The organism is Mycolicibacterium setense, from assembly GCF_000805385.1.
GTDB classification, from domain to species: domain Bacteria; phylum Actinomycetota; class Actinomycetes; order Mycobacteriales; family Mycobacteriaceae; genus Mycobacterium; species Mycobacterium setense.
Map to the genome: position 1 here is coordinate 804,328 of NZ_JTJW01000008.1, position 99,154 is coordinate 903,481.

The following is a 99,154-nucleotide window of genomic DNA, read 5'->3' on the forward strand; positions in this document are numbered from 1 at the left end:
CTTGGCGACGAGGTCGGCGGGCTGCGGGCCGGCAAGGACTCCGTCGATGCACTCGTCGGTGATCTTCTGGATGGCCGAGCGCAATCCCTCGACGCGACGGAAGGTGAACGGCTTGGACAGCATGCGGCGAAACCGGGTGTGCTCCTCGGCATCCGAGGTGAAAACTGAGCGCGGCCGCTTGTCGACTGTGGAGAGCATGTGCTCGTTCCAGTGCGGGAAGCCCGCGATCCGGTCGTCCACACTGATCCGCGAGTCGGAGAAAAGCGCGCGGGCTTCCTCGTGGCCGGTGATCAGCCACGGGGTGCTGCCGTTCCAGATCTTCACGCGGAACAGGCCTTTGGGGTTACCCAGCATGGGCGGCGGCGGCGCGAACGGGCACCGCGCATCGCGCTCCATGGGGTACTCGGGGATGGCAACTTCGGTCACGGTTTCGGACACGTCATTCCTCAGGTCAGTCTTGGATCTCAATGGCTAGGGCTGGGCAGGCCGCCGCGGCGCGGCGAGCGTTGTCGGTCTGGTCCGGAGCGGGTGTCGGCTCGAGCAGGACGACGACGCCGTCTTCGTCGCGCTGGTCGAACACCTCACTGGCGTTCAGTACGCACTGCCCCGACGAGACGCACTTGTCCTGATCGACAGTGACTTTCATGTGAGGTCGCTTTCGTGGGTAACCGGCGCCATCCACAGGCCGACGATCGCGTCGATCAGACCCGATGCCGCGCCCTGCCAGGAGGCCCGGGGCACGTTGCCGCCCTGGGCCATCGCCCGTTCCCGATCGGCGCAGCTGTGCATCAACAGGTTGCGCGCCATGATGTTGCGTTCGGCACGGACCTCGTCGGGCAGTTCGGGCAGGCAGTTGTTCATCCCCTCGATGACCTGCACCAGTGACTCCGAACTCAACGCGTCGCGGACAACGATGTTGTGGTAGGCCGGGTCGGTCATCACCTGAGCGGCGAACCGGGCATACCAGGTCGGATTGCCGAGGGCGGCAAGGTGATCGGTGAGCGGCTGCACCAGGCACGCGACCCACTCGCGCAGGCCGGCCGAGTCGCCGGTATCGGCCACCATCTGCTCGCGCAGACACTCGATCGGTCCGCGGTGTTTGTGTTCGATGGCGCGGACCAGATCGGTCTTGGTGCCGAAGTGGTAGCCGACCGCGGCATTGTTGCCCTGCCCCGCGGCCTCGCTCACCTGACGGTTGGACACTGCGAACACGCCGTGTTCGGCGTAGAGCCGTTCGGCCGCCTTGAGGATCGCCTCCTGGGTGCTGCTGGCCCGGTCGGCCCGCGCGGTCCGGTTGGCTGCTGCTGTCACCGTTACAGTCAACGCGCCTCCTGTAATTAAGTCAAGCAGTTGATTTAAATGGACCAGACGTCCCGGACACCCGGGTCAGAGGCCCGCGCCGGCTATTTGGCCTTCCGGACGATGACCTTGCCCGCGACGGTGCCGCCGTCGATCGGCAGGACGGTCCCGGTCACGTAGCGGGAACGGTCGGTGGCGAAGTACACCGCCGCCTCGGCCACGTCCTCGACCGTGCCTTCCCGCTTGAGCGGACGGTCGTTACGCATCTGGGCCCGGATGCCTGCCTCGAACTCTTCGATGCGCTCACGCTCCTCGGGCGCGGCCGATTTGGCCACGATCGCCGTGCGGATATTGCCCGGCGCGATGGCATTCACCCGGATCTCGTAGTGGGCCAGCTCGATCGCCGCCGACTTGGTGAACTGGATGACCGCGGCCTTGGACGCGCGATAGGTCATCACCCCGCCGCCGGCCTGGATCCCACCGATCGACGTGAGGTTGAGGATCGAACCCCCACCGTGCTCGGCCATGTACCGCGCGGCATCACGCGTCCCGGCCATGACGCCGAGCACGTTGACGCCCATCACCTTGTGGAAGTCGGCGAGATCGTCGTCGAGGAAGCGACGGTGCATCCTGCCCGACACCCCGGCGTTGTTGACCATGACGTCCAGGCCGCCGAAGGTGTCCACGGCCGTCGATACCAAGCGCCCCACCTGCTCGACATCGCCGACGTCGGTAACCAGGAACCGGGCACGCTCCCCCAGCTCATCGGCCAGTGCCTTACCACGGTCCTCGTCGACGTCGCCGATCATCACCTTGGCGCCCTCGGCGGCGAACCGGCGCACCAGCCCTTCACCAAGACCGGACGCCCCGCCGGTGACAACGGTGACTTTTCCCGCCAGTTCATCGCTCATTTAAGCCGCAAGCCCCTTCCTCGTCAGCCGCATCCTCGCGGCGCTTCGCACTCAACCCGGTCAAACACAGTCAGTCAAGCGACTGATTTAAATTGAGCAGGCCGACACCTGATCGCGACGCCACTGACGAGTGTGATACCTCAGCGAACTCGCATCCGATGCCGCCGTACCGCATCGCGATTCGCGCAGCGATGGCAGCAATATCGCTGACTGCCGGGTCGGCTGAAATCCACGAACGCGCGGGTACATTGCATCGCCGCGCACCGACGGATGCGGTGCATTCCGCGGTCGGTGAGGTACTGGGCGGCCGCAGCGGTGGTCGCACCGGCCAGCGTTGCGGCGAAGCCGGCGTCAGGGTCGCGGTAATGCAGGTGCCAACCGCTGCCGTCATGGTCGGTGATCGACGGGCTGGCGGTGAACCGTGCCAACAGGTCGTTGAGTACGTCGACGCGTTCATGTTCGGTCGCCGCGTCGACGACGCCCTCCCAGGCGCGGAGAAATTCGCGAACATCGCGCAGATCTTCGGTGGTGGCGCGACGTTGAGCAGGCATTCCTCGGGCAGTCCAGCGGTCCTCCAACTCCGCTGGCGTCGAAACCGGCTGATTGAGCAGCGTGGTCACGTTGTCCAGCAGCGGCCCGATGTAAGGGTTTACACGCACAAGACAATTACACCAGGTTGACCCACATGCGTTCCGAAAATGCGGTGACCCAACAGTCCACGACCGACCCGTGTACCGACTGGCGCCCCCTTGCGACGTGCTGCCTGGGGACATTCCTTCTGCTGGCCTACACCACGGTCGTGACGGTCAGCGCGCCCGTCATCGCGGAATCGGTTGGCTCCGGATTTGCCGTGTCGCAATGGATCATCGACGTCTACACCCTGGCGCTGGCCGCACTCGTGCTGGCCATGGGTTCCCTCGGCGATCGGATCGGACACCGGCAGCTGTTTCTGATCGGCTTGGCCGGTCTCGGCACGGCGTCTGTCGCCTGTGCAGCGGCGACCACCGGCGGCATGCTCATCGCCGCCCGCGGAGCCCAGGGCATCGGCGGCGCCGCCGTCTTCGCCACGGTTGTTCCGCTGCTGACGCAGTGCTACGACGGCCGCGCCCGCGGGATCGCGTTCGCCGTGTGGGGCGCTGTCGCCGGTGCCGGCAGCACCGTGGGCACCGTTGCCGGCGGTGCTGTGACCGAATTCGTCACCTGGCGTTGGCTATTCGTGGCAGCCGTCCCGATATGCGCGGTCGCGGTGACGATCGGCGCGATCTCACTACCCCGCGAACGCCCGGCGCGCACGCGCGTCGACGTTGCGGGAACCGCCCTTCTCACGACAGCGATGACAGGAACGACTTTCGCCGTGATCAACGGCGGGGAGCACGGTTGGACCACCGCGGGCACCCTCGGCGGTATTGCCGTGGCCGCTGCGTCGTTGTTGTTCCTCATCCCGGCCCAGCGCCGTGCCGCCCAGCCGGTTCTGCCCGCCACACTCTTCGCCACCCACGGCTTCGTCGCCGTACTGCTCGTCGGCTTCGCCTACTACTTCGCCGCGTTCGCCGCACTGCCCGTGCTCTCGCGTTGGCTTCAGGACTCGCAGCACATGGGCCCGTTTCAGGCTGCGTTGATTCTCTCCATCCAGTTGGTGGCGTTCATCGTCATATCGTTGGGACTGAGCGCCCAATTGCATGACGCGTCCCGTGCCCGGGTTCTGGGCGGCGGAACGGTGTTGACCGGGCTGGCCTGCCTGTCCGGGGTCGCGCTATTGCATTGGCCGCACTGGACCGCGTTGATCGTCGCGCTCATCCTCAGCGGTGTCGGTGCCGGCGTCGTATCGCCTGTGCTGCCCGCAGTGGCGGCGACGTCGGTACCGGCCGAGCGAGCCGGGACCGCCGCCGCCGCTGCCAACTCAGCACGTCAGCTCGGACTCACCATCGGCATCGCGGTGTGCGGCGCGTTGAGTCAATCCACCCGTCCGACCCACGGATTGGTCGCAGCGCTGGTCGTCTCGGGACTCGTCGCACTGTGCGGCGGCGGCACGGCCGCGGCACTGCTGCGCCGAACGGATGCGACTCCGAAAGCCTCACACTGACGACAGGAAATCCAGCAGCACCGCGGTGAGCGCGGCCGGCTGTTCGATCTGCGGGCAGTGCCCGGCATCGGGTATCACCGCACTACGGGCACCGCCGATCTGGCCGGCGATCTCGGCGGCCCAACCGGACGGCAGCAGCTTGTCACGATCCCCCTCGATGATCATGGCCGGCACACCGATGCGGTCGTAGGCCCGATGCGACGACGGCATCGCCGGCGGTTGGAGGCCGGGCCTCCGAAACCGGGCCGCGGCCAAGGATTCCCAGGCACCCGGCGCGATGCTCGACTCATATCTCCGTTGCACGTACGCCTCGTCGGCCGGATAGGCCGGGTCGGCGAACAGCGCGGTGACGATGCGTCGCATCCCGGCAGGCGTGGCGTCGTAGTCGTACAACGCCGCCGAATGTTCGTTGCGCTGGATCTCGCCTCCCCCACAGATCGCGGTGAGCGATCGCGCCGGGAGCCGCGGGGCGTCCGAGGTGGCATCGACCAGCAGGTTGATCGCCCCCATCGAGTTACCCACGAAATGTGCTTGCACGACGCCGAGTTCGGCACAGAATCGGGCGATGTGACGAATCCGCATGCCCCGGCCGTCGTTGAAGTCGATGACCTTGGCGCTCTCACCGAAACCCAGCATGTCCGGGGCAAGCACCCGATAGCGCTCGGCGAGTGTGTCGATGACACGCTCCCAACCCAATTCGGCCCCGACACCGAACTCTCCGCCGTGCAAGAGCACGACGGCGTCACCTTGCCCCGCCTCGAGGTAGCTGGTGGCCAGCCCGTCGATCTCGACGTTGCGGCGCTCGAATGTGCGCTGAGTCGTCACTGCGCGGCTCCGTTGGACCGGGCGAACGTCAGCACCTGATTGGCCAGCATGTCGAGTTGATCGCGAACCGGGCCTTCGGCCAATTCGCCTGTCTCAGACCAGATTTTGTCGGCCGAATTGATCGCCACCCCCAGCGGAGTCGGCCAGGCCCGCAGGGCGTGGCCGATCGAGCGCAACTGGCTCAGCGTGCCCACCGCGGCCTGCCACCCGTAGGCGCAGCTGATGCAGCCCCACGGGGTGTTGTCCAGGTAGACCCGGGGATCCTCCCGCAGATCCTCGATGTAGTCCAGCGCGTTCTTGACCAGACCGGAGATCGCGCCGTGGTAGCCGGGCGAACCCACCACCACCGCGTCGGCGTCACGAAGCGCGGAGACGAACTCCAGGGCCGCGGGTGTGCGCTCCAGGGAATGCGGTGCGTACATCGGCAGTTCCAGGTCGGGCCCGGCGAACATCCGGGTCCTACCCCCCTGCCGCTCCACCGATTCCAGGCAGTAGCGCACGGCCCGCTCGGTCGAGGAGTCGGCGCGCAGGGTGCCACCGAGCCCGACGACGAACGGGACCTTCTCAGTTGGCGTCATAGTTCCTCACTTGATCGCAATGGGATTCACCGGCGAACCGACGGCCCCGGTCACCCGCAGCGGCGGGGCGATGAGCTGGAACTCGTATACCCCGTCGTCCGCGCAGTCATCCGCCAGCGCTCCCAGGTCCCAGTACTCGCCGAGCATCAGGCCCATATCGCGCAGGCACAGCATGTGCATCGGCAGGAAAGTGCCCTCGACTCCATTGGCCGGATCCGGATCTTCGACCATCAGGTTGTCGGCGGCCACGGCGGCCACCTGGTGGTCGTGCAGCCACGAGGCACACCGCCAATCCAGTCCCGATCCCGGTTCGGCGCCGTCGCCTGTTGCCAGAAACCTGGTCCACCAACCGGTGTGCACCACCACGATGTCCCCGGACGTGACGGTGACGCCTTGCGCCCTCGCGACGTCGTCGAGTTCGGCCGGGGTGATCGGATTGCCCGGTTGCAGGAACTGCCCGGCGCCGCGGTGGCGGACCACGTCCAGCAGCACACCGCGCGAGGTGATGCCCTTCGCGTCCACCTTGTCGATACCGCAGTGGAAGGCGCCGAAGCTGGTGACCGAATCGGCCGGGAAGCCGTTGTAGAGCTTGTCCTCGTAGTACACGTGCGACAGCGCGTCCCACTGGGTGGCCGCCTGGAGGGGCATCACGATCATGTCGTCGTTGAAGCGGAACGGGTTGTCAACGAAGAACTCGCTGACCTGATGGGCCACCGAGTTGCGCAGCCACTGCGGGCCGTACTGCGCCAGCGTGTTGGCATCCCCGCCGTCCACCGTCATCACGTGCGTCGGGTTTTGCCGGAACTGGAACGCGCCCTGCGGCCCCGCTGAGGAGAAGTCGCCGCCGAGCGCGAAAACCTTGCCGTGCTTGACCAGTGATGCACCCTCGGCAACCTTCTCCGACGTGATCAGGTTGAGCGTCCCGAGTTCGTCGGCATCGCCCCAGCGTCCCCAGTTGCGCACATCGTCAGCGACATTGCGAAAGTCGCTCATCGTCCCGGCCACGCTCAGCTCCTCTGCTCAGGGTCGACTACAGCATCGACCAGCGATGCCTCCCGCTGGGCGAGAATGCCGCCGTCGGCCCAGATCACCTGCCCGGTCACATAACTTGCGGCCGGACTGCCCAGGTATGCCAGGAGCGAGGCCTGCTCGGCGGCCTCGGAATTGCGGCCCAAAGGCGTGGTGAACGAATCGAGGTACTGCTGCCCGTAGGCCGAGCGCAATTGGTCCAGTATCGGCGTCTCGGTGACCCCCGGCCCGGTGCAGTTGATCCGGATCCCGCGGGCGCCGAGTTCGGTGACCCGCCACATCCCGTAGAGAATCATCGCCTCCTTCGACAACCGGTAGCCACCGTCAGACAGGGCCCCGGGATGGTCGGCGCACCACTGCAACCCCTCGCCGACCGATCGGGTCTTCAGCAATCCCGCTGTCGTGGCGATATTTTCGCGGTATCCCGATGCCGCGAGCGAGGACACCGAGGTGATCGATCCGCCCACTTCGATGCGGTCCTCAACCGCCTCGGTGAACTGGCGCGTACCCAAGAAGTTGATTCGCACCACCAACAGCGGATCGCCGATTCCGGAAGACACGCCGGCCACGTTGAACAGCGCGTCCACCGGTCCATCGACAGCCGCGGCAGCGTGGTCGACGGATTCAGGGTCCGCCAGGTCCATTTCGATGAACTGTTCGGGCAAGTGATCGGGCGGCCGGACGTCGAGGCCCGTCACCCGGGCGCCGAGCTCAGCCAACGTACGGCTGACCTCGGCGCCGATGCCCGACCCGCAGCCGGTGACCACCACATGTTTGCCGTCGTAGCGCACCAACTCGCTGATCGGGGTCACGTGTGCGGTTCCTCTTGGTCGGCTTGTTCTCAATCCGACTTCCCGCGGGCTTCCTTCTCCGCCTGGGCCGCCTTGACTCGGCCCTCGTTGATCTCGGCCATCGCCTCGGGGATCTCACCGGCGGTGAACTTGTCGCGGCCGGTGGGCAGCCCGCCGAATGCGTAGGTCTCGTCGAACAGCGGGGCCTCCGACGGACGGCGACGCGACTCGACCTTCTCGATCACCGGCTCCAGGCGCTTGGCCTTGTCCGCCACCGCCTTTGCATCCCGTTCGATGAACTCGGGCAGGACCTCCTTGCCCATGATCTCGATGGATTCCATGGTGCCCTCATGGCTGCGTGGGTTGAGCAGCAGGATGATCTCGTCGACACCGCTCGCCTCGTAGCTGCGCAGGAATTCACGCACGGTGTCGGGAGAACCGATGGCGCCGCGGCCCGGTCCGTAGGCCAGCGTGGGATCTTCCTTGACCGCTTCCTCGTACCGCTCCCACACCTTGGTACGGCCGGGCGTGTGCATCCCGGTCAGGTAGTAGTGCATGATGCCGAACGAGAAGAAGCCACCCCCGATGCCGAGCCGCTTGAGTGCCTCGTCGTCGGATTTGGCCACCATCATCGACAGGTCACCGCCGATGGCAAGAACATTGGGATTGATCGCGGGGGTGATGGGTGCACCCTGCTCTTCGAATTCCTTGTAGTACCCGTCAACCCGCTCTTTGAGCGCCTCGGGACCGGTGTAGGCGAAGCTCAGCGCACCGATCGCCTTCTGGGCGGCCATCTGCACCGAGGACGGCCGCGTGCACGCCACCCAGACGGGGGGATGCGGCTTCTGCAGCGGTTTGGGAATGACGTTGCGTGCAGGCATCTCGACGTGCTCGCCCTTGAACCCGGTGAACGGCGCCTCCGTCATACAGCGGATCGAGACCTCAAGGGCCTCCTCCCACATCGTGCGCTTGTCAGCTGGGTCGATGTCGAAACCACCCAACTCGGCGACCGAGGAGCCCTCACCGGTGCCGAATTCGACCCGGCCGTTGGACAAGTGATCCAGGGTGGCGACGCGCTCGGCGATACGAGCCGGGTGATTGATCGGCGGGGGCAGGTGCATGACACCGAATCCCAATCGGATGTCCTTGGTGCGCTGGCTGGCGGCGGCCAGGAACATCTCCGGAGCGGTGGAGTGGCAGTACTCCTCGAGGAAGTGGTGCTCGGTCAGCCAGACGGTGGAGAAGCCGGCCTTGTCGGCGGCCTCCACCTCGGTGAGGCCGTGCTGGAACAGTTGATGTTCGTCATCCTCCGACCACGGCCGGGGCAGCGGGAACTCGTAGAACAGCGAAATCTTCATCGGTTTCCTCCTGATGGGTTGCTGACGGTGTCCTGGATCTTCGAAATGGCGGCTGGTGAAACTGGTTGCACGACAGGACTTTGAGCCTGTGCGATGTGTCTGGCCGCCACATACCCGAAAGTCATCGCAGGCCCGATGGTCGCGCCGGCACCGGCGTAGCTGCGTCCCATGACCGCCGCCGAGACGTTGCCGACCGCGTAGAGGCCCGCCACGACAGAGTCGTCGGCCCGCAGGACCCGAGCGTGCTCATCGGTGCGCAGGCCGCCTGAGGTACCCAGATCCCCGAGGATGATCTGGAACGCGTAGTACGGCGGCCTGCCGAGCGGACGCAGATTGGGGTTCGGCAGCGTCGGATCTCCGTAGTAGTTGTCGTATGCGCTGTCGCCACGGTTGAAGTCGTCGTCGTGGCCACCTTGGGCCAACTGGTTGAACCGTTCGGCGGTGGCTCGGAGGTTTGGCGCGGGCACCCCGATCTTGCCGGCCAGCTCCTCCCAGCTGTGTCCCTCGACCACGACGCCGGAATCCAGCCACGCCTGAGGAACCTTGCGCCCGGTGGGAACCGGGGCGAACGGGATCTTCGGGATGGGCAGATGCCCGGCCACCACATACCGGTGGAACGAATCGATGTCGGTGACCAGCCAGCACGGGATGTGTTCGATACCCGACTGCTGTCCCTCGATCATCGCGTGGGCGAAATCCATATAGGGGGCGGCTTCGTTGATGAACCGCTTGCCCTCGCCGTTGACCACGAACTGCGACGGCATCATCCGCTCGTTGAGCATGAACTGCAGCCGTCCGTCGGGCCAGCAGATGGCCGGGAACCACCACGCCTCGTCGAGCAAGTCGGTGGCACCGCCGACCTTTTCGCCGGCCCGGATACCGTCGCCGGTGGCCGCCGGATTGCCGAAGCTCCAGTCCTTCTCCAGCACCGGGAGATGCTCCTTGCGCCACGCGATGTCGTGGTCGAAGCCGCCTGATGCCAGTATCACGCCACCGGTGGCCCGGATCCGCAGCGGCTTGCCGTCACGTTCGACGACGGCGCCCAGCACCGTGCCGTCCGGACCGGAGATCAGCGAGGTCATCGGCGCGTCCAGCCACAGCGGGACATCGTGCTGTTTGAGCGCCAACCGCATCCGGGCGGCCAGAGACTGGCCGATGGCCGCCATCCGGTCGCCGAACACCCGGGCCCGCACCATCCGCCAGATCAGCTTGAGCAGCACGGCTTTGCCGCGCCAGTTCTGCCGAATCTGATAGAAGAGGCGAAGGTCCTTGGGCGCGAACCAGATTCCCTTGGGCGCCAGCGCGAGCGGAGCGAGCAGTTCCTGCTCATGCTCGCCGAGCTTGCGGAGATCGATGGCCGGAACATTGATCGTGCTGCCCTGCGCGGAACCGCCGGGCAGTTCGGGATAGTAATCGGCGTAGCCCGGCTTCCAGACGAACTCGAACCAATCGCTGTTGTGCTCGAGGAAGTCCATCATCTCCGGTGCGGCCTCGACGTACTTGCGCAACCGCGCATCACTGACGGTGCCGTCGGTGATCTGCTTCAGATAGTCGAACACCCCGTCCGGCGAGGGTACATAGCCGGCCCGGCGCTGTGACGGCGCCCCCGGCACCCAGATGCCGCCGCCGGACAGAGCCGTGGAACCGCCGAAATGGGAGGACTTCTCGACTATCAGCGTGTCGAGGCCGGCCGCCTCGGCGGCCAGCGCGGCCGTCATGCCGCCACCCCCTGAGCCGACGATGAGCACGTCGACCGTTTCGTCAAACGTCTGCTCGGCAGTCTGTGCGTCAGTATCTGAAGTCATGCTGCGATTCCTACCGCCGTCCTGATTGCGAATCCTGCGATCAATTCCGGTGCCGCCCGGTAAAAGTGGTCTCCCGTCCGGTACGGCCCGCTGGCTGTCAGCGCCGCGAAGGCGGCCACCCAGGTACGGATCTCGTGTGCCGAATTACCCCCTTCGGCGGCGATGAAGCTGTTGGACCAGCTGTCCAGATCGGTCAGGCGGCCCTCGTCGAAGATCTCCAGCAGGCCGTGGTCCCATTCGGGGTTCAGCGGCCGCAGAGCACTGTCTCCGTGGGCGAAGTCGTGAGCAGCCTGGCTCACCGCGCTCTGGCGGGCCATGCGCTGTTCCGCGGTCATCGGGGCCCCGTGCACGATCCGGTCCAGAGCCGCCGGTGGTGCGGTGTCCAGCGTCGGCACCGGCGGATCATGTGACAGCCCGCCGGAACCCAGCACCAGCACGCGCTTGTCGAGTGTTGCCAGGTAGGCACCCACGGCCGCGCCCAGCGCGCGGGACCGCGACAGCGGGCCCAACGGCGTGGCGACCGAGTTGATGAAGATCGGCACGATGGGACGCGCGGTCGCCTCGCCGAACAACTCCTGCAGCGGCTGCACGGTGCCGTGGTCGACGTCCATGTTGGTGGAGATCGCGATGTCCACACCGGACTGCCACACCGCTTCTGCGCACTGCTGGGCGATGTCACCGGCAACGTTCAACGCACCCTCGTATGTGCCGTAATCGCCCACGCCGGCAGCGGCGGTGCCGATGCAGAACGGAGGCATCAGCCGGTAGAAGAACCCGTTGTAATGATCGGGTGAGAAGGTGACGACCAACTCGGGGTCGTAGTCGGCAACAAACTTGCGAGCACTCCCGACCGCTGCCCTTATCTCGTCGAGGAGTTCAGCCGACGGTCCCGGAAGATTCAGCAGTGGGCTGTGGGACATACAGCACAGGGCTACTGGCACCGTTCACTCCTCCCTCCAGCACATGAAGCACGTCGAACAGGGCATCGCTCAGTTCCGGCGCACGTTGGGCGATGTCCGCACCGGCGATGCACCGGTCCGGGCGCAGCACGAGCACAGACTCGGCGTGCACGTCGAACCAGGATTTGAGCGCGCCCGTACGGTCACCGACGATCACGACAGCGCCGTCGTCACCGTCGGCATCGTGCCCGGTCCAGAACAGCTGGGTAAGCGGCCGAGCGGCAATGAACTTCGCGCCCAAGGCTTTCCAACGCTGATAAGTCTGCTCGCCGAGCAACGCGCGCGGATTGTTGTTCCAGCACAGCACCGCGAAGTTCAGCCCGATCAGGTCGTCGAGCAGCACGTTCGTCTGCTCCCGGGTATCCACCCGGGGCTGGATGAACAACGTGCCCGCCGGCGCGTCCGGAGTCGGAGGCTTCGGATGGTAGACCGCACCCTGGTCGTAACGGGGCATCGGCTTGAACCGCATCTCCAGCACATAGCGCTTGAGTGCCGGAACCACCGACGCACCGCGAATCAGCTTGTCCCGCAATGCCGCAACCTTGCGGTTGGTCGGCGAGATGACGCGCCCGACCAATGTGGACAGGTCGATCATGGCCCGCGCGTGCTTGCGGCGCTCGGTGTCGTAGCTGTCCAGCAGTGCGTCGTCGGCCTGGCCATTGACCACCGCAGCAAGCTTCCAGCCGAGGTTGGCCGCATCCCGGATGCCGCTGTTGTAGCCCTGCCCCTGCCAGACCGGCATCAGATGCGCGGCGTCGCCGGCCAGCAGGAAGCGGCCCTTGCGGAAGTTCGCGGCGATACGTGAATGATGGGTGTAGACCCGGCGACGGATCACATCGACCTTGTCCGGATACGGCACGAACGGGGCGAGCAGCCGAGCCACGAACTCGGGATCCTCGGCCTGCTCGTCGGTTTCGTCGGCGTGGATCATGAACTCGAACCGGCGGATGCCGTGGGCGATCGAGATCGAGGCATACGGGCGGTCCGGGTCGGCGCCGACCTCGCTGTTCGGATGCCCCAGCGGGTCATTGGCCAGATCGACCACGACCCACCGGGTCGACGAGGTGGTGCCGTCGAACGACACACCCATCAGTCGTCGAGTTGCGCTGCGTCCGCCGTCGCACCCCACCACGTAGCGGGCCTGCACCGCGGGAACATCGGGACCGAACTCGACCGTCACGCCCTCGGCGGTTTCGGCCGCCGTCTCCATCCGGCGGCCCCAGGCCACCTGGACATGTTCGAACCGGTCGAGCCCGGCCAGCAGTTGCGCGTCGACCAGAGGCTGCACGAACCCGTTTCGCTTGGGCCAGCCGAATCGCGCGTCGGGAGGAGCCATTTCGGCCAGCAGCCGGCGGTGACCGTCGTAGAACCGGAGGATCTGGTTGGGCACGGTGTGCGGAAGGATCTCCTCGACCAGCCCGATGGATTGGAAGGTGCGCAGGGATTCGTCGTCGAGCCCGACGCCCCGCGGGTAGTCGATGAGGCTGTCGCGTTCGTCGACCACGAGGGTGCGGACACCGTAGATACCAAGGATATTCGCCAAGGTCAGGCCGACCGGCCCGGCCCCGACGATGACGACGTCGGCCGCTTGCTCGCTCACGCGCGATCCAAGAGGAAGTCCAGATGCAGCTTGTTGAAGGTCTCAGGATCTTCGTACTGCGGCCAATGCCCACAGTCCGGCATGACCTCGAAACGGGCGCCGGGGATCATCGACGCGATACGCCGGCCCTCGCTGACGTCAGCGGTCGGGTCGTCACTGGTCCACAACACCAGCGTGGGTGCGGTGACCGACCCGTACTCCTTCTCCCCCAGCAAGTTCCGCGCGCGGATCTGCGGATCCTGCAGTGCCATGATGTCGCTCATCGCGGCGACGAAACCGGGCTGGCGGTACACCGCCTGACGGCTCGCCACGATGTCGTCGTAATCCTTTGTCTTGTCGGCCATCAACCATTTGATCCGAGCCTGCACCGTCTCCCACGTCGGGTTCTCCGCAGCCGCCATCGAGAGCGTGATGATCCGCTTCATCACTTCGGGGTCAGCCTGTGATCCACCGGCGGTGTTGAGGACCAGGCGGTCTACGCGGTCCGGATGATCAGCAGCCGCCCGCGCGGCCACCCAGCCACCCAGCGACTCCCCCGAGATGTGTGCCCGCTGCGCGCCGATCGCGTCGAGGAAGCCGATCAGGTGATCGACGTAGTGGGCGACCTCCAGCGGGTGCCCGGGCTTGTCGGTGTAGCCGTGCCCGAGCATGTCGATCGACCACGTCGAGAAGTGCTCGGCATGCGATTCCAGATTGCGTACATAGGCCTCGGCGTGCCCGCCCGACCCGTGCAGCAGAACCAGCACGGGCAGGCTCGGATCACCGGCATGCAGGTACCGGGTACGTACGCCGCCTACATCGAGGTAGCCCTGCGAGAACGCGACGCCCTGCAGATCAGCCCAGACGCTCTCATGTTCGGTAGCCGAAACGGAACCGGATGCCGGCCCGGCCGCAGTGCTTGTCATGATCCCCTCTCCGGAGGTAGGGAGAATGTCGTTCTCCGAATTTGTAAGCACTTTGCTCATATAGCGCACATCCGCGTGCATTATTATCAGAGCATCACTCTCGCGGTTCTATCTGTCAAGGAGGGGCGCGATGCCGGCCAAAGCAACCCAGCCGCAGCCACAATCGAAGACCGAAGGCACTCGAACGGGAGCGCCCGGCTCACAGACGCTGGCGCGCGGTTTGAGCGCGCTCGCCGCCATTGCCGCGGCGCCGACGGGGCTGACGGTGCAGCAGGTCGCCGACCACGTCGGGGCGCACCGCACGATCGCCTACCGGCTGCTGGCCACCTTGAGCCAGTTCCGTTATGTGACAAAGGGTGAGGACGGCCGTTACCGGCCCGGCGCCGGCCTGGCCGCGCTCGGTTCGTCCTTCGACAACAACATGCGCCAGCTCAGCGTCCCGACGTTGCGCGCACTGGCCGACGAACTCGGCAGCACGGTGTCCCTCCTGGTGGCCGAGGGCGATCAGCAGGTGGCCGTCGCGGTGATCGTTCCGACGCAGGTGTTCTACCAACTGTCCTTCCACGAGGGCAGCCGCCATCCGCTCGATCGCGGAGCGGCCGGAGTGGCGTTGCTGGCGAGCATGCCGCCGCGTCCCGGCGAGCGCGAACTGGTCCGCCAGACCCGCGAACAGGGCTGGGTGATCACACACGGCGAAATCGAGCCGGACACCTACGGCCTGGCAGTACCCGTGCGTCGGCGGCTGCCGTCGCCGCCAACCTGCATCAATCTCATCTCGCACCGCGAAGACGTCGTCCTGGGCGGCAAGGACGCTGTGGTCCGAGCGGCAAACGAACTATCGGCGATCCTGTACTGAAAGGAATGACAGTGGCCCGTACCGAATCTCACCACAACGACGGGGCTCAGCAACACGACGGGGCTCAGCGAAACGAGGGACTCGCCTGGGATGACGAGGTCGACGTCGTCGTACTGGGCAGCGGTGGCGCCGGGCTCACCTCCGCTTTGACCGCCTCGGTCAACGGCGCGTCGGTCGCGATCTACGAGAAGGCACCCACCGTGGGCGGGACCACCGCGGTCTCCGGCGGCATCGTGTGGATACCGGCCCACGACCGCAGCGCCGACGGACCATTGCCCGTCTCCGACGCCATCGACTATCTGCAGGCGCAGTCGCTCGGTTACATGGATGCCGATCTGGTGGACACGTTCGTGCGCACCGGCCCGGCGATGCTCGATTTCGTCGAGGAACACAGTGAGCTGCGCTTCGCGGTCGCCGAGGGGTTCCCCGATTACAAACCCGAACTGCCCGGCGGGCGGCCCGGCGGCGGCCGGTCCTTGAGCGCTGGGCCGGTAGACCGGAGCAAGCTCGGCGCCTGGAAGGACCGGATCACCTCCTTCCCAGCGGATTTCAGCAATGTCGGCATCGACGCCGAAACCCGGGCACGGATCCACGCCGTCTACGACGATCCCGACGCCGATCTCTGTGTCGCCGGTACCGCGCTGATCGCCGGTCTGCTGCACGGCCTGCTCGATCGCGGCATCGAGCCGGTCACCGAGGCCCGCGCGGTCGAACTGACCGGTGACGCCACCGGCATCACCGGAGTGCGCCTGCGCTGCACCGGCGGCAGCGACGTTCGGGTCCGCGCCCGCAGCGGCGTGGTGCTGGCCACCGGCGGATTCGAATGGGACGCCAAGCTGGTCGAGGCCTATCTGCGCGGGCCGATGCGCGGAGCGGTGTCGCCGCCGAACAACACCGGTGACGGACTGCGGATGGCCATGGCACACGGCGCCGACCTGGCCAACATGGGTGAGGCGTGGTGGGTTCCGATCGTGCAGATCCCCGGTGACACGATCGACGGCCACCCGCGCAGCCGCAGCGTGCGCCTGGAACGCACCCGCCCGCGCAGTGTCATCGTCAACCGGGCCGGCAAGCGCTTCCTCAACGAAGCAGGCGAATACAATTCGATGGCGGGGGCCTTCCAGTACCTCGATCCCAAGATCGGCTACGCCAACGACCCCGCCTGGATCGTGTTCGACTCCGGGCACCTGCAGCGTTACGGATTCCTCGGTGTCGAGCCAGGCGGCGCGGCGCCGGACTGGTTCTGCGAATCGGCCACCATCGCCGAACTCGCCGCCAAGACCGGGATCGATCCCGAAGGTCTGGCCGAGACGCTGGCCCGGTGGAATGGCAACGTCGCCAACGAACTCGACCCCGACTTCGGCCGCGGATCCAGCGCCTACGACGGGTATTGGGGCGACAATTCGGCTGCCACCGCGGCCGGCCAGACCCTCGGCCCACTCGACACCGCGCCGTACTACGCGGTGCCGGTCAAGGTCGGCGCGATGGGCACCAAGGGCGGGCCACGCACCGACCGAGACGGTCGTGTGCTGCATGTCAACGGGTCGCCGATCCCCGGCCTGTTCGCCGCGGGCAATGCGATGGGCGGGGTGACCGGCAAGGCATACGGCGGCGCGGGCGGCACCCTCGGTCCGGCCATGGTGTTCGGTTACCGCGCAGGACAAACCGCCGCCAAAAACTCGAGGACATCGATGGAAGCAGCCGTCGGCTGACACCGATCGCCCGAACTCGCTGCGTCCGGGTTTGCCACGGCGGAGTAAAATTACAACACCGTTGCACATTTGATCGGGTTGTGGTTAGCATCACATCGCCCATTGGCCGCCGATCTCAGGTCGCAGTCGCGACGGCGCACCCACCCACAGCAATCGAGAAAGGCACTCCGTGACTGAACTTCGGTTCGACGGCCGCACCGCGATCGTCACCGGCGCAGGCGGTAATCCCAGCATCGGCCGCTCCCACGCATTGCTGCTGGCCCAGCGCGGCGCGAACGTCGTCGTCAACGACATCGGCCGTAGCGTCGCACCCGGCTATGAGGGAACCGCGTCAGCCGACGCGGTGGTCGAGGAGATCCGTCGCGCCGGCGGAAACGCCGTCGCAGACCACAATTCGATCGCAACAGAGGAGGGTGCGGCCGCGCTGATCCACACAGCGATCGATGCGTTCGGCCGGGTCGATGTCCTGGTCAACAACGCCGGCATCTCGATCGCCGCAGCATTCGATGAAATGACCTCGCACGATATCCGCCAGCACATCGACATCAATCTGATGGGCACCATCTGGACCTGCCGCGCGGCGTGGCCGCACATGAAAGCCAACGGCTACGGACGCGTCGTCAATACCGGCTCGGGGGCGTTCGCCGGCGCACCACTCCTCGTGGCATACAGCACGAGCAAAGGCGGAATATTCTCGTTCACCCGCGCGCTCGCCGGCGAGGGCGCCGCATACGGCATAAAGGTCAACAATCTCAATCCCGGTGCGTTCACCCGCATGGTCGCCGCCCAACAGGATGAGAGCTCGCCGATGTACCAGATGGCGAAGACCGCGCTGCCGCCGGAATTGGTGGCCCCCGTCGCCGCGCTTCTGTCGCATGAGAGTTGCCCGGTGAACGGCGACACCATCAACGGGGCCGGTGGACTGGTGAATCGGGTCTACCTGGCCGAAACCGCCGGCTTCACCCAGAGACCGTTGACGATCGAAACCGTCGCCGAGCGCTGGGCCGAAGTGGTCGAGGGGACGCCCGAGCGCGCTGTGCCGATCGCGGCACACGATCCCCGCGATTGGAACGTCAAAGAGTATGTCGCCGCCGAACGCGGTTGAAGCGAAACGTATTGCGCTCCATGGTGTTCCAGTGCCGCGATCACGGCACGGCAGCACATATTTAACACCTTGAGCTATAAGTACAACAGTGTTGCATGTTAGGCAAGATGTGGTTAGCATCACAATGTCGCAGCTTCAAGGTCAACAGCCCGACCTTGGCCACTGAGCGCTTCACGGCTCCGGAAATCGGTGCCCTGCAAAAGAAATCGACAGAGAGGCCGACATGCTCGACGAACGCCTGACATTTGAGAATCCGCTGACCGCCGAAGCCGGCATGATCGTTGACCGGACCAGCCAGCCTCGGGAGGCCGCAAAACTGCCTCAAGACCTCGTCCTGGTCTCGGCCGACAACCACATCGAACTCACCGAGGATATTTTCTACGAGCGCTTTCCGGCGGATCGCCACGAAGCCGCGCCCCGAGTGTGGTTCGACCGCTATTGGCGCGTCGGTTTCCCTGACTCGATGCAGGCATATCCGGAGAGTGCTGACGTCGATACCGCGCTGGCTCGCTCCGTCCTCAACGACGGTTTCGAATTCGGTGTTCGGAACCGCCATCTCGACGCCGAGGGCATCGACAAGGAAATCGTCTATCCGCAAAGCCTGCTGGCCTTCATCCGCTATCCGGACCAAGAGATGCAAGAGCTCATGTACCGGACCTACAACGAGTACATCGCCGAGCTCGACAAGAAGAATCCCGGCCGCTTCTACGGCGTCGGCATCTGCAGCAATTGGTGGGACCCCGATCATGCGGAGAAAGCGATTCAGCAGATCGTCGACCTCGGACTCAAGAGCTTCATGCTTCCCTTCAGCCCCGGAAAGAATGCGCACGGCGAACCCATCGACTACGACAGCCCGGAAATGGACCGCTTCTGGGCGTGTGTGGCCGAGGCGAACCTGCCGGTCAACTTTCACATCGGAGAGGTGCCGTCCTCGGGGGGCCGGGGCGGGTTCGGGACGTTCTTCCTGATGCAGGCCGCACCCTTCCGTCGCGCCTTCGGCGCGCTGATCTTCGGCGGCATCTTCGACCGCCATCCCAACCTGCAGGTCGTTTTCGCCGAGGGCGGCATCAACTGGATCGCCGGTGCGCTCCAGGACGCCGAGCTCACCTACGGCGCCCATCGCGAACTCTTCGACTGGCCGATGAAGCACCGCCCGAGCCACTACTGGCAGAACAACATGTTCGCGACGTTCCAGACCGACACGATCGGTCTGAAGCTGCTGGACTACCTGGGCGCCGACCGCGTGATGTGGGCGCAGGACTACCCGCACAGTGAAGGCACATTCGGATACTCCGCTAGCGCGATCAACGAGGTCGTCGCGGCAACCTCACCGGAGAACGCGCGAAAGATCCTCAGCGAGAACGCGATCAACCTGTACAAGCTCAGCTGAGCATCGGCAGCTGCACAGTGGATACCGTTCGGGTTGAAGCCATGCACACCAGCTGACTCCGTTGTCGCCAGAGTGGTGAGCGTCACCGTCGGAATATGTCTAGCGCGCTAGACAGTTGTACGCTACGGAATAGTTGTCACCCGTAGCCGCCGACGCCAGAAGGTCACCCATGCATCAAGTCGAAACCCGCCATAACACTTCGGCCCACGACGCCAAGCCCGATCTGGGACGGTTTGGCGCCTGGACGGGCAATCCGGTCTCCCCACCGGTGGCTCGAGAAATCGAGAAACTGGGTTACGGCGCTGTATGGGTCAACAGCACCGCACCCAGCGACTTGTCCTGGGTGGATCCCATCTTCGAGCAGACCACCACCCTGAAAGCCGCCACTGGCATCGTCAACATCTGGGCCTCGCCCGCCGGCCCGGTCGCTGAGGCATTTCACCGTGTCGACCAAAAATATCCGGGACGGTTCCTGCTCGGAATCGGTGCGGGCCACCGCGAGCATGTTTCGCAGTGGGAGAAGCCGTACGACGCGCTCAACAAGTACCTCGACGAACTCGACCGCTACGGCGTACCCGCGGACCGCCGCATCCTCGCGGCGCTCGGCGACCGAGTGCTGCAGCTGTCCGCGGCACGCGGTGCGGGGGCGCACCCGTATCTCACCACGCCGGAACACACCGCCCGGGCACGCGAAGTGATGGGGCCTGCAGCCTTTCTTGCTCCGGAGCACAAGGTGGTGCTGTCATCAGATGCCGGATCGGCCCGAGCTCTCGGACGCGAAGCCGTCAACCTCTATCTCGGGCTCAACAACTACCTCAACAGCTGGAAACGAATCGGATTCTCTGACAAGGACATCACCAAGCCCGGTAGTGACGACCTGATCGATGCCGTCATCGCGCACGGCACCGCACCCCAAATCGCCCGACGCCTGCACCAGCACCTCACCGCCGGGGCTGACCACGTCGCCATCCAAGTCATCGAAGCGGACAAACTGCTACCCGTACTGACGGCTCTGGCACCGGCGCTGGGACTCTAGTCCGCGATGAAATCGTCCGCCAGAAAATCAGCAGCGGCACCGCCCGAGCGCCTGAAACTGGGCCAGCAGCTGTCATTTGCCCTCTACGGCGCTGCGAACCGCATGGTCCGCCAGCACAAACCGTTTCTGGAGCCACTGGGCCTGACGTTCCCCCAGTATCTCGTCATATTGGCGCTGCTCGACGGCGCGCCGCTTTCCGTCGGCGCATTGGGTACTCGTCTGGATATGGATACGGGCACGATCACACCACTGGTAAAGCGACTCGAGGCCACCGGATTGGTCACGCGCACCCGAGACCGCGCCGACGAGCGGCGAGTGCTGGTCGACCTGACGCCGCGCGGGCGTGCGCTCGAGCCCGACATCCGCGGAATCACCGACCAGATCAAGTCAGCATGCCAGCTCACCGAGACCGGCTTGGACGACCTTCGGCGCACGCTCGAAGGGCTCGCCCATCCCGCCGAGTAGTGACTCGCGCATCTAGACATCGAGAAAGGCAACGTCGCAATGAAAATAGGAATCGTAGGTACCGGGCACATCGGCAAGACGCTGACTCAGAGGTTGGCCGCCGCCGGACACGACGTGAAGGTCGCCAACTCGCGTGGCCCGGAAACGATCGAGCCCGACGTGTTGAAGTCGGGGGCCCGTCCGGTCGCTGCGGCCGACGCGGTAAAAGACGTCGACGTCGTGATCCTCTCCATCCCGTTCAACCGTCTTCCCGCATTCGCGCCGACGCTTGCCGGGGTGCCCGCCGAGACGGTCGTCATCGACACGTCGAACTACTATCCGATGCGGGATTCCCGGATCGAGTCCGTAGAAGCAGGCCAGGTCGAAAGCCTGTGGGTTGCTGAGCAGCTCGGACGGCCGATCGTCAAGGCGTGGAACGCGATCGGTTCCCATTCGCTCGCAGAGAAGGGCACTCCGGCCGGATCGGCGGGTCGCATCGCCATCCCGGTCGCCGCCGATAGCGACAGGGAACGCGCCGTGGGCAAATCGCTGGTCGACGACACCGGCTTCGACGGATTCGATGCCGGAACACTGGCGGAGTCGTGGCGTCAGCAGCCCGGCACTCCGTGCTATTGCACCGATCTGACCAGCGACGAGATGCCGGCTGCGTTAGCGACAGCCGACGCCGCCAGGTCACCGCGACGCCGCGACATCGCAGTCGCTGCCATCGCGGAACGAGTTGGTGACTCGATGACAAACCCCGACAGCGATTACGGTGTCCGACTGAATCGCGTTCTGTTCCTGTGAAAATTCAGGCGCATTGAGTAAGTGACGGCACGAAGATCGTCCAGCTGCACTACGGTCACCACCCGGCGGCTTGACCGCCGTCGACGAAATGGTCGCCGCCGGTGATGAAAGAGGCTGCGTCAGAGGCAAGAAACGCCACCATGTTCGAGACCTCTCGCGGCTCGGCGCAGCGATCCATCGCCGCACCGCTGCCCGCCAGTTTGCGCACATCCTCCATGCCGGAGTTGAGCATCATCGGAGTGGCCACCGGTCCCGGCATCACGCAGTTGACCCGGACTCCCTTTTTCGCGTACTCGACTGCGGCCGCCCGGGTGAGGCCGCGCACCGCGAATTTGGCTGCGGTGTAGGCGGCATTCGGAACATGCCGGACGTGTGCGAATCCCGCCACCGAGGCGATGTTGACAATCGCACCGCCGCCGGCGTCGATCATGCCCGGAATCACCGCCCGCATACCGTAGAACACCCCGTGTTGGTCGACGGCGATGGTCCTCAGATAGTCGTCTACGGTCAGGTCAGCGGTGTGGACGAATGGACCGGGGACTCCAGCGTTGTTCACGAGGACTGTCACCGGGCCCCACTTGTTCGTGACGCGGTCGACCACATCAGTCCATTGCTCCGGCTCGGTCACATCCAGATCGAAAAACTCTCCCTCTGCGCCAACCTCTTTGGCTACAGTCCGCCCCTCTTCTCTCAACACATCGACGATTGCGACTTTCGCGCCGAGTTCGACAAACGTCCGGACGTGCTCGGCACCCATGCCCTGGGCACCTCCGGTGATGATCGCGACCTTGCCTGCCAATGTCAGCACGAGCTTCTCCTTTGGTCGGTGTGGTCAAGATGTAGGTCCGCAAGGTCGTACACAGCTAGAAGGACGTCACGCCAAGCGGTTCCGGACCGCGGTCAGACCATCGCGATAGGTGGTGGCGACCGACTCCGCGATAAGACTCCCGTGCGCCGGCTCGATGGCGTCGAACTGCCCGCTCCACTCCATCCGCGCACCACCGCCGTCTATACCCAGCACTTGGATACGTGATCGATAGTCGACCATGCCGAACTGGCTGCCCACTACCGCATAGACGTAATAGCGCCGGCGATCACAGTGCTCGACAATCTGCTCAGCGACCTCTCCCCCACCCATCAGCGTGCAATGACGCACGCCGTGCACGATCGATGAGGACTCAATGCCTGGGTGCCATCCGCAGATCGCCGCCGGATCACCTACCAGCGACCAGACGATTTCCGGTGCCGATGCGATGTCGATGCTCTCCTCAACACTGAACAACTGGACCTCCCACTAATTCGCGTTACCTCAGTCGGTTTCAGGCAAGGAAGCCGGCTTGCGCAATTGCAGGCCGGGGACGAACGCCACACCGGAATGACTCTCTTGCTTCGACGGCGCGATCGGGGCGGCCGACCGCGACAAGTGCGTGCTTCTTGAACACCTGCGCAGCAATGGTGGGTTCATAGCTCACCTGAAGCAGGCGTGTCCTGAACTCCGCCGGACACGCATCTCCCCACACGATCAACTCGGCCGCGCCGTTGTCCATGACGCGTCTGATGAGTTCGCGGGTCCGAGGATCGCTCGAATAGTAGTGACCGGCGACAGCGATGGCGCAGGGTTGAAACGCGGGAGCACTCGTCGACAACACGGAGTCCAGCTCCGCCGCACCAACACCGAGAATGCGTAACGGGCGCACATCGGAACCTTCGTCGACAAGCGCGGTGACGTCCCATCCCGCCATTGCCCGATCGAAGAGCCAGCCGCCGACAACGGTCACGAGCTCGGCGATGTCGGACGCGACAACCATCAGTCGATAGCGCTCCCGATCTTCCTCTGCTCCTACACCTTCCGCACGGAAAGGTCCTTGGCGTCGCACGCGTCAGCCGGCGATCTGGACAGCGCGGCAGCGACATTGGCGAACCGCCTCACGAATCACGGGGTCTCGCGCTCGGTGAGCCGAGCGACCATTCCAGCACATCAGGCTCAGGAAACCCCGGCCGAACCATATCCGGGATCGCCGTCCGCCGGCCAGAAGTACTCCCGCCAAGCCACGATCTTGCCGTCCCGGACCTGATAGGAACCCATCACCGGCCAGCTCAACGGAGTGCCTTCCATCACCCAGTGATCAAAGCGCTCCATCAACACAACATCGCCATCGACGGCCAGGTGACGGATCTCGAGATCTACGACCTTGCCGCGGCCGAAGAACACCTTCATCAAGTCGTAGATCGCCTCGCGCCCAGCTAGTTTCGGCCAGTCAGGGCCGATGTCGAAGGTGGCGTCGTCAGCGAAATGGCTCATCACTTCGTCGACATCGTTGGTCGCCCACGCGGCAATCTCCGTGCGTACGACATCCTCAGGGCTCATCGACAACTCCGCCTTTCCTTGCTGTTTCTTCCGGACCCGCACGGCAACGATTCGGCACTACCGCAGAACGACAGGCATGGATTCCCAGCCACGCACGGCCGAGGTTGACGTCAACGTCGCTTTCGCGAGATCGACGTCCCACTCGGGGAAACGTTTCAGGATCTCCTCCAGGGCGATCCGTCCTTCCAGGCGGGCCAACGCCGAGCCCAGGCAATAGTGCACACCGCGGCCGAAACCCAGGTGCTGCGGGGAACGGCGATGGATGTCGAAAACATCTCCGTCGGGCGGGAAGTGGCGACGATCGCGATTGGCCGCGGCGAGCATCAACAGCATCACACTGCCCGCCGGCACCGTCTGTCCGTAATAGCTGACATCCCGCGTGACATATCTGGCCATGTTCGGACCCGACGGCTCGAAGCGCACGAGTTCTTCAATGGCCTTGGGTATCAGTGAATGATCTTCGGCGAGCTGACGCCGCTGGTCGGGATATTCGGCCAGCACCTTGCCCGCCCATCCGATCAGCCGATTGGTCGTTTCGTTTCCTGCGCCGACGACCAGGCTGGCGTAGGCACGGAGTTCGTCGCGTCGCAGTCGCCGGGTGGTACCCGTCTCGTCGACAAACTCGACGTTGGCCAACTCAGAGATGATGTCGTCCGATGGATGCTCGACACGCCACTCGACGTACTCGGCGAACAGTTCGCCCGCGTCAATCGCCTCGGGGGCGACCTCCATCGGTTTACCCGCCTCGGTGCGCAGGTTGTCGTCCCACCGTTTGCGGACTTCCTCGAGGTGCTCGTCGGGCATGCCCAGCAGCATTCCGATCACCCGCATGGGCATCCGAGCGCCCAGATCAGCCACGAAGTCGAACCGCTCGCTGCCGACGAAGGGATCCAGACACTCAGCACAGAATTCCCGGATCTTGGGTTCGAGGGCGCTGATCTTGCGCGGGGTGAACATCCTGGCCAGTAGCTTGCGGTGGATGTCGTGGATCGGTGGATCCTCGAAAATGATGAAGCCCGGCGGGATGTCGATGTTCGCCTTGACCGTTTCCAACACGTCACCCCGGGCCGAGCTGAACGTCTCGACGTCGACGGATGCACTGTCGACGTCAGCGAATCGGCTCAGTGCGTAGAAGTCGTACTCGCTGTTGTAGTACAGCGGCGCTTCTTCCCGGAGACGCGCATACGTCTCGTACGGACTGACATTCAGCGCGACGTCGTAGGGGTCATAACAGACATCGCTCACAGCTCCAACTGTCACTGATTCCGCCTCTCAGAACGATTCGTGCCGGTCTGGAAAATTTTGTTGCCGCAGGTCTTCTACTCGGCTCAGGTGCCGCATTCGGGCCCGCCGGAAACGTGGCAGTCAGGAATGATCCAATCGCTCATCGGGTCCTCCGGATTGACGCGTACGGAGCCGACCGGGAGTTCGACTGCGCTGCCCGGCTCCAGCTTGAAGGTGTCGGAGATGAACGCCGGCATGGATTTTGACAACCGTTCCAGGACGCCGCCCTTCCTGGCGCACACAGTTCCGAACTCATCTGGACGAGGCATTGCCTGTGACGTCGGCCAGATCGAGTTGCACAGATCTTGAGCGCTCCGGATGTGGTAGGGCACTTCGTCAGCGAACGCGTTTGGCGCCAACCCAATTCCAGTACACATCATTCCGAGACAGGCACTTGCGGCAACGATTCCGCGGGCCCAGTCGGTGCGCCTGTTCGTGGCTTTGCCAGCGGCGTTCGCAGCTTCGACATGTTTGATGGCTGGTCCGGTCACCAGGACGACACCACGTTGCGCGTTTCTTGTCATGGCTCCTCATCGGTTGTTCGTCGGACCGCCTGTGGTCGTTATTGCAGCGCCAGCTCCCGGTGCAGGACACGGGGTTCCGACGATCCGTCGGCCGCGACCGCACCCGTCCGGTCGATGACGAAGACACCGTCGCGGATGACCGCTTTGAGTGCCTCCGCCGGGCGGGACAACAACGAAAGATCGGCGAGCGGGTCGCCATCGACGATGATGAGGTCGGCCAGGGCACCCGGCTCGATCACACCCACCCGCTCCGGTTCGTCGGCCAGGAACTGGCCGGCGTTGCGAGTACCCCAGCTCAGCACGTCGGCCGGCGATAGCCCATCGATCGCTCCGTAGTAGGCGAATTCGCGACCGTAGTTTCCGACCTGGTGGTCGAGTGGATCGTCGTCGAGCAGATCGCGGAAGATGCCGCTGTAGTCGTCGCCGATCAGGATCCGGACCCCGGCTGCCTGCGCGATCGGCAGCATTGCTCGGGTGTGCTCGTATTGCTCTGGCGTCACCCCGAATTCGGCGGCGTAACCGAGTTCGAGCAGGCTCCACGGGTAGATGAGGCTGGGCACCCAGAAGGTTCCCGCCTCGACCATCGCCGCGATGACTTCCTCATCGACCTCGTCGCCGTGGTCGATCAGATCAAGTCCGAGCTCGATGCACTCCAACATCATCGCCTTGTCGGAAACGTGGGCACGTACCTTCGCGCCCCGCTCATGAGCGGTGTTGATGATGGTGGCGATCTCGTCGCGGGACATGTTGCGTGTCGTGCGGTGCAGCTGGCCGTGGCCGGCACTGGCGAAGATCTTGATCGTCTCGACACCACGATTGATCTCTTCGCGCACCAGCGAACGCATGGCGTCGGGACCGTCGGCGCAGACGTCGGTTCCCGGTGTCTCGTACCGCTTCCACCAGCGCCCACTGTTGTTCATGTCGCCGGTGGTGCCGAGATGGTGCCCGCAGGCACGAATCCGCGGTCCGGGGATGATGTCCTCAGCGATCGCCATCTTGAGCTGCGCGTCGATGTCGTGCGCGCACGAGGCCCCGGAGTAGCCGGTGAACCCGCTCTCCAGCAGCACGCGGCAGGTGCGCACGCCGATCGCCATCATGACTCCGGGCGGCAATTCCTTTCCGGGCCGTTCGGTGGCGGCGATCGCGATGCTGAACTTGTAGAAGTCAGGATGCAGATGTGAGGTGATCAGGCCGGGCAGCAACGTCATTCCGGCGACATCTATCGCCCCATCGGGAACCGGTCCGGAATGCGGATGGATGGCGGAAACCTGATTCCCTTCGACGGCAACCGTGTGGCGGCCGGGCAGCATGGTCCGGCCATCGAACACTCTGGCGTTGGCGAGTACCGGCATTTATCGTCCCTCCGTAGATGTTTCGGCCGCGTCAGAACGTGACGACCGGTTCACTGCCGTCCCACATCTGCGCCGCGGCCCGCATGGCGGCGAAACCCGCGTCGCGCTCCGCACTCGGCTCGAGCAGTTCGACCATGAAGCCGAGCGTGGAAGAGGTGTCGACCCAGCACGTGCGGATGCCATCGAGCTTGCCCTCGAATGCCAGTTGCGCGCCCGCCTCGATGTAGGTGTCGCGCTCGGCTTCGTAGTCATTGCAGTACAGGGCCATATGGTGTAACCCGAAGTCGCCGTCGCCGAAGAGATCCCGGAAGACGCCGGGCTCGTCGTTGTCCTGGCAGACCAGTTCGATCTGCAGGTCACCGGCGTAGGCGATGGCCGCCTGAACCTTCGGGAAGTCGGCCGGCGTACCCCGGTGTCTCCCATCGGTGAAGTCGACCCCGTCGAACCAGAAGAACGGTCCCACACCGGCGTTGCGCACCCAGGAATCGATGGCGCTCTGAAGATCGGGGACAGTCCAGCACATCTGCATGAAGTTTCGGTTGGGGAACGGCGCGGGGAAGGGTGTTGCCGCCATGGGCTGCTCTCTCCTTGACTCTGTGCCTCAGCCGATCAGCGGAAAGCGCTCGTCATCGAGCGGCTGCCATTGCGTCATCTGGCTGGAATCGAAGTTGGGTGTGGCGGATCCGTTCCAGCACACGTCGGCGGGTTGAGCGACCAGCAGGTAAGCCCAACGTGGCCGATCCATCGCGTTCACGCCCGCACCGTGGATCGTGAGGTGCGTATGGACCGAGATGTCACCGAGCTCGTAGGTCAGCTGTTGGCTCATCTCCAGATCGCGAAGCTCGGGAAACGCATCCAGAGCGTCTCCGGCACCGTAGGTGGTGTAATCGCCCATCACCCCGGCACGGTGCGATCCGTTCACGAACGACATCGTCCCGGCTTCAGGCCCGTATGCCTCCAACGGGAACCAGAACGTCATGCCCCCGGACCGGTCGACGGAGAAGGTGATGAAATCCTGGTGAAAGGCGGTCGGACCGTTCCCACCGTGGCGAGCAGCCTTGGTGCTGGGCAGTTTTGGCGCGAAGAAGTCCGCGTAGTACCGCGTGCCCACAACCGTGCCGTCGGGAGCGCGCCGCCGTTGCAGCAGGCTTGCGCTCTTGCCGACTTCATCGATCAACGGTCGCATCACCGGGTTCGTCAGGCCGGCGCTCTGTCCGACGTTGAAGTAGGCCAGCGCGCCTTGCTCCTCACCGTCGGTGTCGGTCGGCGCCTCGGCCTGCAGTGGGTTGCTGTCCGCATCGTCGCCCATCTTGTCGCGCGCGATCGCGAGCATCCCGCGGACCACGTCAGGATCCACGAAGCCTTTCAGCTGCACCCAACCGAATTCATGCAAATGGTCGACTTCCTCATCGGTCACCGACCGGCACGGTGACGTCACAGCCGTTGGCTCTCCCACGATTTCGATGTCTCCTCGTCGCTGTCGACAGATCGGCTAGATGAAGCGGCCAGGGCCGGTACGGAACGCGTAGAGCCCCATGACGGCGTCCTCGGGAACCTCGTACGGCGTGGCCACCTCGTCGATGGTGGGGCCGATCTTGGCCGCCACCTCGGCCAATTTCGTGCGATCGAGACCGTAAACGTCGATTGCGTTTCCGCCGATGTACTTGCGCACATCCTGGGGGTCAATGTCGTTGAACGTGAACCGGATAGCTTCCCTGGTGTCGGGCCAGGTTCCCTCCGCGTGCGGATAGTCGTCGCCCCACATGACCTTGTCGGTGAGGCCCTTCTCGACTCCCAGCTTCGCCTCCCAATTGGACATGAAACTGGCGCCGATGAAGCAGTTGCGTTTGAAGTACTCCGATGGCGGCATGGACAGTGCCGCACGAACCCATTCACCGGTTCGCGAGTGGTAGAGGCCGTCCATGTCGTCCATGACCTCCGGCGCCCAATCCATCCACTGTTCGGTGAGCACCAGCTTCAGTTTGGAATGGCGCTCGAACACGCCGCCGAGGATCATCACCCAGACCCCGCGACGGGTCCGGAACAGCGTCTCCATCATGTACATCGCCTGGGCGCCCTCCCCCTCGTAGGGGTAGTGCTCACCCCCACCGCCGTGCGTGTTGAGCGACATTCCGGTTTCTTCGCATATCGACCAAAGCGGCTCCCAGATCGGATCGTTCAACATCGGGATGTCATTGCGGGGAGCGGGCAGGTTGATACCTCGCAGGCCCGCCTCGGCCGCCCACTTGACCTCACGGACACAGGCAGCCGGGTCGGAGATCGGGATGTGGGCGATGCCGGCGCTGCGCTCGGGGGCCGTCGACACGAAATCGGCGAGCCACCGGTTGTAGATACGAACCCCGAGGTCCTCCAGGCGGTCGTATTTCGAGTCACCCCAACTGATGAGGCCCGTCGTCGAGAAAGGAATCGACTCCCCGTTGAGCCCGCCGTGATAGATCACGGATGCGGCGACACCCTGTTCGTCCATGTCGGCAAGCCGTGCCTCCGGGTCCTGAAGACCGGGAACGAAACTGTGCTCGTAGCTGCGGTTCAGAAAACCCAGATCCATCTGGTCCGGATTGCGAATGCCCGCGGTCTTGGCGAAGTCCTCGGCCTGGGACTGATCCAGTGACCAGTTCTCGTCATAGCCCTTGTCGCCGGCTTTGGACGATCGCAACGAGAACATGCCGTGCTTTTCCATCTCTGCGACGAACTCATCGAATTCGTCGAGGTATTTCGGTTCGCAGTACTGCCGCAGCTGGTTCTTGAGCGACGGTCCGACGTGGCTGTCCGTCGAGACCACGATGTAGGGCTCCTCCGATACGCCATCGGTACCGGAGTGGGGCGGTTGCTGCACCATGCTTGTCCCTCGCAGGTTTCGAGATCGTCTGATGTGGGCGCTGTGATGCTAACCACACTCGAGCCCAATGTGCAACGGTGTTATACATTTGAATCACCGTGGCAAATATCGCTCACTGTGGCATAACTGAGTACAGTGACACCCATGGCCTCACGCGCCCTGCAGCGAACCCGCGCGCACGTACTCGATGCTGCCCGCGACTTCGTCGAACAACACGGTGTCGAACAGCTGTCCATGCGCCGCCTCGCCGACGAAGCCGGCGTCAGCGTCCGCACGCTCTACAACCACTTCGGCGACAAAGAAGGCCTACTGGCCGCCCTCATCCAACGCTCGCTCGACTCCATGGACGTTGCCGTACACCAACTCTCGGCGACCGACCCGATCGAACGAATCTGGGAAGCCATCACCTTGTCGATCCACAAAGTCGTCGCCGACATTCCGAAAGCTGTCGTGCGTGCCGTCCTCATGGACGACCGGCTCCTCGACCAGGTGAATCTGCGCTGGAGCGGCTGGGACCTCATCGTCACCGAGATCAGAGCCGCCACCCGACGCGGCGCACTGCGCGACGACATCGATCCCGACGTCCTCGCCGACCATGCCGCGATGGTGCTGTTCCACCTCCAACGCCGATGGACCGCCGGCGACATCACCGCCGAGCAACTGCGCGCCGGCGCACTGCACGCTTTCGACATCTGCCTACTGGCCATCGCCCGGCCACGCGCGCGCACCGACATCCTGGCCCATGCCAACTCGATGCTCTCAACCGAGCAAACCGCCGCAGAAGCCTGATCCGCCCGGCCTTCCCGGTTACCGTCGAACCGTGCTCTGGACCCCGCGCAGCCCCACGCAGACCCGCATCCTCGATGCGGCACTGGAGCTGATCGCCGATCATGGTGTCAGCGGAACCTCGCTGCAGATGATCGCGGACGCGATCGGGGTCACGAAAGCCGCTGTCTACCACCAGTTCAAGACCAAAGAAGCCATCGTCATCGCACTCACCGAGCGTGAACTCGGCCAGTTGGAGGACGCGCTCGAGGCCGCCGAGGCCGAAGGGTCGCCCACCCGCGCCCGCGAGCTCCTACTCACCCGGGTGGTCGAGATGGCCGTATCGCGTCGACGCGCCACCAGCACACTGCAGTTCGACCCGGTCGTGGTGCGGTTGCTGGCCGAACACGAACCTTTCCAACAGTTCATCGATCGGCTCTACGCGGCGATGTTGGGTGATCAGTCGGGCAACGCGGCCCGCGTTCATGCGGCAGTGCTGTCCGGCCTGATCAGCGCCGCGGTGATGCATCCCCTGGTGGCCGATATCGACGACGACACGCTGCGCGCCGAGTTGCTGCAGACGATGCGGCGGATTCTGGTCCTACCCGGCTGAATCGGCGACCAGATTCGCCGCGGCGCTGTACGGATCGGTGGTGCCGTCGGCGACGGCGGCGGCCAACCGATCCAGCTCGGCGTGGTTGCGCAGCAATGTCTGCGCCAGCGAGAGAATCTGGGTGCGGGCCCGTGCCGTGCGCCGCGCGGGGGTGTCGGACCGGTGGTGGGCGTCGATGGCCTCCACCAGCTCGGCCAAACCCTCCCCCTGTGCCGCAACAAGTTTGAGCACCGGAACGGTGGCCTCAGCCCTCAGATCGCGGGCCGTCTGGTCGGCGCCTTCGCGGTCGGCCTTGTTCACCACCACCAGATCGGCGACTTCCAGCAGACCGGCCTTGGCGGCCTGCACGGCATCTCCCGCACCGGGATTCAGGATCACCACGGTCGGATCGGCGATCGCGGCGATCTCGATCTCTGACTGCCCCACACCCACGGTCTCCAGGACGATCAGATCGTAGGAAAGCGCGGCCAGTAGCCGGATCGCGGCAGGCACCGCGGCGGCAAGCCCGCCGAGGTGCCCACGGGTGGCCACCGACCGGATGAGCACGTCGGGGTCGTTGATGTGGGCGGCCATCCGGATCCGGTCACCGAGCAGCGCGCCACCGCTGTAGGGGGATGACGGGTCCACCGCAAGCACCGCGACCCGCATCCCGCGCTCGCGGTACGCACCGACCAGAGCGCCGACCGTCGTCGACTTTCCTGCCCCCGGCGGCCCGGTGACCCCGATGACGCGCGGCGACGCGGGGCCGAGCACCGCGAGAACCTCATCCCGGTGCTCGCTTTCGACCAAGCTCAGCAACCGACCGACGGCGCGCTGAGATCCATCGCGCGCCGCGGTGATGAGCTCTTCGATGTTGTGCTTCGTCATTGGGAAAAAGCCTACGGCGCTGTATTTCATGTCGCCGCCGGGGCGGCTCCGTCCACCTCGATGACGGTCGCCGAGCCCATCCCGCCTCCCGCGCACATCGCGGCCACCCCGATGCCACCGCCGCGCCGGCGCAGTTCATGGACCATGGTGACCAGCATCCGTGCCCCGGTGGCCGCCACCGGATGCCCCAGCGAGCACCCGCTGCCGCTGACATTGACGATCTCCGGATCGATGTCGAGAAGCTTGATGGTGGCCACACACATCGCCGCGAAAGCCTCGTTGATCTCAAACAGGTCCACATCTGTCAATGAAAGCCCCGCCCTGCCAAGAGCTTTGGTGATCGCCTCCACCGGCGCCAGGCCGGTGAAAGCCGGGTCGACGCCGACTGAAGCCCAGGACTTGATGGTGGCCAGGGCAGGTAGCCCGAGGCCGTCGCTGGCGATGGTCAGCAGCGCCGCCGCATCGTTGGCGCCGCAAGCATTGCCCGCGGTGATGGAGAACCCGTCGATCTCCGGGTGCAGCGGCTTGAGCGCGGCCAGCTTCTCCAGGGTGGTGTCACGGCGCGGGTGTTCGTCGGTGTCGAACAAGCCGTGCGGAGTGTCGATGGCGACGATCTCGTCGGCGAACCGGCCCTCGTCGATGGCCGCGATCGCCTTGCGATGCGAGCCCAATGCCCACCGGTCCATCTCCTCGCGACTCACCCCGGCCTTGACCGCGGCGTTCCAGCCGACCGTGATGGACATGTCCATGTTCGGGGCGTCCGGCCGATCCGGATGAGTGGGCGGGAACCAGTTCACCCACTCGGCGTCCTTGGCGCTGCCGGCGGCCCGGATGAACCGAGGTGAGGTGGAGGCCGAGTTCACCCCGCCGGCCAGAATCAACTGGTCCATGCCCGCACGGATTCCGGCGGCCGCACTCTGCACCGCGGCCTGCCCCGCCGCACAGTGCCGGTTGTTGGACAGGCCGGGCACCGCCGTCAACCCGGCGGTGATCGCGGCATGACGGGCGATGACGCCGCCGCCGTACAACCCCTCACCCAGGATCAGGTCGTCGATCGAACCGGTGAGGTCAGCGGGAACGTCCTCCAATGCAGCTCGCACCACATGGTCGGCCAGCGCATACGCGTCGGTATCTCGCAGCGTGCCCTTCTTGGCGGTGCCGATAGGGGTACGCAATGCGGACACGATGACGGCTTCAGGCATTGATCTGCTCCCTGGTTCACCCGGTAAGAGAATGCTATTCTCGCAGCCAGAGAGTCACAGTTGCAAGAAGGGGAACCGTATGCAAATCGCCGGTAGTTCCGCGATCGTCGTCGGCGGCGCAGGCGGCCTGGGCGAGGCGACCGTCCGCCGCCTGCAGGCCGCAGGCGCCAAGGTGGTCGTCGCAGACCTCGCCGACGAGAAGGGCACCGCGCTGGAGAAGGAGTTGGGTGTGCGCTACGTGCCCACCGACGCCACCTCCGAGGAATCCGTGCTGGCCGCCATCGCCGAGGCGGAAGCCCTCGGCCCGTTGCGGATCTCGGTGGACACCCACGGCGGTCCCGCCGCAGGAGGCCGGCTGGTCGGCAAGGACGGGTCGCCGCTGGACCTCGACGGCTTCAAGAAGACCATCGAGTTTTATCTGACCGCGGTGTTCAACGTGATGCGGCTGTCGGCCGCGGCCATCGCCAAGGCCGAACCTTTGGAGGAAGGCGGCCGCGGCGTCATCGTCAACACCGCCTCGATCGCCGGGTACGAGGGCCAGATCGGCCAACTGCCCTACTCTGCCGCCAAGGGCGGCGTGTTGGGCATGACGCTCGTGGCCGCACGTGACCTGTCTCCGTTGGGCATCCGGGTCTGCACCATCGCTCCCGGCACCATCAACACCCCGGCCTACGGCAAGGCCGCCGACCAGCTCGAGCAGTACTGGGGTCCGCAGGTGCCGTTCCCCAAGCGCATGGGTCGCTCCACCGAGTACGCCCAGCTGGCTCAGAGCATCATCGAAAACGACTACCTCAACGGCGAAATCATCCGTCTCGATGGGGCATTGCGCTTCCCGCCCAAGTAATAGTCTGTCGCGATGAACCTGACCGGAAAGGTCGCCTTCGTTGCCGGCGCCAGCCGCGGCATCGGTGCCACCATCGCTGCCGCGCTGGCCGCCGAGGGTGCCGCAGTGGCCGTGGCGGCCCGTTCCGAACAACCGGGCAAGCTGCCCGGCACCATCGGCTCGGTAGCCGCATCCATCAACGATGCGGGCGGGAGGGCGCTGCCGGTCGCCTGTGACGTCACCGACGAGGACTCGGTGAACAAGGCTGTCGCAACGGCGGTTTCGGAATTCGGCGGCATCGACATCCTGGTCGCCAATGCCGGCGTCCTTTGGCTCGGGCCCATCGAGACCACGCCGCTCAAACGCTGGCAGCTCTGCCTCGACGTCAACCTCACCGGGGTGTTTCTGGTGACCAAGGCCGTCATCCCCGAGGTCCGCAAACGTGGCGGAGGGTCCCTTGTCGCGATCACCACCACCGGAGTCGACATGATCGAGCACGGCGCCAACGCCTACTGGGTGTCCAAGGCTGCCGCCGAACGCCTGTATCTCGGACTGGCCGCCGACCTGCGTGCTGACAATATCGCGGTCAACTGCCTGAGCCCGTCACGCGTGGTGCTCACCGAGGGTTGGCAGGCCGGCGGCAGCGGACTGCGGATCCCGCCCGAGATGGTCGAGCCGCCGGAGGCGATGGGCCGCGCAGCGGTGCGCCTGGCCGGTCAAGATGCCGGCGGCGTCACCGGTACGGTGCAGCGTTCGGAGGCGCTCACCTTCTAGGAATCACGCCCAGCGGCCACCTATGGCACGTTCTTCACAGATCCGTGTGCCATAGGTGGCCACTCGGGCCAGAGAATCAGCGAGTTCAGCTCTTCGCGATCAGCCCGTCAACGATGCGATTGAAATCAGCGGTGCCGAACGATACGTACTCGGCGAGGTTGGCGTAATCCAGCGACGCCATCACCTGCTGCTCGAGCTGGATGTTCATCAACCGTTTGGTGGCCTCGACCGCCTGCTTGGGCAGATCCATGAGCTTTTTGGCACACGCGATCGCCTCCGCCAGCGGATCCTCGACCACATGATTGGCCAGGCCCAGTTCGACCGCCCGCTGCGCCTTGATCCGCACACCGGTGAGGGCAAACTCCTTGGCCTGCAACAGCGAAATCTGCGAGCCCCACACCAGCGGACCACCGTCGGCGGCCACCAGGCCGATCTGCACGTGCGGATCGGCGAAGTGTGCGTTCTCGGCCATGTAGACCACGTCGGACAGCGCGGCCAGGCTGCAGCCCAGCCCAACGGCAGGCCCGTTCACCGCGGCGATCAACGGGATGCGGCAGCGCACCATGCCGATGACCAGGTCGCGGCCGTGCTTGATCGTCTTCTGGCGCAAGGCTTCATCGCGCCGCAACTCATCCAGGTAGTTGAAGTCACCACCGGCCGAGAACGCCCGCCCCGCACCGGTGATCACCGCCGCGCGCGCATCGGCATCCTCGTTGAGCGCCTCCCACAGCCGGGCCAGTCCGACGTGCAGGTTGTCGTTGACCGCGTTCAGGGCGTCGGGACGGTTCAGCGTGATGATGCGCAGCGCACCGTCTGCCCGCACATCGATTTCGTCTGGCATTCCGTACATCTGACTAAACTCCCAGTCCGAGGATTCGTGAGGCGATGATGTTCTTCTGGATCTGCGACGTACCACCCATGACACTCTGCGCGCGACTGTAGAGATAGGCGCTCAGCAGTTCGGGATCCTTGGTGCCGGTCACCGCGAGCGCGGCATGCCCGACGGACTGCTCGACCCACGTCATGAGCAGCTTGTCCAGCGAGCCCTCCGGACCGTGCTTGAGTCCATCGAGCTGTTCGGACAGCCGCCTGCGCACATGCAGCCGCAACATCTCGGCCTGCACACCGGCCCAGGCGAGATCCTCTGGGACCTTTCCGTCCACCCGAGACGCCATCTCGCGCACCAGTTTTCCGTAGCGCGCCGAGTAGCCGAGGGTCGAGGGTTCACGCTCGTGGCTGACCACCGTCATGGCCAGGCGCCAACCGTCACCGGGCTCACCGACCATCTGTGAGGCCGGCACCACCGCGCCGTCGAATGCCACCTGGCCGAACTCCGTGGTGACACCGTTGATCATCTGCAGCGGCCGCTGCTCGATGCTGTCCTGGTGCATCGACACGATGAACGCCGAGATGCCTTTATGTCTTGCCACATCCTTGTCCGTGCGGGCCAGTACCAGACACCAGTCGGCCACGTCCGAGTAGCTGGTCCAGATCTTGTGCCCGTTGATGATGTAGTTGTCGCCGTCGCGCGTCGCCGTCGTGGTCAGCGAGGCCAGGTCCGAACCGGCACCGGGCTCCGAGAAGCCTTGGCACCAGCGCTCGGTGCCGTTGATCATCCCCGGCAGGAATCGCTGCTGCAGTTCCTTGCTGCCGTGGTGCCCGAGACCGACAACCAAGTAGCCGAGGCTGGGCCGCGGCGGGGCTCCGGCCCGGGCCAGCTCCTCGTCGACGATCACATCGTAGACGGGCGGCAGGTCCTGGCCACCGAACTCCTTGGGCCACGAGGTGCCGAAAAACCCTGCGGCATAGAGGGCTTGATGCCACTCCCCCATCCGGGCCCAGTAATCGTCGCCTGACGCCTTGAACGATGCGGCGTTGTCCGCCAACCAGGCCCGAAGGCGGTCCCGGAAAGCAGCTTCCTCGGTTGAATCACGAAAGTCCAAGATCAGTGACCTCCAAGTCCTCTAGCTTGACGGGCCACAACTCGGTGGCCACCAGAACCCGGCGCAGATACACATGCGCCAGGCACTCCCAGGTGTTTCCGATACCGCCGTGCACCTGGATCGCGGTCTCGCACACCGTGCGCGCGGCGCGGGCGCAGTACACCTTGGCGATCTTCCCGGCCCGGACCGCGTCCTCGGCAGGAAGTTCGTCGACCGCCCATGCCGCGTGGCGCAGCACACTGATCGAGCCCTCGATCAGGGCAAGTCCCTCGGCCAGCAGGTGCGCGACGGCCTGGTATGAGCCGATCGTCGAGCCGTACTGCTCACGGACTTTCGCGTAATCGACGGCCAGCGCATGCGCACCGCGGGCAGCACCCACCAGATCCGCGCTGGACGCCGCGAGCGCCAAGGCGTGCCAGCGCAAGGCGTCCTCGCTCGACAGCTCAGCGAGCTCGTCGGGCGCCTCGACCACACCCACCGTGCTGCGGGTCAGATCCACACCGGCGGTGGCAGCCTCATCGCTCTCGACGGCCACCTCCCGATCCAGCCGACGGGCCAGATCGTCGGCGAGCACAGGCCCGAGGAACGGCACGTCGACCAGCCCGCGTCCGAACTCCTCGGCGACGATCGCCACCTCCACCCCGGAGGCACCGTCGGACCGCAGGGTGCGCCACTCGGTTGCGGCGACCGTGCTTTCCAACCGGGCGCGCCGGCCCTCATCCGACAACTCTCCGACCGCATCGGGTCCGAGGTCGTCGGCCAGTTTTGCTGCGGCCTCTCGCAGCTGCTGCTGTTCAGACGTCAGACGAACGTCCATGCCGCTCCTTCAGCACTCGTCGCAATACCTTTCCGGAAGGTAACCGGGGTATCTCGGTTACGAACTCCACGCGGCTGGGCCGCTTGTACGAGGCCAACTGATCGCCGATGAGCGCGATCAGTTCCATGGCCGACACCTCAGAACTTGTCGTCACGGCGGCCACGATGGCCTCGCCGTCGACGGCATCGGGTACGCCGAACACCGCGCAGTCGGCGACGGCCGGATGGCCGTGCAACACCGCCTCGACCTCGGCCGGCGCGACCTGAAAGCCGCGAACCTTGACCATCTCCTTGGATCGGTCGGTGATGTGCAGGTATCCGTCGTCGTCGAGGTAGCCGATGTCACCGGTGCGGTACCAGCCGTCGCAGAATGCGCCGGCGGTGACGTCGTTCGGCAGGTAGCCGGCCATCACGGAATCCGACCGCACCTGGATCTCGCCGCCCTCACCGATGCGGACGTCGACCCCGCGCACGGGAGTGCCGACGGTGTCGATGCGGGTGGCGTCCATCGGGTTACAGGCGATCACCGGAAGTTCAGTGGTGCCATAGGCGGTCAGCCACCGGATGCCGGCGCGCTCGCTGACGGTATCGGCGACGCTGAGGGTCACCGGGGTGGCGCACCACATCACGTAGCGCAGCGACGACAGGTCGTAACGTCCCAGATCGGGATGCGCAGCCAACGCCAAAGCGATTGGCGCGACCGCCATTTCGATCGTGATCCGATCGGATTCGATGTGCCGCAACATGGTGTCGATGTCGAAACGACGGTGCAGGCGCATCCAGGCACCCGTGTCGAGCACCATGGCGATGTTGAGCAACCCCAGGATGTGTGACGGCGGCGTCATGATCTGCATGCGGTCGACGGCAGTGAAACCCAGTGCCGTGCGCCAATGGTCGATGGCCGCGGCGAACCCGCCATGGGTGTGCCGGACCGCCTTGGGCAGGCCGGTGGTTCCCGAGCTGAAGACGAACAACGCGTCGCTGTCCGGGGCGGGCGGGTCGAACTGCCGCAGGCCGGGGATGATCGGTTCGTCCAGATGCAGCATCGGCATCTGTGCGGCCAGCACCTCATGATCGCCCACCGCATGAGCGGGCGCGGTCAGGGCCAGCGCGTGGGCGGCCTCGCGTTCTTTCCAGGCCGGGCTGATCAGCACCGCCGCAGCTCCCAGACCCCAGATCGCCCGTAATGCCACCACGAACTCGGGGCGGTTGGACGACATGATCGCCACCCGGTCACCCTGGCGTACACCGCGGCGCTCCAACTCTGTGGCCATCCCGCTGGTGAGCGCGTCGAGTTCAGCCAGGGTGTACTCGCGGTCGTCGAACGCGAGCACCGCGCGAGTATCCGCACAAGGAGCAGTCGTGGCCGTAGCCAAAATTCCAACCCCTCTCAACAGGCCTCTGTTGCGCGCTCAACACGCCGAGAAGATACTATCACTTTGCGAGAATGGTATTCTCTTCATATCAGAACGTGCGTGCACAGGGGAGTGAGATGACGGCAGAACCGATGGCCAGCAGCGGAGCGGACGGCAAGGTCACGATCGTGTTCGACCGCGAGCAGTTGTCCGTGCCACGCAGGCAGGGTGAGACGCTGTTGGAAAGCGCGCGCCGGGCCGGAATGACGCCGCCGTTCTCATGCGAGGCCGGCAATTGCGGCACCTGCATGGCCAAGCTCTTGGAGGGCACCGCCACCATGCGGGTCAACGACGCACTCGATGACGACGAGGTGGCCGAGGGCTACGTGCTGACCTGCCAGGCTGTGCCGGACTGCGATTCCGTGACGGTCTCCTACGACGAAGACTGAGCCGCACAGCGGCCGAGAGTGCCTCCGGTTTCTACCGCAGGGCCGCAGATTTCGAGCGGTCACAACCCTGGTGCAGAAACCGGTGCACGCCGTCCGTACTCGTCGAAGGCCGGGGCAGGCCGGTAGTCCGGCGTGTACCCGGCGACGTGTACCGGACTACCCACCAACCGGAAATCGCCTGCGGTGACCAGCACCTCGGGCGTCGCGTCCAGCGCCTGGGGCAGGCTACGCACAGCGGCCGCCGGGATCCCCAGCGGCTTGAGCCTCGCTTCCCACCCCGCAGCGGTGTCGGTCGCCAGCGCGGCAGTCACCACATCGAGCACTTCGTCTCGCCGGGCGGCCCGCTCAGCCATGGTCTCGAAACCCGCAACCCCTGCCTCACCGGCGAACGACTTCCAGAACCCGTCATGGGTGATGAAAAGCGCCAGATAGCCATCGGCGGTCGGGAACAATTGCGCCGGTACGTAATACGAATGAGCACCGAAGGGATGGCGGCGCGGCTCGACACCGTCGTTGAGGTACGCCGAGGCACGGTAGTTCAACTGCGACAACATGACATCACGCAGCGAAACGTCCACCTGACCACCGTCGCCCGAGACGATCATCGCCAGAAGACCCAGCGCGGCCGTCAGCCCGGTCGAGTTGTCGGCCGAGGAGTAACCGGGAAGCGTGGGTGGGCCGTCGGGATCTCCGGTCATCGCAGCCACCCCGGTGGCGGCCTGGATGACGTAGTCGAACGCCGGGTCGTCTCCCCCGTCGAGCCCGAACCCCGTCATCGCGACACAGACGATCTTCTCGTTGAACTGCCGCAGATTCTCATACGTCAGGCCGAGCCTGCGGATCACCGACGGCTTCATGTTCACCAGCAGCGCGTGGGAATCGGCCACCAGCTCACCGAGTTTCGCCCGGCCCGACTCCGAGGCGAGGTCGAGGCAGATGCTGCGCTTGCCCCGGTTGAGGCTGGCGAAATAGCTGTCGCTGACTTGACGCGAGATCTCCCCGCCGGGTGGTTCGACCTTGATCACCTCGGCACCCAGGTCCGCCAGCATCATGGTGGCGTACGGGCCGGCCAGCATGACGCCGACCTCGATGATGCGGATGCCGGCAAGAGGGCCTGAACCGCTCATCGGTTCCCTCGGCTCTTCGCGCAAGCGCTCATCGGTTCCCTCGGCTCTTCGCGCAAGCGCTCATCGGACCTGCTTGGCTCTTCGCGCAAGCGCTCATCGGACCTGCTTGGCGAGTTCGGCAATCACCTCACGCGTCCGGTACTTCGACGCGATCAGCTCGTCACGGTTGTCCCCGATCGGCAACAACCGCACCGACAGGTCCGTGACCCCTGCATCGGCGAACTGCTTGAACCGCTTGAGGATTGATTCCTCGTCACCGGCGGCGCACAGATCACCGACATTGCGCGCCTCGCCCCGGTCGAGCAGCCGCTGGTAGTTCGGCGAGGTCTCCGCCTCGGCCAGGATGCGGTTGGCCCGCTCCTTGGCGACCTCGATCTCGGAGTTGGCGCACAGCGTGACGGGGATGCCTGCCACGATGCGAGGCGCGGGCTTGCCCGCCTCAGCGGCGGCCTTGTTGATCTTGGGTGCGATGTGCTCGCCGATCGCCTTCTCGTCGGCCATCCACAGCGACGTGCCGTCGGCATGCTCGCCCGCGATCTGGAGCATCACCGGGCCCAGCGCGGACACCAGCACGGGCATCGGGGTGTCGGCACTGAGCACGGTCGGGTTGTGCACGGTGAAGGAATCGTTCTCCACGTCAACCGGTCCGGGTCCGGCGATCGCGGTGTTCAACACCTGCAGGTAGTCCCGCGTGTATGCGGCGGGCTTCTCGTAGGGCAGGCCGAGCATGTCGCGCACGATCCAGTGGTGCGACGGCCCGACGCCCAGGGCCAACCGGCCACCGGACATCGCGTGCACGGACAGCGCCTGACGGGCCAGCGCGATCGGATGCTGCGCCTGCAATGGCACCACGGCAGTACCGAGTTCGATCCGCGTGGTGTTGGCCGCCATCAGCGCCACCATGGTCAGACAATCGAAATCGTTGGGCACCTGCGGCATCCACGCACTGTCCAGACCCGCCGATTCGGCCCACTGGATGTCCGAGACCAGCTTGGAGACCTTGCGCGCCATATCGCCGCGCTCGGCCCCGATCATCACACCCAGCCTCATGACTCCGAAACCTTCTCTGTCAGCGCACGCACGTCGGTCACCAGAGTCTCGAGCGACGTTCCGGTCGGGAACACCGCCGCCGCACCGGCCTCCAGCAGCTTCTGCACGTCGGACTGCGGGATGGTGCCGCCGACGACAACGGCGATGTCACCAGCATCGGCTGCGCGCAGCGCCTCGACGGTGCGGGTGGTCAGCGCCACGTGCGCGCCCGAGAGGATCGAAAGTCCCACCAGTGCAACGTCTTCCTGAAGCGCGATCGACACGATGTCCTCGATGCGCTGCCGGATGCCGGTGTAGATGACCTCGAATCCGGCGTCACGCAATGTGCGTGCGACGATCTTGGCACCCCGGTCGTGACCGTCGAGCCCGGGCTTGGCGACGAGTACGCGGGTAGCCATCAGAACACCACCGGCTGCTGGAACTCGCCCCACACCGACTTCAAAGTCGACACCATTTCTCCCACTGTGCAGTACGCATTGGCGCAGTCGATCAACCGGTGCATCAGGTTGTCTGCCCCCGGTCCACTGCCCTCGGCTCCCCTGGCCAGCGCGGCCAGAGCTTCTTTGACCGCGACGCCGTCGCGCTCGGCCTTGACCTTCGCCAGTCGCTTGAGCTGCAGATCGCGCCCCTCGGCGTCGAGCTCGTAAGTGTCGATGTCAGGCGCGGGCTCGTCGGTGACAAACCGATTGACCCCGACCACCGGCCGCTCACCGGACTCGATCTCGTTGTGGATCTTGAACGCCTCGTCGGCGATCAGGCCCTGCAGGTAGCCGTCCTCGATGCACCGCACCATGCCGCCGTGCTTTTCGAGGTCATCCATGATCTCGATGATCTTGGCCTCGGTGGCATCGGTGAGGGCCTCGACGAAGTACGACCCGCCCAGCGGATCGGCCACCTTGGTCACACCGGTCTCATACGCCAGGATCTGCTGGGTCCGCAGAGCCAGCGTCGCCGATTCCTCACTGGGCAGGGCAAACGGCTCGTCCCACGCGGCGGTGAACATCGACTGCACGCCGCCCAGCACCGCCGCCAACGATTCGTAGGCCACCCGCACCAGGTTGTTCTGTGCCTGCGGCGCGTACAGCGACGCCCCGCCCGCCACGCAGCCGAACCGGAACATCGAGGCCTTGTCCGTGGTCGCGCCGTAGCGTTCCCGCACGATAGTGGCCCAACGGCGCCGGCCGGCACGGTATTTGGCGATCTCCTCGAAGAAGTCACCGTGGGTGTAGAAGAAGAAGGAGATCTGGGGTGCGAATTTGTCGATGGTCATCCGCCCGCGTTCGACCACCGTGTCGCAATAGGTGACACCGTCGGCCAGCGTGAACGACATCTCCTGCACGGCGTTGGCGCCGGCGTCGCGGAAGTGCGCACCGGCCACCGAGATCGCGTTGAACCGCGGCACCTCGGCCGCACAGAACTCGATGGTGTCGGCGATCAGCCGCAGGGACGGCTCGGGCGGCCAGATCCAGGTGCCGCGCGACGCGTACTCCTTGAGGATGTCGTTCTGGATGGTGCCGGTGAGCTTCTCGCGCGGCACGCCCTTCTTCTCGGCGGCGGCGACATAGAAGGCCAGCAGGATGGCCGCGGTGCCGTTGATGGTGAAGCTGGTGCTGATCTTGTCCAGCGGGATGCTGTCGAACAGGATCTCGGCGTCGGCCAGGGTGTCGACGGCAACACCGACGCGCCCGACCTCCTCGCCGTACTCTTCGTCGTCGGAGTCGTAGCCACACTGGGTGGGCAGGTCCAGTGCCACCGACAGTCCCGTCCCACCCTGATCGAGCAGGTAGCGGTAGCGGCGGTTGGATTCCTCGGCGGTGCCGAAGCCCGAATACTGCCGGAAGGTCCAGGTCTTCCCGCGGTAGCCGGAGGCGAAGTTGCCGCGCGTGAATGGGTAGGTCCCGGGGGCAGGCGGCTCGACCGCGCGGTCGTCCGGTCCGTAGACGGGCGCCAGCGGGATGCCAGATGGGGTCTCTACAGGAGAGACATCTTGCTCGCTCATCAGTGGATAACGTACTTGCTAAAAATGAGAATGCCAATACCGCAGCGCGGAAATGTGGCCCCTGTACTGGCAAGGAGGCCTCCTACCTGCGCACCGAGACGTTCCGTCAACACTGAGGAACAGGTCTGGTCGACGCCGATTCTCCGGGCGCCCCACTCGCCGATTACGCCACTTGCTAAAAATGAGAATGCCAATACCATTTGAGTACGGTCGACAGTACCGTTGACGACGGCGCAACAGCGGATTGCTGCGCTCGACGAGGAGGACCATGTCCAGCCAGCAAGAATCATTCACCGATCGCACGCTGGTCGTGTCCGGCGGCAGCCGCGGTATCGGGCTGGCGATCGCGCTCGGTGCTGCCCGCCGCGGGGCGAACGTTGTGCTGCTGGCCAAGACCGCAGAACCCCACCCCAAGCTCCCCGGCACCGTGCACACCGCGGTCGCCGAGGTCGAGGCCGCAGGCGGCAAGGGTGTCGCGGTCGTCGGTGATGTGCGCAAGGAAGAGGACGTGGCCCGCGCGGTGGAAGCGGCGGTCGAGCACTTCGGTGGCGTCGACATCGTGATCAACAACGCCAGCGCCATCTCCACCGACCCCACCGAGTCGCTGTCGGCCAAGAAGTTCGACCTGATGATGGACATCAACATCCGCGGCACCTTCCTGCTCACCAAGGCCGCGCTGCCGCACCTGCGTAAGTCCGTCAACCCGCAGGTGCTCACGCTGGCCCCGCCGATGAACATGAACCCCTACTGGCTCGGCGCGCACCCGACCTACACCCTGTCCAAGTACGGGATGACTCTGCTGTCGTTGGGCTGGGCGGCCGAATACGCGGACGCCGGTATCGGTTTCAGCTGTCTGTGGCCCGAGACCTATATCGCCACCGCCGCGGTGACCAACCTGGCCGACGGCGACACGATGGCCTCACGGTCCCGCAACCCCGAGATCATGGCGGACGCGGCGGTCGAGATCCTGTCGCGCCCGGCCGCCGAGGTGAACGGCCAGACCTTCGTCGACTCCGAGGTGCTCACCGCTTCCGGCGTCACCGATCTCTCCCCCTACGGCGGCGGGGATAATCCGATCATCGACATCTTCATCGACGCGCCGGGACAGGGCCTATGAGCATCTCGCTACTGCTGGAGATGGCGGTCTCTGGCGGACCCGACCGCACCGCGGTGGTGTCCGACGATCTCCGGCTGACCACCGAGGAACTCAGCGCCCTGGCCGACGGCGGCGCGGGCGTCATCGCGGCCTCCGGGGCGGCGCACGTCGCCTACGTCGGCACGGGTGGCGCGCTGCTGCCGCTGCTGTTGTTCGCCTCGGCCCGGGCAGCCGTGCCGTTCACCCCGCTGAATTACCGGCTCAGCAGGGACGGCTTGCAAGAGTTGATCGAGCGCCTGCCGGAGGCACTGGTGGTGGCCGACACCGAGTACGCCGACGTGGTGGCCGGAGCGGGCAAGCAGGTCATCACCTCCGAGGAGTTCCTGGCCGCGGCCCGCCTTTCGGTACCTGCCGCTGAGTTCGCCGATCCCGACGCAGTCGCCGTCGTGCTTTTCACCTCGGGCACCACGTCGCGCCCCAAGGCCGTCGAGCTCACCCACAACAACCTCACCAGCTACATCACCGGAACGGTCGAATTCGCCTCCGCCGCAGAGGAAGACGCAGCGCTGATCTGCGTCCCGCCGTATCACATCGCCGGGGTCAGCGCCGCCATGTCGAACCTGTACGCCGGCCGGAAGATGGTGTACCTGCGCCACTTCGACGCCGACAAATGGGTCGAGCTGGTCCGCGCCGAGGGCGTCACCTCCGCCACCGTCGTGCCGACCATGTTGGACCGCATCGTCACCGCACTGGAGAGGGCGGGCCACGAGCTACCCACTTTGCGCAACCTCGCCTATGGGGGCTCGAAGGTCGCGCTGCCCCTGGTGCGCAAGGCGTTGCAGCTGCTGCCGAACGTCGGCTTCGTCAACGCCTACGGATTGACCGAAACCAGTTCCACCATCGCTGTTCTCGGGCCTGACGATCACCGCGAGGCGCTGGCCGCCGAGGACCCCGCCGCTTCCCGGCGCCTCGGCTCGGTGGGACAGGTGGTGCCCGGTATCGAGGTGCAGATCCGCGCCGATGACGGCACCGTGCTCGGCCCCGGAGAGACCGGTGAACTGTTCGTGCGCGGTGAGCAGGTGTCGGGCCGCTACACCGACATCGGATCGGTGCTCGACGCCGAAGGCTGGTTCCCCACCAAAGATGTCGCCATGCTCGACGAGGGCGGCTACCTGTTCATCGGCGGACGGTCGGACGACACCATCATCCGCGGCGGGGAGAACATCGCACCGGCCGAGATCGAGGACGTGCTCGTCGAACATCCCGAGGTACGCGACGTGGCCGTCGTCGGCCCCGAGGACCCGCAATGGGGACAGATCATCGTTGCCGTCGTGGTGCCCGTGGAGGGCGCCTCGCCTGACCCGGACGCGCTGCGCGATCATGTGCGCAAACAGCTGCGCGGCTCACGCACGCCCGACCGGGTGGTGTTCCGCGATGAACTGCCCACCAACCCGACCGGCAAGGTCCTGCGCCGCCAGCTCGTCGATGAACTCGCACCCATCTCGAAGGAGTCAGCATTGTGATCAAGAACGGCACCCGCCTGCAGAGCCAGGTGTGCGACACCCAGGTCATCGTCGTGCGCAGCGCCGACAGCCTCGACGATCTGCGCGCCGGTGGCGTGCCGATGGTCCCGCTCGACGCCCAGAAGGACTCAGCCGCAACAATTGACGCTGCGTTCTCCGATGGCAACCTCATGGGCAAGCGCTACGTCGACGACGCCGGCGCAGAGGTGCTGGTCACCAAGGCCGGCGCCGGCACCCTGTCGGTCGGAACCACCGCGCTCAGCCTCAAGGAAGCCAAGCCGCTGCCCGCCAGCGACTGACACCAAGACCTCGAGTGGCCAGTTGTGACACGAAATCTGCGAGATCACGTGTCATAACTGGCCATTCGTTGCCTGGTACCCCGATTCAGGCGTGACGGCTGGTCACTCCCCCGTCGACCACCAGCTGCGTGCCGGTGACGAACGAGGCCTTCGGCGACATCAGGAAGGCCACCGCCGCCGCGACCTCATCAGGCCGGCCGAGTCGGCCCAACGGTGCGGCTTGTTCGAAGCCGACGCGAATCTCCTCGACGTCCAACGCGATTTGCAGCATCGGCGTGTGGATGAAGCCAGGGCACACCGCGTTGACCCGAATACCCAACGGGCCCAACTGCGCAGCCATCGAGCGGGTCATGCCGAGCAGCCCGGCTTTGGACGCGCAATAGGCCGGGATGAACGGATTGGCGGCCAGGCCCTCGATGCTCGAGATGCCGACCACCGCGGGCGACCCACCGTCGGCCGCGGACTTCTCCAGGTGCGGCAACAGCAGTTGCATCAGCAGCGCCTGTGCCCGCAGGTTCACATCGAGTACCGCGTCCCACGACTCCTCGGTGTAGGCACCCACCGGTTCGGGGAGCACCCGGCCCGCGGCATGGACCAGGCCGTCGATACCGTCGAGCGCCTGCGCCGCGTCCTCCACCGCCGCCGACAGGGCGCCCGTGTCACACACGTCGATCACCGCCGAGTGCATGCCCAAGCCGTCGGCCACATCCCGGACCTCAGGAGCCATGTCCCACAACGAAACCCGCCGACCGTCTGCGATCAGTGCCTCCGCGCTGGCCCGGCCGATCCCCGACGCTGCCCCTGTCACCACCACACCTGTCATGCCGGACAGGTTAAAGGCTCGATGTCCCGCCAGGGGCCATTTTGGTTATGCCGACTAATTGATGAGATCAGCCAACGCCTGAGCGGTCTGCAGGTCTTCGTACGCGGCCGAATACCGCTGGGCGAGCGCCAGGGCGATATCCGGACGCTGCCACAGTTCGCCCGCACTCGCGGTCGCCAGCCAGGTGGTCAGCCCGTGCGCGACCGACGCCCGGTAGCGCAGCCAGATCTCCTCCGCAGACGGCAGTTCATCGGCCGGAAGCTCCATTGCGTCGCGGTATTCCTCGAGCAACTGCTTCTCGGCCGTGCGGCGATCCTCAGTGGTGAGTGCGCCCTGCAGGAAGTAGCCGAGGTCCAACGAGAAGTTGCCCCGCCGGGCCACCTGCCAATCCAGAAAACCGACGTCGCCGTCGCGCACCACGTAGGTGTTGCCGATGTGCGGGTCGCCGTGCAGCAGCGTCTGCGACGTCCCGGGCGCGGTCAACGTACGGATGAAGGGCTTCCAAATGCCTTCCACCAGATGGTCGATGGTCAGGGCCTGTACCGACGGCGGTGCGTCGTCACCGAGACGCTCCAACGCCGCGGGTAGCGGCGCCCACTGCATGCCGTCCCACGGTTCGAACGGCTCCAGCCACTCCAGACCGGGACGGTGCACGCGCTCGCCCCAGAACGCGCTGTGCAATCTCGCCAGACCGCGCACGCCATGCGCGGCCTGCTCCACGGTCAAGGGCCGGGTGGCATCGCGCGGGTCGGCGGCGCGCGAGTTCAGATCCTCCATGATCAGCACGAAATCTTCGTCGCCCTCGTCGATAGGTGCGGCGTAGACCGTCGGATGTTCCAGCGGCAGATCAACTTCCGAGTTGAACAGCCTGGGCTCATGCAGCAGCCCGCTGGTGTACTTGATCATTTCCTTGTGGCCCGGGTCGACAGCCTTGGCGAACACCGTGGCCGGGCCGGCAGGCCCCGGCTTGTAGGTGATCGACAGGCGCGCCCGGCGGTTGGTGCCGTCGTCGCGCATGTCGACGGTCACCCCGTCCACCACCGCATCTGGGTGGTGGTTGGCCAGGGCCGCCGTCATCCATTCTGGTGTGACCTGGCCCCAGTCCTTGGGGACGGTCAGCGCGGCCGTCACGCGGTTGCCTCGCAGGCTCGACTCTCGCGTGTCCACCTACGGTTCTCTCCGCATGCGTCGCTCATCGGACGAACGCCGGCATCGAATCCCAGCCGCGGACAGTCGAAGTCGGCGACAGTTCGGCGTTGTCGAGATCCACGTCCCACTCCGGGAACCGCTTGAGCATCTCTTCCAGGGCGATGCGGCCCTCAAGGCGCGCGAGCGCAGAGCCCAGGCAGTAGTGGGTGCCGACGCTGAATGCCAGATGCTGACGCTGCTCACGGTGGATGTCGAAAACCTCACCGTCGGGCGGGAATTGACGGCTGTCGCGGACGGCCGCACCGATCAGCATCATCATGACGCTGCCCTGGGGCACGGTCTGCCCGTAGAACTCGACGTCGCGGGTGACATAGCGGGCCACGTGCGGAGCGGGCGGCTCGAAACGCAGCAGCTCCTCGATGGCCTGCGGGATGAGCGCCGGGTTCTCGACCAGCTGGCGCCGCTGGTCCGGATGTTCGGCGAGCACCTTTGCCGCCCAACCGATGAGCCGCGTGGTCGTCTCGTTACCCGCCCCCGCCACCACGTTGATGTAGATGAGCAGTTCCTCGCGGGTGAGCTTCCGGGTGACTCCGTGCTCGTCGGTGAACTCGACGTTGAGCAGGTCGGTCATGATGTCGTCGGACGGGTTGTCCTTGCGCCAGTCGATGTAGGTCTCGAAGATCGAACCGTCGACCAGGCCCTCCTGGGCGGCCTTCATCGGCTTGCCGGCCTCGGTGCGAAGTTGATCGTTGCCGTGGTCGCGGATCATCTCCTGGTCGTCCTCGGGAATCCCCAACAGGGCGCTGATCACCCGCATCGGCATGATGGCGCCGAAATCCTTGATGAAGTCGATCTTCCCGACCCCCACCAGCGGATCCAGCGACTGGGCGCAGAATTCCCGGATCTTCGGCTCAAGGGCATTGATCTTGCGCGGCGTGAACATCCGGGCCAGCAGCTTGCGGTGCATGGTGTGGATCGGCGGGTCCTCGAAAATCAGTGCACCGGAGGGGATGTCGATGTTGGCCTTGATCAGCTCGATGATCGCGCCACGGGCCGAGCTGAAGGTTTCGTGGTCGACGAGGCCCTTGTTGACATCGGCGAAACGACTCAGCGCATAGAAGTCGTGCTGCTCGTTGTAGTACAGCGGCGATTCCTCGCGGAGCCGGGCGAACGTCGGATACGGGTTGGCGTTGATCTCGACGTCGTAGGGGTCGAAATACACGTCACTCGTGGTGCTCACACTCACGGCGGTCCCGCCTCTCTGAAGGGCTGCGGAGAGTTACTTACACGCGTAAGTTACACGTCGGAACGCCCACCGGACAAGGCCGCCAGGCTTACGATTTGCCGTTCACATGTAATGCTCAGGTGGTTTCGCGCACGATGAGCGCGGCAGGGTCGCTGCCGTCGACGTCAGCGACCGTGGGGTATCCGAGTTCGGCCATCATGGCCGGGACCGCAGCGTCGACGATGGCCTTGGCATCGAATGCGACGGAGGTCAGCGGTGGGGAACTCACCGCCCCCAGTGGTATCGCGTCGACCCCCATGACCGCGAGATCATCAGGGCACCGCAGACCGGCCCGGCGTATCCCGTGTAGCACCACAAACGCCGTCTCATCGCTTTGCGCGCACACAGCCGTCACGCCCGCTGACACCCATCTGGACACGACGGTGGCCGCGTCGGACCCGTCGGTGGCCACGGTGTCGACCTCGATCGCCCGCAAGCCGTGCCCGTCGGCGGCAACCCGCAGACCCGACAACCAGTAGTCCCCGAGCGGCCGCAGCACCTCATTGCCGGAGTAGGCGAAGCCCAGACGCGTGTGTCCGCGCGACATCAGATGCTCCACCCGCATCGCTCCGACGGTCAGATGCAACGACCCGAGCGCGCGCAACTTCTCGCTGCCCAAATAGATCTGCGGAATCTTCGCCGCCTCGACAGCCGCTGAAGCGGCGCCGGTGAGGGGGAACACGCCGGCAACGGCCAACGGGTTGAGGTTTGCAACCGCGTCGACGAGGTTCTGGCCATCGTCCGTCTCCAGCTGCATCGACAGCACGATGCCGTGCCGGCCGAGCGCGGTGGTGAGGCGACTGCCGACCTCAAGAGGCAGTTCGCCGAGATCGGTCCGCGGCACGATATAGAGCACCACACCACTGCCGCCGACCGCGAGGTTGCGGGCCGCCAGGTTGGGCCGGTAACCCAGATCGGCTGCGGCCTTGCGCACCGCGGCCTGGGTCTGCTCCGAGATACGTTGCCCTTGAACATTGTTGAGCACATAGCTGACGGTCGCCGTGGAGACGTTGGCCAGCCTGGCAACATCGGCTTTCGTCGGGCGCAGCCCGACATTCGACCTCGGCGGGCGTCCTCTTGTCGCACTCACGGTGTCATCGTGACACGTTGCTGACCGGTTGGGTCGTCCACGCCCGACAATTGACGTCCTGCGCTCTCACGCAAGGTCAGGACAGTCAGGACCGAGACCATGCCCGCGGCAACCAGATACAAGGCGGGAGCCAGGTTGTTGCCAGTGGTCGCGGTGAGCCAAGTGACCACATACGGTGTGGTTCCGCCGAACAGAGCGACCGCGACGTTGTAACCGATCGAGAAACCGCTGTACCGCACTCGGGTGGCGAACAGTTCCACACCCGCCGTCACCGCGGTCGCCACGTACACCGATTCGATGGCGGCCAACAGACAGTGACCCGCGATCGCGGCTGCGACCGATCCCGAATTCATCAGCAGGAACAGCGGATAAGCGCACACCACGAACCCGACCGAGCCGGCGATCAGCAAGGGTTTGCGCCCGATCCGGTCCGACAGCGCGGCCAACGGCAGGATCAGTATCAGCGCCACCAGACTTGCCAGGGTGATCGAGACGAAGGCCTGCGTCTTGCTGAAGTGCAGTGACTTTATGAAATACGTCGGCAGGAAGGTGAAGACGACGTAGTAGCCGACGTTGAAAACGATGAACAGTCCGACGACTTGCAGGATCGCCCGCCGGGCCGTGCTCACCGCTTCGCGCAGGGGCGAGGTGGCCACCCGATCGGCCTCGTCGAGCTTGGCGAATTCAGGCGTGTCGTCGAGCCGCAGCCGGATGTAGAGGCCGACGAGGCCGAGCGGTGCTGCGACCAGGAACGGGATGCGCCAGCCGTAGCTCGCCATCGCGTCGGGCGGGAGATACGCCTGCAGAACGGTGACGGTGATCGAACCCAGCAGGAAGCCCAGCACGCCCGACCACGCGATGAACGTGACGGTGAGCCCGCGTCGCCGGGCGGGCGCATATTCGGCGAGATAGACTGCGCCGCCCCCGTATTCGCCTCCCGCCGAGAATCCCTGCAGGCACCGCAGCAGGAGCAGCAGCAGTGGCGCCGCCACACCGATGGTGGAGTAGGTGGGCAGCAGACCGATGCCGAGGGTGGCGGCTGACATCAGCAGGATCACCACGGCCAGCACGCGTTGGCGGCCCAGCCGGTCCCCGAGCGGACCGAACACGAACCCGCCGAGGGGGCGCATGAAGAACGCCGCGGCGAAGATGGCGAAAGTGTTGAGTAGCGCGGCTGTTTCGTTGCCGGACGGGAAGAAGTTGGCCGCGATGTAGGTTGCCAGGAATCCATAGATGGCGAAGTCGAACCACTCGACCGCGTTGCCGATCGACGCACCGGTGATCGCCTTGCGCACGGTGGCGTCGATGTGGGAGGTGTCGGTACTTCTTTCTGGTGCCGTCAACAGAAAACTCGCCTCTCGGATCGCGAGAGGCGAGTTTATCTGTTGGGTTATGCGCGTAAGCCCGTTTCCGTGGCTTGAGCCTGGGTCTTACGCGTCTACACCGCCGCGAGGGCGTCCGCGGTCAGGAGCGCCTGGGCCACTCCGGAGACGATCGAAGCCAAACGGATGGCTTCGAAGATCGTCGTGCGGGACACGTCAGCGTCGCGCAGCACCGTCTCGTGTGCCGACAGGCAGTGCGAGCAGCCGTTGATCGCCGACACCGCGAGCGACCAGAGCTCGAAATCCGCCTTGGGCACACCGGGGTTGGCGATGATGTTCATCCGCAGGCCGGCCCGCAGGTCGTCATAGCGACCGTCGAGCTGTCCCTTGGTGCGGTAGAACACGTTGTTCATGCCCATGATCGCGGCCGCGCCGAGAGCGCCGTTGTAGGCCTCCTCGCTCAGCACGTCGAGGGCGTCCTCGGAGATCTCCTTCAGCAGCCGCTGCGACTTGGTCGCCGCCGCGGTCGCCACCAGAGCGCCCCACAGCTGCTGCTCGGTGAGCTCCGTCGACTTCACGATGCTGCCGAAATTGAGCTTGAGATCCTTCGCGTACTCCGGCAGCGCTTCCTTGATGTTGTCGATGCTCACGGTCAGACCGCCTCGGCCAACAGCTCACCGGCGTTCAGCGTCGGGTCGCCCTTCTTCCAGTTGCAGGCGCACAGCTCGTCGGACTGCAGCGCATCGAGCACACGCAGAACCTCATCGACGTTGCGTCCCACCGAACCCGCGGTCACCGAGACGAACTGAATCTCGTTGTTGGGATCGACGATGAAGGTGGCGCGGTCGGCGACGCCGTCGGCATTGAGGACACCGGCGGCCTGCGACAGCTCGCGCTTGAGGTCCGAGGCCATCGGGAACGGCAGCTTCTTCAGGTCCTCGTGCTGCGCGCGCCACTGGAAATGAACGAACTCGTTGTCCACCGACACGCCGATGACCTTCGCGTCGCGATCCTCGAAGTCCTCGTTCAGTTTTCCGAACGCAGCGATCTCAGTCGGGCACACGAACGTGAAGTCCTTGGGCCAGAAGAAGATGATCCGCCACTTGCCCTCGTCGTCCTTGCTGGTGACCTGGGTGAAATAGTCATCGGGCTGCTTGGCATCGACCTTGGACAGATCTCCGCCAACCACGGCCGTCAGGTCGTATTCCGGGAACTGAGAGCCAATCGTCAAAAGCGCCATCGCAACCTATCCAATCTCGCAAAGTTTTTCTGGAATGATTCCAGATTTACAGTTCGATTCTGGCTACCGGCTGATAGTTATAGCAACTCGATCAGACGTGATAATGCGCACAGACGACATCAGTGTGAGTTGGGCATCACGGCGTCGATCGATACCGCCAGATCGGCGCGCGCCGCGGTGGCCGCCACCAACCGGGCGTTGGGCTCGTCCACCTCGGCAACCCAAACCCGCGCCTCGTCCGCCGGCTTGCCGAACGCGATGTGACGGGCCACCAGACGCTCGACTCGCACATCGTCTTGTATTGCGCAATACCAGATTTCGTCGATCTCGGCGGCCACTGCGGACCAGCCCGGGTTGTCGAGCAACAGGTAGTTGCCCTCAGTGAGCACCACGGCCGCGTGCGGGAACACCGGAATCGCGCCGGCGATCGGCTGCTCCACGTCCCGCTCGAAACCCGGGGCATAGACCGTCTCGGTGCGCCTACGGATCCGGCGCAACAGTGCCGCGTAGCCGGCAACGTCGAAAGTGTCCGGCGCGCCCTTGCGCTCGAGCCGGCCGAGCCGGCGCAGTTCCACATCGGCGAGGTGGAAACCGTCCATCGGAACGTGGGCCACGGCGTCGCCGCCGAGCCGGGCACGCGCAGCGGCGACCAACGCCTCGGTCAACGTGGACTTGCCCGCTCCCGGCGCCCCGGTGATGCCGATGACCGAAGTCCCCGGCTCCGCGGCGCGCACCAAAACCCGGGTGAGCAGAGCGTCGAACGTACACATGGCGGTGCCATTGTCGCCCAGGTCATCGACAGCCGATGCCGAACGTCAGCCCGACCAGGTAGAACTGGCTGGGGTGAATCGCGTGAAAGGCGGCTCGAAGTGGCGAGGCTTCGCTGGTGGCTCGGTCTGGCCTGTTGCGCCGTATTGCTGGCCGGATGCGGCGGCAACGCCGCGCTGATCGGCGGCCGGGCGACCTCGATGTTGTTCCTGCCCGACCGGGTCGGTGGCCTGCCGGTGACCGACGGCCACAGCGGCATCCGCCCCGACGCCCCAGGGCCCACTCGCCGCGCCGAGAACACCGACGGCGGCCAGATCGACGACCTGGCGCTGCTCGCCATCGACGACATCGAAGATTTCTGGTCCCAGAACTACAGCGGCGGTTCATTGCCCGGAACCTTCACGCCCGTCTCCCGCCTGGTGTCCTACAACTCCGACGCCTCCCCCGGGCTCGAGCTGTGCGGGGAGAACACCGCCGGGCTGACCAACGCCTTCTACTGCCTCAAGAACGACGTGATGGCCTGGGACCGCGGCGTGGCGATCCCTGTTGCGGCACAGTATTTCGGCCAGATGGGCGTGGTCGGGGTGATGGCCCACGAGTACGGCCACGCGGTCCAGCAACAAGCCCGGCTGATCAACGAGAGCACACCCGTACTGGTGGCCGAGCAACAGGCCGACTGCCTCGCCGGGGTCTACCTGCGCTGGGTCGCCGCAGGCAAATCGCCGCGTTTCGAATTGAGCACCGGCGACGGCCTCAACCACGTTCTGGGCGGCCTGATCTACATCCGCGATCCCCTGATGACGCGGGTCGACGCGGTGCTCACGGGCAACGAACACGGCTCGGCCCTCGATCGGGTCAGTGCGTTCCAGATCGGCTTCAGCGGAAACGTCGACCAGTGCGCGGCCATAGATTCCGACGAGATCAAGAAGCGCCGCGGCGACCTGCCCAAGTTCCTCGACCTCTTCGGCGGGGCGCAGAGCGCAAACAGCACCATCACCACCGATCTCCTGGACAAGACCATGCAGTCGCTGCAGCAGGTCTACACACCCGCCAAGCCACCCACATTGAGCACCGAGCCCAGCGCATGCCCCGACGCCGGCCCGTCACCGCCCGCGTCGTACTGCCCGGCCACCAACACCATCGTGGTGGACCTGGAGGGCCTGAAAGCCTTGGGGGAAGCCAGGAACGAGAACGACGAGCGGGAACTCCTGCAAGGCGACAACTCAGCCATCTCGGTGCTGACGTCGCGCTACGCGCTGGCCGTACAGCACGAGAAGGGCTTGGTGCTCGACACTCCCGTGGCCGCCATGCGCACCGGCTGCCTGACCGGTGTGGGGCAAGCCAGGATGGCCGAAGACGGCCTGCCCATCACACTGTCCGCCGGTGACACCGACGAGGCGATCAGCAGCCTTCTCACCAACGGGCTGGCCGCCAGCGATGTCAACGGCAGGGTGCTGCCTGCCGGATTCACCCGCATCCTGGCCTACCGATCTGGCCTGCAAGGCGATGATCCGCAGTGCTACCAAAGGTTCGCGTAAGCGATGAGCCCACTCGAGGAGACCCGATGAGCGGACCCGAGCAACCGTGGTGGGCACGGCCCGGTGGCGCGCCCGTACCGGGGGGCACGCCGCCGGGCGCTCGCCCCGCTCGCCCCGCCGAGAGACCGCCTGCGCGGCATCCGTCCCCTCCCCCGCCGCACCACCATGCCCGCCCCGCCGCACCGCCGCAGAGCACGCCGCAGCCACCGCCACGGCCCAAGCCCGGGCGCCCCGACCGTCGTCTGCTCATTGGTGCGGCGGTCGCCGTCGTGGCGGTCGCGGTGATCGGCAGCGGGTTCTGGGTGTGGCACCGCGCAGACGCCAACAGCACCCGGCTCGACGTCCGCCAGGCCGAGGCCGGCGTGGCCCAGATCCTGTCCGATCCGATCAACGGCTACGGGGCCAACCGCGTCGTGGCAGTGGCATGCAACAACGGCGAGAATCCGGTCGTGCGGACGGGCGCGACGTTCACGTGTGCGGTTGAGATCAACGACACGCTGCGCCGGGTGATCGTGGAATTCACGGACAATAACGGGACTTATGCAGTTGACGGGCCCCGATAGAGAGACGCACGTCACATTTTCGGGGTCTGGTGACAACCCACACCCGACCACGCTGCCAGGCTTTATTAGAACCGCTATTAGTCTTACCGGTTATGGGTCGGGATCCCGCTGCAACCAGTGCTGTTGATTCGTCGACGTCGAACATCGAGAACTACGTTCGCGACGACGGCACGATCGTCGTACCCGACGGTGTCACGCTTACGTCCTTCCTGGATCGGAACCGGTTCACATTCGGGGACGAGCCGTCGTACCGCTTCCTCGACTACTCGACCGACTCCGACGGCCGCGTCGTCGAGCTCAGCTGGAACGCACTGTGGTCGCAGGTGTCCGCAGTCGGCGCTCGACTGCAGCAGGTCACCCAGCCGCGCGATCGGGTGGCCATCCTGGCTCCCCAGGGCGTCGAATACGTCGCCGCGTTCTTCGCCGCCATCCATGCAGGCAACATCGCGGTGCCACTGTTCGCGCCCAGCCTCGCCGGGCACGCCGAGCGGCTGGCCGCAGTGCTGGCCGACGCCAAGCCCACCGTGGTGCTGACGACAGCCGCAGCTTCGGAGTCGGTGCGGAACTTCCTGCGCACCCTGCCCGCCGCCGAGCGTCCCCGCCTGATCGCGGTCGACGCCGTACCGGATTCACTGGCCTCGATGTTCCAGGCTCCGACCGTCGACACCGATGACATCGCCTACCTGCAGTACACATCGGGATCGACCCGCATCCCGGCCGGCGTGGAGATCACCCACCGCAACGTCTGCACCAACGTTCTGCAGATGATCCTCGCCGGAGATCTCAGCATGGGAGTCCGCAGCGTCAGCTGGCTGCCGCTCTACCACGACATGGGCCTGATCATGATCATGTTCCCGGCGTTGTGCGGCAGCCACATCACCCTGATGGACCCGATGGCCTTCGTCCGGCGGCCTTACCGCTGGATCAAGCAGCTGTCCGCCGAGGCCGCCTACGGTCGAACTCTCGCCGCCGCACCGAATTTCGCCTTCGAGCTGGCCGCCGAGCGCGGCCTGCCGCCGGCCGGCGAGACGCTGGACCTGACCAACGTGGTGACGCTGCTCAACGGGTCCGAGCCGGTGACCATGGCCGCCGTCGAAAAGTTCACCTCCGCATTCGCCCCGTACGGGCTGCCCGCCACCGCGATCAAGCCCTCCTACGGGATGGCCGAGGCCACGTTGTCGGTGGCCAGCATCGCACCGAGTGCCGCGGCGAGCGCGGTCTATCTGGACCGCGAGGAGCTCAGCGCCGGACGGGCAGTCAGCGTGGCACCTACCGACGAAGGCGCCGTGGCGCACGTGTCATGCGGGCAGCCGATCCCGAACCAGTGGGCCGTGATCGCCAGCCCCGACGGCAACGAGGAGCCCGACTGCACTGTCGGAGAAATCTGGCTGCACGGCAACAACGTCGGCCGCGGCTACTTCGGCCGAACCGAAGAGAGTGAGCGGGTGTTCGGCAACAAGCTGCAGACCCGGCTCACCGACGGCAGCCACGCCGAGGGGGCACCGGAGAACGGCTACTGGCTGGCCACCGGCGACCTCGGCGTCTACATCGACGGCGAGCTGTACCTCACCGGCCGCATCAAGGACATGATCCTGATCGACGGACGCAACCACTACCCGCACGACATCGAGACCACCGTCAGCGCGGCCTCCCCGGCCGTGCGCTCCGGTTATGTCGCGGCCTTCTCGGTGGTCGGCGACCGCGGCGAGGAACTGGTCATCGTCGCCGAACGCGCAGCCGGCGCCGGACGCGCCGAGCCGGGGCCGATCGTCGACGCCATTCGCGCGGCGATCTCACGCCACCACCAGCTCCGGGTCGCCGACGTGCGCATGGTCGCCGCCGGGGTGATCCCCCGGACGACGAGCGGCAAACTCGCCCGGAACGCCTGTCGCACTGAGTATTTGAGCGGGAAGTTCAACAAGTAGGTTTTGGGGTCTGTTCAGCGCGGCCTGTTCGCTGCGGCTGTTCGCCGAAATCGACGCCAGGGTTGTGCTCACGCGCACGCAGCAGCCATAGCGTCGATCTCGGCGAATTCGGCGACCTAGTTGACGACCGTTGGACGCGGAGGCGCCCACTTGGTCAGGATGTCATTGACCGCCACACGGTTGAACCCGAAGAAGTCATGGGTGGCTTTCCCGGCCGGCTGCCAGTCACCGGTGACGACCTGCCCGTTGTACTCGTAGAAAGCAAACTCCCCGATGTTGGCGCCGAACGCCTTCCGGAAACTGGGTTCGGCCGCCGGATCCACCGCCTTGAACGTGATCCGGGCCGGACCGTCACTGTCGATGACGGTGTACGTCAACGGATTGTGCAATTCGGTGGCGCCAAGATTCGTGATGAAGATGCCCTTGCCGTTCGGCTCCAACTGGATGCGCGCGGTACCGGCGGCGTTGGTGAACTGGCCACCGTTCCCGGTAGCTTCGGCGAGCGTCGTTGCCACCGTGGCGCATTCGGACGAGGGTGTGCCACATGCCTGCACGGGACGCACCTTCGGCGGGCCACTGCGTTGCGGAATGCGGTCGAGCGTGAACTCCGGGTCGACGGCCGTCTGCGCCATGTCGAATGCGACCGCGCCGGCACTGAAGGTCGCGGTGGTGACGGGTTCCGGCAGCACCGCACCTTCATTCATCGCCCGCTTCAGACCCTCGGGCAGTGGTGCACCACTCAGATCGGTGCGGTACAGGGTGTAGAACCCCGTGCCCGATGGGCCGACAGACTCGACGGTTGGCCACCCACCGCTTCCCTGCGGTCCGGCGGTCACGGTGAAGCTGCGATCCGACTCCACCCATTCGCCCTTGCTCGGCGAAAAGATCAGCTGTGTCACCTCTTTCGGCTGCCACGAACCGTCGGTGAAAATGAACGTGCTCGACTTGAGCGAGTCACCCGTCGCGATCAGCGATTGGTAGCCGCCGATCTGCGCCGGCGTGGCCTTGGCCTCACGCGTAACCATGAACACGCCATCTGTCAGCGACTTCAGCGGATCAGTGTCGGCTACCGCTCCTTGCGCGGGCGCGGGTTGGTCGACGATCACCGACGGAGCTGCTTCCGGGGATGCAGAGGTTTGCTTCCCAGAACCCTGCTCCGCAGATTCGCCACCACCACACGCCGTCGCCAGCGCCAATACGCCCAGTACTCCTGCAACTCGCCATGCCACGATTGCTACCCCCTCCGTCAGCAAAATAGCAGGAGAGGGCTGAGGATGCGGGAACTCCCGCCGACGCGACCGGGAACACAAAGAACCGTTGGGCTGTCAGCCCGCGGCCCACTCCTTGGCGGCATCGAGTTCACCGAGCCCAAAGACCTTGAGCTCGCCCGGAATCATCCACGCGAACGCGTGCATGGCGTGGGCCACCCACTCCATGTCGGATACGACAGCGATGCGTTTGAACGCCGAGTGATGGCGGAACAACGCGCCCAAGCCGAGTTTCAAATCCTCGACCAGGCCACCGCTTCCGAAGCCCTCGTAGTCCGGTGAAATCACCTCGACGATCCGGATCTCACCGGACTGCAGCAACTCGTCCATCGTCGGCCGGAATTCGCGCAGATCATCACCACGCACACGGCCCGAAACTCGAATGCCGAACACACCCTCGGGCATGTCGGGAAGGACGTCGATCATCGGTACTCCTCCCGTCTCACACCTCGAGTCTGCACCCGACCGGCTCAGGAACGCCGAGACTCCCAGAGCGTGGATATCTCCGACGGCACGTTCTCGGTTTTGACGCCCGCTCTTGTCCACCCGCCTTGCTTGCCGGGCGTGATCCGGTAGATCCCGTCATCACCCGAATACACCCAGAGCTGTTCGGGTTCGGACGGTAGCCAAGTGATCATCACGCCGGTGCCGTAGGAGGCATGGTCGTGAAAAACCTCGTTGCCCGCCTTGTCGCGAACCACCACCGTCCAGGGTTTCTCCCCGTTCACTTCCGAGCCCTCCTGGGCGACGGCGGTGTAGGTGCCCGACGGAGACACCTGGGAGTGCTCGGGGGTGACGATTTTCGCGGCGACGTCGCTCCCGCCGCCGCAGCCGGCGACTATCGCCATCACTGCCACGATCAACACGACTATCCGTTTGTTCACCTGTATCGACATCCTTCCGCGTTGACGAGATGGAACGATACGGTCTGCCCGGCCGGACCGGTCAGTGCCCCGGCAGGATGATCAGAAAGTCAGCCGGCGCGCTGCTGCAGCATCGTCGTGAGTCCGGCAATGACCACGTCGAGATTGAACTCCAGCTGTGCGTGTTCGTCGGCCTCTGCTGCCATCGCCGTCAGTACTTGACGCAGCACCGTATAGGCGTTTTGGTCACCAATGTCTATGGCCGCCATGGCCTCTTCGTGTTGAGGATGGATTCCACGGTCGGCACGCAGCAGGGCGTCGCGTGCTGCAGACAACGCCAACTCGGCGACGGTGTTGGCCGCCCGGCCGGCCTGCTCGACCGCAAAGCCGGCGTCGACAAGAGTTTCGAGGACGAACTCGGCCTGGCCCAAGGCCGCCAGCCCGATGGCGCCCTCCATGGGGAATGCGTCGTGGACCCCGAGTTCGGTTATCGCATTACGCGCCCGGCGCGCATACCAACGCAGCACGTCGCGCCAGTCTCCGTCGAGCGGCGGTGGGACACGCTCGAATTCCACCTCGAATACCGCAGATGCCATGAGCGCCAACAACGTTTCACGATCGCCGATGTGGTACTTGACCGACTTGCGGTCCACGCCCAGGGCGTCAGCCACCGCCTGCATCGTCAAAGGCTCGGGCGCGATGCCGAGCGCCGCAGTAACGATCTGCTCGCGGTTGATCCGCGCCGGGCGTCCTCGCCGCGCCGGTGACGCGGCGGCGTCGCTGTCGAGATCGTGACCACTCACCTCCGCCAGCGTAGATACTCGCGCCTCGAACCAGGGGCCGCCGCTGCCGCCTACAGAAACGGCCGATTGCCGTAGCGATCGAGGGAGACGAATTCTCCTACCGGGCGACGGGTTGTGGGACCGTACTTGCCCTTCGGCCAGCCCAGCGGGATGACCGCGCACGGAGTGACGTTCCACGGCAAGCCCAGGGCGCGCCTGGCCAAGAACTTGCTCCACAACGGCATGGTGATCAGTGCCGCGCCCAATCCAGCGGCACGCGCCGCCAGCAGGAGGTTTTGCACCGCGGGAAAAATGGAACCGTAGGCACCGCTCGCCGCCACCGACGGCCAGGGCGGAATGACGCCCTTGAGGCAGGCGACGACCACGACGGGGATCTCGTCGAAATGATCGGCCTGCCATTCGACCGCCTTCACGTTCCGGAGCATCTTGGCATCCATGCGGCGCACGAGCAGCCGCTTGTAGAGCGGGCCGCCGACCTTCAAGGCTCGGCGATTCAAGCCACCGAGTTTGGCGACGACCTCGCGGTCCCTGACGACGATGAACTCCCAGTTCTGTGCGTTCGAACCCGTCGGCGCCTTCATCGCAAGTTCCAGGATGTGGAGCAGAAGCTCATCATCAACGGGATCGCTCTTGAGCCGACGGATCGCCCGTTGCGTGCGCATCGCCTCTTCGAGTGGCATGGACAGGGCTTCGTGTTGCGTCATGGCCTCAAGTTCAACACGGCCGGCAACGCTCGGGGCCGTCTCGGACGAACACTCGGCATCGACCGGTGCGATGTCGGACGCTGCTGGTTGGCAGTGGTTGCATAATCACTGCCGTGACGATGCAGGATCGCCTCGACAGCTGGGAACACCGCGCCGAGTGGCCGCTGGCTGCGGTCGCGGCGGTCTTCCTGGCCGCCTACTCCGTCGAAGTCCTCGTGCAACCCCGCGGCCTCGGTGCCCACGCGATCGCGCTGGCCACCTGGCTGTCCTGGGCGGTGTTCAGCGCTGACTACGCGGCACGGCTGTATCTCGCTCCCGACCGCAGGCAGTGGTTTGTGCGCCATCTCGCCGACCTGGCGATCGTGCTGCTGCCGCTGCTGCGACCGTTGCGCTTGTTGCGGCTGGTCGTGTTGATCGGCGTATTCCAGAAAGCCATCGGCCATGCCATCCGCGGCAAGGTCATCCTCTACACGATCTCGGGTGCGGTCCTGCTGGTGTACGTCGCCTCGCTGGCGGTGCTGCAAGCCGAGCGTGGCCAACCCGACGCCCACATCACCGATTTCGGCGATGCGATCTGGTGGGCGATCACCACCATCACCACCGTCGGCTATGGCGACATGTTCCCGGTCACCACCACCGGACGAATCATCGCCGCGCTGTTGATGATCGGCGGGATCAGCCTGGTCGGTTCGATCACCGCGACCATCGCGTCGTGGATCGTGCAGACCGTGGCGGTTGACGATGCTGCCACCGCAGCCGCGACGGCGGCCCATATCAATGAGCTCCGTGCCGAGATCGCATCGCTGCGTGAGGAATTGAGGACGCCGGCAGGCGAAGGCTCGGCAGCCGACCACCGACCCTGAAACTTGAGTGCGGGCGGTGGGACTCGAACCCACACGTTCTTTCGAACACCGGCACCTAAAGCCGGCGCGTCAGCCAGTTGCGCCACGCCCGCGCGGCATAGCGATGATACCCGCCCGTATCGCGACCAAATCTGTCGGAGGTCGGCGATACGTTGAAGACATCGGTAGCCGGGAGGGGCGCGATGTGCGGTCGGCAGACGAGTTCCACCACGTCCGGTCCCTCATCGCGGCCGGAGTGAATGACTGCGAAATCTCACGACAGACCGGCATACCGCGTCCGACGATCCGAGACTGGCGAACCCGCCCGCCCAAGCAGTTGCGGCAACCGCAGGCGGCGTCAGCGTGCGGCGTAGACCATGACTTCAGCGCGCTGCCACCGGCCGCCTACTCGTATCTGCTGGGGCTTTACCTCGGCGACGGCTGCATCTCTCAGCATCCACGTGCCACGCGCCTACGGATCGTGTTGGACATCAAATACCCGGCGATCATCAACCGCTGTCGCGAGGCCATGGAGTTCTTGATGGATGGCCAGTATGCGGGATCTGTCACGAAGAAGGGCTGCGTCGAAGTCTCGATGTATTCGCAACATTGGCCGTGCCTGTTCCCTCAGCACGGGCCAGGTAGAAAGCACAATCGCCGCATCGCCCTCGAACCGTGGCAGCAGGATCTCGTCGACCGCGCAACCGATGAGTTCATCATCGGCCTCATCCACAGCGACGGCTGCCGCGTCATTGCCAACGATCGCGGTGTCACGAGCATCCGTTACCACTTCTCGAACAGATCCGAGGACATCATCAACCTGTTCACAGCAGCTTTGGACAGTCTCGAAATCCCGTGGACGCGGTCCACGAAGTACATCGTCTCCATCTACCGCAAAGCAGCCACCGCCTACCTCGACACATTCGTCGGCCCCAAGGCCCGCGCCGTACCATGGACGAATGTCCACTACACGGCGTAGGAGACCAGCGCTCATCGCGCTGGTCTTCCTTGGCGCCGCCGGCTGCCTGGCACTGGCGTGGTGGCAGTGGACGCGCTACGAATCGGCATCGGGCACCTTCCAGAATCTGGGCTATGCCCTGCAGTGGCCGATGTTCGCCGGGTTCTGTTTCTACGCGTACTACAAGTTCGTCCGCTACGAAGATGCCCCACCGGAGCGCCCCGCCGACGAGGTCACCGAGATCCCCGCCGGCCTGCTTCCGGAGCGCCCCAAGTCCCCATCCCCCGACGCCGGCGACCAAGAACTCTCGGAGTACAACGCCTACCTTGCCGAGCTGGCCAAGTCCGACTCACAGGCCGACAAGAAAGACAGGACCGACAGATGACCGCACCAGAACCGGGCGCCGAGGTCTCGCCGCATGTTTCGACGCCGAAGGACACCATCCGTAAAGCCTTGCTGGGCTACCGCGTGATGGCTTGGGCAACCGGTATCTGGCTGATCGCGCTGTGCTACGAGATGGTGCTCAAGTACATCGTCCAGGTGGACAACCCGCCGAGCTGGATCGGCATCGTGCACGGCTGGGTGTACTTCGTCTACCTGCTGTTCACGGCGAACCTGGCGGTCAAGGTCCGCTGGCCCATCGGCAAGACGATCGGAGTGCTGCTCGCAGGCACGATCCCGCTCCTGGGCATCATCGTCGAGCACTTCAACACGCTGGAACTCAAGAAGCGCTTCGAGCTGTAACGACGGGCCGCCAACCCGGTTACCCCATCGACGCCAGTCGCTGAAGCAGCGGCCCGGCGGCGATCAATGTCGCCGCTTCCTCTTCGGTCATCTGCGCCAATTGCTCGCGGACTCCGGCCGTCCACGCGGCATCGATCAACTTCTTGTGCTCGGCGGCCCTTGGCGTCAGCCGCAGCCGGATGCAGCGACGATCGTGTTCGTCGGGCATACGGTCGATCAAGCCGCGCTCAACCAGTTTTCGCACAGTGGTGCTCACATTGCTGGGTTGCAGCGCCAGGACCTGGGCTGCCTCGGACACGCTGATCCCAGGATGATCGCCGACCGTGCGGATGAGTTCGAACTCCGAGTGCGGCAACGGTTCCAGGCCGACCTGCTTCTCGCCGAACCGCCGTAGCGACCAGACCAGTGTCCGCACCGCGGCGGCGATGTCGCGCACATCACGTGGGGCTGCGGGTGTCAGTGGAGCCGTCATATCGGCTATATTACCTATAACTTTATATATAAATCATTGATCTAAGGCCCTGATGAGCACCCAAACCAACACCACAGAGAACACGCCCCAGACACCGGCACTGCCGCTGAGCTGGCTCGGTGTGCTTGCCCTGTTGACCGCTGTGGCACCGCTGTCGATCGACATGTACCTGCCCGCCTTCCCCGCGATGGCCGAGGAGTTCGGCACGTCCGCCTCGGCCGTGCAATTCACGCTGACCTCGTTCATGGTCGGGCTGGCCAGCGGCCAGTTGATCATCGGTCCGCTGTCGGACCGCTTCGGCCGGCGTCCGCTGATGCTCGCGGGCACCCTTGTCTGCATTCTGGCCGGCGTCGCGTGCGCAATGGCCCCGAACATCGCGGTGCTGACCGCTTTCCGCTTCGTGCAGGGCTTCAGCGGCGCCGCCGGCGTCGTGCTCAGCCGGGCCGTCGTGGCCGATCGCGCGCATGGTGCCGTGGCTGCCCGCGCCTTCAGCCTGATGATGATCATCAACGGGGCGGCCCCGGTGCTGGCGCCGCTCATCGGTGGGTCGCTGATGGGCGTCATCGGCTGGCGCGGCATCTTCTGGATCCTGTCCGGGCTCGCAGTCGCGATGTTCATCGGCGTCGTGGCCGTGCTCCCCGAGACCCACCCGACCGACAGCCGTCATACCGGCGGCGTGACCGCCATGCTGCGTGACGCCCGATCCGTGCTGACCAACCGCGGTTATCTCGGTTACACGCTGGCATTCGCGTTCGGCTTCACCGTCATGTTCGCCTACATCTCGGCCTCGCCGTTCGTGCTCCAGAATGTGCTCGGGCTCTCCCCACTGCACTATTCGTTCGCGTTCGCGGCCAACGCCGCCGGCATCGTGATCGTCAACGCCGTCAACGCCAGGATCGTGGGCCGCTTCGGCCAACGCCGGCTACTGCACCTGGGCACCGGCCTGCTCCTCTTGTTCTCGGTCCTGCTGTTGGTGGACGCACTGCTCGGTCCGGTGTTGTGGGCATCCTTGGTGCTGCTGTGGGGCGCGGTCGCGAGCATCGGCCTGATAGCTGCCAATGCGACGTCGTTGGCCCTCGACAAGGTTCGGCATGCGGCCGGTACCGGCTCTGCGGTGTTGGGTGCATTGCAGTTCGGCCTGGCCGCGGTGGTATCACCGATCGTGGGGATCGGCGGGGACCACACCGCCCTGCCGATGGCGGTGGCCATGGTGGTCAGCGCGGGCATCGGTGCGGCGGCACTGCTGCTGACCCGCGAGCGTCAAACCGTGGCCGTTGCTTGACGGCGCGGGCAGCGCAAACCCTACGAGCCGGCCAACTCCCGGAGTGCCGGCACCAACAACGCCAATGCCCGGCCGCGGTGCGATGCCGCATCTTTCTCCGCGGGTGACAGTTCGGCGGCGGTCAAACCAGACCCCTCAGGCAGGAACACCGGGTCGTACCCGAATCCACCGTCGCCGCGGGGTTCGCGGATGACCGTGCCGGGCCACTCCCCCCGCACAACGGTGGAACCGGCCGGAGAGACCAGCGCACACGCCGACACGAACGCCGCCCCGCGCCGTGAGTCGGGCACATCAGCCAGTTGCCCGAGCAGCAGCGCGGTGTTGGCCGCGTCGTCCCCGTGCCTCCCGCACCACCGGGCCGACAAGACGCCCGGCATCCCGTTGAGGGCGTCTACCGAGATTCCGGAATCGTCTGCGACACAGGCCAATCCGGTGGCGCGAAAGCCGTCCTCAGCCTTGGCCAGGGCATTCTCTTCAAACGTCGCACCGGTCTCGGGCGCCTCGTCATAGGCGGCCACATCAGCCAGCGACAACAACTCCAAGCCGACTATTCCGGCCGCGTCCAGCACTCGCCGCAGCTCGGCGAGTTTCTTCGGGTTACGGCTGGCTACGAGCAGGGAAGGCACTCAGCTGCCAAACGCTTTCTTGGGCGCGGGCCCCTCCGGCAAGACACCCGGATAAGGCAGCTCCAGTGCCTCCTGCTGAATCACGAAAAGCTGCTCGCAGGCCCCGAGCGCCGCGTCGAGCATTTTGTCGAGCGTGGAGCGCGGGAACGTCGCGCCCTCGCCGGTGCCCTGGATCTCCACCAGGGTGCCGGTGTCGGTGGCGACGACGTTCATGTCCACCTCGGCGCGGGAGTCTTCGACATAGGGCAGGTCGACGCGGACTCGACCGTCCACCACGCCGACCGACACCGCCGCGATTGCGCACGACAACGGGCGCGGGTCCGAAAGGCGCCCGGCCGCAGCCAGATACGTGACCGCGTCGGACAGCGCGACGTAGGCGCCGGTGATCGCCGCCGTGCGGGTGCCACCGTCGGCCTGCAGCACGTCGCAGTCGATGGCGATGGTGTTCTCCCCCAGCGCGCCGAGATCGATGCATGCGCGCAGTGAGCGGCCGACCAGTCGGCTGATCTCCTGCGTCCGCCCGCCGACGCGGCCCTTGACCGACTCCCGGTCCGAGCGGTCATGGGTAGCGGCCGGCAACATCGCGTACTCGGCGGTCAGCCAGCCCTGCCCGGATCCCTTACGCCAGCGCGGCACACCTTCGGTGACCGAGGCCGTGCACATGACCCGGGTCTGGCCGAACTCCACCAGAACCGAGCCGGCGGGATGGGAAGTGAAACCGCGGGTGATGGTTACCGGGCGCAGCTCGTCGTCGAGACGACCGTCTTCTCGCTTGGACACCCGCCAACCCTAGCGGGTCAGCCCCGGGTGACGTCGAAGGTCTCGCCGCACACCACGGCGTGCACCGGACCGTCGAACTCGGCCTTGGCTTCGCTGATCACGTCCTCACGAGATGTCCACGGCGGAATGTGGGTCAGCAGCAGCTCGCCGACCCCGGCAGCCGCGGCCGCGCGCCCCGCTTCGGTACCCGACAGATGCAGCTTGGGCGGGCGGGACGGATCGTGCGTCCACGACGCCTCGCACAGGAAGACGTCGGCCCCGCGGGCCAGCTCGACCAGCGCGTCGCAATACCCGGTGTCACCGCTGTAGACCAGTGTGGCCCCGGACGGATCGGTGAAACGCATGCCGTAGGACTCGGTGGGGTGGCACACCAGCCGGGGCATGACGTTGAGAGTGCCCAACTGCACCGGGGAGCCGTCCTCCCAGTTGCGCACCTCGAAGATGTCGGTGAAATCGTCGATCTCGCCGCCCTCCGGCGACGACGCCGCACCCAAGCGGGACCAGGTGTTGGCCGGCCCGTACATCAGCCCGCGTTCGGTGGCCGGGATCGGGTGGTACCGGCGCCAGACGAACAGCCCGGGCAGATCCAGGCAGTGATCGGCATGCAGATGCGACAGCAACACGTTGACCGAATTCGGGTCGGCATAGCGCTGCAACGCACCCAGAACGCCACCGCCGAAGTCGACGACCATCGGAATCGTGTCAGGTGCGGTGACGAGATAGCCAGAGGCTGCCGAATCCGGGCCGACAACGCTGCCGGAACATCCCAGGATGGTCAATCGCACAGTGTCCAGCTTGCCATGCTCGGTACGGGCATTGCCAAGACATGGCCGGTTTGGGCGACAGAGATCATTTTCCGGCGCCCGCGTGACGCCGGACCTGCCGCGCACCGTCCAGACCCGGTCCCAGGAAGCGGGCGGCCAGCGTGGTGAAGGCCTCCGGATCTCCGGTGGCCTCGAACACCCGTTGTGTCGGGCCGGAGTCGTGAGGTTTCAGCAAATCGAGCTCGGTGAGCACCCTGAGCAGGTCCTTGGCCGTCTCCTCGGCCGACGACACCAGGGTGACGTTGTCGCCCATGGCCAACTGGATGAGCCCGGACAGCATCGGGTAGTGCGTGCAACCCAGCACCAGGGTGTCCACCTCGGCGCGCTGCAGGGGCTCCAGATATCCCTCGGCCAGTCCGAGCACCTGACGGCCGCTGGTGACCCCGCGCTCCACGAAGTCGACGAACCGCGGGCACGCCACCCCGAACACCTCGGTGTCGCGGGCGGCGGCGAAGGCGTCCTGATAGGCGCCGGAGGCGATCGTCGCGGCCGTACCGATCACCCCGATGCGACCGTTGCGGGTGGCGGCCACCGCACGCCGCACGGCGGGCAGGATCACCTCGACCACCGGCACCGGCGAGTAGCGCTCGCGAGCATCGCGCAGGCAGGCCGACGATGCCGTGTTGCACGCGATCACCAGAGCCTTGACACCCCGGGACACCAGGTCGTCGCCGATGCTCAACGAATGCGCCCGGATCTCCGGAATACTCAGGGGGCCGTACGGACCGTTGCCGGTGTCGCCCACGTAGATGATGTCCTCGTCGGGCAGCTGGTCGATGATCGCGCGCGCCACGGTCAATCCGCCGACGCCGGAGTCGAAGATGCCGACGGGTGCCAGGGCGTCAGTCATGGGTTCATGCGCTCAGACGCGGCTGGGCGGAACGCTTCTTCGAATCCCGTGACTTGCGTTCCGGACCCGACAGCACGTAGGCGGCGATGATCCCGGCGATGGCGCCACTCAGGTGGCCCTGCCAGGACACCCCCGCATTACCGGGGAGCACACCGAACAGAACACCGCCGTAGACGAACAGCACGACGACGCCGACGACGATCTCCCACACGTTGCGGGTGAAGAATCCGAACACGATCAGGAATGCGAGCCAACCGAATATCAGGCCGGACGCGCCGATGTGGGTGCTCGTGCACTGCACCGTCACGTAGGGACAGTGCAGGCCGATGTTGCCGATCAGCCAGGTGCCGAAGCCGCCGAGTATCCAGATGATGGCGGTCGCCGCGATGAAGCGGCCCATGCCGGCCAGCGTCATCAGAAAGCCGAGCACCAGCGCCGGCACGGTGTTGGCGATCAGGTGCGGCCAGCCGCCGTGCAGCAGGGGCGCCCACAGGATGCCCCACAGCCCATCGGTCTGCAGAGGCCGGATGCCGTCCTGGTCCAGCCGATGGCCCATGGCGGTGTCGACGATCTCGATGCCGTACAGCAGCGCGACGAAGCTGACGATCGTCAGACCGCCGACCAGCCATGCGGGTCGTTTCTTCGGCGCGGTCGACGGGAGGTTGGTCATGCCTGCCCACTCACGCCCATAGCTGCCCTTCCAACGCATCCTCTGCGTCGTCAAGGCTACCGGCGTAGGCACCGGTGGACAGATACTTCCACCCGGCGTCGGCGACCACGAACGCGATGTCGGCGCGCTCGCCCGCCTTGATCGCCTTGGTGGCCATGCCCAGCGCCGCGTGCAGCACCGCGCCGGTGGAGATGCCGGCGAAGATGCCTTCGCGGGTCACCAGGTCGCGAGTGCGTTTGACGGCGTCGTAGGAGCCCACCGAGAACCGGGTGGTCAGCACCTCGGGGTCGTATAACTCGGGGATGAACCCTTCGTCGATGTTGCGCAGTGCGTACACGCCCTCGCCGTAGCGCGGTTCGGCGGCAACTATCTGCGCGCCGGGTACCTGCTCACGCAGGAAGCGGCCGGTACCCATCAGGGTGCCGGTGGTGCCGAGCCCGGCGACGAAGTGGGTGATCTCCGGGAGGTCGGCGAGCAACTCCGGGCCGGTGCCGTAGTAATGCGCATCGCTGTTGGCCGGGTTGCCGTACTGATACAGCATCACCCACGAAGGATTCTCTGCCGCAAGCTCTTTCGCGGTCGCCACCGCAGTATTGGAACCGCCCTCGGCCGGGCTGAAAATGATTCTCGCGCCGTACAATTCGAGGAGCTGGCGCCGCTCGATCGAGGTGTTCTCGGGCATCACACAGATCATGTTGTAGCCCTTGAGCATTGCGGCCATCGCCAGCGAGATCCCCGTGTTGCCGCTGGTGGGCTCCAGGATCGTGGCGCCCGGGCTCAGCAACCCGTCGCGCTCGGCCTGCTCGATCATGCGCAGGGCGGGCCGGTCCTTGATCGAGCCTGTCGGGTTGCGGTCCTCGAGCTTGGCCCACAGCCTCACGTGCGGGCCGTCCGGACCGTCCTCCCACCGGGGTGACAGGTGCTGCAGTCCGACCAACGGGGTGTTGCCGAGGGCCTGCAGCAGCGAGTCGTATCTGGTCATCGACTAGCCGCCTGCGACAGCGGGCAGGATGGTCACCGAGTCGCCGTCGGCGATCGTGGTGTCCAGCCCGCCGGAGAACCGCACGTCCTCGTCGTTGACGTAGATGTTGACGAAGCGGTGCAGCTTGCCGTTATCCACCAGCCGGTCGGAGATGCCGGAGTAGCTGGCCTCGAGGTCGGCGATCACCGCCTGCAGGGTGTCGCCGGAGGCGCTGACGCGCTTCTGCCCGTCGGTGTGCGGACGCAGGATGGTCGGGATCGAAACGGTGACTGCCATGAGGGCTCCTTAGTTGTACTGCTCGACGATGGTGACGGGTTCCTCGGTGACGACGCCGTCGATGATCCGGTAGCTGCGTAGCTCGTGCTCGTCAGGGTCTCGGGTGGAAACCAACACATAATGCGCATCAGGCTCGGAGGCGTAGGAGATGTCGGTGCGGCTCGGGTAGGCCTCGGTCGCGGTGTGTGAGTGATAGATGACCACGGGCACCTCGTCGGAGTCGTCCATCGCGCGCCACACCTTGAGCTGCTCACCCGAATCGAAGCGGTAGAACGTCGGGGAACGCTCGGCGTTGACCATCGCGATGAACCGCTCCGGCCGATCGGAGCCCTCCGGCCCGGCGATCACTCCACACGCCTCGTCGGGGTGGTCGGCGCGGGCATGCGCCACCATCGACTCGACGAGATCCCGGCGGATCACCAGCACGTCATCACTCCTTCATTCGCTGTCCCCACCGCGAAACTGTATTCCGGCCGGAAAATGTCGAGTCGACCCCTGCTGGAATACAGTTTCGGCGGAGAGCCGACTCAACCGAACGCTCCCGGCAACATGTCACGGTAGGTCGGTATTCCGGCCACCGGCTCGGCGGCCAGCAACCCGACCATGACGGCGCGGGCCAGCACGTCGGCAGCAGCCGCCCCGACCCGGGTGAGCAGCGCGGTCTCCGGCGACATCGCCACGGGCGTCTTCTCGTCCGGTTCGACCTGCACCGCGCCGGTCGCCAGCGCAAACACCGTATCGCCATCCAGCGGGGTGTGACACGGCGAGATGGTCCGGGCCAATCCGTCATGCGCGGCGACGGCCATCCGCCGGCAGCCGGCCGGACTCAGGGCCGCATCGGTGGCGACCACCGCGATGGTGGTGTTGAGCGGACCGACTTCCCGGTGCAGATCGGCGTAGCCGGCGAGCTGGTCGGCCGGCGGGGCGGTCAGCCCGAATTGCGCCGCCAACTGAGTCATCCAAGGAAGGCCGGTGGCCGGATCCACCACGTCACCGGCGGCGTTGAGCACGACCAGGGCGCCCACTGTCACCCCGCAGTCCAGCGTGACCGAGGCGGTGCCGACACCGCCTTTGAGCACACCGGCCCGCGCACCCACTCCGCCGCCGACGGTGCCCAGGGCGAACTCGGTTGAGGCCACAGCGGCGGCTGTATAGCCGAACTCCGCCGTCGGCCGGTTGGCCCAGCCGCCCACAGGCAGGTCGAAGATCACCGCAGCCGGCACGATCGGCACGACGCCACCGTCCATCGCAACCCCTCGGCCCTGCTCCTCCAGCCAGGTCATCACGCCGTCTGCGGCGGCCAGCCCGTAGGCACTCCCGCCGGTGAGCACCACGGCGTCGACGTGGCGCACGGTGTTGATCGGGTCGAGCAGGTCGGTCTCGCGGGTACCGGGGGCGCCACCGCGCCCGTCGACCGCGCCGACAGTGCCCGGCGGTGCGAGCACGACGGTCGATCCCGAGGCCCATCCCGACCCGAGCGACGCATCCGGGTCGATGCGGTGATGGTGGCCGACGAGGATGCCGTCGACGTCGGTGATCGAACCCGTCAGGCTCATCGCTACCTCCCCATAAGGCCCAGGACGAGGTACTCCTGCAGCACCGTCAGCCACTGGTAGACGTCGAGGTGCCCGGCCATCGGATGCTCGGCAGGCAACTGATCGGGCGGCTGCGCGCCGATGTCGAGCATGGTGCCCAACGCCAGCCGGATGTCGTTGACGGCAGCCGCCCACGCTTCCGCATCGCCCTCGGTCAGCTCGAACCTGCCGCCGCCATCCGGAATGGTGTCCAACAAACGTTGGGCTGCTTCGCGTTTGGCATCGATGATGGCCGGCTCATGCAGACCCCGCAGCGCACTGTTGAGGCTCTCGGCGGTGCCCGAGCCGGCCGGATGCTCGGTCTGCGGCCGATAGAAATCGGGGAGCAGACGCTTCATGGTCGCATCCTCGGGCGGCTGCGGATTGCCGGTCTTCATACCGGTGATCATCTCGAGTTCGTCTGTGGGCCCGGATGATCCGCGTTCGTCGAGCATGCCGAGCATCGAGGCGCCCAGGCTCGACAACAACGCGGCCTCGTGGGCCTCCAACGCCGAGCGCAACCGCAGACCGTTCACGGTCTCGACCCGTTTCCATTTGCGCACAGTCGATCAGCGGTCCTGTTGCAGGGTCGCCCACAGGCCTGCGGCGTGCAGTTTCGACACGTCGGCTTCCATCGACTCGCGGCTGCCTGCCGACACCACGGCCTTCCCCTCGTTGTGCACCTGCAGCATGAGTTTGGTGGCGTGCGGCTCGCTGTATCCGAACAATTTCTGGAACACGTAGGTGACATAGGTCATCAGGTTGACCGGATCGTCCCAGACGATGGTCACCCACGGGCTTTCGGTGGCCGCATCTTCCCGTGGCGCCGCCGTGACGCTGCGCTCCTCGCGGGTCCCCGGTCGGGCCTTCGCCGGTGTAACCATGGGCCCACAATACCGGCCGGGGTGCCGCGCTATTGAGGCAGCTGTGAACGGCTACGGTTGCTGGTGTGACCGTCGCGTTGCTCACCGACAAGTACGAGCTGACGATGCTCGCCGCCGCGCTGCGCGATGGCACGGCGCACCGCCGGACCACGTTCGAAGTCTTTGCCCGTCGGCTGCCCGAAGGACGCCGCTACGGCGTCGTCGCCGGCACCGGGCGGTTCGTGGAAGCGTTGGCAGAGTTCACCTTCGCCGACCGTGAACTCGCCGTGCTCTCGGAGTTCCTCGATTCCGAGACCCTGGATTTCCTGTCGAACTACCGGTTCGGCGGCGACGTCGACGGCTACGCCGAGGGCGATCTCTACTTCCCCGGTTCACCGGTGATGTCCGTCCACGGCAGCTTCGCCGAATGCGTGGTGCTGGAAACGCTCGTGCTGTCAATCCTCAACCACGACACGGCGATCGCTTCGGCCGCGGCCCGCATGGCCAGCGCGGCACATGGCCGGCCGATGATCGAGATGGGCTCACGCCGTACCCATGAGCGGGCCGCAGTGGCCGCAGCCCGTGCCGCCTACCTCGCGGGCTTCGCTGGGTCGTCGAACCTGGCCGCCCAGCAGCGTTACGGGGTGCCCGCGCTGGGCACCGCGGCGCACGCCTACACGCTGCTGCACACCACAGAGTCGGGGCCCGACGAGCAGGCGGCGTTTCGCGGCCAGGTGGCCACCCTGGGCGTCGGCACCACCCTGCTGGTGGACACCTATGACATCACCGCCGGCGTGGTCAACGCGATCGCGGCAGCCGGCCCGCAGCTGGGCGCGGTGCGCATCGACTCGGGCGATCTTGGTGTACTGGCCCGTCAAGTGCGCCAGCAGCTCGACGAGCTCGGCGCAACCGGTACCCAGATCGTCGTCTCCGGGGATCTCGACGAGTTCGCGATCGCCGCTCTTCGTGCCGAACCCGTCGACAGCTACGGGGTGGGTACCTCCGTGGTCACCGGATCCGGGGCACCCACCGCGGGCATGGTTTACAAACTGGTCGAGGTCGACGGGATGCCGGTGGCCAAGCGCAGTAGCCACAAGGAATCCCACGGCGGACGCAAGGAGGCAGTACGGCTCGCCAAGGCCTCCGGCACGATCGTCGAAGAGGTGGTCCACCCGTACGGTCAGCAGCCTCCGGAGACGTCGGGGCTCACGGCGCGGCGGCTCACGGTACCGCTCGTGAAGGGCGGTGTCCCCGTCGAAGGACACCACCCCGGCACCGATCTGGCCGCCGCGCGTGAGCGGGTCGCCGCAGGGCTGCACAGTCTGCCGTGGGACGGCCTGAAGCTGTCCCGTGGCGAGCCGGCCATCCCCACCCGGGTCGTCCCACCCCAACCATGACGACCAAATCGAAGCCATCCCGTGAGGTGGCCAACGTGGTGACCAACCTCCTCAGCATCGCCGTCAAGGGGCTCGGCGGTACCGGCCGCCCGGGCCAGGTCGAGATGGCCGAGGCAGTGGCCGCCGCCTTCGAGTCCGGCGAACACCTGGCCGTGCAGGCAGGCACCGGCACCGGCAAATCGCTGGCCTATCTGGTGCCGTCGATCGCGCGCGCGTTGCAGACCGAACAGCCCGTGGTCGTGTCGACGGCCACCATTGCCCTGCAGCGCCAGCTCGTCGACCGCGATCTGCCCCGGCTGGTGAACTCACTGGCCGACGCACTGCCCCGCAAACCCACCTTCGCGCTGCTGAAGGGCCGGGGAAACTATCTGTGCCTGAACAAGATTCACAACGGGGCGACGGAGGATCCCACCGCACTTCCCCAGGACCAGCTGTTCTCTCCGATGGCGGTCAGCGCCATGGGCCGCGATGTACAGCGGCTGACCGAGTGGTCGTCGGACACCGAGACCGGTGATCGCGACGAGCTGGCCCCCGGTGTGCCGGACCGGTCCTGGTCCCAGGTCAGCGTGTCGGCGCGCGAATGCATCGGGGTGTCGCGCTGCCAGTTCGGCACCGACTGCTTCGCGGAGCGGGCGCGCGAGAAGGCCGCCGCGGCAGATGTGGTCGTCACCAATCACGCACTGCTCGCCATCGACGCCCTCTCCGACTTCTCGGTGTTGCCGGAGTACGAGCTGCTGGTGGTCGACGAGGCCCACGAGCTGGCCGACAGGGTCACCGGGGTCGCCACCGCCGAACTCTCGGCGACGTCCATGGCTGTGGCGCACCGCAGGATGTCGCGGTTGGTGGATGACGAACTCGCACAACGCTTCGAGGCCGCTACCGCAACGTTGTCCTCGCTGCTGCACGAGCTCGACGCCGGCCGCATCGACATTCTCGACGAGGAGTTGGGCACCTACCTGACCGCACTGCGCGACGCGGCCAACGCGGCCCGCACAGCGATCGACACCACCCCCAGCGACCCGCAGGCCGCCTCGGCCCGCACCGAGGCCGTCACCGCACTCTCCGATGTGAGTGACACCGCGACCCGCATCCTGACCTCCTTCGTTCCGCCCATCCCCGACCGCGTCGACGTGGTCTGGGTGGCGCGGGAAGAAAGCGCGAACGCGACCCGGGTGATCCTGCGGGTGGCCCCGATGTCGGTGTCGGGTCTGTTGCGCACCAGGCTGTTCGCCAACACCACAGCGGTGCTGACCTCGGCCACCCTCACCCTCGGCGGCAACTTCGATGCGATGGCGCGCAACTGGGGTCTGGGCGGTTTCGCCGACGCCGGCGGGCCGGCCAAACCGGGTGACGCCGGCGGGCCGGCGAAACCAGGGGACGCCGGCGGGCCGGCCAAACCGGGTGACGCCGGCGGGCCGGCCAAGCCAGGGTGGCGCGGCCTTGATGTGGGGTCACCATTCGACCACGCAAAATCGGCAATCCTGTACGTGGCCAAGCATTTACCGCCACCCGGCCGCGACGGCACCGATGCCCGCACGCTGGACGAGATCGAGGGCCTGATCACCGCGGCCGGCGGCCGCACCCTGGGCCTCTTCTCGTCGATGCGCGCGGCCAAGGCCGCGGCCGAGGTCATGCGCGGGCGCTTGTCCACCCCAGTGCTGTGTCAAGGCGAAGACACCACTTCGGCTTTGGTGCAACAGTTTTCCGACGATCCCGAGACCTCACTGTTCGGCACCCTCTCACTGTGGCAGGGCGTGGACGTGCCGGGGCCGTCGTTGTCGCTGGTGCTCATCGACCGGATTCCGTTCCCCCGCCCCGACGATCCGCTGTTGACCGCACGGCAACGGGCGATCAGCGCCCGCGGCGGCAACGGGTTCATGACGATCGCGGCCAACCACGCGGCGCTGCTGCTGGCCCAGGGCACCGGCCGGTTGCTCCGGCATACCGACGACCGCGGCGTGATCGCGGTGCTGGACTCCCGGTTGGCGACCGCCCGCTACGGCGGCTATCTGCGGTCGTCGTTGCCACCGTTCTGGTCAACCACCGACTCCGAGCGGGTGCGCCGGTCGCTGAAACGGCTTCGCGGCGCGGGCTGATAACGCACCCTGCACACGCCGAGTTAACTAGTGTGTGCGGCATAACCGCGCGGGCAGTTGGCCGCCAGAGTGCACCGGAAGGCAGCGAAATGAGCCGACGCACCCTGTTCGGCATCGCGGTTGCCGTGTGCACGCTGTTGTCATCGGCGGCATGTTCGTCCCTCGTCGGCGGCACGGCAGTATCGGTGTTCAGCGACCCCTTCTCGGTGGCGGGTATGCCGGCCACCGACGGTTCCAGCGGGCTGCGCCCCGATGCCGCGGCGCCCACGCGGAAGGTGACCGACACCGACGGCGGCAAGATCGACAATCTCGCCGCCAGCGCCGTCAGTGACCTTGAGGAGTTCTGGTCGGCTGCGTACTCGGAAGCGTTCAATGGTGAGTTCCAACCGGTGCGCGCTCTGATCTCCTGGGACGCCGAGAGTTTCGACGGACAGTTCTGCGGGATGGAGACCTACTCGCTGGTCAACGCCGCGTTCTGCAAACCCGACCGGACCATCGGCTGGGACCGCGGTGTGCTGATGCCAGGTCTACGCCAGAACAACGGCGACATGGGCGCCGTCATGGTGCTCGCGCACGAGTACGGTCACGCGATCCAGCAACAGGCCGGGCTGATCAACCACAAGACGCCCACATTGGTCGCCGAGCAGCAGGCCGACTGTCTCGCCGGCACCTACATGCGATGGGTCGCCCAGGGTGATTCCGCGCGCTTCGCGCTCAGCACCGCCGACGGGCTCAACAACCTGCTGGCGGCAGTGGTGGCGTTCCGGGATCCGCTGCTCACCGAGGCTGAGGCTCAGGTCGGGATCGACGAGCACGGGTCGGCGTTCGAACGGATCTCGGCCTTCCAGTTCGGGTTCACCGACGGGCCTGCGGCGTGTGCCGCGATCGACGTCAAGGAGATCAACCAGCGGCGGGGCGACCTTCCGGTCCTGCTGCCCGAGGACCAGAGCGGCGACCTGGACATCACCGAACGCTGGGTCCGCTCGCTGGTCGACGCCCTCAACGTCATCTTCGAGCCCGACGCTCCCCCTCAGCTCGATTTCCGGCCCGACGCTGCGGTCGACTGTCCGGACGCCCGGCCCAGCCCGCCGACCTCCTACTGCCCGGACACCAACACGATCGTGATCGATCTGGCCGAATTGCAGGCGCTCGCAACACCACCCGACGAGGTCGACGTCGGTGGGCTCGCCGGCGGCGACAACACCGCCTTCTCCGTGCTGATCTCGCGCTACACGCTGGCCCTGCAGCACGCACGCGGCCTGGTGCTGGACAACGCCGAGGCAGCACTGCGCACGGCCTGCCTGACCGGAGTGGCCACGGCAAGGATGATCAAACCCGTCAACCTGCCCAATGGCGACACCATTCTGCTGACCGCCGGTGACGTCGACGAGGCGGTATCGGGCATGCTGACCAATGGATTGGCGGCCAGCGATGTCAACGGCGAGTCGGTGCCCTCGGGCTTCGCACGCATCGACGCGTTCCGGGTCGGCATCCTCGGTGACGAGGATCGCTGCCTCAAGCGGTTCGGCTGACGCCTGTCCGATCAGACCACCTTCGTGGTCCCGTACCAGGCCAGCACCGCCTCGGACTCGTCGGTCGAACGGGTCAGCACGGCATAGGACCGGATGAACGACTGCCCCACGCAGCCGTCGATCTTCACCCGGAAGTTGCTGATCATCACCCACGGCTCGGTGCCCTTGAACTCCTTCTCGACCACCCGGATGAGGTTGATGATGCCGGGTTTGAGACCGATCGTGATGCCACCGCCGATATTCGCGCCGACTCCCGGCAAGATCCCCTCCGGCCAGGGCGAGACCACATCGGTGCCGAGAAGCCCTATGGACGAGTTGATTCCGGCGGTACCGGTCAGGGAGACGCCGTTGGAGGTGCTCATGTCGATGCCGCAGCCGATCTGGTAGCCGGCCTCCAGGGTGCCGCGCGGGTCCCCGCTGTCCGGGCCGGCCATCGCGCCGCGGTACGTGCCGCCGACCACGTATTCGCGCGACGACACCGCGGTGGTCAATGGCGGCACCACGGCCTGGGTTTCGTCGGCGGCCGACACCGTCAGCGTCCAACCGTCCGGGGTCTTGAGGTGGGCGGGCGGGGTCGACTCGACCAGATCGGCGGCGGGCGGTTCGCCGGCCGCGGGCTCCACATCGGCTACGACCTCGACTTCGGGTGCCACGACGGGGTCGGCCCAGGCCGGAGTCGCCGTTGCCGCGAAGGCCAGGGACACGGCGGTGAGCAGTCCGAACGAGCGAGTCAACACAGGCGGCCTCCCGTTACGGTTCCCCGCGGGAACGTATCGCCACGTTCCCGGTGGGACACGGCTGCCTATGTGCTTACCCGACCGTCAGTGCCGACTCGCACTCAGGTGGGCATTTTCAGGACGAACCCACACTCCAACGCCACCCAGCAGGCGCCGTCGGGCCCGATGGCCAACCCGTGCGGTTCGCTGCCGGACGGCAGGTCGATGGTCACCACCTCCCCGTCCCCGCTGATGCGGGCGATCTGATCCGCGCCCCACAGGCTGACCCACACTCCGTCGGTGGGGTCGGCCACCACCGCATGCGGTTTGCCCGGCAGATCCAGTTCCTGGATGGCGTCGTTTACCGGGATCCGGCCGATCTTGTCCGCGCGGATCTCGGTGAACCACACCGCGTCGTCATGGGTTGCCGCAATACCTACGGGACCGGCTGCGGCCGTGGGTAATTCGCGAATCGTGAGCGCTCCGTCGATGGTCAACCGACCCACCGCCCCGGACTCGTTGAGCGTGAACCACATTGCGCCGTCAGGACCTTCGGTGATCATCGACGGCATCCCGCCGACGGTGGCTGCCGTGGTGATCTCACCGTCAGTGCCGATTCTGCCGATCTCGCCCGCCGACATCGTGGTGAACCACATGGCCTCGTCCGGGCCCGGGGTGATCCCGAACGGCGCACTGCCGTCGGGCAATTCGAAGGACGTCAACCCGCCCGCAGTGGTGATCCGGCCGATCCGGTCATCGCCGGACCGGGTGAACCACAGTGCCCCGTCCGGTCCGGCCGCGATGATCGACGGACGTGAGCCTTCTCCGACCGGATACGTGCAGACCTCGCCGTCGGCCGACACGCGGGCGACGGCGCCACCGTGCACCAGGGTCACCCACATGGCGCCGTCACTTCCGGCCGCCAGCGCGTACGGTCCGCCGTCGAGCTGAACTTTGAGCGCCTTACTCAAGCCAGCGCCACCAGGCCGAGCTCGTTGTCAGCGGTCAGCAACCGATGATGCGGCAACACCCTCACGGTGTACCCCACCGGTCCGGCGACCGGCAGCGGAGTACTGGTCGAGAAGACCTCGGTACCGCCGTCCGCCGATCCCGTGTGCGTCATCGGCACGGTGACCGGGTTCAGGATCACGTCACCGGCATCCACCCGGCCGAGTACCGCCTGCACCGTGACTTCATCGGGCTGCAGGCCGGCCAGCTGCACCTTGGCGGTCAGCGTCAGCTCTGAGCCCAGCAGCGGTGTGTCGGGCAAGCCGTAGCTGTCCACATCGGTGATCTCGATCTTGGGCCAGGCCTCCTGCGCCCGGCGCCGGTATGCAGCCAAGTCCCTGGCCGCGCCGAACGGCTCCCCCGAAGCGGCCTGGACTGTCTCACGCAACGACCGCGCGGCCGGCAGGTAGTACTTCTCGGTGTAGTCCCGCACCATCCGGGAGGCCAGCACCTTCGGTCCGAGCACCTGCAGCGTGTGGCGGACCATCTCGACCCAGCGGGTCGGCACCCCCTGCTCGTCGCGGTCGTAGAACTTCGGCGTGACCGCGTGCTCGAGCAGGTCGTAGAGGGCAGCGGCCTCAAGGTCGTCGCGACGGGCCTCGTCGTCCACTCCGTCGGCGGTCGGGATCTCCCATCCGTTCTCGCCGTCGTACCACTCGTCCCACCAGCCGTCCCTGATCGAGAGGTTCAGCCCGCCATTGAGCGCACTCTTCATACCCGATGTGCCGCAGGCCTCCAGCGGCCGCAGTGGATTGTTGAGCCAGACGTCGCACCCCCAGTACAGCAACCGGGCCATCGACATGTCGTAGTCGGGCAGGAACGCGATGCGATGCCGCACCTCAGGCCGGTCGGCGAACCGCACGATCTGCTGGATGAGCGCCTTGCCACCGTCGTCGGCCGGATGCGACTTGCCTGCCACGATCAACTGCACCGGCCGCTCGTCGTCGAGCAACAACCGCTCCAGCCGCTCCGGATCACGCAACATCAGCGTCAGCCGCTTATAGGTGGGCACCCTTCGGGCGAATCCGACGGTCAGCACCGACGGATCGAAAGCCGTTGCGATCCAGCCCAATTCAGCCTCAGATGCGCCGCGCTCCAGCCAGGAGCGGCGCAACCTGTCACGCACGTCGCCGATCAGCGTCTCGCGCAACTGCGAGCGGATCCACCACATGTGTCCCGGTTCGACCTCCTGCAACCGCTCCCACACCGCGGGTTCGGCCGCCTCGGAACCGATCAGCTCGCGGCCCAGTGCCAACCATTGCGGAGCCGCCCACGTCGGGGCATGCACACCGTTGGTGATCGATCCGATCGGCACCTCGGCCTGGTCGAATCCCGGCCACAGGTCGTTGAACATCGCGCGGCTGACCCGGCCGTGCAGCAGCGACACCCCGTTGGCCCGCTGGGCGAGCCGGAGACCCATGTGCGCCATGTTGAACTTCGACGGATCGTCCTCGACGCCGAAGGCGACCACCCGATCCAACGGCACACCGGGCAGCAGCCGTGAATCGGCGGGACCGCGCGATTGATTCTCGTCGCGCGAGCGCTCATCAGCCGGACCGCCGAAGTAACGCCTCACCATCTCGACCGGGAACCGGTCGATCCCGGCGGGTACCGGGGTGTGCGTGGTGAACACGGTCGAGGACCGCACCACGGTCAGCGCCGTGTCGAAGTCCAGCCCTGCCGCGACCAGTTCGCGGATCCGTTCCACCCCGAGGAAACCGGCGTGGCCCTCGTTCATGTGGAACACCTCGGGCGCGGGCAGGTTCTCGATCTCGGTGAACGCACGGATCGCGCGCACACCTCCGATACCCGCCAGGATCTCCTGTTTGATGCGGTGCTCCTGATCGCCGCCGTACAGCCGGTCGGTGACACCGCGCAGTTCATGCTCGTTCTCCGGGACGTCGGAATCGAGCAGCAGCAGCGGGACCCGGCCCACTTGCGCGATCCACACCCGGGCCCTCAGCTCACGGGCATCCGGCTGCGCCAGCGTGACCAGCACCGGCTCCCCTGACGCGTCGGTGAGCAGCCGCAGCGGCAGGCCCTGCGGGTCCAGCGACGGATAATTCTCGTGCTGCCAGCCGTCGGCGGTCAGGGACTGACGGAAGTAACCGGAGCGGTAGTACAGCCCGACCGCGATCAACGGCAGCCCCAGATCCGAGGCGGATTTCAGATGGTCGCCGGCCAGGATGCCCAGTCCACCCGAATAATTCGGCAGCACCTCGGCGACACCGAACTCCATCGAGAAGTAGGCGATGCCCTTCGGCATCTCGACGCCGTCGGCGATCTGCTGCTGGTACCACAGCGGCCGGGTGAGGTAGTTGTCCAGGTCCGCGGCCAACTCGTCGAGCCGGCCCAGAAACGATTCGTCCCCGGCCAGTTCGTCGAGCCGCTGCGGGCTCACCGCCCCCAGCAGTGCCACCGGGTCACCGTTGGCCTGCTGCCACAGCTCGGCATCGATGACAGCAAACAAGTCCTGGGTCGGCTTGTGCCACGACCACCGCAGGTTGATCGACAGTCGTTCCAGCGCCGCCAACCGCTCGGGAAGGTGCGTGCGGACAGTGAACCGTCTCAGGGCTTTCACGCGTCCCAACCTTACTGACAATTCCGGCTCGCGCAGCGGTGAGAGTTATCCGTTCAGGCAACGTTGTCCGTACGACCGGCGTATCCGTAGATGCGGCGGCCGGCACGCGCTTAACGCCCGCGAGATTGGACAGCCCACTACGGTGGGTATCAGACGCGACAAGGCAAGTGAACGAAAGACAGCCGCTTGACCGTGGCGACGTGAGGAGTGGATGGGTGGCCGGTCGTATCGGAATCGACGATGTCGCGCCCGTGGTCTTCTGCGGGCAGTTCCCGGCAAAAGCCGTCGTCGGCGAGGTCGTCCCGGTGCGGGCCACGGTGTGGCGGGAAGGCCACGACGCGGTCGCCGCCACCCTGGTGGTGCGTTATCTCGGCACCGAATACCCGCGGCTGGCCACCGGGCCGGGTACCGCGACGGTGCCGGTGCCGATCGGCGAGGTGGTGCGCCCCACCCAGCGCATCAAGCCGCAGGCCTTGCCCATGTCCCCCGGGCACACCCCCGATGTGTTCCACGGCCACTTCACGCCGGACAGCGTCGGACTGTGGACGTACCGCGTAGACGGCTGGGGTGATCCCCTGGCGACCTGGCGGCACGCGGTCGAGGCCAAGCTCGGCGCCGGTCAGAGCGAGGCCGAGCTGTCCAACGACCTGCTGATCGGAGCGCGCCTGCTCGAGCGCGCCGCCACCGGGGTGCCCCGCAAACTGCGCGATCCCCTGCTGGAGGCCGCCACGGTGCTGCGCACACCCGGCGATCCCTTCCTGCGCGCCGGGGCCGCCCTGTCCGACGAGGTCACCGAACTGCTCGACCAGTACCCGCTGCGCGAGTTGGTCACCCGCGGTGAGCAATACGGGGTCTGGGTGGACCGGCCGCTGGCCCGGTTCTCCTCGTGGTACGAGTTGTTCCCGCGCTCCACGGGCGGCCGCGACAAAGCCGGACATCCGGTGCACGGGACGTTCGCCACCGCTGCCGACCAACTGCCGCGCATCGCCCGCATGGGTTTCAACATCGTCTACCTGCCGCCCATCCACCCCATCGGCAAGGTTCACCGCAAGGGCCGCAACAACGCAGTGACCGCCGGGCCTGATGACGTCGGGTCGCCATGGGCCATCGGCAGCGACGAGGGCGGCCACGACGCCGTGCACCCCGCGCTGGGCACGATCGACGACTTCGATGCCTTCGTCGCGGCGGCCCGCAAGCAGGGTGTCGAGGTGGCGCTGGATCTGGCACTGCAGTGTGCGCCCGATCATCCTTGGGCCACAGCGCATCCGGAGTGGTTCACGGTGCTTCCGGACGGCACCATCGCCTACGCGGAGAACCCACCCAAGAAGTACCAGGACATCTATCCGCTCAACTTCGACAACGATCCCGCCGGGCTGTACCACGAGGTGCTACGCGTGGTGCGGTTCTGGATATCGCACGGTGTCAAGGTCTTTCGCGTCGACAACCCACACACCAAACCGCCGAACTTCTGGGTCTGGCTGATCGCCGAGATCAAGAACGAGGATCCGGACGTCCTGTTCCTGTCCGAGGCGTTCACTCGGCCGGCCCGGCTCTACGGCCTGGCCAAACGCGGATTCACCCAGTCCTACACGTACTTCACGTGGCGCACCAACAAGTGGGAGCTCACCGAATTCGGCAACGAGATCACCCACAACGCCGACAGCGCACGGCCCAGCCTTTGGGTCAACACCCCGGACATCCTGCACGAGTCGCTACAGCACGGTGGCCCGGGCATGTTCGCGATTCGCGCGGTGCTGGCCTCCACCATGAGCCCGTCGTGGGGCATGTACTCCGGTTTCGAGCTGTTCGAGCATAGGGCCGTCCGGGAGGGCAGCGAGGAGTATCTGGACTCGGAGAAATACGAACTACGCCCCCGCGACTTCGCGGCCGCGCTCGCCGAGGGACGCTCCCTAGAGCCATTCGTGGCACGCCTCAACGAGATCCGGCGCCTGCACCCCGCCCTGCGCCAGCTGCGGACGCTGACCTTCCACCACGTGGACAACGACGCTCTTCTCGCCTACAGCAAGTTCGACCCGATCACCGGCGACACCGTCCTCGTGGTGGTGACCCTGAACCCGTTCAGCCCCGAAGAAGCCACGTTGTGGTTGAACATGGAGGCACTGGGTATGGAAACACATGACCGGTTCTGGGTACGCGACGAGATCACCGGCGAGGAATACCAGTGGGGGCAGTCGAATTACGTGCGCATCGATCCCGCCAAGGCGGTGGCGCACGTGTTGAACATGCCGCTCGTACCCTATGAGCAACGACTGGGCTTGCTACGCAGGGAATGAGAACGAGATGACACGAAGTAACCACCTGACCGATCGGCATCTGCGCCCGGACCCCGCCGACATCCAGCGACTCCGCACAGGTGAGCATCACGACCCACACTCGGTGCTCGGAGCCCACGAGTACGGCGGCGAAACCGTGATCCGGGCGTACCGACCGCACGCCTCCAAGGTCGTCGCGTTGATCGGCGGTGACCGATTCCCGCTGCAACACATCGATTCCGGCCTGTTCGCGGTGGCCGTACCATTTACCAACCTGGCCGATTACCGTCTGGAAATCGGCTATCCGGGCGCCGACGACACCATCTTCACCTACACCACGGCCGACGCCTACCGGTTCCTGCCCACGCTCGGCGAACTCGATCTGCACCTGTTCGCGGAGGGACGCCACGAACGCCTCTGGGAGATCCTGGGTGCGCACAGGCGCAGATTCACCACGCCCGACGGGGTCGTGGAGGGGGTCTCGTTCGCGGTATGGGCGCCGAATGCCAAGGGCGTCAGCATCATCGGCGACTTCAACCACTGGGACGGCAACGAGGCGCAGATGCGGGTCCTGGGCTCGTCGGGCGTCTGGGAGCTGTTCTGGCCGGGCTTTCCCGCCGACGGTCTGTACAAGTTCCGGGTCCACGGCGCGGGCGGGGTGACGTCCGACCGTGCCGACCCGATGGCGTTCGCCACCGAGATACCGCCGCAGACCGCCTCCCGTGTCACCAGCAGTTCCTACACCTGGAACGACGACGACTGGATGACCCGGCGCGCGGCGCAGAATCCGGTGTTCGAACCGATGAGCACCTACGAGGTGCACCTCATGTCGTGGCGGCCCGGCCTCAGCTACCGGCAGCTGGCCACTGAGCTCACCGAATACGTTGTGGAACAGGGCTTCACCCACGTCGAACTGCTGCCGGTGGCCGAGCACCCGTTCGGCGGGTCGTGGGGATATCAGGTCACCTCCTATTACGCCCCCACCTCCCGGTTGGGGTCTCCCGACGATTTCCGGCACCTTGTCGACACACTGCATCAGGCCGGGATCGGGGTGATCGTGGACTGGGTTCCGGCCCACTTCCCGAAGGACGCCTGGGCGCTGGGCCGTTTCGACGGCACCCCCCTGTACGAGCACTCCGACCCGCGCCGCGGAGAGCAGCTCGACTGGGGGACCTACGTTTTCGACTTCGGCCGGCCCGAGGTGCGCAACTTCCTGGTCGCCAACGCGCTGTACTGGCTGCAGGAGTATCACGTCGACGGCCTGCGGGTGGACGCCGTCGCCTCGATGCTCTACCTCGACTACTCCCGCCCGGAGGGCGGCTGGACGCCCAACATCCACGGTGGCCGGGAAAATCTGGAGGCGGTGCAGTTCCTGCAGGAGATGAACGCCACCGTGCACAAGGTGGCCCCGGGAATCGTCACCATCGCCGAGGAGTCGACGTCCTGGCCCGGTGTCACCCGCCCTACAAACCTTGGCGGCCTTGGCTTCTCGATGAAGTGGAACATGGGCTGGATGAATGACACGCTCGACTACGTCAGCCATGACCCGGTGCACCGCAGCTATCACCATCACGAGATGACGTTCTCGATGCTGTACGCGTTCAGTGAAAACTATGTGCTGCCGATCAGCCACGACGAGGTCGTGCACGGCAAGGGCACACTGTGGGGCCGCATGCCCGGTGACGATCATGCCAAGGCCGCGGGGCTACGCAGCCTGCTCGCGTATCAGTGGGCCCACCCGGGTAAGCAACTGTTGTTCATGGGCCAGGAATTCGGACAGCGGGCCGAATGGTCGGAGGAGCGCGGGCTGGACTGGTTCCAACTCGGCGAGCAAGGGTTCTCGGGCGGTGTTCAGCGGTTGGTGCGCGATCTCAACGGGATCTATCGCAGCCACCCGGCGCTCTGGAGCCGCGACAGCAGCCCAGAGGGCTACTCCTGGATCGACGCGAACGACTCGGCCAACAACGTGCTGAGCTTCCTGCGCTTCGGCGCCGACGGCTCTGTCCTGGCCTGTGTGGTCAACTTCGCCGGCAGTGAGCACAGCGAGTACCGGCTGGGCCTGCCGCACACCGGGGCCTGGCAGGAGGTCCTGAACACCGACGCGACCATCTACAACGGGTCGGGCATCGGCAATCTCGGCGCGGTGCAGGCTACGGAGGAGCCGTGGCACGGCAGGCCGGCCTCGGCTGTGATGGTGTTACCGCCGCTGGCGATGCTCTGGTTCGAGCCCGCCTAGTTCCTCCTGCGAGCAGTCCCCCGCAAGCGGGAGGGGAAGGTCAATACAGCGCGTTGGCCAGGTTGCGCCGGCCGGCGACCACCTCGGGATCGGCCGGGTCGAACAGGTCGAACAGCTCGACGAGCCGGGTCCGCACGGCGGTGCGGTCATCACCTGCGGTGCGCTTGATCAGGGCGATCAGCCGGTCGAAGGCCGCCGACACGTTCTGCGCCAGGATCTCGGCGTCGGCAGCGGCGAATGCCGCCTCGATGTCGTCGGGAGCCGCATCGGCCGTGGCCACCGCATCGGGATTCTGCGCGGTCGCACGCTGCAGGAATGCGATCTGCCGAACCGCTCCCTTGGCCTCGGCATGGCTGGGCTGCGCGTCGAGAATCGCCTGATAGGCAGCCGCCGCGGCGTCGAGGTCCCCTTCGTCCAGGTGTGCCCTGGCCGCAGCGAGCTCCGGATCGACCTGCTCTGAGTCGTCGTCACCGGCGCCCGATCCGGTCAGCTTGCCCGCGGTTGCCTCGAGCAGCGAATCGACCCAGCGCCGCAGTTCGTCGGCCGGTTGCGCGCCCTGGAAGCTGGCGATCGGCTGGCCTCCGGCGAGGGCGACCACCGTGGGCACGCCCTGGATTCCGAACATCTGCGCCACCCTCGGGGTGGTGTCGACGTTGACCAGCGCCAGTGACCATTTGCCGTTGTCGGCGGCAGCCAAGTCCGACAAGGCGTCGCCCAGCGCGGCACTGGAATCACTACGTGGCGACCACAGCAGCACCACCACCGGCACCTGGCCCGAGCGGACCAGCACCTCGGCTTCGAAGTTGGTTTCGGTCACCTCAGTGGCATGGGGGCCGCCCGCTGTACTGGGGCTACCGCCACCGCCCGTTGTGGGCCGCTGCTTGAGTGCCGAGAGGTCAACCGCGCCGGCCAGCGCCGGCCCGACAGAAGGTCGTGGACGAGTCACGCCATCAAGTCTGTCACGTTGTTTCGGGCAGGGCGCCGCCCGGTTGCGCCACCAGGGCCGCAGCCGCACCCGACTCCCGGCCCGAGCCCAGCCGAGCACTGCGATCAGCCCACATGACGAAGATCACACTGCCCAATGGCACGATGCTGGCCAGCAAAGCCAGAATCCAGGTGCCGGCGCCCCACTTGCGTGCCAACCCCACCAGGATCGCGGCCACCACGAAGGCGATGAAGATGCCGCCGTGGACCGGGCCGAACACCTTGACACCGATCTCGGTGCGCGGGCTGCCCAGGTACTTGAAGTACATCCCGACCAGCAGGCCGGCCCAGCTCACCGCCTCAGCGAGAGCAATGAGCCGGAACCAGCCGGCAACCGTGCGCAGGTCGAAGGAGCTCGTCATGGCCGCCATTGTGCCTGAGTGAACCGCCAGCTACTACACACCGTCGTTTTGAGGATCTTCGAGTAGCTGTCAGCGACGCAGGATCAGGGCATCGCCCTGGCCACCGGCACCGCAGAGCGCGGCCACGGCGTAGCCAGACCCCTTGCGTGCAAGTTCCAAAGCCGCATGAAGCGTGATGCGCGCCCCCGACATCCCGATCGGGTGACCGATCGCGATGGCGCCGCCGTTGACGTTCACCTTGGCCGCGTCGACCCCGAGCTCCTTGGTCGAAGCCAGCGACACCGCAGCGAACGCCTCGTTGATCTCCAGGATGTCGAGCTGATCGACGCTGATGCCCTCACGTTCGACGGCCTTCTTGATCGCGTTGGCCGGCTGGCTCTGCAGGGTGGAGTCCGGTCCGGCCACGACACCGTGCGCACCGATCTCACACAGCCACTCCAGGCCCAGCTCCTGCGCCTTGGCCTTGCTCATGACCACGACGGCGGCAGCGCCGTCGGAGATCTGCGACGACGATCCGGCGGTGATGGTGCCGTCCTTGCGGAAGGCCGGACGCAGCCCGCCCAGCGATTCGGCCGTGGTGTTGGCCCGGATGCCCTCGTCCTCGGCGAACTCGATCGGGTCGCCCTTGCGCTGCGGGATCGAGACCGGCACCACCTCGTCGGCGTACACGCCGTCTTTCCACGCTGCGGCGGCCTTCTGGTGCGACTGGGCAGCGAACTCGTCCTGCTCGGCGCGGGTGAACTTGTCGACGTCGTTGCGCTGTTCGGTCAGCGCGCCCATCGGCTGATCGGTGAACACGTCGTGCAGACCGTCATAGGCCAGGTGGTCGACCAGCGTCGCGTCGCCGTACTTGTAACCCTCGCGGCTCTTGGGCAGCAGATGCGGGGCCTGGCTCATCGACTCCTGGCCACCGGCCACGACGACCTCGAACTCACCGGCCCGGATGAGCTGATCGGCCAGCGCGATCGCGTCGATGCCCGACAGGCACATCTTGTTGATGGTCAGCGCGGGCACATCCCAGCCGATGCCGGCAGCCACCGCGGACTGGCGCGCGGGCATCTGCCCGGCACCCGCGGTCAGCACCTGGCCCATGATCACGTAGTCCACCAGCGAAGGGCTGACCTTGGCCTTCTCCAGGGCACCTCGGATGGCGATCGCGCCCAGGTCACTGCCAGAAAAGTCCTTCAGCGAACCCATCAACTTGCCAACCGGAGTACGCGCTCCAGCAACGATCACCGACGTGCGAGTATCCGCAGTCATTTCCTACCTCCAAAGCCAGGGTCCAAGAGCTGTGTGGGCGATCACACATGCGCAAACGTTCGGGTAAAGGTTACCGTTACGTTATGACCGCCGATCAGGTTGACGCCCGTCCACTGCTCGCCAGCGCGCTGGTGACGGCCATTGATCACGTCGGTATCGCGGTCGCCGATCTGGATGCCACCGCCAAGTGGTACCACGACAACCTCGGCATGATCGTCCTGCACGAGGAGATCAACGAGGAGCAGGGCGTCCGCGAGGCGATGCTCTCGGTGCGCGGAGCGCCCAAAGGCAGCGCTCAGATCCAGCTTCTGGCGCCGCTGAACGACAAGTCGACGATCGCCAAGTTCCTCGATCGAAGCGGCCCCGGCCTGCAACAGCTGGCCTACCGGACCAGCGATATCGACGCGCTGTCGGAGCGGTTGCGCAGCGGCGGCGTGCGGCTGCTCTACGACGCCCCCCGCAAGGGCACGGCGAACTCGCGGATCAATTTCATCCACCCCAAAGACGCCGGCGGCGTTCTGATCGAGCTGGTGGAGCCCTCCACCGACGAGCACTGAGCGCTCAGGACCACTTTCTCGTCGGGCCGCGAGTAGCTCGGTTCGCCCAGCACGGCGTATGCCAGTGCCTGCGGTCTTCACCATCGATTGATTCCACGCGCCAGACCACTGTATGCGCTGTGCCCGCACGAATTTCGTGGTCACACCCAGGGCAGCGATAGGTCTTCAGCGCACGTGCCGCAGCGATCCGCCGCACCTCGTATTCATAACCGTCGGCGCCCGTTTCGACGCTGTGACCAGTCGGCGGCGGCCTCAGCCGGCGTGGCGGTGTTCGGCGCTTGGTCATCGCAACATGGCAATCGCCGCCATGGTCAGCGCGTCCTCGAGTTGCGGTAACGCCTCGGGAGCTCCCGCGCGGACCTTGCGGCCAACGAGTTCGGTGATGCCGCCGACCAGCGCGACATAGTGCTCTGCGGGCCGCGCTTGCCCACTTCCGTACTCGCAGTCGATCTTTCGCAGCAGCGTGGCGAAGCCGTCCAGATACCTGTCGCGCGCCTCAACACCCTTCGGCCCGGCCGCGGCCAGTTCCAGCACCCACGCACGAGTGTGATCCGGTTCCCGCGCACAGGTTTCCAGATATGCCCGGCTGATCGCCCGGAGCACCGTCTCCAGCGAACCGCCCGGTACCGCCGCGATGGCTTCCGCGATGCGCGCGGTGACCAACTCCCGACCCGCTTCGATGGCAGCCAGGAAGCAGTCCAGTTTCCCGTCGAACTCTCGGTACATGACGCTGCGGGACACCCGTGCCCGCTCGACGATGTCGGTGATCGTGGTCGCCTGGTAGCCCTTGTCCGCAACCGCGGAGATGACGGCCCGCAGCACCCGCGCCCGCTGGTCCGCGATCGCGTCGAGCGGATCGAGGCTGGTGCGGCCGCGCGGTAGGCCACGCGCCGACTTCGGAACAGACCCTGAAAGCGTGCTCACTCCCGGGACCTTACGCCGGGATCGGCAATGCCTTGTATTTCAAAAGTACTGTGGCGTACCTTAGGTGAAAGTACGTCGAAACAACGATGGTTTCCAAGGAGTCGCGATGAGCACGATCACGCCGGCAACACAGCCGGTCACCACTCTTGACAGCCTGCCGAGTCCAAAGATCTCGGCCGCGGCCTGGACCAGGTTGTTCCTCGCCCCCGAAGCGGCCCGCCGGCACTTCACAACACTCGGCGAGCGGTTCGTATTGGACGTGCCGCTATTGCCGACGATGTTCTGGACCTCGTCACCCGACGACGTTCGGGCCGTCTTCCAGGACAAGACTCGGGCATTGTCGTTCGGTACCGCGCTGCGACGGCTGGCACCACACGAGGTCATCTTCGACAACAGGATCATGGAGTGGTGGGCCAGCGATGACCACACCACGATGCGGCGCAAGGTCGCGCCGGCGTTCATGGGCAAGGCGCTGCAAGGTTACGAACCGGCAATGGAGGACGCCGCTCGCCGTCTCATCCGCGATCTGCCGACCGGCACGCCGATCCGGTTCCATTCACACATGCTCAATTTGGCTCGCGAGGTGATCATGTCGGTCGTATTCGGCGTCACCGAACCGGAACGGCGTGCGCGGCTGTCCGACCACATGGACGACCTCGACCGCATCGCCGGATCGCGCGGCATGGCCTTGCGGTACGCCACATCCATGGTCTCGCGAGGACGCTGGCTGCCCTTCCCTGCGCTCCAGAAGGTACTGACCGGGATGGACGAGGTCACCTACGACGAGATCGCCGCGCGGCGCTCCTCGCCAGAGGACACCGTTCGGAGCGATTGCCTGGCGGTTTTCCTCAGGCTTCAGCAGGCCGACGAGGAAGGCCTGATGGACGACGAGATGCTCGCCGGTTTTCAGCGCCTGCTGCTGATCGCCGGCAACGACACCACCGCCGCAACATTGTCCTGGGTCGCCGAGCGATTGGTCCGGCACCCCGCGGTACTGCACAGGCTCGAGGAGACCCTGGACGCCGGCGACGACACCTACCTCGACGCGGTGATCACCGAGACCCTCCGGTTGCGGCCGACCATCCCGTTCACGGCACGCGCCGTCAAACGCGACGTCGTCCTCAACGACGTGTTCCTGCCCCGGGGTTCGATGGTGTTCCTCTACATCAACGGCATTCACCGGCGCGGCGACCTGTATGACGCACCCGACGAGTTCCGGCCGGAGCGGTTCCTCGAAACAACCCCCGACCCCTACCATTGGCTGCCGTTCGGCGGCGGCATCAACCGGTGCCTGGGCGGGAACATGGCGATGTTCGAGGCGCGGGTACTGCTACGCACGATCCTGCAGGAGATGACGTTCGTTCCGGATACGTCCGCGGCCGAAGACCAGCAAGCGCACACCGTGCTGCTGTTGCCGGACCGGCGCGCCACCGTCACATTGCGTAGGCGCACCCCGGCGGCCACATCATGAGCGGTGTCCGAATCACCGTCGACCGTCTGCTCTGCATGGGGTCGGGCACCTGTCTGGCCGTCACACCCGCCTTGTTCGACATGGGCGACGACGGAGCCGCCTACCCTTCGAAACCGGTCGTCGAACCCGGTCCGAAGTTGGCCGAAGCCATCTCACGCTGTCCGACCGGCGCGATCCAGGTGATGTCAGTTTGAGTCAGAACAGCCGATACTCGTCGCTGACCATGCCCCGCATCTGGTCATAATCCAAAGTGACACAGCGTATTCCACGGTCAGTGGCCAAGGTCCGGGCCTGCGGCTTGATCTGCTGGGCGGCGAACACGCCTGCCACCGGAGCCAGCACGGTGTCGCGGTTGAGCAGTTCGAGGTAACGCGTCAGCTGTTCGACACCGTCGATCTCCCCGCGACGTTTGATCTCCACGGCCACCGACCGGCCCAGTTCGTCACGGCACATCAGGTCCACCGGGCCGATCGCGGTCGGATACTCACGGCGCACCAAGGTGTAGCCGGCGCCCAGCAGCTCGACATGCTCGGCCAGCAGCACCTGCAGATGTGCCTCCACACCGTCTTTCACCAAGCCGGGATCGACTCCGAGCTCGTGGGTCGAGTCGTGCTCGACGTCCTCGACCGTGATGCGCAACTGCTCACCGGCCTTGTTCTCGACCACCCAGACCGGCACACCATCGTTGGCATCCTCGGTGAGCCAGCACGGCGGGCTCATCCAGTTCAGCGGCTTGTAGGCGCGATCATCGGCATGGACACTGACCGAACCGTCGGACTTGAACAACAACAGCCGTCGGGCCGATGGGAGGTGGGCGGTCAGCCGCCCGACATAGTCGACGGTGCACTGGGCAATCACGAGGCGCACCCGATCCACCTTAAGGGCATGTCCGACGAACTAGGCTGGCGCCACAATGAACTCCGATAAATCGCTGGCACGACGGCTGGGCCGGGTACTCGAGGGTGTCACCCGCCAGAACAGCAGGCTCCCGGCCACACCGGAATACGGGTCGTGGGTCCTTGGCCGGGTATCGGAGAGCCAACGCCGGCGCAGGGTGCGCATCCAGGTCATTCTCACGACGTTCGTGATTCTCGTGAATCTGCTCGGCATCGGCATCTCGATGATCATCGTCACGCTGTTGTTCCCCTCTCCGAGCGTGTTCGATCCGTCGGTCCGCTGGATCACCTTCATCGTGGCGCCCATCTACATGGCCTCGGCGTTGATCGTCGGGGTGTTCTGGGCAACGACCAGGGTGATCGACAACGTGCGGTGGGCGATCGAGGAACGCCCACCCACCGTCGCCGACCAGCGGAACACCTTCTTCGCGCCGTTCCGGCTCACCCGCGTGCTGCTGGTTCTGTGGGGCCTGGGCACCGCACTGCTGACTACGCTCTATGGCCTGGTCGATACCGATTACATTCCGAAGTTCCTGCTGGGAATCAGCTTTCCCGGCATTGTGTTGTCGGTCAGCTGCCATCTGTTCACAGAGTTCGCCCTGCGGCCGGTCGCCGCTCAGGCGCTGGAAGCCGGTCCTCCGCCGAGCCGACTGGCTCCCGGCATCATGGGCCGCACCATGGTGGTGTGGGCGCTCAGTTCGGGCGTGCCGATCCTGGGGATCATGCTGGCCGCGGTGTTCGCCGTGACGCTCAACAACCTGACCCCGACCCAATTCGCCTACGCCGTCATCGGTCTCGGCTCCTTCGCATTGGTATTCGGATTCCTGCTGATGTGGATCCTGTCCTTTCTCACCGCCACCCCGATCCGGGTGGTGCGCGCGGCCCTCAATCGCGTCGAGCAGGGTGATCTGGACACCAACCTGGTGGTGTTCGACGGCACCGAACTGGGCCAGCTGCAGCGGGGTTTCAACTCGATGGTGCACGGCTTACGCGAGCGCGAACGCGTCCGCGATCTGTTCGGCCGTCATGTCGGCCGCGAGGTCGCCTTACTGGCCGAGCAGGAAAAGCCCGTCCTGGGCGGCGAGGAACGCCACGCTGCAGTGATTTTCGTGGACGTCATCGGCTCGACGCAGTTGGTCACCACACGACCGGCAGTCGAGGTGGTCGATCTGCTCAACCGCTTCTTCGCCGTCATAGTCGATGAGGTCGACAATCACCGCGGCCTGGTCAACAAGTTCGAGGGTGACGCGATACTGGCGGTGTTCGGTGCGCCCGTTTCGCTGCCCAACGCCGAGGACGAAGCCCTCGGCGCCGCGCGGGCCATCGCCCGGCGGCTGCGTACCGAGGTACCGGAGCTCGACGCAGGAATCGGGGTCGCAGCCGGCCAGGTGGTGGCGGGCAACGTCGGCGCCAAACAGCGTTTCGAATACACGGTGATCGGTGAACCGGTGAACGAAGCCGCGCGACTCTGCGAATTTTCCAAGCAGGTGCCCGGGCACCTGGTGGCCTCGTCTGACACCATCGCCAACGCCTCCGAAACCGAAAGGGCCCGATGGTCACTGGGCGAATCGGTCACCTTGCGGGGCCTGGCCGAGCCGACCCGCGTGGCCGTCCCCGCCTAGCCGGCGGCCCACTGCCGTGCCGCTTCGATCGCCTCGTCGAGGGTGAGGAACACGATCGCGTCGTAATCGTCGCGCCGGTCGGCCGGCACCACGCGGCCGTCGGGGTCGACGAGATAAGCCTCCTTGCCCGCTGCGGTCAGACTGGCCCGCATCCCGGTGAGCATGCCGCGCGCGGCATCGTTGATGTCGTCCACCCTGGTGACGTCCAGCACGGCCACGTCGTACTCGCCACGATCCAGCTCGGCGGTCCGCAGCACCTGCTCGGCCCCGGCGAACAACAGATCGCCCTGAACCTCGTAGACGCGAATGCCCGGGCTGACCTCGAACACCGCCCGCAGCGTCGAGGACGATTCCCGGCCGACGGTGAGGAAGTGAAGCCCCAGCTGCGATGACAAGTCGCGGCACACCTGCACTCCTCGCACGCTGTTGCCACGCGAATCCAGACGTGGTGAGTAGACGCCGATGCCGAGTTGACCGGGCAGCACCGCCACGATGCCGCCGCCGACGCCGCTCTTGGCGGGCATGCCGACACCACTGACCCAGTCGCCTGTCGCGTCGTACATCCCGCAGGTCACCATCACGCTGAGGGTGCGCCGAACCACCTTCGCATCGATGACGCGGCGGCCGGTCAAGGGATTGAACCCGCCGCGGGCCAGCGTGGCGGCCATCCGGGCCAGGTCGGCGCTGGTCACCTTCACAGAACACTGGCGGAAGTACACGTCGAGGACCTCGTCCGGATCCCCTTCCAGCACACCGAAACTCGTCAACATGTACGCGATAGCCCGGTTTCGGTTGCCCGTCGCCTTCTCGGAGGCGTACACATCCATGTCGACCTCGAGTCTTCGGCCCGCGCATGCGGAGTAGAAGTCGTGGATACGGTCGAACCTCTCATCGGCGCCGGCCCCGGGAATCAGCGAAACCGCGGCAATGGCACCCGCATTGATCATCGGATTCTTCGGTGTCTTGGTCACATCGTCCACGCTGATCTCGTTGAACGCCTCGCCTGAGGGTTCGACACCGATCCTGGCGTCGACGGCATCCTGGCCGATATGGTTCAGCGCCAGCGCGTACGTGAACGGCTTGGAGATGGACTGAATCGTGAATTCCACTGCAGTGTCACCGGATTCGTAGACATAGCCGTCCGACGAGGACAGACTCAGCCCGAACCCCTCTGGGTCGACTTTGGCGAGTTCGGGGATGTAGCTCGCCAGGGCGCCGTCGCGCAGTCCGATCTGCTCGGCACGGATCCGGTCCAGGTAGTGCTGTACCAGCTCGGCCACGGGTCGCAGTCTAGCCGCGAGCGCACTCCCACGACCATGTCGTTTTTCCGCTAGTGGATCACCGGCTGCCGTGCCATCGTGGACTCATGCACGAGGATTTCGACCGCTGTTATCGGGCCGTCCAGTCGAAGGACGCCCGATTCGACGGCTGGTTCGTCACCGCCGTGCTGACCACAGGCATCTATTGCCGCCCCAGTTGCCCGGTGCGCCCGCCCTTCGCGCGCAACATGCGGTTCTATCCGACCGCGGCTGCCGCCCAGGCGGCGGGGTTCCGGGCGTGCAAACGCTGCCGCCCTGACGCCTCACCGGGTTCCCCCGAATGGAACGTGCGCGGCGACGTGGTGGCCAGGTGCATGCGGCTGATAGCCGACGGCACCGTGGATCGCGAAGGAGTGACCGGGCTGGCTGCCCGTGTCGGCTACACGACCCGGCAGTTGCAGCGCATCATGCAGGCGGAGCTGGGGGCCAATCCCCTTGCGCTGGCCCGGGCGCAGCGCACCCAGACCGCCCGGGTGCTGATCGAAACCACCGAGTTGCCGTTCGCAGATGTGGCGTTCGCCGCGGGCTTCGCCAGCATCCGCCAGTTCAACGACACCGTGCGCGCGGTGTCCGATCTGACGCCAACCCAGCTGCGATTGCGGGCTCGCACCCGATTTTCCGCCGACGTCGCGGCCGCGCCGGGGGTCCTCTCACTGCGGCTGCCGGTACGAACCCCGTTTGCCTACGAAGGGTTGTTCGGCCATTTGGCGGCCAGCGCGGTGCCGGGTGTCGAGGAAGTGCGTGACGGGCAGTACCGGCGGACCTTGCGACTGCCGCACGGCCACGGAGTGGTCGGCCTGTCGCCGCGACCCGATCACGTCCTGTGCCAGTTGGTACTCGAGGATTTCCGCGACCTGGCAGCCGCCATCGCCCGATGCCGGCGCCTGTTGGACCTCGATGCCGACCCGGAGGCCGTGGTGGAAGCGCTCCAGGCCGATCCAGACCTCGCCGCAGTGGTGGCCAAGGCGCCGGGGCAACGCATACCGCGCACCGTCGACGAATCCGAACTGGCGCTGCGCGTGGTGATCGGCCAGCAGGTGTCGATCAAGGCGGCGTGCACACATGTCGGTCGCCTCGTTACCCGCTATGGGACCGCTGTCCGCGACGAGGCCGGCGGCCTGACCCATGTGTTTCCGAGCGTCACAGATCTCGCCGGCTTGGATCCCGACGATCTGGCGATGCCGGCATCGAGGAAGCGGACGGTGAAAGCACTCGTGGAGGCCATCGCCGACGAGGACCTCATCCTTGATCCCGGTTGTGACTGGGGCCGCGCCCGCGAACGGCTGCTCGCGCTCCCCGGGGTCGGGCCATGGACGACGGAGGTGATCGCCATGCGCGGCCTCGGTGATCCAGATGCCTTCCCCGCCACCGATCTCGGTGTACGTGCGGCTGCCGGGCTTCTGGGCCTGCCGCCGGAAGAGTTGGTGGACCACAGCATCAGATGGCGACCGTGGCGCGCGTATGCGACACAACACCTCTGGACCACACTGGACCACGCGGTGAACGAATGGCCCCCGCATGATCGACAGGAGAAGTCATGACGACACTGCACTACCGGACCATGGAAAGTCCCGTCGGCCTGCTCACGCTGGCCGGCCGCGACGGTCGGCTCATGCACCTACGAATGGTCGATCAGACCTATGAACCGAACCGTGACGGCTGGGAGAACGACGACACCGCCTTCCCCGAGGCTGTCGATCAACTTTCCGCGTATTTCGCGGGCGACCGTACCGACTTCAACCTGGAACTCGACATGGTTGGGACCCAGTTTCAACGTCGGGTCTGGGAGGCCCTGCAGACCATTCCGTACGGCCAGACGTGCTCATACGGCGAGATCGCCCGTCAGATCGGCTCACCTGGCGCATCACGAGCGGTGGGCCTGGCCAACGGACACAATCCGATCGGCATCATCGTGCCGTGCCATCGGGTGATCGGAGCCAATGGCAGCCTCACCGGTTACGGGGGCGGCCTGGACCGCAAGCGCGCATTGTTGGAATTGGAGAGAAGCCGCACGATGCCGGCGCTCTTCAATTGAAATAGGCTGCGTTTCAATTCCAATTCGGATATTGAAACGCAGCCATATAACAAAATGCCCGAGCCCTCCAATCGAAATTGGAGGGCTCGGGACTTAATTTGTGTTCGGCGGTGTCCTACTTTTCCACCCGACTGGGTAGTATCATCGGCGCTGGCAGGCTTAGCTTCCGGGTTCGGGATGGGACCGGGCGTTTCCCTGCCGCTATGGACCGCCGTAACT

The 99,154-nt window shown here is 65.9% G+C and carries 104 protein-coding genes, 1 tRNA gene and 1 rRNA gene (1 of these 106 cut by a window edge); 35 read left to right on the plus strand and 71 right to left on the minus strand.

Translation table 11 applies throughout. The annotated features are described in order from the left end of the window. From QQ25_RS22090 to QQ25_RS22110, 5 genes are all read right to left on the minus strand, one after another. On the minus strand, positions 1 to 396 hold the beginning of the coding sequence (locus QQ25_RS22090; RefSeq protein ID WP_276015263.1) for a cytochrome P450. 780 nt of this gene lie to the left of the window's left edge; 396 of the gene's 1,176 nt are visible here — the first part of the coding sequence; it begins with the start codon at positions 394 to 396; its stop codon lies beyond the left edge, outside the window. Between the two features lie 55 nt (positions 397 to 451). Further along, positions 452 to 646 (minus strand): ferredoxin, encoded by a 195-nt coding sequence (locus tag QQ25_RS22095; RefSeq protein ID WP_039322778.1) that lies wholly within the window; start codon positions 644 to 646, stop codon positions 452 to 454. Next, complete coding sequence (locus tag QQ25_RS22100) at positions 643 to 1,311, minus strand: TetR/AcrR family transcriptional regulator (protein WP_234706160.1); 669 nt, start codon at positions 1,309 to 1,311, stop codon at positions 643 to 645. Before QQ25_RS22100 ends, QQ25_RS22095 begins: the two co-directional genes overlap by 4 nt. 92 nt (positions 1,312 to 1,403) lie before the next feature. Next, the gene (locus tag QQ25_RS22105; RefSeq protein ID WP_039380971.1) at positions 1,404 to 2,210 is read right to left on the minus strand and encodes an SDR family NAD(P)-dependent oxidoreductase; all 807 of its coding nucleotides are present in this window, start codon (positions 2,208 to 2,210) and stop codon (positions 1,404 to 1,406) included. 140 nt (positions 2,211 to 2,350) lie between these two features. Beyond that, positions 2,351 to 2,869 (minus strand): CGNR zinc finger domain-containing protein, encoded by a 519-nt coding sequence (locus QQ25_RS22110; protein ID WP_039380972.1) that lies wholly within the window; start codon positions 2,867 to 2,869, stop codon positions 2,351 to 2,353. Between the two features lie 26 nt (positions 2,870 to 2,895). On the opposite strand from QQ25_RS22110, the gene QQ25_RS22115 reads away from it, so the two are divergent. Continuing rightward, a complete protein-coding gene (locus QQ25_RS22115) occupies positions 2,896 to 4,293 on the plus strand; it encodes an MFS transporter (protein WP_039380974.1) in 1,398 nt (465 codons plus the stop codon). On the opposite strand, the gene QQ25_RS22120 is transcribed toward QQ25_RS22115, so the two are convergent. From QQ25_RS22120 to QQ25_RS22160, 9 genes are read right to left on the minus strand one after another with little or no spacing between them, the layout of a single operon-like run. Next, complete coding sequence (locus QQ25_RS22120) at positions 4,285 to 5,118, minus strand: alpha/beta fold hydrolase (RefSeq protein WP_039380976.1); 834 nt, start codon at positions 5,116 to 5,118, stop codon at positions 4,285 to 4,287. The genes QQ25_RS22115 and QQ25_RS22120 overlap by 9 nt on opposite strands. After that, entirely contained in the window at positions 5,115 to 5,696 is a 582-nt protein-coding gene (locus QQ25_RS22125) for an NADPH-dependent FMN reductase (RefSeq protein ID WP_039380977.1), read from the minus strand. The genes QQ25_RS22120 and QQ25_RS22125 overlap by 4 nt, the downstream gene beginning before the upstream one ends. Before the next feature lie 6 nt (positions 5,697 to 5,702). Continuing rightward, the gene (locus tag QQ25_RS22130) at positions 5,703 to 6,689 is read right to left on the minus strand and encodes a cyclase family protein (RefSeq protein ID WP_101906125.1); all 987 of its coding nucleotides are present in this window, start codon (positions 6,687 to 6,689) and stop codon (positions 5,703 to 5,705) included. 14 nt (positions 6,690 to 6,703) lie between these two features. After that, positions 6,704 to 7,537, minus strand: coding sequence for a coniferyl-alcohol dehydrogenase (locus tag QQ25_RS22135; RefSeq protein WP_039322799.1), 834 nt, complete (start codon positions 7,535 to 7,537; stop codon positions 6,704 to 6,706). Between the two features lie 29 nt (positions 7,538 to 7,566). Then, positions 7,567 to 8,874 (minus strand): LLM class flavin-dependent oxidoreductase, encoded by a 1,308-nt coding sequence (locus QQ25_RS22140; protein ID WP_039322802.1) that lies wholly within the window; start codon positions 8,872 to 8,874, stop codon positions 7,567 to 7,569. Next, the gene (locus QQ25_RS22145) at positions 8,871 to 10,679 is read right to left on the minus strand and encodes an FAD-binding protein (protein WP_039380981.1); all 1,809 of its coding nucleotides are present in this window, start codon (positions 10,677 to 10,679) and stop codon (positions 8,871 to 8,873) included. Before QQ25_RS22145 ends, QQ25_RS22140 begins: the two co-directional genes overlap by 4 nt. Further along, positions 10,676 to 11,599, minus strand: a complete 924-nt coding sequence (locus QQ25_RS22150) for a 3-carboxyethylcatechol 2,3-dioxygenase (RefSeq protein WP_039380982.1) — start codon at positions 11,597 to 11,599, stop codon at positions 10,676 to 10,678. Before QQ25_RS22150 ends, QQ25_RS22145 begins: the two co-directional genes overlap by 4 nt. Continuing rightward, a complete protein-coding gene (locus QQ25_RS22155; protein ID WP_039380984.1) occupies positions 11,556 to 13,238 on the minus strand; it encodes a bifunctional 3-(3-hydroxy-phenyl)propionate/3-hydroxycinnamic acid hydroxylase in 1,683 nt (560 codons plus the stop codon). The genes QQ25_RS22150 and QQ25_RS22155 overlap by 44 nt, the downstream gene beginning before the upstream one ends. Then, positions 13,235 to 14,143 carry an alpha/beta fold hydrolase gene (locus QQ25_RS22160; RefSeq protein ID WP_039380986.1) on the minus strand — a complete coding sequence of 303 codons (909 nt, stop codon included), beginning with the start codon at positions 14,141 to 14,143 and terminating at the stop codon, positions 13,235 to 13,237. The genes QQ25_RS22155 and QQ25_RS22160 overlap by 4 nt, the downstream gene beginning before the upstream one ends. Positions 14,144 to 14,273: 130 nt before the next feature. Here QQ25_RS22160 and QQ25_RS22165 point away from each other — a divergent pair, with 130 nt between their 5' ends. From QQ25_RS22165 to QQ25_RS22195, 7 genes are all read left to right on the plus strand, one after another. Further along, on the plus strand, positions 14,274 to 14,999 hold the full coding sequence (locus QQ25_RS22165; protein ID WP_039322815.1) for an IclR family transcriptional regulator: 726 nt from the start codon (positions 14,274 to 14,276) through the stop codon (positions 14,997 to 14,999). Between the two features lie 5 nt (positions 15,000 to 15,004). Then, the gene (locus QQ25_RS22170) at positions 15,005 to 16,711 is read left to right on the plus strand and encodes an FAD-dependent oxidoreductase (protein ID WP_234711951.1); all 1,707 of its coding nucleotides are present in this window, start codon (positions 15,005 to 15,007) and stop codon (positions 16,709 to 16,711) included. A gap of 169 nt (positions 16,712 to 16,880) precedes the next feature. Continuing rightward, a complete protein-coding gene (locus QQ25_RS22175; protein ID WP_052235958.1) occupies positions 16,881 to 17,816 on the plus strand; it encodes an SDR family NAD(P)-dependent oxidoreductase in 936 nt (311 codons plus the stop codon). Positions 17,817 to 18,039: 223 nt separating this feature from the next. Beyond that, a complete protein-coding gene (locus QQ25_RS22180; protein ID WP_052235959.1) occupies positions 18,040 to 19,206 on the plus strand; it encodes an amidohydrolase family protein in 1,167 nt (388 codons plus the stop codon). Positions 19,207 to 19,375: 169 nt separating this feature from the next. Then, positions 19,376 to 20,242, plus strand: a complete 867-nt coding sequence (locus QQ25_RS22185; RefSeq protein WP_052235960.1) for an LLM class F420-dependent oxidoreductase — start codon at positions 19,376 to 19,378, stop codon at positions 20,240 to 20,242. A 6-nt stretch (positions 20,243 to 20,248) separates the two neighbouring features. Then, positions 20,249 to 20,707 (plus strand): MarR family winged helix-turn-helix transcriptional regulator, encoded by a 459-nt coding sequence (locus tag QQ25_RS22190; RefSeq protein WP_039380987.1) that lies wholly within the window; start codon positions 20,249 to 20,251, stop codon positions 20,705 to 20,707. Positions 20,708 to 20,746: 39 nt separating this feature from the next. After that, entirely contained in the window at positions 20,747 to 21,493 is a 747-nt protein-coding gene (locus tag QQ25_RS22195) for an NADPH-dependent F420 reductase (protein WP_039380989.1), read from the plus strand. 55 nt (positions 21,494 to 21,548) lie between these two features. On the opposite strand, the gene QQ25_RS22200 is transcribed toward QQ25_RS22195, so the two are convergent. From QQ25_RS22200 to QQ25_RS22240, 10 genes are all read right to left on the minus strand, one after another. After that, complete coding sequence (locus QQ25_RS22200) at positions 21,549 to 22,301, minus strand: SDR family NAD(P)-dependent oxidoreductase (protein WP_039322824.1); 753 nt, start codon at positions 22,299 to 22,301, stop codon at positions 21,549 to 21,551. 66 nt (positions 22,302 to 22,367) lie between these two features. Beyond that, on the minus strand, positions 22,368 to 22,775 hold the full coding sequence (locus QQ25_RS22205) for an SRPBCC family protein (protein WP_039380991.1): 408 nt from the start codon (positions 22,773 to 22,775) through the stop codon (positions 22,368 to 22,370). A gap of 37 nt (positions 22,776 to 22,812) precedes the next feature. After that, on the minus strand, positions 22,813 to 23,301 hold the full coding sequence (locus tag QQ25_RS22210; RefSeq protein ID WP_039322831.1) for a hypothetical protein: 489 nt from the start codon (positions 23,299 to 23,301) through the stop codon (positions 22,813 to 22,815). 176 nt (positions 23,302 to 23,477) lie between these two features. Further along, positions 23,478 to 23,861 (minus strand): nuclear transport factor 2 family protein, encoded by a 384-nt coding sequence (locus QQ25_RS22215; protein WP_064871370.1) that lies wholly within the window; start codon positions 23,859 to 23,861, stop codon positions 23,478 to 23,480. Between the two features lie 57 nt (positions 23,862 to 23,918). Beyond that, on the minus strand, positions 23,919 to 25,121 hold the full coding sequence (locus QQ25_RS22220) for a cytochrome P450 (protein ID WP_039322834.1): 1,203 nt from the start codon (positions 25,119 to 25,121) through the stop codon (positions 23,919 to 23,921). Between the two features lie 68 nt (positions 25,122 to 25,189). Next, positions 25,190 to 25,636: a hypothetical protein gene (locus QQ25_RS30860; RefSeq protein ID WP_131546202.1), complete on the minus strand. Its 447-nt coding sequence runs from the start codon at positions 25,634 to 25,636 to the stop codon at positions 25,190 to 25,192. Positions 25,637 to 25,707: 71 nt separating this feature from the next. Continuing rightward, on the minus strand, positions 25,708 to 27,021 hold the full coding sequence (locus QQ25_RS22225) for an amidohydrolase family protein (RefSeq protein ID WP_082017633.1): 1,314 nt from the start codon (positions 27,019 to 27,021) through the stop codon (positions 25,708 to 25,710). Between the two features lie 31 nt (positions 27,022 to 27,052). After that, entirely contained in the window at positions 27,053 to 27,595 is a 543-nt protein-coding gene (locus QQ25_RS22230; RefSeq protein WP_039322837.1) for a VOC family protein, read from the minus strand. Positions 27,596 to 27,622: 27 nt separating this feature from the next. Beyond that, positions 27,623 to 28,438, minus strand: coding sequence for a phytanoyl-CoA dioxygenase family protein (locus QQ25_RS22235; RefSeq protein WP_201774254.1), 816 nt, complete (start codon positions 28,436 to 28,438; stop codon positions 27,623 to 27,625). 75 nt (positions 28,439 to 28,513) lie between these two features. After that, positions 28,514 to 29,881: an amidohydrolase family protein gene (locus QQ25_RS22240; protein WP_052235962.1), complete on the minus strand. Its 1,368-nt coding sequence runs from the start codon at positions 29,879 to 29,881 to the stop codon at positions 28,514 to 28,516. A 144-nt stretch (positions 29,882 to 30,025) separates the two neighbouring features. Here QQ25_RS22240 and QQ25_RS29800 point away from each other — a divergent pair, with 144 nt between their 5' ends. Continuing rightward, complete coding sequence (locus QQ25_RS29800) at positions 30,026 to 30,670, plus strand: TetR/AcrR family transcriptional regulator (protein WP_052235963.1); 645 nt, start codon at positions 30,026 to 30,028, stop codon at positions 30,668 to 30,670. A gap of 31 nt (positions 30,671 to 30,701) precedes the next feature. After that, a complete protein-coding gene (locus tag QQ25_RS22250; RefSeq protein WP_039322845.1) occupies positions 30,702 to 31,259 on the plus strand; it encodes a TetR/AcrR family transcriptional regulator in 558 nt (185 codons plus the stop codon). Here QQ25_RS22250 and meaB read toward each other — a convergent pair. Both meaB and QQ25_RS22260 read right to left on the minus strand, forming a co-directional pair. Then, complete coding sequence (gene meaB / locus QQ25_RS22255; RefSeq protein WP_039380994.1) at positions 31,248 to 32,126, minus strand: methylmalonyl Co-A mutase-associated GTPase MeaB; 879 nt, start codon at positions 32,124 to 32,126, stop codon at positions 31,248 to 31,250. The two genes, QQ25_RS22250 and meaB, sit on opposite strands and share 12 nt — an antisense overlap. Before the next feature lie 26 nt (positions 32,127 to 32,152). Further along, entirely contained in the window at positions 32,153 to 33,328 is a 1,176-nt protein-coding gene (locus tag QQ25_RS22260; RefSeq protein ID WP_039322851.1) for a thiolase family protein, read from the minus strand. 79 nt (positions 33,329 to 33,407) lie between these two features. On the opposite strand from QQ25_RS22260, the gene QQ25_RS22265 reads away from it, so the two are divergent. Both QQ25_RS22265 and QQ25_RS22270 read left to right on the plus strand, forming a co-directional pair. After that, positions 33,408 to 34,172, plus strand: coding sequence for an SDR family NAD(P)-dependent oxidoreductase (locus tag QQ25_RS22265; RefSeq protein ID WP_039322853.1), 765 nt, complete (start codon positions 33,408 to 33,410; stop codon positions 34,170 to 34,172). A gap of 12 nt (positions 34,173 to 34,184) precedes the next feature. After that, positions 34,185 to 34,925: an SDR family NAD(P)-dependent oxidoreductase gene (locus QQ25_RS22270; RefSeq protein ID WP_039322855.1), complete on the plus strand. Its 741-nt coding sequence runs from the start codon at positions 34,185 to 34,187 to the stop codon at positions 34,923 to 34,925. A gap of 85 nt (positions 34,926 to 35,010) precedes the next feature. Here the strand turns inward: QQ25_RS22270 and QQ25_RS22275 are convergent, their stop codons facing one another. From QQ25_RS22275 to QQ25_RS22290, 4 genes are read right to left on the minus strand one after another with little or no spacing between them, the layout of a single operon-like run. Next, entirely contained in the window at positions 35,011 to 35,775 is a 765-nt protein-coding gene (locus QQ25_RS22275; protein WP_039380995.1) for an enoyl-CoA hydratase/isomerase family protein, read from the minus strand. Between the two features lie 4 nt (positions 35,776 to 35,779). Then, positions 35,780 to 36,868 carry an acyl-CoA dehydrogenase family protein gene (locus QQ25_RS22280; protein ID WP_039322859.1) on the minus strand — a complete coding sequence of 363 codons (1,089 nt, stop codon included), beginning with the start codon at positions 36,866 to 36,868 and terminating at the stop codon, positions 35,780 to 35,782. Continuing rightward, positions 36,855 to 37,685 carry an acyl-CoA dehydrogenase family protein gene (locus QQ25_RS22285; protein WP_039380997.1) on the minus strand — a complete coding sequence of 277 codons (831 nt, stop codon included), beginning with the start codon at positions 37,683 to 37,685 and terminating at the stop codon, positions 36,855 to 36,857. The genes QQ25_RS22280 and QQ25_RS22285 overlap by 14 nt, the downstream gene beginning before the upstream one ends. After that, positions 37,663 to 39,018, minus strand: a complete 1,356-nt coding sequence (locus tag QQ25_RS22290) for a class I adenylate-forming enzyme family protein (RefSeq protein ID WP_039380999.1) — start codon at positions 39,016 to 39,018, stop codon at positions 37,663 to 37,665. The genes QQ25_RS22285 and QQ25_RS22290 overlap by 23 nt, the downstream gene beginning before the upstream one ends. 158 nt (positions 39,019 to 39,176) lie before the next feature. Between QQ25_RS22290 and QQ25_RS22295 the strand changes: the two genes are divergently transcribed. Further along, on the plus strand, positions 39,177 to 39,488 hold the full coding sequence (locus tag QQ25_RS22295; RefSeq protein ID WP_039322867.1) for a 2Fe-2S iron-sulfur cluster-binding protein: 312 nt from the start codon (positions 39,177 to 39,179) through the stop codon (positions 39,486 to 39,488). A gap of 59 nt (positions 39,489 to 39,547) precedes the next feature. Here QQ25_RS22295 and QQ25_RS22300 read toward each other — a convergent pair whose 3' ends face one another. The 4 genes from QQ25_RS22300 to QQ25_RS22315 form a co-directional block, all read right to left on the minus strand. Continuing rightward, positions 39,548 to 40,615: a CaiB/BaiF CoA transferase family protein gene (locus tag QQ25_RS22300; RefSeq protein ID WP_039381001.1), complete on the minus strand. Its 1,068-nt coding sequence runs from the start codon at positions 40,613 to 40,615 to the stop codon at positions 39,548 to 39,550. Positions 40,616 to 40,708: 93 nt separating this feature from the next. Beyond that, positions 40,709 to 41,665 carry an LLM class F420-dependent oxidoreductase gene (locus QQ25_RS22305; RefSeq protein ID WP_039381003.1) on the minus strand — a complete coding sequence of 319 codons (957 nt, stop codon included), beginning with the start codon at positions 41,663 to 41,665 and terminating at the stop codon, positions 40,709 to 40,711. Beyond that, positions 41,662 to 42,063, minus strand: a complete 402-nt coding sequence (locus QQ25_RS22310; RefSeq protein WP_039381004.1) for a cobalamin B12-binding domain-containing protein — start codon at positions 42,061 to 42,063, stop codon at positions 41,662 to 41,664. Before QQ25_RS22310 ends, QQ25_RS22305 begins: the two co-directional genes overlap by 4 nt. Then, positions 42,063 to 43,664, minus strand: coding sequence for a methylmalonyl-CoA mutase family protein (locus tag QQ25_RS22315; RefSeq protein WP_039322879.1), 1,602 nt, complete (start codon positions 43,662 to 43,664; stop codon positions 42,063 to 42,065). The genes QQ25_RS22310 and QQ25_RS22315 overlap by 1 nt, the downstream gene beginning before the upstream one ends. Positions 43,665 to 43,932: 268 nt before the next feature. Between QQ25_RS22315 and QQ25_RS22320 the strand changes: the two genes are divergently transcribed. From QQ25_RS22320 to QQ25_RS22330, 3 genes are read left to right on the plus strand one after another with little or no spacing between them, the layout of a single operon-like run. After that, complete coding sequence (locus QQ25_RS22320; protein WP_039381006.1) at positions 43,933 to 44,781, plus strand: SDR family oxidoreductase; 849 nt, start codon at positions 43,933 to 43,935, stop codon at positions 44,779 to 44,781. Beyond that, positions 44,778 to 46,283 carry a class I adenylate-forming enzyme family protein gene (locus QQ25_RS22325; RefSeq protein ID WP_039381008.1) on the plus strand — a complete coding sequence of 502 codons (1,506 nt, stop codon included), beginning with the start codon at positions 44,778 to 44,780 and terminating at the stop codon, positions 46,281 to 46,283. The genes QQ25_RS22320 and QQ25_RS22325 overlap by 4 nt, the downstream gene beginning before the upstream one ends. Continuing rightward, on the plus strand, positions 46,280 to 46,582 hold the full coding sequence (locus tag QQ25_RS22330) for a hypothetical protein (protein ID WP_029109920.1): 303 nt from the start codon (positions 46,280 to 46,282) through the stop codon (positions 46,580 to 46,582). Before QQ25_RS22325 ends, QQ25_RS22330 begins: the two co-directional genes overlap by 4 nt. Positions 46,583 to 46,667: 85 nt before the next feature. Here the strand turns inward: QQ25_RS22330 and QQ25_RS22335 are convergent, their stop codons facing one another. From QQ25_RS22335 to QQ25_RS22370, 8 genes are all read right to left on the minus strand, one after another. After that, positions 46,668 to 47,405 (minus strand): SDR family NAD(P)-dependent oxidoreductase, encoded by a 738-nt coding sequence (locus QQ25_RS22335; protein WP_039322887.1) that lies wholly within the window; start codon positions 47,403 to 47,405, stop codon positions 46,668 to 46,670. A 54-nt stretch (positions 47,406 to 47,459) separates the two neighbouring features. Beyond that, positions 47,460 to 48,482 carry a phosphotransferase gene (locus tag QQ25_RS22340; RefSeq protein ID WP_052235998.1) on the minus strand — a complete coding sequence of 341 codons (1,023 nt, stop codon included), beginning with the start codon at positions 48,480 to 48,482 and terminating at the stop codon, positions 47,460 to 47,462. A 115-nt stretch (positions 48,483 to 48,597) separates the two neighbouring features. Beyond that, positions 48,598 to 49,800, minus strand: a complete 1,203-nt coding sequence (locus tag QQ25_RS22345) for a cytochrome P450 (RefSeq protein WP_039381010.1) — start codon at positions 49,798 to 49,800, stop codon at positions 48,598 to 48,600. Positions 49,801 to 49,915: 115 nt separating this feature from the next. Continuing rightward, entirely contained in the window at positions 49,916 to 50,929 is a 1,014-nt protein-coding gene (locus QQ25_RS22350; RefSeq protein WP_039381012.1) for a LacI family DNA-binding transcriptional regulator, read from the minus strand. Continuing rightward, positions 50,926 to 52,272 (minus strand): MFS transporter, encoded by a 1,347-nt coding sequence (locus tag QQ25_RS22355; protein WP_276015105.1) that lies wholly within the window; start codon positions 52,270 to 52,272, stop codon positions 50,926 to 50,928. The genes QQ25_RS22350 and QQ25_RS22355 overlap by 4 nt, the downstream gene beginning before the upstream one ends. Positions 52,273 to 52,367: 95 nt before the next feature. Continuing rightward, positions 52,368 to 52,901: an alkyl hydroperoxide reductase AhpD gene (ahpD, locus tag QQ25_RS22360; RefSeq protein ID WP_029109914.1), complete on the minus strand. Its 534-nt coding sequence runs from the start codon at positions 52,899 to 52,901 to the stop codon at positions 52,368 to 52,370. Between the two features lie 2 nt (positions 52,902 to 52,903). Continuing rightward, positions 52,904 to 53,491, minus strand: a complete 588-nt coding sequence (locus tag QQ25_RS22365; RefSeq protein WP_039322896.1) for a peroxiredoxin — start codon at positions 53,489 to 53,491, stop codon at positions 52,904 to 52,906. A 119-nt stretch (positions 53,492 to 53,610) separates the two neighbouring features. Beyond that, positions 53,611 to 54,261 carry a nucleoside/nucleotide kinase family protein gene (locus tag QQ25_RS22370; protein WP_039381014.1) on the minus strand — a complete coding sequence of 217 codons (651 nt, stop codon included), beginning with the start codon at positions 54,259 to 54,261 and terminating at the stop codon, positions 53,611 to 53,613. Positions 54,262 to 54,360: 99 nt separating this feature from the next. Between QQ25_RS22370 and QQ25_RS22375 the strand changes: the two genes are divergently transcribed. The 3 genes from QQ25_RS22375 to QQ25_RS22385 all read left to right on the plus strand — a co-directional run bounded on the left by QQ25_RS22375 (position 54,361) and on the right by QQ25_RS22385 (position 58,285). Then, positions 54,361 to 55,797, plus strand: coding sequence for a neutral zinc metallopeptidase (locus QQ25_RS22375; RefSeq protein ID WP_039381016.1), 1,437 nt, complete (start codon positions 54,361 to 54,363; stop codon positions 55,795 to 55,797). Between the two features lie 26 nt (positions 55,798 to 55,823). Further along, on the plus strand, positions 55,824 to 56,360 hold the full coding sequence (locus tag QQ25_RS31540; protein WP_264020209.1) for a DUF4333 domain-containing protein: 537 nt from the start codon (positions 55,824 to 55,826) through the stop codon (positions 56,358 to 56,360). 92 nt (positions 56,361 to 56,452) lie between these two features. Next, positions 56,453 to 58,285: a fatty acyl-AMP ligase gene (locus QQ25_RS22385; protein WP_039381018.1), complete on the plus strand. Its 1,833-nt coding sequence runs from the start codon at positions 56,453 to 56,455 to the stop codon at positions 58,283 to 58,285. Between the two features lie 116 nt (positions 58,286 to 58,401). Here QQ25_RS22385 and QQ25_RS22390 read toward each other — a convergent pair whose 3' ends face one another. From QQ25_RS22390 to QQ25_RS22410, 5 genes are all read right to left on the minus strand, one after another. After that, on the minus strand, positions 58,402 to 59,391 hold the full coding sequence (locus tag QQ25_RS22390; RefSeq protein ID WP_039381020.1) for a hypothetical protein: 990 nt from the start codon (positions 59,389 to 59,391) through the stop codon (positions 58,402 to 58,404). 219 nt (positions 59,392 to 59,610) lie between these two features. Continuing rightward, the gene (locus QQ25_RS22395; RefSeq protein WP_039381022.1) at positions 59,611 to 59,979 is read right to left on the minus strand and encodes a SpoIIAA family protein; all 369 of its coding nucleotides are present in this window, start codon (positions 59,977 to 59,979) and stop codon (positions 59,611 to 59,613) included. A gap of 44 nt (positions 59,980 to 60,023) precedes the next feature. Then, positions 60,024 to 60,437, minus strand: a complete 414-nt coding sequence (locus QQ25_RS22400) for a hypothetical protein (protein ID WP_201774255.1) — start codon at positions 60,435 to 60,437, stop codon at positions 60,024 to 60,026. A gap of 89 nt (positions 60,438 to 60,526) precedes the next feature. Next, complete coding sequence (locus tag QQ25_RS22405; protein ID WP_052235966.1) at positions 60,527 to 61,219, minus strand: TetR/AcrR family transcriptional regulator C-terminal domain-containing protein; 693 nt, start codon at positions 61,217 to 61,219, stop codon at positions 60,527 to 60,529. Between the two features lie 50 nt (positions 61,220 to 61,269). Continuing rightward, positions 61,270 to 61,923 (minus strand): nitroreductase family protein, encoded by a 654-nt coding sequence (locus QQ25_RS22410; RefSeq protein ID WP_039381024.1) that lies wholly within the window; start codon positions 61,921 to 61,923, stop codon positions 61,270 to 61,272. Positions 61,924 to 62,036: 113 nt separating this feature from the next. Here QQ25_RS22410 and QQ25_RS22415 point away from each other — a divergent pair, with 113 nt between their 5' ends. Then, positions 62,037 to 62,786: a potassium channel family protein gene (locus tag QQ25_RS22415; RefSeq protein ID WP_110797709.1), complete on the plus strand. Its 750-nt coding sequence runs from the start codon at positions 62,037 to 62,039 to the stop codon at positions 62,784 to 62,786. Positions 62,787 to 62,794: 8 nt separating this feature from the next. Here the strand turns inward: QQ25_RS22415 and QQ25_RS22420 are convergent. Beyond that, positions 62,795 to 62,878: transfer RNA gene (locus QQ25_RS22420), tRNA-Leu, on the minus strand. Between the two features lie 368 nt (positions 62,879 to 63,246). On the opposite strand from QQ25_RS22420, the gene QQ25_RS31395 reads away from it, so the two are divergent. The 3 genes from QQ25_RS31395 to QQ25_RS22435 are packed head-to-tail and all read left to right on the plus strand — an operon-like array spanning position 63,247 to position 64,467. Beyond that, positions 63,247 to 63,744: a hypothetical protein gene (locus QQ25_RS31395; protein ID WP_234711952.1), complete on the plus strand. Its 498-nt coding sequence runs from the start codon at positions 63,247 to 63,249 to the stop codon at positions 63,742 to 63,744. Then, positions 63,725 to 64,108: a hypothetical protein gene (locus QQ25_RS22430; RefSeq protein ID WP_039322917.1), complete on the plus strand. Its 384-nt coding sequence runs from the start codon at positions 63,725 to 63,727 to the stop codon at positions 64,106 to 64,108. The genes QQ25_RS31395 and QQ25_RS22430 overlap by 20 nt, the downstream gene beginning before the upstream one ends. Beyond that, positions 64,105 to 64,467 carry a DUF3817 domain-containing protein gene (locus QQ25_RS22435; RefSeq protein WP_039381028.1) on the plus strand — a complete coding sequence of 121 codons (363 nt, stop codon included), beginning with the start codon at positions 64,105 to 64,107 and terminating at the stop codon, positions 64,465 to 64,467. The genes QQ25_RS22430 and QQ25_RS22435 overlap by 4 nt, the downstream gene beginning before the upstream one ends. 19 nt (positions 64,468 to 64,486) lie before the next feature. Here the strand turns inward: QQ25_RS22435 and QQ25_RS22440 are convergent, their stop codons facing one another. Further along, positions 64,487 to 64,939 (minus strand): MarR family winged helix-turn-helix transcriptional regulator, encoded by a 453-nt coding sequence (locus QQ25_RS22440; protein ID WP_052235967.1) that lies wholly within the window; start codon positions 64,937 to 64,939, stop codon positions 64,487 to 64,489. A 52-nt stretch (positions 64,940 to 64,991) separates the two neighbouring features. On the opposite strand from QQ25_RS22440, the gene QQ25_RS22445 reads away from it, so the two are divergent. Further along, entirely contained in the window at positions 64,992 to 66,221 is a 1,230-nt protein-coding gene (locus tag QQ25_RS22445) for a multidrug effflux MFS transporter (protein ID WP_064871886.1), read from the plus strand. A 20-nt stretch (positions 66,222 to 66,241) separates the two neighbouring features. Here QQ25_RS22445 and rdgB read toward each other — a convergent pair whose 3' ends face one another. The 11 genes from rdgB to clpS all read right to left on the minus strand — a co-directional run bounded on the left by rdgB (position 66,242) and on the right by clpS (position 73,687). Continuing rightward, positions 66,242 to 66,847, minus strand: a complete 606-nt coding sequence (gene rdgB, locus QQ25_RS22450) for an RdgB/HAM1 family non-canonical purine NTP pyrophosphatase (protein WP_039381030.1) — start codon at positions 66,845 to 66,847, stop codon at positions 66,242 to 66,244. Beyond that, on the minus strand, positions 66,848 to 67,627 hold the full coding sequence (rph, locus tag QQ25_RS22455) for a ribonuclease PH (protein WP_039322929.1): 780 nt from the start codon (positions 67,625 to 67,627) through the stop codon (positions 66,848 to 66,850). 17 nt (positions 67,628 to 67,644) lie between these two features. Beyond that, positions 67,645 to 68,412 (minus strand): cyclic nucleotide-degrading phosphodiesterase, encoded by a 768-nt coding sequence (locus tag QQ25_RS22460; protein WP_029109892.1) that lies wholly within the window; start codon positions 68,410 to 68,412, stop codon positions 67,645 to 67,647. A 64-nt stretch (positions 68,413 to 68,476) separates the two neighbouring features. Continuing rightward, the gene (murI, locus tag QQ25_RS22465; protein WP_039322932.1) at positions 68,477 to 69,301 is read right to left on the minus strand and encodes a glutamate racemase; all 825 of its coding nucleotides are present in this window, start codon (positions 69,299 to 69,301) and stop codon (positions 68,477 to 68,479) included. 4 nt (positions 69,302 to 69,305) lie between these two features. Continuing rightward, positions 69,306 to 69,971: a rhomboid family intramembrane serine protease gene (locus tag QQ25_RS22470; protein WP_039322935.1), complete on the minus strand. Its 666-nt coding sequence runs from the start codon at positions 69,969 to 69,971 to the stop codon at positions 69,306 to 69,308. A 10-nt stretch (positions 69,972 to 69,981) separates the two neighbouring features. Next, entirely contained in the window at positions 69,982 to 70,953 is a 972-nt protein-coding gene (locus QQ25_RS22475) for a cysteine synthase (RefSeq protein WP_039381032.1), read from the minus strand. 3 nt (positions 70,954 to 70,956) lie between these two features. Beyond that, positions 70,957 to 71,229: a MoaD/ThiS family protein gene (locus tag QQ25_RS22480; RefSeq protein ID WP_039381034.1), complete on the minus strand. Its 273-nt coding sequence runs from the start codon at positions 71,227 to 71,229 to the stop codon at positions 70,957 to 70,959. 9 nt (positions 71,230 to 71,238) lie between these two features. Then, a complete protein-coding gene (locus tag QQ25_RS22485) occupies positions 71,239 to 71,655 on the minus strand; it encodes a M67 family metallopeptidase (RefSeq protein ID WP_039322944.1) in 417 nt (138 codons plus the stop codon). Between the two features lie 101 nt (positions 71,656 to 71,756). Next, positions 71,757 to 72,785: a P1 family peptidase gene (locus QQ25_RS22490; protein ID WP_039381036.1), complete on the minus strand. Its 1,029-nt coding sequence runs from the start codon at positions 72,783 to 72,785 to the stop codon at positions 71,757 to 71,759. A gap of 2 nt (positions 72,786 to 72,787) precedes the next feature. Then, on the minus strand, positions 72,788 to 73,366 hold the full coding sequence (aosR, locus tag QQ25_RS22495; RefSeq protein ID WP_039381037.1) for an oxidative stress transcriptional regulator AosR: 579 nt from the start codon (positions 73,364 to 73,366) through the stop codon (positions 72,788 to 72,790). A gap of 6 nt (positions 73,367 to 73,372) precedes the next feature. Next, positions 73,373 to 73,687, minus strand: coding sequence for an ATP-dependent Clp protease adapter ClpS (gene clpS / locus QQ25_RS22500; protein ID WP_039322952.1), 315 nt, complete (start codon positions 73,685 to 73,687; stop codon positions 73,373 to 73,375). A gap of 65 nt (positions 73,688 to 73,752) precedes the next feature. Here clpS and QQ25_RS22505 point away from each other — a divergent pair, with 65 nt between their 5' ends. From QQ25_RS22505 to QQ25_RS22515, 3 genes are all read left to right on the plus strand, one after another. Beyond that, positions 73,753 to 75,063 (plus strand): nicotinate phosphoribosyltransferase, encoded by a 1,311-nt coding sequence (locus QQ25_RS22505; RefSeq protein WP_039381039.1) that lies wholly within the window; start codon positions 73,753 to 73,755, stop codon positions 75,061 to 75,063. Then, a complete protein-coding gene (locus QQ25_RS22510) occupies positions 75,060 to 77,159 on the plus strand; it encodes an ATP-dependent DNA helicase (protein WP_039381041.1) in 2,100 nt (699 codons plus the stop codon). Before QQ25_RS22505 ends, QQ25_RS22510 begins: the two co-directional genes overlap by 4 nt. A gap of 89 nt (positions 77,160 to 77,248) precedes the next feature. Then, positions 77,249 to 78,691, plus strand: a complete 1,443-nt coding sequence (locus QQ25_RS22515) for a neutral zinc metallopeptidase (RefSeq protein WP_039381042.1) — start codon at positions 77,249 to 77,251, stop codon at positions 78,689 to 78,691. Between the two features lie 11 nt (positions 78,692 to 78,702). Here QQ25_RS22515 and QQ25_RS22520 read toward each other — a convergent pair whose 3' ends face one another. The 3 genes from QQ25_RS22520 to QQ25_RS22530 form a co-directional block, all read right to left on the minus strand. Continuing rightward, a complete protein-coding gene (locus QQ25_RS22520) occupies positions 78,703 to 79,428 on the minus strand; it encodes an MspA family porin (RefSeq protein ID WP_039322962.1) in 726 nt (241 codons plus the stop codon). Positions 79,429 to 79,529: 101 nt separating this feature from the next. Beyond that, on the minus strand, positions 79,530 to 80,378 hold the full coding sequence (locus tag QQ25_RS22525) for a Vgb family protein (protein ID WP_039381044.1): 849 nt from the start codon (positions 80,376 to 80,378) through the stop codon (positions 79,530 to 79,532). Continuing rightward, positions 80,375 to 82,996, minus strand: a complete 2,622-nt coding sequence (locus tag QQ25_RS22530; protein ID WP_039322968.1) for a glycosyltransferase family 1 protein — start codon at positions 82,994 to 82,996, stop codon at positions 80,375 to 80,377. The genes QQ25_RS22525 and QQ25_RS22530 overlap by 4 nt, the downstream gene beginning before the upstream one ends. A gap of 215 nt (positions 82,997 to 83,211) precedes the next feature. Between QQ25_RS22530 and QQ25_RS22535 the strand changes: the two genes are divergently transcribed. Together QQ25_RS22535 and glgB are read left to right on the plus strand one after the other, a co-directional pair. Beyond that, positions 83,212 to 85,290: an alpha-1,4-glucan--maltose-1-phosphate maltosyltransferase gene (locus QQ25_RS22535; RefSeq protein WP_039381046.1), complete on the plus strand. Its 2,079-nt coding sequence runs from the start codon at positions 83,212 to 83,214 to the stop codon at positions 85,288 to 85,290. Positions 85,291 to 85,297: 7 nt separating this feature from the next. Beyond that, a complete protein-coding gene (gene glgB, locus QQ25_RS22540) occupies positions 85,298 to 87,505 on the plus strand; it encodes a 1,4-alpha-glucan branching protein GlgB (RefSeq protein WP_039323284.1) in 2,208 nt (735 codons plus the stop codon). Between the two features lie 40 nt (positions 87,506 to 87,545). Here glgB and QQ25_RS22545 read toward each other — a convergent pair whose 3' ends face one another. Genes QQ25_RS22545 through QQ25_RS22555 form a run of 3 tightly spaced genes read right to left on the minus strand, consistent with a single transcriptional unit; the run spans position 87,546 to position 90,111 of the window. Continuing rightward, a complete protein-coding gene (locus QQ25_RS22545; protein WP_039381047.1) occupies positions 87,546 to 88,451 on the minus strand; it encodes a tetratricopeptide repeat protein in 906 nt (301 codons plus the stop codon). A 13-nt stretch (positions 88,452 to 88,464) separates the two neighbouring features. Further along, a complete protein-coding gene (locus QQ25_RS22550; protein WP_039322976.1) occupies positions 88,465 to 88,860 on the minus strand; it encodes a DUF3817 domain-containing protein in 396 nt (131 codons plus the stop codon). A 60-nt stretch (positions 88,861 to 88,920) separates the two neighbouring features. Continuing rightward, the gene (locus QQ25_RS22555; RefSeq protein WP_039381049.1) at positions 88,921 to 90,111 is read right to left on the minus strand and encodes an acetyl-CoA C-acetyltransferase; all 1,191 of its coding nucleotides are present in this window, start codon (positions 90,109 to 90,111) and stop codon (positions 88,921 to 88,923) included. 83 nt (positions 90,112 to 90,194) lie between these two features. On the opposite strand from QQ25_RS22555, the gene mce reads away from it, so the two are divergent. After that, entirely contained in the window at positions 90,195 to 90,668 is a 474-nt protein-coding gene (gene mce / locus QQ25_RS22560; protein WP_039322981.1) for a methylmalonyl-CoA epimerase, read from the plus strand. A gap of 4 nt (positions 90,669 to 90,672) precedes the next feature. On the opposite strand, the gene QQ25_RS31400 is transcribed toward mce, so the two are convergent. Continuing rightward, positions 90,673 to 90,954 (minus strand): Rv1322 family protein, encoded by a 282-nt coding sequence (locus QQ25_RS31400; protein ID WP_082017635.1) that lies wholly within the window; start codon positions 90,952 to 90,954, stop codon positions 90,673 to 90,675. Continuing rightward, positions 90,951 to 91,592 (minus strand): TetR/AcrR family transcriptional regulator, encoded by a 642-nt coding sequence (locus tag QQ25_RS22565; protein WP_052235969.1) that lies wholly within the window; start codon positions 91,590 to 91,592, stop codon positions 90,951 to 90,953. Before QQ25_RS22565 ends, QQ25_RS31400 begins: the two co-directional genes overlap by 4 nt. A 106-nt stretch (positions 91,593 to 91,698) precedes the next feature. On the opposite strand from QQ25_RS22565, the gene QQ25_RS22570 reads away from it, so the two are divergent. Further along, positions 91,699 to 93,063, plus strand: a complete 1,365-nt coding sequence (locus QQ25_RS22570) for a cytochrome P450 (protein ID WP_052235970.1) — start codon at positions 91,699 to 91,701, stop codon at positions 93,061 to 93,063. Then, complete coding sequence (locus QQ25_RS22575) at positions 93,060 to 93,257, plus strand: ferredoxin (RefSeq protein WP_039322984.1); 198 nt, start codon at positions 93,060 to 93,062, stop codon at positions 93,255 to 93,257. The genes QQ25_RS22570 and QQ25_RS22575 overlap by 4 nt, the downstream gene beginning before the upstream one ends. Before the next feature lies 1 nt (position 93,258). Here the strand turns inward: QQ25_RS22575 and nucS are convergent, their stop codons facing one another. Then, positions 93,259 to 93,930 (minus strand): endonuclease NucS, encoded by a 672-nt coding sequence (nucS, locus tag QQ25_RS22580; RefSeq protein ID WP_039323291.1) that lies wholly within the window; start codon positions 93,928 to 93,930, stop codon positions 93,259 to 93,261. Between the two features lie 46 nt (positions 93,931 to 93,976). On the opposite strand from nucS, the gene QQ25_RS22585 reads away from it, so the two are divergent. Beyond that, entirely contained in the window at positions 93,977 to 95,581 is a 1,605-nt protein-coding gene (locus QQ25_RS22585; protein WP_039322987.1) for an adenylate/guanylate cyclase domain-containing protein, read from the plus strand. On the opposite strand, the gene glsA is transcribed toward QQ25_RS22585, so the two are convergent. Then, positions 95,578 to 96,861 (minus strand): glutaminase A, encoded by a 1,284-nt coding sequence (gene glsA / locus QQ25_RS22590; RefSeq protein WP_039322989.1) that lies wholly within the window; start codon positions 96,859 to 96,861, stop codon positions 95,578 to 95,580. The two genes, QQ25_RS22585 and glsA, sit on opposite strands and share 4 nt — an antisense overlap. Positions 96,862 to 96,947: 86 nt before the next feature. On the opposite strand from glsA, the gene QQ25_RS22595 reads away from it, so the two are divergent. Together QQ25_RS22595 and QQ25_RS22600 are read left to right on the plus strand one after the other, a co-directional pair. Beyond that, positions 96,948 to 98,441 carry a DNA-3-methyladenine glycosylase 2 family protein gene (locus QQ25_RS22595; protein WP_039322992.1) on the plus strand — a complete coding sequence of 498 codons (1,494 nt, stop codon included), beginning with the start codon at positions 96,948 to 96,950 and terminating at the stop codon, positions 98,439 to 98,441. Continuing rightward, entirely contained in the window at positions 98,438 to 98,935 is a 498-nt protein-coding gene (locus tag QQ25_RS22600) for a methylated-DNA--[protein]-cysteine S-methyltransferase (protein ID WP_039322995.1), read from the plus strand. The genes QQ25_RS22595 and QQ25_RS22600 overlap by 4 nt, the downstream gene beginning before the upstream one ends. Positions 98,936 to 99,037: 102 nt before the next feature. Here the strand turns inward: QQ25_RS22600 and rrf are convergent. Further along, positions 99,038 to 99,151 (minus strand): 5S ribosomal RNA (rrf, locus tag QQ25_RS22605). Positions 99,152 to 99,154: the final 3 nt, after the last annotated feature.

Bases quoted from the DNA above. Each gene is read 5' to 3' on its own strand.
- QQ25_RS22105 (WP_039380971.1), bottom strand. From the start codon at position 2,210: ATGAGCGATGAACTGGCGGGAAAAGTCACCGTTGTCACCGGCGGGGCG.
- QQ25_RS22555 (WP_039381049.1), bottom strand. From the start codon at position 90,111: ATGACTGCGGATACTCGCACGTCGGTGATCGTTGCTGGAGCGCGTACT.
- QQ25_RS22470 (WP_039322935.1), bottom strand. From the start codon at position 69,971: ATGACCAACCTCCCGTCGACCGCGCCGAAGAAACGACCCGCATGGCTG.
- QQ25_RS22515 (WP_039381042.1), top strand. From the start codon at position 77,249: ATGAGCCGACGCACCCTGTTCGGCATCGCGGTTGCCGTGTGCACGCTG.
- QQ25_RS22240 (WP_052235962.1), bottom strand. From the start codon at position 29,881: ATGGTGCAGCAACCGCCCCACTCCGGTACCGATGGCGTATCGGAGGAG.
- QQ25_RS22300 (WP_039381001.1), bottom strand. From the start codon at position 40,615: ATGAGCGGTTCAGGCCCTCTTGCCGGCATCCGCATCATCGAGGTCGGC.
- QQ25_RS22325 (WP_039381008.1), top strand. From the start codon at position 44,778: ATGAGCATCTCGCTACTGCTGGAGATGGCGGTCTCTGGCGGACCCGAC.
- clpS (WP_039322952.1), bottom strand. From the start codon at position 73,687: ATGGTTACACCGGCGAAGGCCCGACCGGGGACCCGCGAGGAGCGCAGC.
- QQ25_RS22320 (WP_039381006.1), top strand. From the start codon at position 43,933: ATGTCCAGCCAGCAAGAATCATTCACCGATCGCACGCTGGTCGTGTCC.
- QQ25_RS22370 (WP_039381014.1), bottom strand. From the start codon at position 54,261: ATGTGTACGTTCGACGCTCTGCTCACCCGGGTTTTGGTGCGCGCCGCG.
- QQ25_RS22410 (WP_039381024.1), bottom strand. From the start codon at position 61,923: ATGACGCAACACGAAGCCCTGTCCATGCCACTCGAAGAGGCGATGCGC.
- QQ25_RS22445 (WP_064871886.1), top strand. From the start codon at position 64,992: ATGAGCACCCAAACCAACACCACAGAGAACACGCCCCAGACACCGGCA.
- QQ25_RS22310 (WP_039381004.1), bottom strand. From the start codon at position 42,063: ATGGCTACCCGCGTACTCGTCGCCAAGCCCGGGCTCGACGGTCACGAC.
- QQ25_RS22095 (WP_039322778.1), bottom strand. From the start codon at position 646: ATGAAAGTCACTGTCGATCAGGACAAGTGCGTCTCGTCGGGGCAGTGC.
- QQ25_RS22385 (WP_039381018.1), top strand. From the start codon at position 56,453: ATGGGTCGGGATCCCGCTGCAACCAGTGCTGTTGATTCGTCGACGTCG.
- QQ25_RS22480 (WP_039381034.1), bottom strand. From the start codon at position 71,229: ATGGCAGTCACCGTTTCGATCCCGACCATCCTGCGTCCGCACACCGAC.
- mce (WP_039322981.1), top strand. From the start codon at position 90,195: ATGACCGCCGATCAGGTTGACGCCCGTCCACTGCTCGCCAGCGCGCTG.
- QQ25_RS22305 (WP_039381003.1), bottom strand. From the start codon at position 41,665: ATGAGGCTGGGTGTGATGATCGGGGCCGAGCGCGGCGATATGGCGCGC.
- QQ25_RS22115 (WP_039380974.1), top strand. From the start codon at position 2,896: ATGCGTTCCGAAAATGCGGTGACCCAACAGTCCACGACCGACCCGTGT.
- QQ25_RS22125 (WP_039380977.1), bottom strand. From the start codon at position 5,696: ATGACGCCAACTGAGAAGGTCCCGTTCGTCGTCGGGCTCGGTGGCACC.
- murI (WP_039322932.1), bottom strand. From the start codon at position 69,301: ATGACTGACGCCCTGGCACCCGTCGGCATCTTCGACTCCGGCGTCGGC.
- QQ25_RS22585 (WP_039322987.1), top strand. From the start codon at position 93,977: ATGAACTCCGATAAATCGCTGGCACGACGGCTGGGCCGGGTACTCGAG.
- QQ25_RS22475 (WP_039381032.1), bottom strand. From the start codon at position 70,953: ATGACCAGATACGACTCGCTGCTGCAGGCCCTCGGCAACACCCCGTTG.
- glgB (WP_039323284.1), top strand. From the start codon at position 85,298: ATGACACGAAGTAACCACCTGACCGATCGGCATCTGCGCCCGGACCCC.
- QQ25_RS22170 (WP_234711951.1), top strand. From the start codon at position 15,005: ATGACAGTGGCCCGTACCGAATCTCACCACAACGACGGGGCTCAGCAA.
- QQ25_RS22395 (WP_039381022.1), bottom strand. From the start codon at position 59,979: ATGATCGACGTCCTTCCCGACATGCCCGAGGGTGTGTTCGGCATTCGA.
- QQ25_RS22145 (WP_039380981.1), bottom strand. From the start codon at position 10,679: ATGACTTCAGATACTGACGCACAGACTGCCGAGCAGACGTTTGACGAA.
- QQ25_RS22275 (WP_039380995.1), bottom strand. From the start codon at position 35,775: ATGTACGGAATGCCAGACGAAATCGATGTGCGGGCAGACGGTGCGCTG.
- QQ25_RS22215 (WP_064871370.1), bottom strand. From the start codon at position 23,861: ATGAGCCCTGAGGATGTCGTACGCACGGAGATTGCCGCGTGGGCGACC.
- QQ25_RS22285 (WP_039380997.1), bottom strand. From the start codon at position 37,685: ATGGACGTTCGTCTGACGTCTGAACAGCAGCAGCTGCGAGAGGCCGCA.
- QQ25_RS22510 (WP_039381041.1), top strand. From the start codon at position 75,060: ATGACGACCAAATCGAAGCCATCCCGTGAGGTGGCCAACGTGGTGACC.
- QQ25_RS22225 (WP_082017633.1), bottom strand. From the start codon at position 27,021: ATGCCGGTACTCGCCAACGCCAGAGTGTTCGATGGCCGGACCATGCTG.
- QQ25_RS22575 (WP_039322984.1), top strand. From the start codon at position 93,060: ATGAGCGGTGTCCGAATCACCGTCGACCGTCTGCTCTGCATGGGGTCG.
- QQ25_RS31400 (WP_082017635.1), bottom strand. From the start codon at position 90,954: ATGACCAAGCGCCGAACACCGCCACGCCGGCTGAGGCCGCCGCCGACT.
- QQ25_RS22295 (WP_039322867.1), top strand. From the start codon at position 39,177: ATGACGGCAGAACCGATGGCCAGCAGCGGAGCGGACGGCAAGGTCACG.
- QQ25_RS31540 (WP_264020209.1), top strand. From the start codon at position 55,824: ATGAGCGGACCCGAGCAACCGTGGTGGGCACGGCCCGGTGGCGCGCCC.
- QQ25_RS22430 (WP_039322917.1), top strand. From the start codon at position 63,725: ATGTCCACTACACGGCGTAGGAGACCAGCGCTCATCGCGCTGGTCTTC.
- QQ25_RS22570 (WP_052235970.1), top strand. From the start codon at position 91,699: ATGAGCACGATCACGCCGGCAACACAGCCGGTCACCACTCTTGACAGC.
- QQ25_RS22180 (WP_052235959.1), top strand. From the start codon at position 18,040: ATGCTCGACGAACGCCTGACATTTGAGAATCCGCTGACCGCCGAAGCC.
- QQ25_RS22365 (WP_039322896.1), bottom strand. From the start codon at position 53,491: ATGGCGCTTTTGACGATTGGCTCTCAGTTCCCGGAATACGACCTGACG.
- QQ25_RS22150 (WP_039380982.1), bottom strand. From the start codon at position 11,599: ATGTCCCACAGCCCACTGCTGAATCTTCCGGGACCGTCGGCTGAACTC.
- QQ25_RS22165 (WP_039322815.1), top strand. From the start codon at position 14,274: ATGCCGGCCAAAGCAACCCAGCCGCAGCCACAATCGAAGACCGAAGGC.
- QQ25_RS22335 (WP_039322887.1), bottom strand. From the start codon at position 47,405: ATGACAGGTGTGGTGGTGACAGGGGCAGCGTCGGGGATCGGCCGGGCC.
- QQ25_RS22435 (WP_039381028.1), top strand. From the start codon at position 64,105: ATGACCGCACCAGAACCGGGCGCCGAGGTCTCGCCGCATGTTTCGACG.
- QQ25_RS22210 (WP_039322831.1), bottom strand. From the start codon at position 23,301: ATGGTTGTCGCGTCCGACATCGCCGAGCTCGTGACCGTTGTCGGCGGC.
- QQ25_RS29800 (WP_052235963.1), top strand. From the start codon at position 30,026: ATGGCCTCACGCGCCCTGCAGCGAACCCGCGCGCACGTACTCGATGCT.
- QQ25_RS22185 (WP_052235960.1), top strand. From the start codon at position 19,376: ATGCATCAAGTCGAAACCCGCCATAACACTTCGGCCCACGACGCCAAG.
- meaB (WP_039380994.1), bottom strand. From the start codon at position 32,126: ATGACGAAGCACAACATCGAAGAGCTCATCACCGCGGCGCGCGATGGA.
- QQ25_RS22265 (WP_039322853.1), top strand. From the start codon at position 33,408: ATGCAAATCGCCGGTAGTTCCGCGATCGTCGTCGGCGGCGCAGGCGGC.
- QQ25_RS22340 (WP_052235998.1), bottom strand. From the start codon at position 48,482: ATGACGGCGGCCCTGGCCAACCACCACCCAGATGCGGTGGTGGACGGG.
- QQ25_RS22230 (WP_039322837.1), bottom strand. From the start codon at position 27,595: ATGGCGGCAACACCCTTCCCCGCGCCGTTCCCCAACCGAAACTTCATG.
- QQ25_RS22160 (WP_039380986.1), bottom strand. From the start codon at position 14,143: ATGACAAGCACTGCGGCCGGGCCGGCATCCGGTTCCGTTTCGGCTACC.
- QQ25_RS22195 (WP_039380989.1), top strand. From the start codon at position 20,747: ATGAAAATAGGAATCGTAGGTACCGGGCACATCGGCAAGACGCTGACT.
- QQ25_RS22490 (WP_039381036.1), bottom strand. From the start codon at position 72,785: ATGAGCCTGACGGGTTCGATCACCGACGTCGACGGCATCCTCGTCGGC.
- QQ25_RS22190 (WP_039380987.1), top strand. From the start codon at position 20,249: ATGAAATCGTCCGCCAGAAAATCAGCAGCGGCACCGCCCGAGCGCCTG.
- QQ25_RS22595 (WP_039322992.1), top strand. From the start codon at position 96,948: ATGCACGAGGATTTCGACCGCTGTTATCGGGCCGTCCAGTCGAAGGAC.
- QQ25_RS22550 (WP_039322976.1), bottom strand. From the start codon at position 88,860: ATGGCGGCCATGACGAGCTCCTTCGACCTGCGCACGGTTGCCGGCTGG.
- QQ25_RS22140 (WP_039322802.1), bottom strand. From the start codon at position 8,874: ATGAAGATTTCGCTGTTCTACGAGTTCCCGCTGCCCCGGCCGTGGTCG.
- QQ25_RS22260 (WP_039322851.1), bottom strand. From the start codon at position 33,328: ATGCCTGAAGCCGTCATCGTGTCCGCATTGCGTACCCCTATCGGCACC.
- QQ25_RS22270 (WP_039322855.1), top strand. From the start codon at position 34,185: ATGAACCTGACCGGAAAGGTCGCCTTCGTTGCCGGCGCCAGCCGCGGC.
- QQ25_RS22315 (WP_039322879.1), bottom strand. From the start codon at position 43,664: ATGAGCGAGCAAGATGTCTCTCCTGTAGAGACCCCATCTGGCATCCCG.
- QQ25_RS22440 (WP_052235967.1), bottom strand. From the start codon at position 64,939: ATGACGGCTCCACTGACACCCGCAGCCCCACGTGATGTGCGCGACATC.
- QQ25_RS22600 (WP_039322995.1), top strand. From the start codon at position 98,438: ATGACGACACTGCACTACCGGACCATGGAAAGTCCCGTCGGCCTGCTC.
- QQ25_RS22130 (WP_101906125.1), bottom strand. From the start codon at position 6,689: ATGAGCGACTTTCGCAATGTCGCTGACGATGTGCGCAACTGGGGACGC.